Consider the following 113,600-nt stretch of genomic DNA (forward strand, 5'->3'; position numbering starts at 1 on the left):
TTGCGCAGGGCAACCGTCATGCGATTGACGGTATCGACCAGATCCTTGATCTCGTCGTTGCTGGTAACGGTCACTTCATTGTCGAGGTCGCCGGTAGCAACCGCGTCCAGCGCGACACTGACCCGCTTCAGACCACGCGACACGATCATGCTGATCCACAGCGCGCCACCGATGGCGATCAGGACGGCAATCACCGCCGCGGTCAGCAGCATCGTGCGAGCGCCGCTGTAGGCCGCTTCGGTCTCAGCCCGCGATTCGGCCATCTTCTCAGTGCTGCGCTGAATGAGAACGTCCAGCGACGCCGACATCTTCTTCATCAGTTCGCGCGACGTCGTCAGCGTTATACGGGCCGCGTCGGCATCGTTGTTGGCCAGTGCGAACGTCCGGATTTGAGCATTGAAGCCCTTAAATTCCTGCCAATTCGCGTCGACCTTTGCCCAGTCCGGCTTGGATCGTTCGGCAGTATTCTGGATCGCGACCGCAATCATCTGATCGAGCTGGGCGACCTTCGCGAGCGATTCCTGATCCAGCTGACGGACGAGTGTCATGTCGTCGCTCAGCACCATGTTCTTTTCGAGGCGCAGCAGTTCGTTGAGCGTAACCTTGATCGTCAGGTTGCGGTTCTGGCGCGATACCGGACCTTCGATGAGTTCGACGAAGCTCTGGTTCATCGTCGCCATCTTGGTAATGCCGATGGTAACCACCGCCAGCAGCAAGGCGATCATCACCCCAAAGGTGACGCCGAGCTTCATTTTTAACGTTGCACGCATAATTCTATCCCCCCCGGGATCAGTGAATGGAGGAAGCGACGGCGTTGTCGCGGGTGATCGACTGGAAAATCGCTGCGAGGTCGGGCAGCACGACGATATCGTCGTCGCCATGCCGGACCAGCGCCCGGACATGTTCGCGCCGCCAGCGCAGGCCGACGACCGGCGCAGTCTCGCTGCTGGTTGCCGCGAAGGTCGCGACCTCGTGCACCTTATCGGTGCGCAGGCCGATGATCGTCGGTACGCCGTCGAGTTCGATCTCGATGACGACGATCCGGCTGTCCTTGGTCGAGGCCGATACTTCCATGCCGAATGCGGGATGCAGGTCGGCCAGCGGGATAATCCGCCCGCGGAAGTTGATGACGTTGCCGACCAGCTTCGGCGCACCCGGCACCCGCGTTTCGGGCATCATGTCGAGGATTTCGCGGACCAGCACCGCTTCGAGGGCGAAGCTCTGCCCGCCGAGGTCGAAGACCAGCACTTCGAGCTGATCGTCGCTGTTCCATGGGACCAGGCCGCCGGCCTGATGGTTCTCAACCGGCTGCACGCAGCGTCTCCTCACGAGGCTGGCCGAGCGCGATGAGCTGGGCGATGTCGAGGATCAGCGCGACCTCGCCATCGCCGAGGATCGTCGCGCCGGCAAAGGTGGCGGCGTCGCGGTGGAGCGCCGACATCGGCTTGATGACCGTCTGATGGTTACCGATGATCTGGTCGACGACGAGGCCGACCCGGCCCTGCGGCGTCGATACGACCACGATCTTCTGGAACGGATCGGGGCGGGTGTCGGTGGCGAACATCTCGCGCAGGCGCAGGAACGGGACCAGCTTTTCGCGCAGCGTGATGAGGCTGCGACCGCGATGGCGCAGATCGTCCTCCAGCGACAGTTCGATGCATTCCTCGACCGCGGTCAGCGGAATGACGTAGCGGCCGGTGCCGACGCGCACGAGCAGTCCGTCGATGATCGCCAGCGTCAGCGGAATGCGCAGCGCGATCAGCGATCCTTCGCCCTCGGTCGACTGCACGTCGATCGACCCGCGTAAGCCCTCGATCGTCCGCTTCACCACGTCCATGCCGACACCTCGGCCCGACAGGCTGGTAACGGTCGCGGCGGTCGAGAAACCGGGGGCGAAGATCATCTGGAGCAGGTCGTGGTCGCTGAGCGCCTGATCCGGCTGGATCAGGCCGTTCGCCTCCGCCTTGGCACGGACGCGGGCACGGTTGATGCCACGGCCGTCGTCGCGGATGGTGATGACGACCTCGCCCCCCGCCTGATGCGCGGCGAGCTTCACCGAACCGGCGGCGGGCTTGCCGGCCGCGATCCGGTCGTCGGGCGTTTCGAGGCCATGGTCGCAGCTGTTGCGGACCAGATGGACCATCGGGTCAAACAGGCGTTCGATCACGGTCTTGTCGACTTCGGTCGCTTCGCCGGCGGTGTCGAATTCGATCGTCTTACTGGTGTCGCGCGCCAGATCGTGGATCAGGCGGCGGAAGCGCGAGAACAGCGATCCGACCGGTACCATGCGCATCACCATCATCGTGTCGCGCAATTCGCCGGCAAGCCGTTCGATTTCTTCGGAAACCGATCGCAGCACCAGATCCTGACCCCGGTTGGCGCATTGCGACAGGCGGCTCTGGGCGATGACCAGTTCGCCGACCCGGTCCATCAGCGCGTCGAGACGCCCGGCGGGGACGCGCACGCTTTCCTCCGCCTTCGCGGTCGATCGGGCGGCTGGGCTGTCGGCGGTCGGTGCGGTGGCGACCATAGAGGCGATAGCGACGATCTCCTCGGCGACCGGCGCTTCGTCGATCGAGGCCGCTTCGGCCGGCGCGTCGTCGGCGTCGTCCACGGCGAGCGGCTCGATCGACAATTCCATGTCGTCCATCACGAAGATGAAGACATCCTCGATATCGTCGCGCTTGACGTCGCCGACCAGCGTGACGTTCCAGCCGACATGGCACTCGGTCGGAACCAGTGTCGACAGCGGCGGGACCTTGTCGGTCGTGGCGACGATGGTGCAGTCGCCCAGTTCGCGCAGTTCGTCGAGCAGCATCAGCGGGTTGGTGCCGTTGGCCATCGCATCGACCGGCAAGCGGAACGCGATCTGCCACCCGGTTCTAGCGGGTGCCTTTGCGGCGGCGGGGGCGGTGCCCGACGCCTCGTCGATCGCCTGTTGCAGGCGGGCGAGGATCGCGTCGCCCTCGGCGGCGGGGGCATCGCCGTCGACCAGCGCGCGCATATGGTCCTGCGCCGACAGGATGACCGAGACGAGGCCGGCAGTGGCGGGAACCTGCCCCTTGCGGACGCGGTCGAACGCGGTTTCGCAGTGGTGGGTGAAGCCGGCGAGCGCGTCGAAGCCGAACATCGCGCCCGAGCCCTTCAGCGTATGCAGCCCGCGAAACACGGCGTTGACGAGGTCCATGTCGTCCAGCCGGTGGCCGAGGTCGAGCAACCCCTGTTCCACTTGGTCGAGCACCTCGCCGGCCTCCACGCGGAAGGCTGCGATCGGATCGTCGGCCATCACCGGCCCAGCACCTTGCGGGCGATCTTGACCAGCTGATCGGGGACGAACGGCTTGACCAGCCAGCCGGTGGCACCGGCGGCTTTGGCCTGGTTCTTCATCTCCGGATCGGATTCGGTGGTCAGGAAGATGATCGGCACCCCGGCCTGTGCCGGCTGCTTGCGCAGTTCGCGGATCATCGACAGCCCGTCCATGTTCGGCATGTTCAGATCGGTGACGATCATGTCGAACTTGGTCGCGGTCGCCTTGGCCAGGCCTTCCACACCGTCGCCGGCCTCGGTGACGGTGTAGCCGGCGCCGGACAGGGCGATGCGGATCGCCATGCGCAGGCTGGCGGAATCATCAACGGCGAGGATCGAGGCGGTCATTGCAGGGATACTCCGTGAAACCAGAAATCATGGTCGGCAGCCGGCATCGGTGCGTCGGCGAAGCCGGCACGGCGCAGCAGGGCGGTGAGCGCGTCGTTGGCGGGCGCGGCAAGGCGGACGGTGCCACCATGCAGCCGCGTCTCCGTACGCAGGCTTTCGATCAGCTGCAGGACGCTGAGGTCCGGGGCAGCCAGATCGGCGACATCGAGGACGATGTCCCCGTCCGGCGGAAGAACGCGCAGTTCATCGGCGACGGCACCGATATTGGCCATCGACAAGTTGGCGGGTACGCAAAAAGCAGAAGTCATTCGATCTTGCCCCCAGTAGAGCTGCCGATTCATCTGGCAGACGGGGATTAAGATCGATTTAAGTACGCGAGCGGACGGTAACTTTTCCGGTTAACCAACGGTAACGTTTGCGCTGTCGTCGAAATCGGAATTGTAAGGTTGTCCGTGACTTGCCGTTTCGGGCCCGTCGCAGGCAACGATCATCGACCCACGGAAAAATACGCACATGCCGATTTTTTCGGATTCGGCGCGGATCGATCGGATGCCGCGCATCGCGCCGAGTCGATGCGGCCTATCGGCCGGGCAACCGCCGTGCGATCAGGACCAGCAGGAAGCCGAGCGCGGCGACGACCGATCCGGTGACGACCCAGAGATACTGGTCGATCATGAACGAGCTGGCGGGCCAGCGGATGATGCCCATCCCCTGACCCAGCCAGAATAGTCCGACGAACGCGAGGATCGCACCAACGATCATCACCACGCGCCGGACGATACGCATCTCAGCGCTGCCCCACCGGCACGTAATCGCGCTGGGCGGGACCGGTGTAGAGCTGACGCGGACGGCCGATCTTCTGTTCGGGGTCCGAAATCATCTCGTTCCACTGCGCCACCCAGCCGACGGTGCGGGCGAGGGCGAACAGCGCGGTGAACATGGTGGTCGGGAAGCCGATCGCCGAGAGGATGACACCCGAATAGAAGTCGACGTTCGGGAACAGCTTCTTTTCGATGAAGTAATCGTCCGACAGCGCCAGTTCTTCGAGCCGCAGCGCAGTTTCGAAGACCGGATCGTTGACGCCGAGCGACTCGAACACTTCGCGCACCGTCTTCTGCATCACGGTCGCACGCGGATCGTAATTCTTGTAGACGCGGTGACCGAAGCCCATCAGGCGGAATGGATCGTCCTTGTTCTTGGCACGGGCGATATATTCCGGAATGCGTTCCGGCGTGCCAATCTCGCGCAGCATGTTGAGCGCGGCTTCGTTGGCTCCGCCATGCGCCGGACCCCACAGGCAGGCGATCCCGGCGGCCATGCAGGCGAACGGGTTGGCCCCCGACGAACCGGCCAGACGCACGGTCGAGGTCGACGCATTCTGTTCGTGATCGGCATGCAGGATGAAGATGCGGTCCAGCGCCTTTTCGACGACCGGGTTCACTTCATACTTCTCGGCCGGCACGCCGAAGGTCATCTTCAGGAAGTTGCCGGTGTAGCTGAGCGAATTGTCGGGATACTGGAACGGCTGCCCGACGCTGTACTTGTACGCCATTGCCGCGATCGTCGGCATCTTGGCGATCAGACGATGCGACGCGATCGTCCGCTGGGTCGGGTCGGTGATGTCGGTCGAATCATGGTAGAATGCCGACAGCGCGCCGACGACGCCGCACATGATCGCCATCGGGTGCGCGTCCCGACGGAACCCGCGATAGAAGGTCGCGAGCTGTTCGTGCAGCATCGTGTGGCGGGTGATCGTGTTGGTAAAGTTACCCAGTTCGTCGCCCGACGGCAGTTCGCCGTTCAGCAGCAGATAGGCGACTTCCATGAACGACGATTCTTCGGCCAGCTGCCCGATCGGATAGCCGCGGTGCAGCAGCACGCCTTCGTCGCCATCGATATAGGTCAGTGCCGAATCGCAGCTGGCGGTCGACGTGAAGCCCGGATCGTAGGTGAACGCGCCGGTCTGCGCATACAGCTTGCGGATATCGACGACGTCGGGGCCGATGGTGCCCGATCGCACCGGAAATGCGACGTCCTTGCCCGCGACCTGCAGTTTAGCGTTATCGGCCATCTGGCGTCTCCTGTTAGGTTATGCGGCCGGTTTGGCCTTCTGGTCTTCGATGCGGCCGAGGCTCTCTTCGCGGCCCAGCAGGGCGAGCACGTCGAAAATCCCCGGTGAGGTGCGCGAACCCGTCAGCGCGGCGCGAAGCGGTTGCGCGGCGGCACCCAGCTTCAACCCCGCTGCCTCCGCCACTTCGCGTACCGCAGCTTCGATCGTCTCCGTATCCCATGCTGCGAGTGCGTCAAGCTTGGCGTGCAGCTGCGTCAGGATCGCCAGTGCCTCGGGCGTCAGCAGCGTGATGGCACCGTCATCCATCGCCAGCGGGCGCGACCTGAAGAAGAAAGCGGCATTGGCGGCCAGTTCGTTGATGTCGGCGGCGCGGACCTTCAACACCGGCATGGCGCGCTGCAACAGGTCGCGGTCGATTCCGTCGGGCAACCGCTCCGCGACCAGCGCGGTCAGGCGGGCATCGTCGGCCTCGCGGATGTAATGGCCGTTCAGGTTCAACAGCTTCTTCGTATCGAAACGGGACGGCGATCGGCCGACGCCCGACAGGTCGAACACCTCGGTCGCACGCTCGCGGCTGATGATCTCCTCGTCGCCATGGCCCCAGCCGAGACGCAGCAGATAGTTGTTCAGCGCCTCGGGCAGGACGCCAAGTTCGTCGCGATAGGCCTCCACGCCCAGCGCACCGTGCCGCTTCGACAGCTTGGCACCGTCCGCACCGTGGATCAGCGGCACATGGGCATAGACCGGATCGGGCCAGCCGCCCTCGACTGCGTCCATCGCGCGGATCAGCGCGAGCTGGCGGAAGGCGTTGTTAAGGTGATCGTCGCCACGAATGACGTGCGTCACGCCCATGTCGTGATCGTCGACGACGACCGCGAGCATATAGGTCGGCGTACCGTCCGATCGAAGCAGCACGAAATCGTCGAGTTCGGCATTGGCGACGGTGACGTCGCCCTGCACCTGATCGGCGATCGTGACCGACCCCTCCTTGGGTGCCTTCAGCCGGACGACGAACGGCGCGCCTGCGGGGGCGTCCTCGGGCGCACGGTCGCGCCAACGGCCGTCGTAGCGGATCGGCCTGCCGGCGGCGCGCTGTTCCTCGCGCAGCGCCGTCAGTTCCTCAGGGCTGGCATAGCAGCGATAGGCATGGCCGGCGTCGAGCAACTGGTGTGCGACGGCGGCATGGCGATCGGCGCGTGCAAACTGGAACACGGCGTCGCCGTCCCAGTCGAGGCCGAGCCAGCGCATCCCCTCAAGGATCGCGTCGATCGCCGGCTGGGTCGACCGCGCGCGATCGGTATCCTCGATCCGCAGCAGGAAACGACCGCCATGGCGACGGGCATAGAGCCAGTTGAACAGCGCGGTGCGTGCGCCGCCGATGTGGAGAAAGCCGGTCGGTGACGGCGCGAAACGGGTGACGACAGGCGTCGCGGAAGTGGTTGCGCCCAAGCGCGGATGCTCCCAGAAATCGGGTGGAACAGATATGGCAAACTCAGCCGCGAACGCCCCTAGCATGGCACCCCGCCTGCTTCAAACCACGTACGTCGGGGCCGGGTTCCTCGCCGCGCTGGAACGCTTTGCCGAGGCCGAGCGGGGGCAATTGCCGCTGTGGATGCCGGTTGCGCTTGGGATGGGGATCACGGCGTGGTTCGTGCTGCCGGGGCTGGCGGCGTGGGCGGCGGTGCTGTTGGCCGGGCTGGCGGTGGCGCTGGCCGGACTGGTCCTGCCATGGGGGACGCGGACGGCGCGGGCGATCACCATCGGCGGATTGCTGGCGATGTTCGGCTGCGGATTGATCTGGTGGCGCGCGGAGCGGGTCGCGGCACCGGTGCTGGCCCGGCCGGTCGTCGCGGCGTTCGAGGCGCGGGTCGAGCGGGTCGAGCCGCTCCCGGCGCGCGAACTGGTGCGGCTGACGCTGCGTCCGGACGTAGCCGCGCGACTGCCGCCGGTGGTGCGGGTGAATATCGCCGAGGATGATCTACCCCCCGGGGTCGTACCGGGGAGCCGGCTATCGCTCCGCGCCCGTCTGATGCCGCCACCGACTGCGGCACTGCCCGGTGCCTATGACTTTGCGCGGACCGCGTGGTTTCAGGGGATCGGCGCGACCGGGCGCGGCTTCGCGCCGATCCGGGTCGTCGCGCCGGGCGATCCGGGCAATGCCGCGCTGCGTTCGACGCTGACCGGCCATATCGTCGCGCGCGTCGATGGCAGCGAGGGCGGGATCGCCGCCGCGTTCGTGACCGGCGACCGCGGCTCGATCGCCGAAGCCGATGCCGAAGCGATGCGGCGCTCGGGCCTTGCCCATCTGCTGTCGATCAGCGGACTGCACGTGACGGCGGTGGTCGTCGGTACGATGACGCTGGTACTGAAACTGCTGGCGCTGTTCCCGCCGATCGCGCTGCGGTGTCGGCTGCCGGTCGTGGCGGCGGGGGCGGGGGCCATGGCCGCGCTGGCCTATACCTGGCTGTCGGGCGCGGACGTACCGACGGTGCGATCGTGTATCGCCGCGCTGCTGGTGCTGGCCGCGCTGTCGCTGGGGCGGGAGGCGATCACGTTGCGGCTGATCGCGACGGGCGCGTTGCTGGTGCTGCTGGTCCTTCCCGAATCGCTGGCGGGTCCGAGTTTCCAGCTGAGTTTCGCCGCCGTCACCGCGATCGTCGCGCTGCACGAACATCCCCGCGTCCGTCGCTGGTTCCTGCAACGCGACGAAGCGGTCTGGCGGCGGTTCGCGCGCAGTCTCGGATCGCTGCTGCTGACCGGCCTGCTGGTCGAGGCGGCGTTGATGCCGATCGGCCTGTATCATTTCCACAAGGCCGGGCTGTACGGCGCGCTCGCCAATATCGTGGCGATCCCGCGGACGACCTTCGTCACCATGCCGTTGGAGGCGCTGGCGCTGCTGCTCGATCTCGGCGGACTGGGCGCGCCGGCATGGTGGGCGGTCGAGCAGTCGCTGGCGCTGCTGCTGTGGATCGCCCGGACGGTGGCGGCGGCGCCGGGGTCGGTCGCGGCGTTGCCGGCGATGCCCGACGGTGCGTTCGCGTTGATGGTGGCAGGCGGCCTGTGGATCGCATTGTGGCGCACGGCCATCCGGCGCTGGGGTCTGGTGCCGCTGGTGATCGGCGCGCTCTGGGCGTTGGCGACGCCCGCACCCGACCTGCTGGTGACCGGCGACGGACGGCATTTGGCGCTGGCGACGCCGGCTGGCGGCATGGCGATCCTGCGCGACCGGGCGGGCGACTATGTCCGATCGACGCTGGGCGAAGGCGGCGGTGTCGAGGGTGAATTGCCGCCGCTATCGGATCAGCCGGGCGTCAAATGCAGCGCCGACCTGTGCATCGCCACCCGGCAGGCGGGCGACCGGCGCTGGACGATCGTCGCCACCCGCAGCGGCTATTCAGTGCCCTGGGCGGAACTGGTCGCCGCCTGTCGCCACGCTCACATCGCCGTCAGCGACCGGCGTCTGCCTGCTGCCTGTACCCCGCGCTGGTTGAAGCTCGACCGGACGACGCTCGCCCGCACCGGCGGAGTGGCAATATCGCTGGCCGACGCACGGGTGACGACGGTGCGCGGCGGCGGGCAGCATCCCTGGGAGGTGCCGCAGACGATCGCCCCGCCGCGTCCGCCCTATCGCGAACGGCGGAACGGGCGGAAGGGCGGGGTCTCCGACGCCTTGCGATGATCGTTGATCGCGACGCGCGCGCAGACGAAGGCGAACCACGCGATCAGCATCCCGCCGAGGACGAACGCCCATGGCATCGGCAGCTTCGGGGCGAACAGCGCGAGGATCGGCAGCAATGCCGCCGACCGCACCACGGCGCTCCGCCCGGTCCAGTTCCGCCCGATCATCGTTAGTTAGAGCCGCGGCAGCGTCACGCCGCGCTGACCCATATATTTGCCCGCACGGTCGGCATAGCTGGTCCCGCACGGCTGGTCGCCCTTCAGGAACAGGAACTGACACGCGCCTTCATTGGCGTAGATCTTGGCGGGCAGCGGCGTCGTGTTGGAAAATTCCAGCGTAACATGCCCCTCCCATTCCGGCTCCAGCGGGGTCACGTTCACGATGATGCCGCAGCGGGCATAGGTCGATTTGCCTAGACAGATGACCAGCACGTCGCGCGGCACCCGGAAATATTCGACCGTGCGCGCAAGGGCAAAGCTGTTGGGCGGGATGATGCAAACGTCGGTCTTGCGATCGACGAAGCTGTTCTGCGCAAAGTCCTTCGGGTCGACCACCGCCGAGTCGACGTTCGTGAAGATCTTGAACTCGTCCGACACGCGCGCGTCATAGCCATAGGACGACAGGCCATAGCTGATGCAGCCCTCGCGCCGCTGCGATTCGACGAAGGGCTCGATCATCCCCGTCGCCAGCGCGGTTTCGCGAATCCAGTGATCCGACAGGATCGTCATATCATGCCCTCTTGCTGCTGGCCGCTCCATTGCCGGATCGCGGGGGCAGGGCAAGCGGCTTATACCCGACCTGTTGACCGCGTTCAGCCGATCCCGAGATCGGCCGGTCCGAAGGCGTCGGGCAATAGCTCCGACAGGCGGTAGGTCCGCATCGCATCGCCCTCCGCCGCGCCGCAATGGACCGGCAGGTCGCGGCCGCCCATCTGCGCCGCTTCGTTGATGACCTGTCGGCAGCGGCCGCACGGGCTGACCGGCGTGGTGCCGGTGGCGCGGCCGTCCGCGTCCATCGCCCCGCCGATCACGCCGATCGCGACGATCTGGCGCAGGCGGCCGGCGGCGGAGGCGGTTGCGATCGCGACGGTCTCGGCGCAGAGCGACAGGCCGTAGCTGGCATTTTCGAAATTGGCGCCGGTGACGATCGATCCGTCGTCCATCAACAGCGCTGCCCCCACCGCAAAGCGTGAATAGGGTGCGTGCGCGTTGGCGGCGGCAGCGCGCGCGGCGTCGATCAGGGCGGCGGGATCGGTCATTGGGCGGCTACACTCCACGCGACGGGACGCGCGACGCCATCGAACCGCCGTGCCGGGTTCGCCTGCCACATCCGCCACGGCTGCGCCAGATATGCGGGTTCGAAGAAGCGCCGCTGCGCCCAGAGCGGACGGACGATCGCCGCGCTGACGCGATATTCGTCCTCGAACGCCGGCGAAATGCGCAGCATCATCGGCCGGCCGTCATGATATTCGGCGGGAGCCAGAAAGCCGCGGATCGCCGTCAGCACCTGCGCCCGCGTCGGGCGGGTGGCGCAGTCGTCGGCGAAGTCGAGCGCCAGCGTCGCGGGCAGGGCGTCGGCGGCGCGCGGCACGGTGGTCAGATAGGCGGTGACCTGATCGGCGGTCGGCTCGCACAGTGAAAAGACGTGCAGCGCGCCCTGTCGCAGCCCGGCAGAATGCGCGCCGTTCCAGTTCGTCTCGAACGCTGCATCGCGCTGCGTCCCCTGCGATGCCGTGACATAGGCAAAGTCCGCCCCGCGCGCGCGGGCGGTCGGCCAGTCGATCGCGCCGTCCGCCGCCGAGACCGTCAGGCCCTGCACCGGAAACCGGGCGCGTTCGGGCGTCCAGCCGAACGACCATCGCCACGCGAACAGCGCGACGAGCGCCAGCACCGCCAGCGCGACGAGAATCGACTTGAATCGCATCAGCCCTTGATATGCAGCACGCAGATCAGGGTGAAGAGCCGGCGGGCGGTATCGAAATCGATCTCGACCTTGCCGTCCAGCCGCTCGCGCAGCGCCTCGGCCGCTTCGTTGTGGATGCCGCGCCGGGCCATGTCGATCGTCTCGATCTCATGCGGGGTCGCCTGTCGGATGGCTTTGTAATAACTGTCGCAGATCGCGAAATAGTCCCGGATCGGGCGGCGCAGGCGCGCCATGCCCAGCACCAGCGTCTCGATCAGGCTGCCGTCCTCGCGTGCGATATCGATCGCCAGTCGCCCTTCGGGCACCGATAGTGCGATGCGATACGGACCGGCATAATTGTCGGGCGACACACGGGCCGGGGCAAAGTGATTCGCCTCCAGCAGATCGAAGATCGCGATCCGTCGTTCCTGCTCGATATCGGCGCTGCGCCACAGGATCGTGCGCTCGTCGAGGGTGACGTCGATGATCCGGGGATCGGCCATGGCCTCCTGTCGCCGCTTCGTGGCGTGGCGTCCACCGCAAAATGCGCTGTCAACCGGTTGAGCGTAAGCCTCAGGTCTGGGAGAAGGGGCGATGGCCACTGTTCACAGCATCGGCGGGGGTACTCCCCCGCAACCACCACGCGTGCCCCACAATGTCGACGCGGAGGCGGCGTTGCTCGGCGCGATGCTGATCGACAATGGCCTTGCCGACGACATGGTCGAGCGGCTGGACACCGAACATTTCTATGATCCCGCCCATGCGCGCATCTTCGAACGCGTCCGCGATGTGCGCCGCACCGGCATGATCGCCAGCCCCGTGACGTTGCGGCCGATGTTCGACAATGACGAATTGCTGGCGGCGCGCGGCGGCACTCAATATCTGGTCGAGATCACCGGCAGCAATGCCAGCCTGATCGGTGCGCGCCAGTTTGCGCAGCAGATCTACGACCTTGCCCAGTTGCGCGCGCTGATCACCGTCGGGCGGACGCTGGTCGAAAACGCCACCGACACCTCGACCGAGGTCGATCCCAAGAAGCAGATCGAGGCCGCCGAGGAAGCACTGTTCAAGGTCGCGGCCGAAGGGAACACGACCAATGCGGTGAAGTCGTTCGCGCAGGCGACGACGATGGCGGTCCGCATGGCCGAACGCGCGATGAATTCGGGCGGCGGTCTGTCGGGCGTCACCACCGGGCTCGATTCGATCAACGGCCGGATCGGCGGCATGCATCACAGCGATCTCATCATCCTTGCCGGCCGCCCCGGCATGGGAAAGACGTCGCTCGCCACCAACATCGCCTTCAACGCAGCGCAGCGCTACATGGACGATCAGCGCGCCGGCATGGAAAAGGGCAAGTCGGTCGGGGCCAAGGTCGCGTTCTTTTCGCTGGAAATGTCCGCCGATCAGCTGGCGACGCGTATCATGGCGGAGCAGGCGTCGATCAGTTCCGAAGCGCTGCGCATGGGCAAGATCCGCAAGGAGGATTTCACCCGCCTCGCCAACGCCGCCGCCGATCTCGAACAGCTGCCGCTCTATATCGACGATACCGCCGGCCTCACGATTTCGGGGCTGCACACCCGCGTCCGCCGGTTGCAGCGCAAGCTGGACGGCGAACTGGGGCTGGTCGTGGTCGACTATCTTCAGCTGTTGCAGGGATCGGGCAAGGGCAGCGACAACCGCGTGCAGGAAATCTCGGAGATTTCGCGCGGATTGAAGACACTGGCCAAGGATATCGGCGTGCCGGTGATGGCATTGTCGCAGTTGTCGCGTGCCGTCGAACAGCGTGAGGACAAGCGGCCGCAATTGTCCGATCTTCGTGAATCCGGCTCGATCGAGCAGGACGCCGACATGGTCTGGTTCGTGTACCGCGAAGACTATTATGTTGCGGCCAAGGAGCCGAAGCGCCCGCGCGACGGAGACGATGCGAAGGTGTTCGAGGACCATGCCAAATGGGCGATGGATATGGAACGGGTCTATGGCCTCGCCGAGCTCATCATCGCCAAGCAGCGCCACGGTGCGACGGGCAAGGTCACGCTGAAGTTCGAGCCGCAGATAACCAAGTTCAGCGACTATGCCGGCAGCGGGTTCAGCGGCCTCGACGAATGACCGGCCGGTCCTGACGCGGCAAAAAAAGGGGAAGGGCCGGTGGCACCTCCCCCGATTTGTTGATGGCGTTCGCGTCAGATGCGGAACAGGGCGCCCACCACGATACGGCGATCGTTCAGGAAGCTGAACCGGTCGTACCTCTGGCCATCGGTGTCGATGATGCCATATGCCTTGCTCTTCGTGTCGAGGATATTGGCGATCGATCCGCGGATCTGAAGGTTGCCGATATTGAACTTCAGCGACGCGTCGAGGAAGCCGGCGTCCTCCGCGTAGATCGGGTTGCCCGTCACATAGTCGCGATACGTCAGCAGATACGACGAGCGCCAGTTATAGGCGAGACGCGCCTCGACCACCTTGTCCTGATAGATCGCGACCGCGTTGGCGATGTGCTTGGACTGGCCGAGCAGGTCGCTGACGCCCCAGCGGAACACCTGCGTCACATCGTCCGGCACCCCGTCGCCATTGGCGTCGGCACCGTTGCCCGGCGGTGTCGTGGTCGCATCGATGAAGGTGTAGTTCGCCTGTACGCCGAGATGCTTCAACGGCCCCGGCAGGAAGTCGAAGAACTGCTGATACCCGACCTCGACGCCCTTCACCTTGGCTTTCGCCTGATTGACCGCGCCGTTGTAGACGATGTTCAGGGTCTTGCCGTCGAGGGTCGTCGTTCCCAGCGACAGGTCGCCGTTGGTGATGATGTTCGACAGGCTCTTGTAGAAGCCCGCGACCGACAGATAGCCGCCCTTGAAATACCATTCGTACGAAAGGTCGAAGCTGTCGGCGGTCGTCGGCTTCAGGAACGGGTTGCCGCGGCTGACGCGGATTTCGCTGGCCGAGACATCCTGCGCACCGCGATCCACGCCGAATAGCGGATCGTTCCGGTCGGTGATCTGGTCGTACCGGGTGGTGGTGGTGGTGACCACATACTCCTGTGATGCGCGCAGATCCTGCACGTTCGGCCGGCTCAACCCCTTGCTGTAGCCGAAGCGGAACAGCATCTCACGGTTCAGGTTGAACTTCATGTTGAACGACGGGAGCCAGCGTTCGTCGACGAGGTTGAGCGTGGTCGGGATCGCGGCCTGCTCTGCATAGGCAACTGCCTGCGGCGCGAAGTCGCGAATGTCGTCGCGGCTTTCGGCGTCGTCGGTGCGCAGGCGCTTACCGGTATCCGGGTCGAACGTGTATTGGCAATTCTGCTGCCCCGGACCGCCGGTAAGGCTGCAGGACGGCAGATCGGGGTTGAACGGCCGGAATGCCTGGAAGCCCGACGATTGCAGCTCGGTACGGACGTACCGCACGCCGATATTGCCGTCGATCGACATGCCTCCGTCGAAATCATGTTTGAAATCGACGCGGACATAGGCGTTCTTCGTCCGCTCTGTGATGTCCGACGTATCCTCCGGACGATAGACGCCCTGGCCGAAGCGCGTGCCGTTATCGGTGCCGCGCGGGACCCAGCTACCCAGTGTCGCCAGCTGTGGTTCGCTGGCGATATATTTGCGAAACGCGGAATAGTCGTTGAGGATATTCTGGTTCACGAAGACGAAGTCGGTGTTGCTGCCCTGTATGACGCCGTCGCCACGGAAGAAGTCCTTGAAGCTGACCGCTTCAAAACCCTTGTTCGGGTTCTGGAACGTGCCGGCGATGCCATAGCCACCTGCCCATGCCGGCGCGATCGCACCCCAGTTCAGCGCCATTTCCGAATTGACCTGGCTGCGTTCGGCGAAACGGGCACCGAACTTCACGCTGTCGAACCAGCCGGCAAGGCCGTCCGCGCCCGACACGTCGTAGCTCAGGTCGCCACGCAGCGAGTACAGGTCGCCTTCGCCGTTCTGGAACTGGTCGGCGGCGAACTGGAAATTGGCACCGTTGAAGTCGCTTGAACTGGTCGGCGTCGGAATGAACACGCCCGGCGTGGTGATGACGCCGTTGGTGGTGACCGGATCACGGTCGCCAGAAAAGCGCGTATTGCCAGGATTGAAGCGGTGCGTGGGATCGATGAAGAATTCGACGCGCGGGTGATCGAGGTCCGGCTTCACCGAATAGTTGAAGTAGCTGTTCATGCCACCCCAGATCTGCCGCTGTCGGGCATCGGCCTTCGTATACTGACCGTCCACCGTCACGAACAACCGCTCGCTCGCGGTCCATTTCAGGTTCAGGCTGAAGTCTTCGGTGGTCGCTTCTTCCTGCTTGCCGACGCCGAGCATGCCGATGTCGCGGCCGCGCGCACCGGTCCATGAATCGTTGTTGCTGGTGACGAGGCCCGATTCCATCAGGCCGCCCTGTACCGGATACAGGGTTTCGCAATCGCCGGGGGCGACCGGACGACCGCCGGGGCCGCTGCACATGGGCAGCCCGCTGGAACCCCAGTTCTTGTTCAGCTGCATGTTCTGGACGCCGATCTGGACGCCGCCATTATGGTCGGGGAACCATTCCAGCGTCCGTTCGGTGCTGTTGATCTTGGTTTCGACGCGGATATACTTGAACGTCGCCTGCAGGCTGTCGTTGCGCCACTGCACCGCGCCGTAATAGCTGATGCGGTCGCGATCGAAGTCGGTGTTGCGGAGCTGGAAGCCGGGCGTGATGCCGACGATGCGCGACGGATCGGCACCGATGAATTCATTCGTCCGGTTGTCGTCGTTGAAGTTGCCGGTTTCGGGGACGTTGCCGTTGGCGTCGAGGACGCGCGGGATCGGTGGGCTCTGCTGCCAGCCGTTGATCCGCGAATCGAGCCGCGAGCGCGAATAGGAACCGAGGATGCCGATTTCACCGATGCCGGTTTTCCAGCGCTTGCCCGCGGTGATGCTCCCCTGCGGCGACCATTTTTCGCGAAGGTCGGAAAACGTGCCGTCGAACGCGACGACGAACAGATCCTTCTTGCTGTCAAAGGGTTCGAGCGTGCGCAGGTTGATCGTGCCGCCGATGCCGCCTTCGATCAGGTCGGCGCTCTGGTTCTTGTAGACGTCGACGCCCCCGACCAGCTCGGGCGGAATGCTGGAGAAGTCGAGCGAGCGACCACCATTGGCGGAGAACGCGTCACGACCGTTGAATTCCGAACGCACGAAGCCGAGGCCGCGCACAAGGTTGCCGCGGCCTTCGGGGGATGGAAAGTCGGGGCTGCCGCCATTGGTCGGGAACCGCGAGATGGTCACGCCCGGAATACGACCGATCGCTTCGGCGACCGAAAGGTCGGGCAGCGTCGCAATGTCCGATGCGGTGATCGAATCGACGAAGGTCGATGAGCGGCGCTTGATTTCCTTGGCTGATTCGAGCGCGGCGCGGATGCCGGTAACAACGATTTCACCCTCGGGGGTCGCATCCTGCGCATTTGCCAGCGGCGAGGGAACCTTCTCTTCGGGCGGCGTGATCGCCGTCTGGGCGAAGCCAGCCGCCGGTGTCAGCGCCAATGTCAGCGCCGAGGTCGCCATCAGCAACCGTTTGGCTGAGCGCGACGGATACGCGAGTACCTGCATCTTCATCAATCAATCCCCTCCCTGTGCGGCGTCTTTGCGCGCCGCCTGGTGTCCCCTGTGCCCAATCCTTGCTGCTCGTTGTCGTTTCTCGATACGACGCGGCTGGCAATGGTGGGGCAACGATCGGACGCATAAAGGATTCGATTTACCCCGGCAAGATAGCGGTAACATATTTGGCCGACATCGTTGACAATTGTCCGCCAGCGACGCTTTCTTTGTCGATAAGAATAACATTACGTATACAATGCGTGCTGCATCGCAGCGAAATACGGTGGTAACTGTGCGAAATCTTGTGCGGCGTGTCGTGACTGTTGAAGAGGACGGTAGAATGGCGGATTTCGGGGAAACCAGGTCAGGCGCAGCGTGAGCGGACGGGAGGAGATCGAACGGGTCTGTATCGTCGGTGGCGGTACCGCCGGGTGGATGACCGCCGCTGCGCTTGCGAACAGGCTGCAGGGTCTGGGCGTCCGGGTACAATTGATCGAATCGGACGAAATCGGAACGGTCGGGGTGGGCGAGGCGACGCTGCCGCACATCCGGGCGTTCAATACGACGCTCGGTATCGCGGAAGCGGACCTGATGCGGGCGACCGAGGCGACGTACAAGCTGGGCATCGAGTTTTGCGACTGGGGTCGAATCGGCGACCGCTACATCCATCCGTTCGGCAATTACGGACCGACCGACGACAGTATCCCGTTCTACCATCAATGGCTGCGACTGCGCGAACTGGGCGATGCGACCCGGCTGGACGAATATTCGTTCCCGGTGATCGCCGCCGAACACAACCGCTTCCGCCATCCGGGCAGCGACGTACGGCAGGTCGAATCGAGCTTCGGCTATGCCTATCAGTTCGACGCCTCGCTCTATGCCCGCTTCCTGCGCCGCTATGCCGAGACACGCGGCGTCGAGCGGATCGAGGGCAAGGTGGTCGACGTCGCGCTGCACGGTGAGAATGGTCACGTCCGCAACGTGACGCTGGCCGATGGGCGGGTGCTGGACGCCAATCTGTTCGTCGACTGCTCGGGGTTTCGTGGGCTTCTGATCGAAGGGGCGCTTCAGTCGGGCTATGACGACTGGAGCAACTGGCTGCCGTGCAACCGGGCGGTCGCGGTACCGACCGACAGTCGCGGACCGCTCGGCCCCTATACCCGCGCGACGGCACGGACGGCGGGGTGGCAGTGGCGGATTCCGTTGCAGCACCGGGTCGGCAACGGTCATGTCTATTGCAGCAGCTTCCTTTCCGACGACGATGCGCAGGACCAGCTGATCGCCAATCTCGACGCGCCGATGCAGGCCGAGCCGCGACGGCTGCGCTTTACGACGGGGCGACGGCGCGATTTCTGGAAGCGCAACGTCGTCGCGATCGGGCTGGCCAGCGGGTTCCTCGAACCGCTTGAATCGACGTCGATCCATCTGATTCAGGATGGCATCACCGAATTGCTGGCGCTGTTCCCGACACGCCGCTTCGATGCGGGCGATATCGCCGAATATAACCGGCGGATGGCGCTGCATTTCGAACGGGTGCGCGACTTCCTGTTGCTCCACTATGTCGCGACCGAGCGCGAAGACAGCGAGATGTGGCGGCATTTCCGCGCGCTGACCCTGCCCGACAGTTTGCAGGCGAAGATCGATGCGTGGCTGACGCGCGGCTATGTCGTACCCTATCAGTTCGGATTGTTCCTGCCGCCCAGTTGGGTGGCGGTGATGCTGGGGCAGAGGCTGATGCCGAAGGGATATGATCCGCGCGTGCTGGCGCAGGACGACGCGACGATCGCGGCGCGGGCGGCGGCGCTGCGGCGTGCGGTGGCGCAGGCGGTGCAGGCCACGCCCGATCATGCCGCCTATATCCGTCAATCGCCGGCCGCGGCCGGTCTGGCGGCCTGACGCACGATGCAGGCGTTGGAAACCTCTGCAAAGGTCGGACGCATAATGGTGTGCGGCAGCGGGCTGGCCGCCGAGATGACCGTGGCGACGCTGGCGGCGCAACTGCCGCCGCAGGTTGCGATCGTGCGCGTCGATGCAGGCGACCAGCGGGCGAGCGACCTGTTCTATGGCAGCGTGACCGCGCCGTCGGCCTATGCCTTCAACCTGTCGGCCGGGGTCGACGAGCGGCGACTGATCCTGACGAGCGATACGAGCTTTTCCTGGGGAACGCGCTATGCCGATTGGGGCGGGCGCGGCTGGATGCAGGGATTTGCGCTGCCGTTTCCGGTGATCGACGGGGTGCAGCTGCATCAGTATCTGGCGCTGGTCGGGGTGGACGCGATCACGCCCTATGTCGCCGGGATACAGGCGGCGCGGCGCGGGGTGTTCGTGCATCCGCCGCGCGACGGCGACGGCCAGCACCCGTTGGTGCGCGCCGAATATGGCTATCAATTCGACCCGGTCGATTATGCCGCGCTGTTCGTCGCGGCGGTGCCGGCGGGGCGGGTCGAGCGGGTCGGCGGTACGGTCGTCGGTGTCGAGGTTGCGGACGGTGCGATCGCGGGCGTGCGGCTGGATGATGGCCGGCTGCTGACTGCCGACCTGTATGTCGATGGCAGCGGCCCGGCGGCGGTATTGCTGTCGGCACTTGCGCCGGACTGGCAGGGGACGCGACGGATCGCGCTGGCGGTCGAGGACGATGCCGGCACCGACGAAACGCCGCTGCGGACGGTGCGGGCGACGCCCGATGGCTGGCAGAGCGAGACCCCGTTGAAAGGGCGCGTCCGGCGGATGCGGGTGTCGGCGGCGGGTACCGGTGACGTCGCGGCGACGATCGGTCGACGGTCGCACGGCTGGGTCGGCAATTGCGTCGGCATCGGACAGGCGGCGGCGGTGGTGGAACCGCTGACGCCGGCACCGATGCTGCTGCTGGAACGCGATATCGAACGGCTGCTGACGCTGATCCCGACGCGGGCTGACATGGGTGTAGAAGCTCGCGAATATGATCGCCGGTTCGCCGACGATCACGACCATGCCGACCTGTTCCAGCGCGCGTTCTTCACCGCCGAAGGACTGCCGGATGGCCCCTATTGGCAGGCGGCGACGGCGGAACCGGTGCCGGAGAAGCTGGCGCGCAAGCTGACGATGTTCGCCGATCGCGGGGTGCTGGTTGCCTATGACCTCGAACCCTTTCACCCGGAGGACTGGACGATCCTGCATCTCGGGCTGGGATCGCGGCCCCGGCGGCACGACCGGCTGGCCGATCGTGCCGATCCGGGTCGCGTGCGGCAATATCTGTCGACCATGGAGCGCGACATCGAACAGGCGGTGGCGAAGCTGCCGCCCGCGCGCATCTATCGCGCGCAACTCGAACAATATCTGAAGCGGGGAATGGTATGAGCGCGCCGCTGTTGCGCCGGATCGTGATCGTCGGCGGCGGATCGGCGGGGTGGATGACCGCCGCCGCGCTGTCGAGCCTGCTCGATCCGAAGGACGTCGCGATCACGCTGGTCGAATCCGACGCGATCGGCACGGTCGGGGTGGGCGAGGCGACGATCCCCGACATCCTCGCCTTCAACCAGATGCTGGGCGTCAACGAGGCCGAGTTCATGGCCGCAACGCAGGCGACGTTCAAACTGGGCATCGAGTTCGTCGACTGGGGTGCCAGGGGCGATCGCTATGTCCATCCCTTCGGCCAGCATGGTGTCGACATGCAGGGGATCGACTTCCACCAATATTGGCTGCGCGCCCGCGAGAATGGCGCGCCGCAACCGATCGAGGAATACAGCCTGTGCGCGGTAGCGGCACGGGCTGGCAGGTTCGCGCTGCCCGACCCGAACCCCCGATCGGTGCTGTCGCAGATCCGCTATGCCTATCATTTCGACGCGACGCTCTATGCGCGGTTCCTGCGCCGCTATGCCGAGAAGCGCGGCGTCGTCCGTATCGAGGGGATCGTCGGTGCGGTCGGGCAGGGGGCGGATGGCGCGATCACCGGCCTGACCCTTGCCGACGGACGCGTGGTCGCGGGCGATTTCTTCTTCGACTGCACCGGGTTCCGGGCGCTGCTCGCGGGCGAGACGCTGGGCAGCGGGTTCGTCGACTGGAGCCACTGGCTGCCGTGCGATACCGCGCTGGCGGTGCCGAGCGAACATGCCGGGCCGCCGACCCCCTACACCCGCGCGACCGCGCGCGATGCCGGCTGGCAATGGCGCATCCCGACGCAGCGACGCGTCGGCAACGGCCATATCTTTGCCAGCGCCTTCACGACCGAGGAAGCGGCGAGTGCGACGCTGCTGGCCGGTCTCGATGCGCCCGCGCTTGCCGATCCGCGTCGCATCCGGTTCAGGGCGGGATGTCGCGAGACCTTCTGGTCGGGCAACTGCATTGCGATCGGGCTGGCGGCGGGGTTTCTCGAACCGCTCGAATCGACGTCGATCTATCTGATTCAGGAGGGGATCAGCCGGTTCATCTCGCTGTTCCCGCGCGGCGACATTCCGGAAATCCTGCGCACCGAATATAACCGCCATATGCGCACCGAGTTCGAACAGGTGCGCGACTTCATCATCCTGCATTATGCAGCGACCACGCGCGACGATACGCCGTTCTGGAACCATTGCCGCACCATGCGACTGCCCGATACGCTGCTCCACAAGATCGAACTGTTCCGCGAAACCGGACGCGTGTTCCGTTACAATGACGAGCTGTTCACCCGGCCGAGCTGGGTCGCGGTGATGCTGGGGCAGGGGATCGTGCCGACAGCGTCCGACCCGATCGTCGCGACGCTGCCCGAACGGGATGTCGCGCGCAGCCTCGCGTCGATGCGCGACGCGATGGCGGCAGCGGTCGCGCGGATGCCGACCCATGGCGACTTCCTCGCCCGCTACTGCCCGGCACAGGCGATGGCGGCATGAGTGACGCGAACATCCGCAACGTCGTCATCGTCGGTGGCGGCACGGCGGGATGGATGGCGGCGGCGGCGCTGTCGCACATGCTGGCCGGCAGCGGCATGGCGATCCGCGTCGTCGAATCCGAAGCGATCGGCACGGTCGGGGTCGGTGAGGCGACGATCCCGCACATCCAGTATTTCAATCGCCTGCTCGGCATCGACGAGGATGATTTCGTCCGCCGGACCTGCGCGACGTTCAAGCTGGGCATCGAATTCGTCGATTGGGGGCAGATCGGCGAGCGCTATATCCACCCCTTCGGCACCTATGGGCAGGAGATGGAGGGCATCCATTTCCACCATTTCTGGTATCGCCATGCGCAGGCGGGCGGCGCATTGCCGCTCGATCGCTTCAGCATCGGCGTCGGTGCGGCGCGGGCGGGCAAGTTCATGCGGCCCGATCCGTCGCGGCGCGGGTCGCCGCTGGCCGGGATCAGCTATGCGTTTCAGTTCGACGCCGCGCTCTATGCCAAGTATCTTCGCGAACGGGCCGAAGCGGCGGGCGTGGTGCGGACCGAGGGGCGGATCGTCGATGTCGCACTGAACGGTGCGAACGGCCATGTCGATCATGTCGTGCTTGACGATGGCAGCAGCGTCGCGGGCGACCTGTTCATCGACTGCTCGGGCTTTCGCGGGCTGTTGATCGAAGGCGCGTTGAACGCCGGCTATGACGACTGGCGCGAATGGCTGCCGTGCGATCGGGCGGTGGCGCGGCCCTGCGCCCGCGTCGGCGATCCGACGCCCTATACCCGCGCGACCGCGACCAGCGTCGGCTGGCGTTGGCGCATCCCGCTCCAGTCGCGCACCGGCAATGGCCATGTCTATTGTTCGGACTATGTCGACGACGACACGGCGCTGGCGATGCTGAACGACGGTCTAGACGGTGCACCGCTGGCGGACCCGAACTTCCTGCGCTTCACGGCGGGGGTGCGCCGCAAGGCGTGGGATCGGAATGTCGTCGCGCTGGGGCTGGCGGCGGGGTTTCTCGAACCGCTCGAATCGACGTCGATTCATCTGATCCAGACCGGGATTGCGCGGCTGCTGACCAACTTCCCCGATCGGTCGTTCAATCAGCCGGATATCGATTATTACAATCGGCGCACGCGGTTGGAGTATGAACAGGTCCGCGACTTCTTGATTCTGCATTACAAGGCGACGGCCCGCAACGACAGCCCGCTCTGGCGTCGCTGCCGCGACATGGCGATCCCGGCGTCGCTCGAGGAACGCATCGCGATCTTCCGCGAAAATGCGCGGCTGTACCGGCACGACAACGAACTGTTCAGCGAGACGAGCTGGCTGGCGGTGCTGCACGGGCAGAATATCCACCCGAAGCGGCATCATCCGATCGCCGACATCTTGTCACAGGACGAACTCGATCGCCGCATGACCCATATCGCCGGGGCGATGGACGCGGGGGTGCGGGCGATGCCCGACCATATGGCGTTCATCGACCGGTTTTGTCGCAGTCCGTCCTAACGACGCAAATCGTCGATCAGGTAATGCTTCACCTGCTGCGCCCTGTCGGGCGTCATCTCGCCCAGCGCGCCGCGACCGGCGGCCGGAAGGTGGGTGACCGCGTCATGGCCCGCACCGAAGACATAATGGTCGAACCACGTCCGCCATATGTCGCGCTCGCGCTCGGGCAGGTCGCGGATGCTCATCACCGCGTGCATCAGCGTGCGGAAGGGAGACCCCTGCCAATCGCGCGGTGTCAGGGCCCACCAATAGTTGGTGAGGACGTTGATCGGCGACAGTCCCTCGACCTGATGCCACCACATATAGGGGATGTAGATCGCATCGCCGGGTTCGAGTTCGGCCTCCAGTGCGGTTTCCAGCGCCTCGGCATAGCGCGGATAGCGTTCGAGGTCGGGATTGCGCAGGTCGACCATGCTGACCGGCGGCCCGGCAAAGGTGAAGTCGAACGGCCCGACATACAGGTTGCGGACTTGTTCGGGCGGGAACAGCGTGAAGCGCCGCCGTCCGCCGACCACCACCGCGACGTTTTCCGACATGTCGAAATGGGTCGACACGGTGACGCGGTTGCCGACCCATAGCCGCGCGACCGCGCCCGGACCGGTAATGCCCAGCACATTGTCGCGGGCGAAATCGGGGCAGTTTTCGGCGATCGGCACCGCGCCTGCATAGAAGGCCGGCGGCTGTTCCTCGTCCCGCACGCTCATCAGCGCGCGCAGCAATTCGCCGATCGGGGCGATCCGCTGCTGATAGTTCAGCCCGCGCATGTCGTTGCTGTACCAGAATCTGCCGTTGATCTGTGGCGGCCCCAGAAAGGCGGGGACCGGTTTGCCGAGATCGGTCGCCTCGATATAGTCGCGCAACGCTTCGTCCGACTGCCGGGCGGCCCGAACCGCCGGCCACGACGCGGCGATGCCGCGAAGGACCGCGGGCTGGCGCAGCGGCACGATCTCCGTCTCGAACCGAAGACGATCGACGTCGTGCCATTCACGGATCGGCTGAAAACTGCGCGTCATATGGAAATGCCTGCCAAAACCGTGGCGCGCCCACGCGCCGGATGTAACAGCCTGTAAATCGACGGTTTGCGGAAGTCGATGATATCGCGTCTTTACAGGGCGCGTCGACCTACCTAGCGTTGCAAACGAATTAGCAGACAATACTGCGGAGGGGTGGCTGATGGCCATAGCGGAGGGTGTCGGGCCCGTGACCGATCGATCGGTCGACGGAAGTCTGACCGCGCGGCTAAGCGCGTTGATGTTCATGCAGTTCTTCATCTGGGGAGCGTGGCAGGTCACGCTCGGCCTGGTGATGCAGACGGTCGGAATCGGCAATCTGATCGGCAACGCGTTTTCGATGGGGCCGATCGCGTCGATCGTCGGGTCGCTGCTGCTCGGCATGGTCGCGGTGCGCTATGTCGCGCCGCGCATGTTGATGGTCATCCTGCATCTGGTCGGCGGCGTGCTGCTGTACCTGCTGCCGACGCTGCTGACCCCGGAAAAGGGCGGGACGTTCGTGTGGCTGCTGCTCGGCTACATGATCCTGTATATGCCGACCGTCGGCCTTGCGAACACGATCGCGCTTAAGAGCTTCGGCGATCGGACCGACAATTTCCCGTTCGTCCGCGCGTTCGGCACGATCGGCTGGATCGCCGCCGGCCTCATCATCGGCTGGGCGGGACTGTCCGCCAGCCCGAAGATCTTCTGGGTCGCGGCGGTCGTGTCGATCGCGCTGGGCGTCTACAGCTTCACCCTGCCGGCGGTCGAGGCCGACAAGCCGCAGGGCGGCAGCGTGCTGGCGCAAGTCTTCTGCGTCGAGGCATTCGGGCTGATGCGGCAGAAGTCGTTTCTAATCTTCATCCTCTGTGCGACGCTGATCTCGGTGCCGCTGGCGATGTATTACGCCTATGCCTCGCCCTATGTCGGCGCGGCGGGGATCGAGAATGTCAGCGGGACGCTGGCGATCGGGCAGATGTCCGAACTGGTCTTCATGTTCTCGATGCCTTGGCTCTATCGCCGCTTCGGCGTGAAGCCGCTGCTGCTGGTCGGCATGGCCGCGTGGGCGCTGCGCTATGCGCTGTTCGCGATCGGTGACGGCGGGTCGGGGCTGTGGGCGATCTATCTCGGTGTCGCGCTGCACGGCGTGTGCTACGACTTCTTCTTCGTCGCCGGGGCGATCTATGTCGGCACCATCGCCACGCCGAAGGGCGTCAATGCGCAGGCGCAGGGCATGCTGACGCTGTTCACCTATGGCGTCGGGATGCTGCTCGGCTCGCAGATCGGCGCGATGATCTATGCGCAGTTGCCGGCCACGCCGACCATCGCCGACTGGCAGGGCATGTGGATCTATCCGGCGGTCGCCGCCGCAGCGATCGCGCTGCTGTTCCAATTCACGTTCCGCGACGATCGTCGCAAGGAGACGCTGGCATGACGGGAATGAAGGGGCCGGGCATTTTCCTCGCGCAGTTCATGGGCGACAAGGCACCGTTCGACACGCTGGAGAACATGGCCGAATGGGCCGCGGGCTTGGGCTATGTCGGCGTGCAGATCCCGTGCGACACGCGGCTGATCGACCTGAAGACCGCGTCGGAGAGCAAGGACTATTGCGACGATCTGCGCGGCAAGCTGGCGCAGCACGGTATCGAAGTGACCGAGCTGTCGACCCATTTGCAGGGGCAGCTGGTCGCGGTCCACCCCGCCTATGACACGCTGTTCGACGGCTTCGCGCCGCCCGAAGTGCATGGCAAGCCCGCAGAGCGGCAGGTCTGGGCGGTCGAGCAGGTCAAGATGGCGGCGAAGGCCAGCGCGAACCTTGGGCTGAAGGCGCATGCGACCTTCTCCGGTGCGCTGGCATGGCCCTATGTCTATCCGTGGCCGCAGCGGCCCGCCGGGCTGGTCGAGGAAGCGTTTGCCGAACTGGCGCGGCGCTGGACCCCGATTCTCGACGTGTTCGAGGACAATGGCGTACATTGCGCGTTCGAGGTCCATGCCGGCGAAGACCTGCACGACGGGGCGACATGGGAACGCTTCCTCGAGGCGGTGAAGGGGCACAATGCCGCGCGGCTGCTGTTCGATCCGTCGCATTACGTGCTGCAACAGCTCGATTATCTCGACTTCATCGATCGCTATCACGACCGGATTTCGTGCTTCCACGTCAAGGATGCCGAATATAATCCGACCGGGCGCTCGGGCGTTTATGGCGGCTATCAGGACTGGGTCGATCGTCCGGGGCGGTTCCGCTCGCTGGGCGACGGACAGGTCGATTTTTCGGGCGTGTTCAGCCGCATGGCGCAATATGGCTATGACGGCTGGGCGGTGCTCGAATGGGAGTGCGCGCTCAAGAACTCCGACGATGGTGCCAGCGAAGGCGCTCCGTTTATCGAAGCGCATATGATCAAGCTGACCGATCACGCCTTTGACGATTTCGCCAAGAGCGGCGTCGACCGCACGGCGATCCGCAAGCTGATGGGATTGTCGGCGGAATGAGCGGCAAGGCGTTGAAGCTGGGCATGGCCGGCGGTGGCGAGGGCGCGTTCATCGGCGCAATCCACCGCAAGGCGGCGGCGCTGGACGGCGACTGGCAGTTGGTGGCCGGCGCGTTCAGCAGTGATGCCGACCGCAACGCGCGCAGCGGTGCGTCGCTCGGGCTCGACCCGCAGCGTGTCCATGGCGATCTGAACGCGCTGATCGCCGCCGAACGCGCGCTCCCGGAGGGCGAGCGGATCGACGCGCTGGCGATCGTCACGCCGAACCACCTGCATGCGCCGATGGCGATCGCCGCACTGGAAGCGGGCATCAACGTCTTCTGCGAAAAACCGATGGCGATGAGCAGCGACGAAGCCCGCGCCATCGCCGCCGCGGCGCGCAAGAGCGGGGCGAAATTCGCGCTGGCCTTCACGTACAGCGGTTACCCGCTGGTCGAAGAGGCGCGCACCCGCGTCGCGCGCGGCGATCTAGGAAAAATCCGGCTCGTTCAGGTCGAGTATCTGCAAGGGTGGCTAAGTTTACCAATCGATGGCGAAGGCAACAAACAAGCCGAATGGCGCACCGATCCGGCGAAAGCCGGGCTGGGCGGCTGTCTGGGCGATATCGGCACCCATGCCTTTCACCTTGCCGAGCATGTCTCGGGCGTGCGGGTGAGCGAGGTGTCGGCCGACCTGACCGCGCATGTCGCCGGGCGGCGGCTCGACGACGATGTCAGCGCGCTGCTGCGCTTCGATGGCGGCGCACGCGGTACGCTGAAGGCCAGTCAGGTCGCGGCGGGTGAGGAGAATGGCCTGAAACTGCGTGTGTCGGGCGAGCTCGGCACGCTCGAATGGGCGCAGATGGAGCCGAACACGCTGACGCTGCGCTGGCTCGACCGGCCGGCCGAAGTGGTGCGGGCGGGCGGGCCGGGGCTGGCCGGATCGACCCAGGCAATGCTGCGTACGCCTTCGGGCCATCCCGAGGGCTATATCGAAGCCTTTGCCAATCTGTATCAAGGGTTTGCGGCGGCGATTCGCGGGCAGGACGAACGCTTCGTCCCCGGCCTGACCGATGGTCTGCGGACGATGAATTTTATCGAGGCGGTGATCGCGAATGCGAGCTCCGACCGAAAATGGACCCCAGTGGAAGCGGGAGAGTAAAGATGAAACTGCTGACGGGTATGGCAATCGTGGGTGCGGCCGGTGCGACCGCGCTGCTTGCCACTGCGACGCCAACCACCGCCCAGACCGCGGCACCGCCCGCGTTCAACGCCTGCAAGGCGTGCCACACGGTCAACAAGGGTGGCCGCAATGGCATCGGCCCCAATCTGTTCGGCGTGGTCGGACGGCCTGCGGCGTCGGTGCCGGGCTTCAACTATTCGCCGGCGATGAAGGCGTCAAAGTTGCGCTGGGACGCCAAGACGCTCGACGCGTATCTGACGGCACCGGCCAAGAAGGTGCCGGGTACGCGGATGCCGATCTCGACGCCCGATCCGGCGAAGCGTGCCGCCATCATCGCCTATCTGACGTCGGCCAAGTGAGCGGCGTGTCGCGGCGCACGGTCATCGCAGGGGCCGCCGCCGCGACGCTGGCCACCGGCGTACGTGCGTCGCAACGCCGCGAAGGCGGCGGCAGCAACGCTGCGCGCTTCTCGCTGAAATTCGCGCCGCACGAAGGCAGCTTCGCCAGCCGTGGCGACCGGATCGAACAGATCGCCTATGCCGCCGATCAGGGCTTCATGGCGTGGGAAGATAACGAGGCGGCCGGGCGCAGTATCGCCGAACAGACGGCGATGGCGAAGGCGCTGCAACAGCGCGGCATGACGATGGGTGTGTTCGTCGCCAGCATGCCGAAATGGGCGCAGTCGCGGCCCCTGTTGGGGGCGAACGACGGTGCCGAGCGCGAAGCGTTCCTGAACGACATCCGCGCGTCGATCGAGGTCGCCAAGCGGCTGTCGGCGACGCGGATGACGGTGGTGACCGGGTTCATGGACCCGAAGGTGCCGCAGGACATCCAGACCGCACGGGTCATCGACGTGATGCGCCGCGCGGGCGATATCGTCGCGCCGCACGACATCGCCATGGTCATGGAACCGCTGAATACGCGGACCAACCATCCCGGCGTCTATATGCAGACCGTAGCGCAGGGCTATGCCGTCGCGCGCGGTGCGAACAGTCCGGGGGTCAAGGTCCTTGCCGATCTGTATCACGAACAGATCCAGTCGGGGAATCTGATCCCGACGCTCGACAGCTGCTGGGACGAGATCGGTTATATCCAGTTCGGCGACAATCCCGGCCGCAACGAGCCGGGTACCGGCGAAATCAACTATGCCACCGTCGTCAAATGGCTGCGGAACAAGCGCTATGCCGGCGTGATCGGCATGGAACATGGCAATTCGATCAAGGGTCGGCCGGGGGAGGATGCGCTGGTCGCAGCCTATCGCCGGATCGATCACGCATGAAGGGGAGGGGATGATGAGGCTCCGTACGATAACGGTGCTCGGATCGGTGCTGACGGCGCTGGCGGGCTCGGCCGGCGCGCAGGACAAGCCGGGTTTCAGGGATACGCCGGTACTGCCGGGCGGACAGTGGAAGGTGCACGACGCCGACCGGCCGACGCCGACGGTGGTGACGCCGGCGGCACAGCCGGGCGGTGCGCCGTCCGATGCGATCGTGCTGTTCGACGGGCGCTCGACCGACGCGTGGTCCCCGAAGGGTACGCCATGGCCGGTGAAGGACGGTGTGATGACCGTACCGCCGCGGGGGCCGGGTGGCAAAGGTGGCGGCGATCTGGTGTCGAAGCAGAGCTTCGGCGACGTGCAGCTCCACCTCGAATTCCGCAGCCCCAATCCGCCGACCAAGACGTCGCAGGATCGCGGCAACAGCGGCATCTGGTTCATGCAGCGCTACGAGGTTCAGATCCTCGATGGCTATCAGAACCCGACCTATGCCGATGGCACGGTCGGCGCGGTCTATGGCTTCAAGCCGCCGCTGGTGAATGCGTCGCGCAAACCGGGCGAATGGCAGACCTATGACGTCGTGTTCGAACGGCCGCGCTTCGCCGCCGACGGGTCGCTGGTGCGACCGGCCTATGTCACCGCGATCCTGAACGGGGTAGTGGTACAAAATCATCAGGCGATGCTCGGCACGACCATCTGGCGGCAGATCGCGAAGTACGAGGCGCATGGCGACGCCGCGCCGATCCAGTTGCAGGATCATGATTCGCCGGTGTCGTTCCGCAACATCTGGGTACGACCGCTGCCCGAGAGCGCGATCGCGCAGGACCTGAAGGAGAACAGCAAATGATCGATCGCAGGACGGCCCTGGCCGGTGTCGCGGCGATGTTCGGCACCGCGCTGTACGCGCCGCTCGCGCGCGCTGTCGGTGCGCAAGGACCGGTAAGCGTGCCGACGATCAGCGATGGTCCGCCGAGCGCCGCCGTGTTCACCGCGCCGCAACGCGCGCTGATGACGGGCTTGAGCGAACGCGTCATCCCGACCACCGATACGCCGGGCGCGATCGCCGCGGGCGTGCCGGCCTATATCGAGAAGCTGCTGGCCGACTGGTCCTATCCGGCCGAGCGGGTGCCGATCGTCGCCGGGCTGGATGCGATTGAGAAGCGCAGCATGGCGGATTACAAGGTCACGGGTGCCAAGGCGACGCCGGCGCAGCAGGACGCGTTGCTGACGCTGGCGATGAAGGACCAGATTCCGGGCGGCAAGACCTTCTTCGAAGCATTCCGCCAGCTGGTCATCGCCGGCTATTATACGTCGGAAATTGGCATGACGCAGGAGCGCGAATATCTGCCGGTACCGGGCGAATATAACGGTGCCTTTCCCTATTCGCAGGTCAACAAGGTGTACAGCGCATGATCGTCAATCGCAGGCACGTCCTGGCCGGTGCAGGCGGCATCGCCGCACTCGGCGTCACCGGCATCGCACAGGCAGCCCAGATCAAGGCCGTCGGGATCCAGCTCTATACGGTGCGCGAGCTGTTCCAGAAGGACCCGGTCAAGACGCTCGGCGACCTTGCCCGTATCGGCTATAAGGAAGTCGAATATGGCGGTGGCGGCTATGATGCCATGGATCATAAACTGCTGCGGCGGACGATGGACCGGCTGGGCCTCAAGGCCCCGTCGATCCATGTGCCGTACGAAGCGTTGCTCGGCGCGTTCGACAAGCAGGTCGAAATGGCCAAGACGCTGGGTGCCGATACGGTCGTTCTGCCGTACATGGTCGACCAGCATCGCAACGAAGCCGGCTGGAATGCGGCGATGCCGAACTTCAACCGCTTCGCGCGCGACCTGCGCAAGGCCGGGCTGGGCTTCGCCTATCATAACCACGACTTCGAATTCACGGTGAAGCCGGGCGGGGTCAGCCTGTACGAGCGGTTGCTGAAGGCGACCGATCCGGCGCTGGTGAAGATCGAGCTCGACCTGTACTGGGTCGGCCATGCCGGCGAAGATGTCGGCGCATGGATCGACCGGCTCGGGCCGCGGCTATACGCGTATCACGTCAAGGACGCGCGCGCCGATGGCAGCATGACCGCGGTCGGCGCCGGCAAGACCGATTTCGCCGCGCTGTTCCGCCGTCGCGGCAGTGCCGGCGTCCGCCACTTCTATGTCGAGAATGATCAGGCGCCCGCGCCCTATCTGCCCGACGTCACCACCAGCTTCCAGACGCTCAAGGCGCTGCGCTACTAAAACGATTACCCTTGGAGGGGAAACATGGCAGTCACCAACAGGTTCGACGCGATCGTCATCGGATCGGGCGTCAGCGGCGGGTTCGCCGCCAAGGAATTGACCGAAAAGGGCCTGCGCGTCCTGATGCTCGACCGTGGCCACATGGTCGAGCATATCGAAGGCTATCCGTATGACGGCAAGCCGGCCTATGAGGTGCCGGCGCGCAATCAAATGCCCAAGCCGCTGATGGACAGCGACTATTTCATCGCCAAACATGGGTATGTATCACCGAGCAACCAATCCTTCTACAACGACGATCGGTTGAACCCCTATGCGTTCGACGAAGGCGAGAAATTCTACTGGATTCGCCCGGCGGCAGTCGGCGGAAAGTCACTGATCTGGGGGCGCTGGACGTTCCGGTGGAGCGCCGACGATTTCGAGGCGAACAAGCGCGAGGGTGTCGATGGCACGTGGCCGATCGGCTATGACGACGTCGCGCCGTGGTACAGCTATGTCGAAAAGTACATCGGCGTATCGGGATCACGTGAGAATCTGCCGTACCTGCCGGACAGCGAATTCCAGCCGGCGATGCCAATGAACGTCGCGGAAAAGTGGTTGAAGCAGGAGCTGGAAACCAAGTTTCCGGGTCGCAAGCTGATCAATAGCCGCCTGTCCAACATGACCGAGGACAAGCCGGATCAGAACCGCAGCAAGTGCCAGTTCCGTAACCAGTGCGGCAATGGCTGTTCGTTCGGTGCCTATTTCTCGACGCAGGCGGTGACGCTGCCGGCGGCACGGGCGACGGGGCGGCTGACGCTGCGGTCGGATGCGGTCGTCACGAATCTTGAATATGACGCTGCACGCAAGAAGGTAACCGGCGTCCGCTTTATCGATGCCAAGACGGGGCAGGCGGAGACGGTGCAGGCGAACCTGGTGTTCCTGTGCGCGTCGGCGATGGCTTCGACGCAGATCCTGATGAACTCGCGGATGGGCGGCGGCGGTCGCAGCCATTTCGACGCCAGCGGCACGCTGGGCCGCTATGTCATGGACCATATCTTCCGCGTCGGGGTCGAGGGCGAAATTCCCGGCATGACCGACCTGATCGAATATGGCCGGCGGCCGGGCGGAGTCTATGTCCCGCGTTTCCGCAACCTGAAGGGGGAGGAAGGCGTCGGCTTCCGTCGGGGCTATGGCTATCAGGGAAGCGCCCGGCGCGAACCGATGGCACCCGTCGGCTTCGGCAAGGACATGAAGCACGGCATGCGGCAATATGGCCCGTGGAAGTTCGGAATGGGCGCGTTCGGCGAATGCCTTCCCTATGCCGACAACCGCGTGTCGCTGCACACGAACAAGGTCGACCGGTTCGGCGTGCCGTTGATGAAGTTCGACGTGAAGTTCCGCGACAACGAGCTGAAGATGATGGCCGATTCCCGCATCGAGGGCGAGAAGATGCTGAAGGCGGCGGGCCTGACCAATGTCCGCAGCTATGAAGGCGAGCATGTCCCCGGCGACGCGATCCACGAAATGGGCGGTGCCCGCATGGGTGCCGATCCGCGCAAGTCGGTGCTGAACGGCTGGAGCCAGGCGCATGACGCGTCGAACCTTTACGTCACCGACGGCGCGCAAATGGCATCGGTATCGTGCGTCAACCCGTCGCTGACCTTCATGGCGCTGACTGCCCGTGCGGCCGACCATGCGGTGCGGACCAAGCCCTGGGCGTAAGGGGGCGGTAAGCGGCGGCCCTTTGTTCGGGTGACGTTGGAGTGTTTTGGCACGTCCGTGCCGCCAATGTCACCCCGGCACGCTCATGCCCGCGCACAGGCGGATGGTAAGGGTTACGGAAGCAACCGCTTGCTTTGCATGGCACCGTACCCCCGCCGGCGCAGGGGTACGGTGTGGATGTCGGATGTTCCTGCAGCTATCGCGGCGGCCGTAGCGGCGCGCATTCAGTCCACGTCGCCTGCCACTGATGTGCCGCCATCCGGCCGCAGTCCGAGCAGGATCAGCAACGTCCCCGCCACGCCTTCGATATCGTCCACCGCGACGTCGCGCGCTTCGATCTCGCGCGCTTCGAAGCCGTTGTTCGCGCCGAGATTGTCGAATGGGATCAGCGTCAGCGTCTCGCCGGTCCGCTCGATATCGACGCGCTTGGCCTCGCGCATGAACGTCTTGAAGTTCTTGACCGCGGCCGCGTCCTGAAACGGAATGAACTGCCGTTTCCATTGTTCGGGCGTCGGATCGGTTACACGCGCGCTCGATGCCGTCAGCGCTTCGCCGATCGCTTGAGCGATGATCGCTTTTTTGGCCGATTTGCCGAACCATCTGGGATCGGTGGCTATCGTATCGCCCGACGCGGTGCGGGAGACCGGCGCGACGATGATCCGGCCGTTGGTGAAATAGGCGACTGCCGATTGTTGCATCGCGCCGCTTTGGGCCGGAAACGGGGGCAGGGCAAGCGCGGGTCAGAAGCTCGGCAGGTTCGGATCACCGTCGGGCAGCGGCGTGTGGATGCCGCATTCGACCTTTTCCCAGCCGGCCCAGCGCCCCGAGCGCGGGTCTTCGCCCGGCTTCACGCGATTGGTGCAGGGTTGGCAGCCGATCGAGGGAAAACCTTGTTCAACCAGCGGGTGGCGCGGCAGATTGTGTTCGGCGAAGTATGCGTCGATATCGGCCGGGGTCCAGGTGATGAGCGGATTGACCTTCAACCGGCCGACCGTGTCCGACGTGTCGAGTTCGAAGCGCGGCAAGGCGGTGCGGGTCGCCGACTGGAACGCCTTGCGTCCGGTGAAGCTGGCATCGAACCCGGCCAGACCACGCGCAAGCGGTTCGACCTTGCGGATGTCGCAGCAGCCATCGGGGTCATAGGACCAGCGCAACCCGGTCGCGTCCTTTGCCGCCAGCAGCACCGGATCGGGACGCAGGTCGCGGAAATCGGTCAGGCCCAGCCGGTCGACCAGCAAGTCGCGGTACGCGAGCGTTTCGGGGAAATGCTTGCCGGTTTCGAGGAACAGCACGGGGACCGAGCGATCGACGGAGGCGATCAGGTGCAGCAGCACCGCGGATTCCGCGCCGAACGACGACACCGCCGTGACATTACCCAGCAGCTGCTCACCCAAGGCGACGGTCAGCATGTCGTGCGTCGATACGCCCTGAAAGCGTTCGTTCAGCGCCTGCGCATCGGCGGCGGTGAAGCGGGGGGCGATGTCCAGCCGGTCGCGGACGCGAATATCGGGGTCGGCATCAGCCATGACGTAATTTCCACACCGGCACCTGCCCATCGGCCGCCGATTGATAGACATGGTCATAGCGTTCCAGCGCGCGTTCGAGCGCGGCAGGATCGACCGGCGCGGCGGGCGCGAAGCTGTCGAAGCCGCAGCGACGCATCAGGGGGATTTGGTCGACCAGTACGTCGCCTTCGGCGCGCAGTTCGCCGGTATAGCCTGCTTCACGCAGGATACGTCCGGCGGAATAGCCACGGCCGTCGCGAAACTTGGGAAAGCTGACCTCGATCAGCGCCAGCCGGTCGATATGCGGCAGCAGCAGCCGGGCATCGTCGCCCGCCTCGATCCGGACGGCGGTTGCGTTCGACTGGCCGAGAAAGGCGTCGAGCGTGACGGCGGGTTCGTCATGCGCGGCGTCGTCGCGCAGGCGTAGCGGCTCGCTCATGCGGCGGCTCCTTCGTGGGGAATGCGAACGACGACCTTGATCTCGAACCGGAAGCCGGCGAGCCAAGTGACGCCAGCGGCGGTCAGCGCGGGCAGGGGGGCTTCGCCCCAATAAGCGGGGTGATGGGCGAACAGCAGCGGGAAGACTGCTTCGGGATCGGTCGTGAACAACTGTACGTCGATCACGTCCGCCGGGGTGCAGCCCGCGCCCGCCAGCACGGCAGTCAGGTTGGTAAAGGCGAGCGCGATCTCGTCCGCCAGATCGGGTTCGGGCGTGCCATCGGTCCGCGCGCCGACCTGTCCCGAGACGAACAGCAGCTCGCCGGCCCGGACGGCGGGTGAATAGCCATGTTCGGCATAAAGCGCGTGCGGTGCGGCCGGGAAAACGGCAGAACGCTTACCCATAAATGGCCTCCTTGAACGGTTCCATGCCGATCCGGCGATAGGTGTCGACGAAACGCTCGCCGGTCGCACGTTCGGCGAGATAACGGTCGGTCACCCGCTCGATCGCGTCGACTACGCCGTCCTCCGAGAAGCCGGGGCCGGTGATCTTGGCGAGCGAAACGTCCTCCGCACCCGATCCCCCGAGCAACAGCTGGAAATTCTCGGTGCCCTTCCGGTCGACGCCGAGGATGCCGATATGGCCGGCGTGGTGATGGCCGCAGGCGTTGATGCAGCCGCTGATCTTGAGCTTCAGCTCGCCCAGATCGCGCTGGCGCACCGGATCGGCAAAGCGGTCGGCGATCTTCTGCGCGAGCGGGATCGAGCGCGCGTTGGCGAGGCTGCAATAATCGAGGCCGGGGCAGGCGATGATGTCGGTGATGAGGTCGAGATTCGCCTCGGCCAGCCCGATCTCGACCAGCCGGTCGTACACCGCGCGCAGGTCGGCCGAGCGGACGTGCGGCAGGACCATGTTCTGCGCATGCGTCACGCGCAGCTCGTCGAAGCTGTAGCGCTCGCCCAGATCGGCCATCGCATCGATCTGATCGGCCGAGGCGTCGCCGGGGATGCCGCCGGCGGGTTTCAGGCTGATCGTGACGATCGTATAGCCGGCGCGCTTGTGGGCGTGGGTATTCTGGTCGAGCCATGCGGCGAAGCCGGCGTCGCTGCGATCGACGGGCGCATCGGCCGAGGTGTCGGCGAAGGCGGGGTCGGCGAAGAAGGCGGCGATGCGGTCGAACTCGGCCTGCGGCGGATCGATGCCCAGCGTCTTGATATGCGCGAATTCCTCGGCGACTTCGGCGCGATATTGGTCGACGCCGATCTCGTGGATCAGGATCTTGATCCGCGCCTTGTACATATTGTCGCGGCGGCCGTAGCGGTTGTAGACCCGCAGGCACGCTTCGAGATAGCTCATCAGGTCGCCGAGCGGCACGAAGTCGTTGACCAGCGGCGCGATCATCGGCGTGCGGCCCATGCCGCCGCCGACATAGACCTGCGCGCCGGCCACCCCGTCCTGCTCGACGATGCGCAGGCCGATGTCGTGGAGGCGCATCGCCGCGCGGTCCTCGTCAGCGGCGATGACCGCGATCTTGAACTTGCGCGGCAGGTAGCTGAATTCGGGATGGAAGGTCGACCATTGGCGTAGCAGCTCGGCCCATGGGCGCGGGTCGGTCGTCTCGTCGGCGGCGGCACCGGCGAACTGGTCGGAGCTGATGTTGCGGATGCAGTTGCCGCTGGTCTGGATGGCGTGCATCTCGACCTTGGCCAGCTTTTCGAGGATGTCGGGCGTGTCGGCCAGCTTGATCCAGTTGAACTGAAGGTTCTGACGTGTCGTGAAGTGGCCGTAGCCGCGATCATAGGTACGGGCGATGTCGGCCAGCAGCCGCATCTGCGCCGACGACAATGTGCCATAGGGGATGGCGACGCGCAGCATATAGGCGTGAAGCTGGAGATAAAGGCCGTTCATCAGCCGCAGCGGCTTGAACTGATCTTCGGTCAGATGGCCCGACAGACGGCGTTCGACCTGATCGCGGAATTCGGCGACGCGGGCATCGACGATGGACTGGTCATAGGTATCGTACTGGTACATCGCTTCTTCCTATTTCCTCCCCGGCACGGAGTATCGGGTTGACCATGCCCGGCATGGTCAAGGATCGTTCGGGGAACGATCCGACCCGATACTGGGGACCATCGCGTCGGCGATGGTGGAGGGGGTTCTCCACCAGCGCGGCGCTTGGGGACACCCCCCTCCACCAGCCTGCGGCTGGTCCCCCTCCCCATGCTGGGGAGGAGCTTGATTAGATGACCCACGCCCCGGCGTTCGGATCGGCGGGCTTGAGCGTCAGGTCGGTTCGCACCGTCGGACCCAGCGCCCGGATGCGGTCCTTGATATGCGCCGGACGGGGGCCTTCGGGCGTCGCCACCGCGTCGATCACATAGGGCACGTTGACCCGCCGTGCCGCTTCCTCGACCGAGGCGATGCGTTCGCCGTCCTCGCCGACATCGGCGGCATCCTCGACATGGCGCGACCAGTCGCGGCCGGTCCACCACGTCACATCGCCGCTGGCAAGGTCGTTTCCGGTCAGTAGCTTCATGCCAGTGCCTCCACAGCCTTCGCCCAGTTGCCGAGCTTGTCCTCGGCATCGGCCAGTTGCACGACTTCCCCGACGACGATCACCGCCGGGCTCTGCACATCCTCGCGTGCGACCATCGGGCCGAGATCGGCGAGGAGGGTGCGCAGTGCGCGGGCGTCGGCATAGGTGCCGCGTTCCAGCACCGCGACGGGCATGTCGGGGGCGACGCCATCGGCCATCAGCTTGTCGGCAATGGCTTCGGCGGTCGCGACGCCCATGTAGATCACCAGCGTGCGGCCCTGTCCGGCGAGGCCCGACCAGTCCTGCTCGCTCAACCCCTTGCACTGGCCGGCGACGAAGCTGACCGCCGACGACCAGTCGCGATGGGTCAGCGGCAACATCGCGCCGGCCGCACAGCCGAGCGCGGCCGAGACGCCGGGAATGACCTCTACGGGCAGACCGGCGGCGCGTACCGCCTCCACCTCCTCGCCGCCGCGGCCGAAGATGAACGGGTCGCCGCCCTTCAACCGGATCACGATCGCGCCCGTTTTCACATGGGCGACGATCAGCGCGTTGATCGCTTCCTGTGGCAGGGTGTGGCGCGCGCGCTGCTTGGCGACCGAGATGCGCTGCGCGGTGGGTGGCGCCAAGTCGAGCACGCGCGGGTCGATCAGTCCGTCATGGACGACGACGTCGGCGGTCTTGAGCGCCTCCACCGCGCGGACGGTCAGCAGGCCGGGATCGCCCGGACCCGCCCCGACAAGGATGACGCGCCCGCGCGCGGTCGGATCGAGTAGCGTTGCCATGACAGCGTAGATGCGGCCGACGCCGTTCCCAGGCAACCGACGCTTGCTTGGGAGGGGGGAAGGGATTGTTTAGCGGGCTATTGGTTGCGCAGGCCGATGCCGATCGACGCGCGCGCCTGCTCGGCTTCGGCCGAGACGACCGGATAGGCGCAATAGTCGGCGGCATAATAGGCGGACGGACGATGATTGCCCGACCAGCCGATACCGCCGAACGGCGCGGCCGAGGAAGCGCCGTTGGTCGGGCGGTTCCAGTTGACGATGCCGGCACGGATATTGGCCCAGAAGCCGTCATACAGCTGCGGATCGGAGGAGATCAGCGAGGCCGACAGGCCGTAGCGGGTGTTGTTCGCCTCGGCGATGGCGGCTTCGAAGCTGTCGACGCGGAACACTTGCAGCAACGGCCCGAACAGTTCGACGTCGCTGCGTTCGGCGGTATCCGACATGTCGATGATGCCGGGGGTCAGGAATGGACGCCCGTCGACCAGCCGCTGCATGAAGCGAAGCGGACGCCCGCCGCGCGAGGTCAGCGACAGGAAGCTCTCCGTCAGCTGATCGGCGGCTTCGTTGTCGATGACCGGCCCCATGAACGGTGCGGGATCGGCATGGGGTTCGCCAACGATCAGGCGTTCGCACAGCCGGTTGATCTCGACCAGCAGCGGTTCGGCCAGCCGCCGTTCGACGATCAGGCGACGCGCGGCGGTGCATCGCTGTCCGGCGGAGGTGAACGCCGACTGCACGACCAGCACGGCGGCGGCATACAGGTCGGGCGTGCTCCAGACGATGATCGGGTTGTTGCCGCCCATTTCCAGCGCCAGAATTTTCTCCGGCGTTTCGGCGAACTGGCGGTTGAGCGCGATGCCGGTGCGGGCCGATCCGGTAAAGAGCAGGCCGTCGATATCGGGATGGCTGGCCAGGGCACGGCCCTGTTCGGGACCGCCGATCAACAGCCGGACGCAATCCTCGGGCACGCCGCCCGCGCGGTAGCAGTCGACGAGGAAGGCGCCGCTCGCCGGGGTTTTCTCCGACGGTTTGAACACGACCGCATTGCCGGCGATCAGCGCCGGGATGATATGGCCGTTGGGCAGATGCGCCGGGAAATTATACGGCCCCAATACCGCCAGCACGCCATGCGGTTTGTGGCGAAGCGCCATGCGGGAACTGGACTGTGCCTCCAGCCGCCGCTGGCTGGTACGTTCGCCGTATGCGGTGATCGAGATCTCGACCTTCGCTATGACCGTTTCCACCTCGGTCCGCGCTTCCCACAGCGGCTTGCCGGTTTCGCGGGCGATCACATCGGCAAACGCCTCCGACCGGCTGCGCACGACATTGGCGAAGCGGCGCATCGCCTCGATCCGGTAGGCGAGTGAACGCGAAGCCCAGCCGGCCCAGCCGGCCCGGGCGGCGGCGACTTCGGTATCGGCATCGCCGATCGGGGCACGCCACAGGGTCGCGCCGGTTGCGGGTTCGGTCGAGACGAGTTCGGCCATGCGTGGTTGTATCCGGCTCCTGTTTGCCGCGCATCCTTGGACCAGATCGCGCGACGATGCCAGTTATGTGCTACGATCGATCCGGTTCAGGCAAGCGCCTGTCCCATGCGGCGGATCGCGGCGACCTTTTCGTGGAACGGTGTCCAGTCGTCGCGTTCGGCGATGGCGGCCCAGATCGCCTCGACCTCGCCGATCAGTATCGAACAGGGCGTGCCGTCGGACCAATAGGAATGACTTCGGTCGCGGCGCGGACGATACTCCGACAGCAGCGCGCGAACATTCTCGAAGGCGGTCCAGTCGTCGCCCTCGGGTAGCCAGCCGCCGAACGCTTCGAAAAAGAAATCGTCGATCGGCATGTGCGAGGTGGCGAGCGCCGTCGTTAGCGCATCGGCGAGCGCGCGGTCGCTGGCCGGATCGATGGGGCGGACGCCCAGCCGCCATAGCAGCGCTTCGGCTGCCGCCGTCGCATGGCGTTCGGGGAAGGTTTCCAGCACCTCGATCAGCGGCGGTGCGTCGACCACGGTGCGCAGCGCCACCGCCAGTTGCATGACGTTCCAGTGCATCGCGTCGGGCTGACGGCCAAAGGCGTAAAGGCCGTGATGGTCGAAATAGGCGGCGGTGAACCCAACGTCCCATATAGGCGCGAACCGCCACGGACCATAGTCGAAACTCTCGCCGGTGACGTTGATGTTGTCGGTGTTGAGCACGCCGTGCACGAACCCGGCCGCCATGAACCGCCCGGCGAGCGTGGCGACCCGACCGACGACTTCGTCGAACAGGTCGATCGCGGGCGTGCTGCCCGGTGTGCGACCATGCAGGCGGGTCAGGACATAGTCGACCAGCCGGTGCATCGCGTCGGCATCCCGTTCGTAGGCGAGACGCTGGAACGTGCCGATACGGACATGGCTGTGGTTCAGCCGGACCAGCACCGCCGAACGGGTCGGTGATGGTTCGTCGCCGCGGACCAGTTCCTCGCCGGTCTCGATCAGCGAGAAGCTGCGCGAGGTCGGGACGTTCAGCGCCTCCAGCATCTCGGTCGCCAGCACTTCGCGCACGCCCCCTTTCAGCGTCAGACGCCCGTCGCCGAACCGGCTGTACGGTGTCTGGCCCGACCCTTTGGTGCCGAGGTCGAGCAGACGGTCGCGGTCGTCGGTCGCCTGCGCGAACACGAAGCCGCGTCCATCGCCGATATCGGGGTTGTACGACTGAAACTGGTGGCCGTGATAGCGCAGCGCCAGCGGTTGGGGGATGCTGCCGGGCAGGGGGGCGAAGCGGCCGAAATGGTCGAGCCATGCTTCGTCGGTCAGGGGCAGGGTGTCGGCGGTACCGTCGCCCGACACGATGCCGATCTGCGCCGCCGCATGGTCGTTGCGAAAGCGCAGGATGTGCGCCGGGAAGGACGCCGGGGCCACGGCGTCGTAGAACGGATCGCCGAGACCCAGAATATCGGTGCGGGGGCGATAGCGAGCGGGTTGCGGGTTTTCGGCCATGCGGCGATATGGGGGGCGATGGCGCTATCCGACAAGCAACGCTTCACCGATGGCTATTGGTGGTCGAACGACGGCCTCCGGCTGCATTATCGCGACTATGGCGGACGGGGCGACCGGCCGGCGATCCTGTGCCTGCACGGGCTGACCCGCAATGCGCGCGACTGGGAGGATGTCGCCGACCGGCTGGCGGGCGAATGGCGGCTGATCGTGCCCGAGATGCGCGGGCGCGGCGAGAGCGGCTATGCCCGCGATCCGATGACCTATGTGCCGCTGGTGTATCTGCAGGATGTCGAGGCGCTGCTCAACCAGCTCGAGTTGCCGCAGGTCGTGGCGTTCGGCACCTCGCTCGGCGGCATCCTGACGATGCTGCTGGCCGCGACCGATCGGGACCGGATCGCGGCGGCGCTGCTCAACGATGTCGGGCCGGAACTCGATCCGGTCGGTCTGGGGCGTATCCGCGGCTATGTCGGCCGGCAGGTCAGCCATCCGACATGGATGCACGCGGCGCGCGCGGTCGCCGAACATAATGGCGATGCCTATCCGGGCTATGAGGTGCGGGACTGGCTGCATATGGCCAAGCGGCTGCACCGGCTCAATTCGGCGGGCCGCATCATCCTCGACTACGACATGAAGATCGCCGAGCCGTTCCGCGTGCCGGGCAACGAGGCGGGGCCGGACATGTGGCGCGCCTATGCGGCATTGGCGGGCAAGCCGGTGTCGATCGTTCGCGGCGAATTGTCCGATATCCTGCCCGCGCAGGTCGGGGCGGCGATGGCCGAGCGGATCGACGGCGCCGAACTGACCATCGTTGAGCGGGTCGGCCATGCCCCGACGCTGACCGAACCGGCGGCGGCGGCGGCGATCGATCGGTTGCTGGCGCGGGTGGCGGGGGCGTGAGCGCACCGGTCCGCATTCTCCACCTCCATTCCTCCTTCGCCTATGGCGGCAAGGAGGCGCGGGCGGTGCGGCTGATGCACGCGTGGGGATCGAACGCGGTCCACACGATCGTGTCGGGCGTACCCGAGCGGACCGAGGCACAGGCCGCGATCGGTAGCCATATCCGGTACGAAATCGCGCAGAACCCGCCGCCGCTGACCGGCAAACCGTCGGTCGCGCGGTTCGAGGCGATCGCGAAGTTCATGCGCCGCTTCGATCTGGTGCTGACCTATAACTGGGGCGCGATCGACGGGGTGATGGCCAGGCGCGTGTTCGCCAAGGGTGCGCCGCCGGTGATCCATCACGAGGACGGCTTCAACGAGGATGAGGCGACTCGGCTGAATCCGGTGCGCAACCTGTATCGGCGCTTCGCGCTGGGTGCGGCCGACGCGCTGGTCGTGCCGTCGCAGCGGTTGTTGCAGGTGGCGCAGACGGCGTGGAAACAGCCCGATGGACGGCTGCACCTGATCGGTAACGGCGTGCCCGTCGCGCGGTTCGCGCACGGACCGGCACCCGATGCGATCCCCGGCTTTCGTCGCAAACCGGGTGAGATCGTGATCGGCTGCGTCGCCGGGTTGCGCGACGTGAAGGATCTGCCGCTGCTGGTACGGTCGGTCGGCGGGATTTCGGTCAAGATACGGCTGGTGATCGTCGGCGAAGGGCCGGAGCGGCAGGCGATCCTCGACGCGGCCGAGGCGATGGGGATCGACGACCGGGTCCACCTGCCCGGATTCCTGCCCGAGGCGTGGCGCTATATGGGGCTGTTCGATATCTTCGCGCTGTCGTCGAAGAGCGAGCAGCAGCCGATTTCGGTGATGGAGGCGATGGCGGCGGGGCTGCCGGTCGTCGCGCCCCCGGTCGGCGATATCGCGCGGATGGTGTCCGAACCGAACCGGCCGTATCTGGGCAACGACCGGATGGAGGTGCATCTGCGCGACCGGTTGCAGATGCTGGCGGTCGATGCCGCGGCCCGCCATTATGTCGGCGAGAGCAACCGCGCCAAGGCCTATGCCGAGTTCGACGAGGCGAAGATGATCGCGGCGTACAAGGCGTTGTATGAGCGGGCGCTGGGGCGGCCGGGGGCGTTGGGATAAGTGACGTTTCAGCCCCGGTTCGACGTCAGTTGCTGGTCGATCAGCCATAGGTGAAACGCGTGGGCCGCCACGAAACCGGCGGACAGCAGCGCTATTACCGGCACCTCCAGCCCTTCCTGCCCCCGCCTGGGCGTCAAGGTTAAGGTAGCGAAGGTAGCTGCCGTCAAGACTGCCAAGGCCAGTGTCGGCGTAATTGCCAGCGCGATTCGGCGCGGAGCGGTCCAGTTCACCGATCCCGACAGCGACCATTGCATGGGAAGCCGGGCCATGTTCGAGAACTTGCGGTTCGCTCGCCGAGACATCAGGAGCAGGATCGCTATTGCGACCGTCGCGATAAGGATCTGGGCCATGTCAGTCGCCTTGCCGAATGGAATCGTCGGACGATACTATCCTGTCAAGCAGGGTGCCATCTATCTTCGGTTGCGCCCATGTTGGCGATCCCCGCGTACGGCACCGGGCGGGGTGGTTGCCCATCCACGCAATTTGCTCGCCTTCGCGCGTCCCAGCCACTAATGACGGCCGGATGCGGTGGCGCGTTGCGTCCGTTCCGCTTTGGTCCCGCTGGAGGTTGCGTTGTTCAAAGGTCTGTCGCCTATCGTCTATAACGGTCGCGAAGTCTGGCCGCTGATCGAGGGGGGCAAGGGCGTTGCCGCGACCAATCACGCATCGGCCGGCGCGTGGGCGGCGGCGGGTGGCATCGGCACCGTGTCCGCGGTCAACGCCGACAGCTATGATGCCGAGGGCAAGATCATCCCGCAGGTGTACAAGGCGCTGACCCGCCGCGAACGCCATGAGGAACTGATCGACTATGCGATCGAGGGCGCGGTGCAGCAGGTGCGGCGCGCATGGGAGATCGCCGGCGGCAACGGCGCGATCAACATCAACGTCCTGTGGGAAATGGGCGGAGCGCAGCGCATCCTGCACGGCGTGCTGGAGCGGACGCGCGGGCTGGTGTCGGGCGTCACCTGCGGCGCGGGGATGCCGTACAAGCTGTCCGAGATCACCGCGTCCTATGGCGTCAGCTATCTGCCGATCGTGTCGTCGGGCCGCGCCTTCCGCGCGCTGTGGAAGCGCGCCTATTCGAAGGCGGCGGAATGGCTGGCGGCGGTGGTGTATGAGGACCCGTGGCTGGCCGGCGGGCATAACGGCCTGTCGAATGCCGAGAATCCGCTGGAGCCGCAGGACCCCTATCCCCGCGTAAAGGAACTGCGCGCGACGATGCGCGAGGGCGGCATTTCCGACGACGTGCCGATCGTGATGGCCGGCGGCGTGTGGTATTTGCGCGACTGGAACGACTGGATCGACAATCCCGAACTGGGCAAGATCGCGTTCCAGTTCGGCACCCGCCCGCTGCTGACGCAGGAAAGCCCGATCCCGCCCGAGTGGAAGGCGAAGCTGATGGAGATCGAGCGGGGCGAGGTGCTGTTGCACCGGTTCAGCCCGACCGGCTTCTATTCGTCGGCGGTCCGCAACCCGTTTCTCCGCAGCCTCGAAGCGCGGTCGGAGCGGCAGATCGCCTTTTCGACGCAGGAGGCAGGCGACCATGTCTTCCAGCTCGACGTCGGGGTGAAGGGCAAGAATTTCTGGGTGACGCAGGGCGATCTGCTCCGCGCGCGCGAATGGTTCGGCCTCGGCTTCACCGATGCGCTCAAGACGCCGGACAACACGCTGGTGTTCGTGACGCCCGAGGAGAAGGGCGTCATCCGCAAGGATCAGGCCGATTGCATGGGCTGTCTGTCGCAGTGCAGCTTTTCGAGCTGGGCCGACAGCGAGACCAACTCGACCGGGCGGCTGGCCGATCCGCGCAGCTTCTGTATCCAGAAGACGTTGCAGGACATCGCGCATGGCGGGCCGACCGACCGGAATTTGATGTTCGCGGGGCACGCTGCCTACAACTTCAAGCGCGATCCCTTCTATTCGAACGGGTTCGTGCCGAACGTGAAGCAGCTGGTCGACCGCATCCTGACCGGGGATTGATGACCGGGCTTTCGGTGGCCCATCGCGATGCGCTGGCGAGGATGGCCGGCGTGTTGCGGGCTGCGACGGAGCCGTGGTGGGTCATCGCCGGGGCGGCGGTCGCATTGCATTCCCGGCGGCCGGTCACGGTGGGCGACATCGATATCCTGATCGGGATCGAGGATGTCGCGCTGATCCGCGAACTGCCCGGCGTCCGGGTCCGCGCACCAGACGATAACGGCCTGTTCCGGTCGCGCTTCTACGCGGCGCTGGAAGCGAATGGCGTCGAGATCGAATGTATGGCGGGCTTCGAACTTCATCGGGCGGGCCGCCGGGAGCAGGTCCGGCCCCGATCGCGAGTCTTTGTCGAAGTGGGCGAAGGGCTGGCGGTACCGGTGCCCGACCGAGCGGACATGGTGGCAATGCTCACGCGGTTCGGGCGGGAAAAAGACATGGCCCGGATCGCGCTGCTGAACGGCTGACCGGAGCGGCGTCGTGCCGCCCCGGTCGATCCGCATCAATCGTCGGCGACGGTGCCGACCACCGCGCCGCCTACGCCACCGACTGCTGCGCCCTTTTCGACATTGCCGCCGGTCGCCGCTGCGATGCCGGCACCGCCCGCCGCGCCGATCGCGCCGCCGCGCAACGTCGAACAGGCGGTGAGCGAGCTGCCGGCGGCGAGGGCGAGGGCAATAGTTACGATCTTTTTCATCGGGTTACTCCTGTTTACGCTACGTCCGGCCAATGATTTTGCGCCGCAGGGGTTCCAAACCCGTCCCATTGCAACACAAAGAAACATTACAGGTGCCATTAACCTGCGGCGCGATAGACTGTGCCGCATGAAGTCCGCGTTGATCGTTCGCCACGTTCCGTATGAAGGCTGTGCCGGGTACCGCGCGCCGGTGGAGGCGGCGGGGTATGCGATCGACCGGATCGACGTGACCGATCCGGCCTTCGCCACCGCCGACCTGACCGCGCCCCACCTGTTGATCGTCATGGGTGGGCCGATGGGCGTCTATGACGTGGCCGAGCATCCATGGATTCCGGGCGAGATCGCCGCGCTGTCGCGGCGGCTGGTGGCGGATCGTCCGACGCTGGGCATCTGCCTCGGCGCGCAGATGATGGCGGCGGCGCTGGGGTCCGACGTGTACAACGGCAGCGGGTGCGAGATCGGTTTCGCGCCGGTCGACCTGACGCCGGACCTGACGAGTCCGCTGCGCCATCTCGCGGGGGTGCCGGTGCTGCACTGGCATGGCGATACGTTCGACCTGCCCGACGGAACCGAGTTGTTGGCGACGACGCCGCGTTATCGGCAGGGGTTCCGGCGGGGACGCAACCTGCTGGCGCTGCAATTCCATGCCGAGATGGGCGAGGATGCGCGGTTTGAGGCGTGGCTCGATTATCTCGATTGCCCGAACCATCGCGGCAGCCTGACCGAGCAATATCGGACGTTGGGTCCGGCGGCGGTGCGGGCGGGGCAGGCGATGATCGGCGAGTGGCTGGCGGGCGTAGAGAGTTAGGTTTTCCGCCAAAGGTCACGAAAGTCACACTTGCGCGGTGTTTGTGTGTTGCATGGCGGCGGTGTCAAAGAGCGGGGGTCTGGCAGGACCGTCAGCGATGTTGGCAGGCATGGGCTTCGTAGGAAAGTATGGAATGGCCCGCTTTGGTGGAAAGCCGACGTCTAAGCCTAAAGGCTTCAAGCGCAATTGGGCCAGTTCGCCGCGATCACACGGTTCACCACGGTCGCAGCCGGCAGCTCCCATTGGTCTGAGTGCTGGTTGAGATGTTTGAGCATCAGCGTGCGACGCTGCCGCATGCCGAGTTCAGGAACTACGCATGAGCGTTCACTCGCCTTGCTTTCCTTCACAAAGGCTGCGTCCATCAACCCCTTGATGAAGCCATCGCACCATGTATCGAAGCCCGGCTCCTTGCAGGCCGCAAGTAGGTCCCGCCCGCTCGTGACGTTGTGAGCAGAAGCCATCAGCAAGAGTCCAGCAATCAGCATCCTGTCCGATCCCCCTGCAACCACCTTACCGTCAATGTGCAGTGTCCGCTATTGGGTCGATTGTGTTGAAAAACTCTCACGGGGCAGATTTTGAGCCTTTACTGCGAAACAATTAGTCAATTGAACGTATGAAAACGTAGCGTAATTGCGAAAGTATGTCGCGCATTGAAATAGGATTGCGCGGCATTGGCGAGGTTCAACCTCTGGCGGAGTTTTTCAACACAATCGGGCGAAAGCGGCCTCTCTACATTCACCCTACCGCAACCCCTCCAGCACCTGATCCGGTGGCCGGTGCCCGTCCGCCCAGACGCGGATATTGGTGATGACCTTTTCGCCCATCGCCACGCGGCCTTCCAGCGTCGCCGAACCCATATGCGGGGTCATTACCACGTTCGGTAGGGCCAGCAGGCGCGGGTCGATCGCCGGTTCGTGCGCCCATACATCCAGCCCGGCACCGGCGAGGCGTCCGCCCTCCAGCGCGTCGATCAGCGCCTCTTCGTCGACGATGCCGCCGCGCGAGGCGTTGATGAGATAGGCGTGGCGGCGCAGGCGGGCGATGCGGCGGCCGTCGAGCAGGTTTTCGCTGTCGGCATTGCGCGGGGTGTGGATCGTCAACAGGTCGATCACGCCCAGCATCTCGTCGAGATCGGCGTGCCAGATCGCGCCCAGTTCGGCCTCGGCCACGTCGGGCAGGCGATGGCGGTTGTGGTAATGGATCGACAGGCCGAAGGCGCGGGCGCGCCGCGCGACGGCCTGTCCGATGCGGCCCATGCCGATGATGCCCAGCGCCTTGCCGCCGATGCGGTGGCCGAGCATCCCGCCGGGGCTCCACCCCTTCCACTCGCCCGACCGGACCAGTTTCTCGCCCTCGGCCAGCCGGCGCGGCACGGCGAGGATCAGCGCCATGACCATGTCGGCGGTATCCTCGGTCAGGACGCCGGGGGTGTTGGTAACGATGATCCGGCGGGCGCGGGCGGCCTTCAGGTCGATATGGTTCACGCCCGCGCCGTAATTGGCGATCAGGCGCAGGCGATCGGGCGCGGCGTCGATCAGCGCAGCGTCGATCACGTCGGTGACGGCGGGGACCAGCACATCGCAATCGGCCATCGCGGCGGCCAGTTCGTCGCGGGTACAGGCGTGGTCGTCGGGGCTGAACACCGTGTCGAACAGCGTCGCCATCCGCCCTTCGGTCGCCGCCGGCAGACGCCGCGTCACCTGGACTCGCGGATGGCGGGGCGGGGGAGCGGAACCGGTCATGGATACCGGATTGGCGACTGGGCGAACCTGCGTCAACGGCTTGCGGGCATGGTGCGGTTGCCGATAGAGGCGAGGTTCGGACAAAAGGGGACGATAACATGCGCTTCGCAAGGCGATCGATCGCGGTCGCGTCGATGCTGGTGGTGCTGGCGACCGGATCGGCGGAGGCGCAGCGCCGCAAGCCGCCTTATTATGCGTCGATCGCGGCGGGCGAGGCGCGGATGCGCAGCGGGCCGGGCAAGAATTACCCGACGCAATGGGTGTATCGCCGGGCCGACCTGCCGATCAAGGTCGTCGACGTCTATCAGGACTGGCGCCGGGTCGAGGACCCCGATGGCACGCGCGGCTGGTTGCAGGTTGGGTTGCTGAGCGACCGCCGCACCGCCTTTGTCGGTCGCGAGGTGATCGAACTGCGTGCATCGCCGCAATCGGGTGCGGCGGTGGTGTGGCGCGCGGCCCCGGGCGTGGTCGGGCGGCTGTCGCGGTGCAACGGCGCGTGGTGCTTCTTCGACGTGCGCGGGCGCGGCGGCTATGTCGAGCAGGCGCGGCTGTGGGGTGTCGATCCGGGCGAGGTGATGTAAGGAAATCCCTCCGTCATTCCCGCGCAGGCGGGAATCCATAAACGCCAATGTTTGGGCAAGAAGCGCGACGTCGGCGTTTATAGGCTCCCGCCTTCGCGGGAGCGACAAATGCGGTGCTGCCCGAAGCCCGCCAACCGCCCGATTCCGCCATTTACCTCTGTCCATAGTCCGGCGATAACCGTTGATACGATCGACGCGGTTGGACCGCAGGACATACGGGGCAATATGGTCAAATGGTTGATGGGTGCGGCGTTGCTGGCAATGGGGCAGGCCGGCATGGCGAGTGAACCTGCGAAGCCGGGCGACCTGACGCTCGAACGGGTCTTTGCCAGTCCCGACCTGAACGGGGCGGCCCCGCAGAATCTGCGCCTGTCGCCGGACGGCAAATATGTGACGCTGCTGCGCAACCGCGCCGATGAGCGTGAGCGGTTCGACCTGTGGGCGATGGACACGACCACCCGCGAATGGCGGATGCTGGTCGATTCGAAGAAGGTCGGCACTGGTGCCGCCCTGTCCGAAGCGGAGAAGATGCAGCGCGAGCGCGACCGCTCGCTGACCGGCAAGCGCGGTATCCTCGCCTATGACTGGGCACCCGATGGCAAGTCGATCCTCGTGCCGCTGGACGGCGACCTGTATCTCGCGTCGATCGACGGCAGCGTCCGCCGCCTGACCAACAGCGAGAGCGGCGAGCTGAACCCGGTGGTCAGCCCCGAGGGGCGCTATGTCAGCTTTGTGCGCGACCAGAATCTGGTGACGCTCGACCTGAAGACGGGCCAGGAGACACCGGTCACGACCGAGGGCAAGGATACCGTCCATTTCGGCGAGGCGGAGTTCGTCGCGCAGGAGGAAATGAACCGCCGCACCGGGTACTGGTGGTCGCCCGACGACCGGCTGGTCGCGGTCGAACGCTTCGACGAGGCACCGGTCGGCATCGTTACCCGCTCCGCGATCGGGGCGGAGGGCACCAGCATCTATCAGCAGCGTTACCCGAAGGCGGGGACGCCCAATGTGCTGGTCGAGCTCTATGTCATGAAGCCGGACGGGTCGGGCAAGGTGAAGGTCGATCTCGGCCCCGATCCCGACATCTATCTGGCGCGAGCCGACTGGACCCCCGATGGCAAGGCGCTGCTGGTCCAGCGGCAGAACCGGACGCAGACGAAGCTCGACATGCTGCGCGTCGATCCGGCAACGGGTGCGGCGACGATCCTGTTCACCGAGGAAACCGGGCCGAAAAGCTGGGTCAACCTGTCCGACGCCTATCATCTGATGAAGGATGGCAGCCTGATCTGGTCGTCGGAACGCGACGGCTATGCGCATTTGTACCGCTGGAAGGGCGGCAAATGGGCGCAGCTGACGAGCGGCAAATGGATGGTGTCCGATCTGGCCGGTGTCGACGAGGCGAAGGGCCGCCTCTATTTCCTTGCTAACAAGGACGACGTGCTCGAACGGCAGTTGTACCGCGTCGACCTGAACAAGCCGGGCGTGGTCACGCGGATGACCGAGCCAGGCTGGTCGTACAGCGCGTCGATGGATGGAAAGGCGTCGCGGCTGATCGTGTCGCGCTCCAACCCCGATCAGCCGTCGCAGACCTATCTGGCCGATACCGCCGCCAAGCGGATCGCGTGGATCAACGAAAATGCGCTGACCGGCGATCACCCCTATGCGCCCTATGTCGCCAGCCATCGTCCGACCGAGTTCGGGACGATCAAGGCCGCCGACGGTTCGACGCTGTACTGGAACATGATCACGCCTAGGCTGGAGCCGGGCAAGCGCTATCCGGTGTTCTTCTCGCATTATGGCGGGCCGGGCAGCCAGGTCGTGCGCCGGGCATGGGGCGGGGCGCTGCGCCAGTATCTGGTCGACCGCGGCTGGATCTGGTTCGAGATCGACAATCGCGGATCGCCCGAACGCGGCAAGGCGTTCGAGGACCAGATCCATCAGGCAATGGGCACGGTCGAGGTCGACGACCAGATCGCCGGTGCCGAGTATCTGAAGACGCTGCCGTTCGTCGCGCCGGACAAGATCGCGACCTATGGCTGGTCCTATGGCGGCTATATGACGCTGAAGATGCTCGAAAAGGCACCGGGCGTATTCGCGGCGGGCGTGTCGGGCGCGCCGGTGTCGCGCTGGGAATTGTACGACACCCATTATACCGAACGCTATATGGGCGATCCGCGTACCGTGCCCGACGCCTATGCGGCATCGGCGACGGTGGGTGATGCGGCGAAAATCCGCGATCCGCTGCTGCTGATCCACGGCATGGCCGACGACAACGTCGTGCTCGAACATTCGACGGCGATGATGGCGGCGATGCAGAAATCGGCGACGCCGTTCGAATTGATGCTGTATCCGGGGCAGACCCACCGCGTCGGCGGACCGGGGATCAGCGAACATCTGTGGAAGACGATCCTCGATTTCCTCGATCGGCAGGTCGTCGGGAAGTAACCTCCAAATGGCGTATTGACGTCCGACTTTCCCCGCGCCTAGCGTTTCGGCGCAGGGGCTTGGGGGAGTCGGGCGATGGGGGAAGTTGCGGGCGGAATCGCACCGGTCACGGGGCGTGCGCGGATCGAGGTGCTGGACGTCCTGCGGGGTCTGGCGATCCTTGCCATCTATTATATGAACGTGACGATGCAGGCGTCGGCGACGACGCTGCTGTTCGCCGACTTCCGCTGGATCGGGTGGACGCCGATCGACCGGGTCGCGTGGGGCTTCGTCACGATCTTCCTCGAAGGGACGCAGCGCGGCGTGCTCGAGCTGCTGTTCGGGGCGGGCTTCATGGTGCTGACCGCGCGGGCGATGCGGCCCGACGGGCCGGTGGCAGTCGCCGACCTGTTCTATCGCCGGACGCTGTGGCTGTTGTTCTTCGGGCTGGTCAACGTGTTCGTCGTGCTGTGGGTCGGCGATATCCTGACCGTCTATGCGATCGCGTCGCTGTTCCTGTTCCCGTTCCGCCTGTTGGGGCCGAAGGCGCTGGTCGCGCTGGGCAGTCTGATGATGGTGGCCAATCTGGCGATGGGCGGCATGGAGTATGTCGACCGGGTCGCCCTCCAGACGAAGGTCGAGCGGGCGCAGGCGGCACGGATCGCGGCCACACCGGTGGCGAAGGACGATGCCAAGGCGCTGGCCGAATGGAACAAGAAGCTGGAGCGTCGCCGGCCGAACGAGAAAATGGCGAAGGATCTGGTCAAGGAGCGCAAGGCGCATGCCGGCGGCTGGCTGCCCTATGCCAGCTATTACTGGGACGGCTGGATGAAGTTCATGATCGGCAAGGGATTGCTGGTGATGGTCGTCATCGAAGCGTTCTGCACGATGCTGATCGGCGTGGCGCTGTGGAAGTGGCGGATCATCCAGGGCGAACGGACGTCGCGCTTCTATCTGGGGCTGATGCTCGCCACCTATGGATTCGGGCTGACGGCACGGGCGATCGGGGTGGTCGAGATGATGCCGCTGCTGCCGACGGCCAAGACGATCTGGTTCACGCAGGAGGCGGCGCGGATCGCGGTCAGCATCGGCCATGTCGCGGCGGTCAACCTTGCGATGAAGACCGTTGGCGGTACGCGGTTGCTCCATCCGTTCCGCGCGGTCGGGCGGATGGCGTTCTCGGTCTATTTCCTCGAACAGATTATCGGGCTGCATATCCTGTTCGCGCCCTATGGCCTGAACCTGTGGGCGAAGTACGGGCATGCCGGGCAGTTCGCGATCGCGACGGGGGTGATCGTGGTGAGTGCGGTCGCCGCCAATCTATGGGCGCGATGGTTCGCGATCGGACCGCTCGAATGGGCATGGCGCAGCCTTGCCTACTGGCAGCGACAGCCGTTCAGGCGTCGTCCCGATCTGGTCCCGGAGGTGCTGCCGGGGCCGACGCTGGTCCCCGCGTGACTTTACAAAAGGTGCAAAACCGGTATGCCGCGCGCAAGATTTGATCGCGGAGAAGTCAAGTGGGTTATCGGGTAGTCGTCGCCGGGGCGACCGGCAATGTCGGTCGCGAAATGCTCAACATCCTGGCGGAGCGCGAATTTCCGATCGACGATCTGGCAGTATTGGCATCGTCGCGCTCGGCCGGCGACATGGCCGATTTCGGTGAGACCGGTAAGCAGTACAAGATCCAGAATATCGAGCATTTCGATCCGGCCGGCTGGGACATGGCGCTGTTCGCGATCGGCAGCGAAGCGACCGCCGTCTATGCGCCGAAGTTCGCCGCCGCCGGCTGCACCGTGATCGACAATTCGTCGCTGTACCGCATGGACCCCGACGTGCCGCTGATCGTGCCCGAAGTGAACCCGGAGGCGATCGACGGCTATCGCGTCAAGAACATCATCGCCAACCCCAATTGCTCGACCGCGCAGATGGTCGTGGCGCTCAAGCCAATCCACGATGCGGCAAAGATCACGCGCGTGGTCGTCGCCACCTATCAATCGGTGTCGGGCGCGGGCAAGGCCGGCATGGACGAGCTGTTCGAACAGAGCCGCAACATCTTCGTCGGCGACAGCGCCGAGCCCAAGAAGTTCACCAAGCAGATCGCGTTCAACGTGATCCCGCACATCGACAGCTTCCTCGACGACGGTTCGACCAAGGAAGAGTGGAAGATGGTGGTCGAGACCAAGAAGATCCTCGATCCCAAGATCAAGGTCGTCGCGACCTGTGTCCGCGTGCCGGTGTTCGTCGGTCACTCCGAAGCCATCAACATCGAGATGGAAAACGAGTTGTCGGCCGAAGATGCGCAGAAGATCCTGCGCGAGGCACCGGGCGTCATGCTGGTCGACAAGCGCGAGGACGGCGGATACGTCACGCCGATCGAATGCGTCGGCGAATTCGCGACCTATGTCAGCCGCGTACGCGAGGATTCGACCGTCGAGAACGGTCTGGCGCTGTGGTGTGTCTCGGACAATCTGCGCAAGGGTGCGGCGCTGAACGCGGTGCAGATCGCCGAACTGCTGGGACGTCGCCACTTGCGAAAGGACTGACCGTCCGCGCGCGGACACAGTTCGTTACGAAGTACGTGCATATCCTAAAGGGTCGTTAACCGATCGGCGTTAGGATTGCGCATGGATATGGGAAGCGTCCGCGACGATGCCGTGCACCGGGGTGCATGGGAAGCGATCTGCCGGTCGCAGGCGGTGATCGAGTTCGCGCTCGACGGCACGGTATTGTGGGCCAATGACGCGTTCCTCGGCATCATGGGCTATGCCCTGGCCGAGGTTCGCGGACGGCATCACCGCATCTTCTGTCCGTCGGCCGACGCCATATCTCCGGCCTATACCGCATTCTGGCGCAAGCTGTCCGGGGGGGCGTTCGAGGGCGGACTATACCGCCGGGTCGATCGACAGGGTCGGGATGTGTGGCTGCAGGCGACCTATAATCCGGTGCTCGACCGGCAGGGGCGCCCGTCGAAGATCGTCAAGATCGGCACCGACGTGACCCGGCAGATCATATTGGAGCGCGAAGTGCAGGCACGGCTGGACGAGGGCAATCGCTTCCGCACGGCACTGGAGAAACAGACGAACGCGTTGCAGTCAGCGATGACGCAATTGGCGGGGATCGTCGCATCGATCGGCGATATCACTGCCCAGACCCGGCTTGTCGCGCTGAATGCCGCGATCGAGGCGGCGCGGGCGGGCGAGGCCGGCTCCGGTTTCGCGGTCGTGGCGCGCGAGGTGAGATCGCTGGCCGACGACATTCGCGCCGCGACCGAACGCGCGGCAACGATGCTGCGCGACCATGACGGGGCCGTATTGGCGGCTTGAGCGTAAACGCCATGGCATCAGGCGTTAATAGCCCGTGTAGCGTCCGGGCCGGTGCCATGCGATCAGGATGCCGCTGATCGCCGCTGCGCTGAGCGCCGACCATGCGACCTGCACCGGCGCCACCACCGCGAACGACGTCGCGAGAATGCCGAGATCGATCGCGATCTGCGTCCGTCCCGCATTCCAGCCGCGCGTGCGTTGCAGCCACAGCGTCACGACGCCCGTTCCCCCGACCCCGGCATCGTGCCGGGCAAGCGCAAGGATGCCCATGCCGATGACGGTACCGCCGGCGATCGCGGCAAAGGCGGGATGTACCTCGACGATCCGGAACCCATAGCGCGCCATCGTGGAGAACAGCGCGATGCCGGCATTGACCGCGATCGTGCGCACCATGAACCGCGTTCCCATCGCCCGTTTGGCGAACAGAAAGAACGGGATGTTGATGAGCGTGAACAGCACGCCGGTCGGCAGCGGCACCAGATAGGATACGAGCAACGCGATGCCGGCAATGCCGCCCGTGACCAGTCCCGCGGCACGCAGCAATGCCAGCCCGAGCGCGATCATCACGCATCCGACGACGATGGCATAGACGTCTTCGGACCGGCTGTGCGGTACCGCTTCATGGCGCAGGGCAGGGGCGATGGCATCGATCTCCGGTCAGGCCGGCATCCTCCCCCTGTTGTTCTTTTATTGCGCCGACACCTATCGCGGATCGGGCAGCAGGTGAAGCGGCTAATTCGGACCGGGGCGATGATCGGAACCCGCGCAGGGTCCTTGCGGTTGTGGGATCGCAACGAAAGGATATCGCATGGCCGAGATCATGTCGGGTGGATGCCAGTGCGGCCGGATCCGCTATACGGTGACGATCCGCGACGATGACGCCTATCTCTGCCATTGTCGCATGTGCCAGCGCGCGACCGGCGGCGTATCGATCGCGTTCAAGAATGTGGCCAGGCACGACGTGGCGTGGGATCGACGGCCCGATCTGTACGCGTCGTCGCCGATCGCCAAGCGCGGTTTCTGTCGCGACTGCGGGACGCCGATCAGCTTCGAATTTCCCGATGGCGACAACATCGATTTGACGATCGGCAGCTTCGACGAACCGGCACGGTTCCGACCGCACCATCATTTCGGGGTCGAAAGCTGGCATCCGCAATGGCTCGACACACGCGGCCTGCCCGAATATCGCGCGGACGAACATGGCCCTACCGTCGAACGCTGGAAGAACGCACTTGGCTCATCCTGAACCCACAACGCATCGCTTCGCCAGCTTCGACGGGGTCGAGATCGCATGGAGCGAACTGGGCGAGGGGCGGCCGGTGGTGCTGATCCACGGCTATTTCAGCGACGCGCAGACCAACTGGATCAAATACGGCCATGCCGCGAAGGTCGCGGCGCTCGGCCGCCAGGTCATCATGCCCGACCTGCGGGCGCACGGACTGAGTGCGCGGCCGCATGACGCCGCCGCCTATCCACCCGATGCGCTGGCCCGCGACGGCATAGCGCTGATCGAGCATCTCGGGCTGACCGACTATGATCTGGGTGGCTATTCGCTCGGTGCGCGGACAGCGGTGCGGATGGTGACGATGGGGGCGAGCCCAAGCAAACTGGTGCTCAGCGGCATGGGGCTGGAGGGGTTGCTCGATACCGGGCGGCGCGCGGCGCATTTCCGGCGCATCCTGACCAACCTCGGCAGTTTCGAGCGCGGGTCGAATGAATGGATGGCGGAGGCGTTCCTGAAGACCACCGGCGGCGATCCGGTGGCGCTGCTCGGCATCCTCGACACCTTCGTCGATACCTCACGTGAGCAACTGGCGGCGATCGGTCAGCCGGTGCTGGTGCTGGCCGGCGAAGACGATGACGACAATGGCAGCCACCGGGCGCTGGCCGACGTGCTGCCCGATGCGCGGCTGGTCGAGACGCCCGGGAATCACATGAGCGCGGTGGTGAAGCGCGAACTGGGCGACGCGATCGCGGCGTTTCTCGCGTAAGTCCTCCCCGGCACGGGGAGGAGTTTTACTTCACCGCTTGCTCATATTGCTCGAGCACCCATTCCTCTTCCTGCGCACTGGCGATCCAGTCCTGCATCCACGGATGGTTGATGAGGGTGATGATGTACCCCATCGCAAAGCGCGGGCAGGGCAGCGAATAGGTGACGATCCGCGTCGCGACCGGTGCGAACATGATGTCGGCCGCGCCGAATTCACCGAACAGGAAGTCGCCGCCATGTCCGAACCGCGCGCGGGCCTGCGCCCATAGTTCGTAGATGCGCGACAGGTCGGCGGCGACATCGTTGTCGGGCTGGGTCGGGTCATAGACCTGGCGGACGTTCATGCTGTGCTTGCGACGCAGCGGCGCGAAGCCCGAATGCATTTCCGCTGCCATCGACCGCGCCATCGCGCGTGCGGCGGGATCGACCGGCCAGAATTTGTCGCCGCCCGATTTCTCGTTCAGATATTCGACGATCGCCAGACTGTCCCACACGACGATCTCGTCACCGTCCCACAGGATCGGGACCTTGCCCGACGACGGCGCGAATTCGTCGCCTTCGCGACGTTTGTCCCAGTCGGCGTCGTACAGTGGCACGACGACCTCCTCGAACGGCAGGCCCGACAGCTTGGCCGCCAGCCAGCCGCGCAGCGACCAGGAGGAATAGGCCTTGTTCCCGATGATGAGCTTCAGCATGGAGCCGCTCGTGCCACGTCGCCCGGAGCGTGTCGAGCCATCGGAACCGCGCCCGAAACGATCCGTTGCCGATCGCATGGCGGATAACGACAAAAGCGGGGACCCGCACAGTGTCGGCGATGTGCTCGACCGGTTGCAGGATCTCGGCGAGCAGGCCGGCGGGGAACGGGTTCGGCTGGGCGATATGCTCGAAGCGATGGGCCACCGTGCCTATGGACCGTTCCTGATCGTGTTGCCGATGATCGAGATTTCGCCGGTGGGAGGCATTCCGGGGCTGCCGACTGCGCTGGCGGCGGTGCTGGCGCTGCTCGCGGTCCAGCTGGTGCTCGGTCGCGAGCATTTGTGGCTGCCCGGTTTCCTCGCCAATCGCGGGATGACGGCTGGGAAGCTGTTGACGGTCGTCGACAAGGGGCGACCGATCGCCAAACGCCTCGACCAATGGTTTCATAACCGGCTGCCGGCGCTGACCAAGGGGCCGATGGTGAAGGTTGCCGGGATCGCGGTGATCCTGTTATGCCTGACCGTGCCGCCGCTGGAATTGCTGCCCTTTGCCAGCACGGCGCCGATGGCGGCGATCATGGCGTTCGGTATCGCGCTGCTGGTGCGCGACGGGGTGCTGATGATGGTGGCCTGTGCGTTGTCGGTCGGCGCAGTGGGGCTGGGGGCGGGGTTGTTCGCTTCGAAGCAGGGGTAGCTGACCCGTCATCCCGGCACGGGCCGGAATGACGGGAGGGTCAGCCGATCGACTCGATCACCGCCGCGCGCAGTTCGGCGATGCCCATGCCCTTTTCGCTCGACGTCGAGATGACGTCGGGATGCGCGGCGGGGCGCTTGCGGACTTCGTCGCCGACCGCTTCGTACACTGCTTCCAGTTCGGTCGCCTTGATCTTGTCGGTCTTGGTCAAGACGATGCGATAGCTGGTCGCTGCCTTGTCGAGCATTTCGAACACGTCGCGGTCGACGTCCTTGATGCCGTGGCGCGAGTCGATCAGCACCAGCGTCCGCTTCAACACCTGCCGCCCGCGCAGATAGTCGTTCACCAGATAGCGCCACTTGCGGACCATGTCCTTGGGCGCCTTGGCAAACCCATAGCCCGGCATGTCGACCAGCCGCAGTTTCAGCGGCGTGCCGATGTCGAAGAAGTTCAGCTCCTGCGTCCGTCCCGGCGTGACCGAGGTCCGCGCCAGCGAGGTGCGGCCGGTCAGTGCGTTGAGCAGCGACGATTTGCCGACGTTCGACCGGCCGGCAAAGGCGATTTCGGGCACGTCGGGGCTGGGCAGATGCTCCAGCGCCGGCGCGGACTTCAGGAACTGGATCGGTCCGGCAAAGATCTTGCGCGCCGCTTCGATCTGGTCGGGATCGAAGCGGTCGGCGCCCGGCGGCGGGGGTGGCAGGTCGTTCACTTCGCAGCCGCCTGCTTGAGCGCCGGATGCCGGGCATAGAGCAGTTGCTGCTGCGCGATGGTCAGCAGGTTCGACGTGATCCAGTAGACCTGCAACCCGACCGCGAACGGGGCCATGATGAACATCAACACCCATGGCATCAGGCCGAAGACCTGCTTCTGCATGTCGTCCATCGGGGCGGGGTTCAGCTTGAACTGGAAGTACATCGAGATGCCGAGCAGCACCGGTACGACGCCGATCGCGAGGAAGTGCGGCAGGGTGAAGTCGAGATAGCCGAACAGGTTCAGGATCGTCGCCGGATCGGGCGCCGACAGATCCTTGATCCAGCCGACGAACGGTTGATGCCGCATCTCGATGGTCAGCAACAGCACCTTGTACAGCGCGTAGAAGATCGGAATCTGGATCAGCGTCGGCAGACAGCCGGCGACCGGATTGACCTTTTCCTCCTTGTACAGCTGCATCATCTTTTGCTGCAACTGCGGCTTGTCGTCCTTGTACCGCTCCTGCAACGCCTTCAGCTTCGGCTGGATGGCGCGCATTGCCGCCATCGAGGCGAACTGGCGCTGGGCGATCGGGAACATCAGGCCACGGATCGTGACCGTCAGCAGGATGATCGCGACGCCGAAATTGCCGACCAGACGGAACAGCCAGTCGAGATAGACGAAGATCGGCTCCTCGACGATGCGGAACCAGCCCCAGTCGATCGAGCGCGAGAAATAGGGCACACCCTGCGCTTCATAGGCGTTGAGCAGCTTGTTCTCCTTGGCACCCGCAAAGAAGCGGACGCTCTGTGTCAGCGCCTGCCCCGGCGCGAGCGTCGCCAGCGTCGGCGAACGATAGTCGGCCTGATGCCGCTGGTCGCCGCCCTTGAGCGTCAGCGTGTGCTGTACGCCCTGATCGGGGATCAGCGCGGTCATCCAGTAATGGTCGGTAAAGCCGATCCAGCCGCCCTTGGTAGCGAATGTTTCGGGCTTTTCGTCGATGTCCTTGTAGTTGACGTCGAACTTCACGCCGTTGCCGGCTTCGTAGACCGGGCCGACCTGGATCGTCATCGTATCCTTGTCGACCGGCGCGCCGCGGCGGCTGAGCAGGCCGTAGGTCGCGACCTGGATCGGCTGCGGTCCGGCGTTGGCGACGCTCTGGCGGACAGTGAACATATAGCCGTCATCGACCGAGATTTGCATCTGGTACCGCTGCGTGCCGACCGTCGTCGACAGCGTGACCGGCGTCTGCGGGGTCAGCCTGGTGCCGCTGGCGGTCCACAGCGCGTCGGCGGGCGGTGCCGACACGCCGGTGCCGCTCCAGCCGAACTGCGCGAAATAGGCATCGACTGTGCCCGACGGCGACAGCAGCCGGACCGGCGGCGAGTTCGCCTCGATTGTTTCCTTGTGCTTCACCAGCACCAGATCGTCGATCCGCCCGCCGCGCAGGTTGATCGATCCGCGCACGGCGGGCGTTTCGATCGGAATGCGCGGGGTTTCGCGCAGCACGAGCGCCCGGTCGCGAATCGCGTTCGCAGTGTCGGCGGCCGGATCGGTCGCCGGATTGGCGACGGGCTTGCTCTTCCCGTCCTCCAGCTTCGTTACCGGCGGATTGGCAGCCGGAAAGAAGTGGTTGGCGATATACGGCCAGCCGAACAGCACCAGCGCAGCCAGTACCGCGAACAGCAGGAAATTCTTCTGGTCGTTCTTCACGCGAAATCCTCAGGCTCTAAGGCACCGGGTCGTGGCCGTGCCCGCCCCAGGGATGGCAGCGCGCGATACGTTTCACGGCCAGCCAGCCCCCCTTTGCCGCGCCATAGCGGGCAATGGCGGTGATTGCATAGGCCGAACAGGAAGGTTGATAGCGGCAGGAGGGCGGCAGGATCAGCGACGGCCCCAATTGCCACGCGCGCGCGACCAGCATCAGCAGGCGCGCGGCGATGCCCGGCCGGGGCGATTCGCCGTCGCCGGTCACCGCCGTACCTTGCGCAACGCCTTGGTCAGATCGGCCTTCAGATCGTCGAAGGGGCGTTCGATGCCGCTTGCCCGCCCGATCAGCACGTGATCGGCACCGGCGACGCCCATGTCGGGCAGCATTTCGGCGGCAAGCGCGCGAAAACGCCGTTTCATCCGGTTGCGGACGACGGCGTTTCCGACCTTCTTCGATACGGTGATGCCGATTCGCATCGCATTGGGCGATTCGGCCAGTTCGTCCGCGCGGCGCTGTCGCACCAACAGGACGAAGCCGGGCATGGGTGCCCGGCGTCCGCCATTCGCCGCCAGATAATCCCGGCGGCGAAGCATCTTGGTTAGGCCGACAGCTTCTTCCGACCGCGCGAGCGGCGGGCGCGGATCACGTTGCGGCCGCCCGGCGTCGCCATGCGCGAGCGGAAGCCGTGACGACGGGCCCGTACCAGGTTGCTCGGCTGAAAAGTCCGCTTCATCACTCATTCCCCGGGTATTCAAACTGCTAGAACGTAAAAAGCCGCCAGTGACGGCGGCCGCGTGACGAGCCCCTTAGCGATGCACCGCCTCCAAGTCAACGGAGGACAGGACAGTCTCCGCGCGCAGCCGCCGCCGTTTGGCACTGGGACGGCGCAGCGCCCGGTCCGACATCGCGCGCAGTCGCGGAAAGCGGCGCATGGTCCGCGCGAAGCGGCGGCGCGCCCGGCGGGAGTTGCGCAGGATCAGCGCCAGCCCGGCGGCGAAGGTGAAGATCCCGACCGGTCCCGGCAGCACCGCGACGACCGGCGTCGCGAGGATCAGCAAGGCACCGAGCGCCAGGAGGAGGATCTGCATGATAGGTTGCCATGCCACCCGTGTGTTGCCGGTTCAAGACGCCTGCGATGTCCTGTCGCTTGACCGGGCCGACCTGATGCGGGACACGCCGTGCAAGGGGAACAGGGGCATTCATGGTCGCGATCGTATCGACGGCGGCGTATCTTGGGCTGGAGGCGCGGCGGGTGGAGGTGCAGGTGCAATTGGCACCGGGCGTCCCCGCATTCGTCGTGGTCGGGCTGGCCGACAAGGCGGTGGGCGAAAGCCGCGAACGGGTGCGTGCCGCGATCGCCGCGATCGGGCTGGCGCTGCCGCCCAAACGCATCACCGTCAATCTGTCGCCGGCGGACCTGCCCAAGGAAGGATCGCATTACGACCTGCCGATCGCGCTCGGCCTGTTGGCGGCGATGGGCGTGGTCGATGCCGAGGGGCTGGCCGATCATGTCGTTGTCGGCGAACTGAGCCTTGACGGGCGGATCGCGGGATCGCCCGGCGTGCTGCTGGCGGCGATGCTGGCGAGTGGGGAGGGGCGCTCGCTGATTTGCCCGGCCGAACAGGGGGCGGAGGCGGCATGGGCCGGTACGCCGGTGATCGCGGCACCCGATCTGCTGTCGCTGCTGAACCATCTGAAGGGCGAACAACTGCTCGGCAATCCGCAGCCCGGCGGCGCGGAGGACGGATGGAGCGGCAACGACCTGCGCCAGGTCAAGGGGCAGGAGACGGCCAAGCGGGCGTTGGAGATCGCGGCGGCGGGCGGTCACAACCTGTTGATGGTAGGACCGCCGGGCGCAGGCAAATCGCTGCTGGCGTCGTGCCTGCCGGGCATCCTCCCGCCGCTCGATGCCGCCGAGGCGCTGGAAGTGTCGATGGTCGCGTCGGTCGCGGGATCGCTGACCGGCGGGCGGATGACGCGGGTGCGGCCGTTCCGAACGCCGCACCACTCGGCGTCGATGGCGGCGCTGACCGGGGGCGGTGTGAAGGGTGAGCGTTTAATTGCATCGGGGATCGTTGCATTGCACCGGCGGTGAGGGCTGCGCGATGAGCCAGTCTGTCGATCACCACCGTTGCGACAAGGTGCGTCATTCTTCCTCTGGAGCAATCCGATCCCTGGGGGCTCTACCCAAGCGGTGGTCCATTATGACGCGATAGATCGTTGGTTGGCTAGTTCCAAACCGCTGACTGATCTCGGCCACTGGGGTACCATTTTCCAGATATAGCTCTGCGGCTTCCTGCGCTTGTTGAACAGTTAAAGCCCGTTTGCGACCTTTCCGAAATGCGCGAAAGTCTTGCTTACGTCGACGACTCTCGATCAGCAGATCCTCCTCTTCACCAGACTCTTTTTCAAGGTCGGTTTCCAAGTTATCGTATATAGTAGAAGCTATCCTTAGTAGAGATAGATTATGACCGTTTGACAATAAAATATCTTCTTTTAAAAACTCTAAGTGTATATCACGAGAAAGGCATCTTTCAAAAAGATCTGATAAATCATTTGCTGAGTAAGCGAGCGTAGAAAGATCGTAAAATACAAAAGTTGTTCCAGGTTCTGCACGAAATATCTCAGCTCGAGCTAGTTCGCGCTGAATGTTATTGTATTTTCTTGGCTTGGGCGGACGCAGGATTACGCGCTCGCATTCATCTAGGTTGATCGATTCTAGCATCAAAGATATTTTGCGATGAGAAGTCCCCCATACGTACCCCACCCGTACTCTCTTGGGTCCGCCTACAGCATTTGATTGATCAGATCGCTGCGAGTCGCCGAGCTGTTCGAGTGCTTGCATTGAAAGACCGGTCAGAGTTGAAAGACGCCGAAGTAAATCCGGGGGGCATGAGAAATCTAGTATCAAAGAGCTTACGGGCGTAAGGCCGAATGCACGTAGCAATGATTGCGCGCTAGGTAGCCCGAACTCAAATGCGATCTGGCGAAGCCAGCCGGAAAGCTTTTCATCAGGCCGGGGCTTGGATATATATGGCAAGCGCATCATGGCTTATTTACATTCCGCTGAAGAGCGAATGGTAGTCTTCACCCGTTAGTGAAAATGCACATCTCTCGCTCGCTTCGACTGATTTCAAGCGTAAATTGGTATCGTGTCCGCAGGGTATACTCTGAATGGGCATAGGCTTTGGTACGCAAAACCCGTTCAAACAGTCGGTAGCAGCGAAATCGGACACCTCATTATGAGGGTTTAGAGTCTGCCTGAACACATTAGGGTTGCGCGTTTGACATTGCTGCATCAGCCTCTGCCTGTCGACGGCGATCACGAGCAATCTTGGCGAGCAGCGTTCGACTGCACCCAGTCGCATCCATTATATCGCGCCAGCTTCGGCCATCGCGAAGAAGGCTCGAGATCGCAGCGTTGCGGGTCTTGTTCTCGGGACGCCCCTTATAAAGGCCCGCTGCCTTGGCTTTTGCAGTGCCTTCGGCTTGTCGACGACGGCGATCCTCATAGTCCTTACGGGCAACCGCGGCGAGTACGTCCAACATCATGGCGTTGACCGCTGCGAACATTCGGCCGGTGAACTCATCCGTCGGTGCCGTCAGGATCCACGACGTCGGCAGGTCGAGTGCAACAACCCGGACCTGCTTGGCGTCGATTAGATTACGCAGCTTGATCCAGTCGGGTGAGGTGAGGCGGGAAAGCCGATCAACCTGCTCGACCAGGAGCACGTCTCCCGGCTCGCAATCTGACAGCAGGCGGAACAGCTCTGGCCGGTGAAGCTTGGCTCCACTTTCGTTTTCGACATAGCGGGCCGCAATCCGAAGCCCGTGCTTGGCCGCAAACACGTCGAGGGCGCTCTTCGCGCGCGACGCATCCTGTTCGGAGGTAGAAGCGCGCAGATAGGCTCGAATGAACATCCCGTAGTCTTCTATATGTGGTGCTTATTAGTCTAGTCCTTTTTACGTCGTCAGGACGATATTAAAATACCAGCTATTGAAAGGTCTGCGAAAGGCATACGTTAAAAGCACCGGAGATTATGCACGTGGGGCAGCTTCACGTCGATGAGCCATAATCCAAACGGTGTGGTACAAACGAGGCTCGCTGGCATACCGTGGGGACGGTTGCTGCTAAGCCGGGATATCCCTAGAAGATGATGACGATGCTGATCAGAGGTACAGAGGCCGTCATGACGCTACAGATCAACATAACGCCAAACGGGCGCATGAGCCTGCCCGCTGACGTTCGCAAGCGGTTGGGCCTGACGGGTGGCGGTGCGGTATATCTCGACGAAACCGAAGATGGCGTTGTTCTGCGAACCGCCAGCCAAGCGGTGGCAAGGGCGCAGGCGCTGGCCGAGCAATATACCGGCGGTAATCCCGACGCCTCTGTTGACGCATTCCTCAATCGGCGTCGCGAAGATAGCGGCGAATGAGCGTGGTTCTCGACGCCTCGGCTCTCATCGCAATGATCAAGGGTGAAAAGGGATCTACCAAGGTTGCAGCCGGTATCGCCGGTGCGCGAGTGAGCAGCGTGAACTACGCTGAGGTGGTGACCCACTTCATTCATACCGGAATGCCCGAGCGAGAAGTTGATGCCATGCTTGATCCGCTGCCACTGACGGTAGTGCCGGCCGACAAGGCCTTGGCGAAAATCGCCGGGCGGCTGCGCGCCGCGACGGCCGAGGCGGGCCTTAGCCTTGGAGATCGCTTTTGTCTGGCTCTAGCCCGACGGGATGGATTGCCCGCTTGGACAAGCGACCAGAACTGGAAGAAGATCGCGGATGCAGTCGAGGTCAAGGTCGTGACGATCCGCTAGAACTTGGCGGGAAGGGCAGGGGGCAACCACCTGTCGATCCTCTGGAAGCGGAAGGTCTGCATCCTGGTGGAAAACCGCCTGTCCGCTGTTGGGCGGCGTTTCGGCGAAAGCTGCCGGGCGACTTCCGACCCATAGTAAGTCATTCAGGACAACTTTTCTGCTCCCTGAAAGCCGCCGTCCGGCCGCGCGGTTGGCTGCGGCTCAGCTGAACGAGCCGGGCACCGGCTCCTGCGTAGCGACACCGTTAACGCACAGGTTAGCGTGTCGCAGATGTGCGTTGAAAGTCGCGTAATTCCGCGACTGACATTCGCGACAGCTACGCCGTCAGCCGACCACGCTTGAGCTGGTGTAGCGAAACTCAGGATATTCGCGACAATCCTCCCACTAACCCATGACGATCATCTCGGTCGCGATCAGCGCGAGCAGGACCATGACGAGCTGGCGGAAGCGCTCAACGGGCAGACGCTTGATGAGCAAGCACCCCGCCCAGGTGCCAACGATCATCGCCAGCCCCATCGCGATCGCCAGCGGCCAGAAGGTTGGTCCAAGGTCGATCGTCGCGCCGTAAACAATTGTCTTGGAACTGTGCATCACGATCGAGGCGACCGCGTCACTCGCGACATAGGCAAGCGGTGGCAAACCGAGGCTCAGGAACACCGCTGCGCCGAGCGGCCCGGCGCTCCCGACTAGCCCGGACAACAGGCCGGTCACACCGCCCCCGATCACCAGCACGCGGCGCGAGGGTTTAAACGCGATCATGCCCGTGGCCTTCAGGATGACGAACAGCAGGATCGCCACGCCCACGATCCGCGCAACGAGCGCCGTCGGTAGCGACGCGAACGACAATGCGCCCAGCATCGAGAACGGTATGGCAGCGGAGAGGAACAGCAACACGGGCCGCCAACGGATTGGCGCCAGCCCAGCCCATCCCGGCCGGCGCACCGTTGCCGATGATCTGGACGATCGTCAGCAGCGTCACCGCTTCGGTCACGCCGACGACTTAAATCAGCAGCGGCAGCAACAGCAGTGCCCCGCCAAACCCGGCCGAACCCGAGATTGCAGCAGCCGCAAATGCACCGACGATCAGCAGCCCATATTCGATCATTGGTGTCATCGGTCGAACCGCGGCATGACCGACCAGTGTTCCAGCTGCTTGTAGACGATCACCTTGTCGCCGAGCAGGTCGCCATGTCGCCGGCAGAACCGGTCGAGCTGGTCGCGTTCGCCGACGAGTTCGACGCAGATCGTCAGATGGGGATCGGCCGCCTCCGATCCGTTCTCGCGGATCTGGCCGTGGTTGCTGAACCCATAGTGCGTGTGTTGCGCGACGGCATTGATGATGCCGTCTGGATTAGCTCGCGATAGAGCGGCTTGGCAGCCCACAGCGTACGCAGGCTGCGCTCACCAATTCGGTCGGACGGTTTCATGTAGATACGCAGCATGCCGATTTCGCGATGCTGGACGGTGAAACGATTGGGCATGGACAAACCCTCGATTGGTGGGGGGATCAGGAGCGTGGGCTTCGCGAGGCGCGGTGTGCCCGCGCCTCGCGAAGCGTCGCGTTCGGGGTGAGGCCGGTCGCCGGCACCTTCGGCACCGCGACGCGCTGCGACAGGTAGATGCCGTTATGACCGGAGCAGAGGTAGGCGACGAAGCAGGCCACCGCGATCGGCACCGCATAGGCAGCGCCGAACAGTTCGATGCCCATGAAGGTGCAGGCGAGCGGGGTGTTGGCCGCGCCCGCGAACAGCGCGACGAAGCCGAGCGCGGCGAATACGCTGGTGGGCACGCCGAACATGGGGGCGAGTGCGTTGCCGAGCGCCGCGCCGATGAAGAACAGCGGTGTCACCTCGCCACCCTTGAAGCCGGCGCTGAGCGTGACGACGGTGAACAGCAGCTTGATCGCCCAGCTCCACGGATGCGTGTCCGGTCCGAAGAAGCTGGCGATGGTGAGGCTGTCGGGCGTCGCTGCCAACGTGCCGAGTCCGAGATAGTCGCGCGTTCCGAACAGGTAGACGAGCGCGATGACCGCGATGCCGCCAATGGCGGGGCGTAACGGGCCATAGGAGACGATGCGCTTGAGCCACCCGCCGAGCGTGTGATTGGCTTCGGCGAAGGCGAGACCGACCAGCCCGAACGCAACCCCGGCGACGCCCGCCTTGGTGACGAGCAGCGCATCGACCGGCACCAGCGCATCGATCCGGTAGACGCCGTGATGGATGCCCCAGGCAAGGCACGTCCAGTCGCCGACCAGTGCCGCGACCAGGCACGGCACCAGCGCGCGATATTCGACACGCCCGATCGCCAACACCTCCAGTGCGAACACCGCCCCTGCGATGGGCGTGCCGAACACCGCGCCGAACCCGGCCGCAATGCCCCCCATCAGCAGGATGCGGGTGCCGTCAGCATCGAGCTTGAGCGCGCGACCGAAACCGCTGGCGAGACTGCCGCCCAACTGGACGGCGGTGCCTTGCGCCCGGCCGAACCGCCAAACAGATGGGTCACCACCGTGCCGAAGAAGATCAGCGGTGCCATCCGCAGTGGCACCCCCCCGCCCGGTTCGTGGATCTGCTCGACAATAAGGTTGTTGCCGCCCTCCACCGAGCGGCCGGTCAGATGGTAAAGCAGTCCGACCACGAACCCGCCGATCGGCAGCAGGTAGAGCAGCCAGGGAAAGGCAAAGCGAAGCCGGGTCACGGCATCGAGGCTCCACAAGAAAGCCGCGCAGAGCGTTCCCACCATTGCGGCCATCGGGACCAGGATCAAGGCCCATCGCAGCACCGACATGGCATGGGTGCGGCGATCGCGAATGAACGCTGCCATGTTGAACTGGTCGTAGAGATTGCGAAATGTCGCGCGCACGATTCCTCCTTGCTGCCTTGCGGCGCCTGGTAGGAATCATCGACCCTTGCGAGGGCGGTTCGGCCGAATGGCCCGGCGGAAATCCATCGCCGTGCCGAGCATATGCTGTCCGACGGCGACCTGGTCAACCATCGGCAGGGTCACGATGAGACCATTGTTTTGCTGAGGATCAATAATTGGCTCAACCATGGAATAAATCTCGACGGGCGTCGTCTACGCTTTCGAGACTGATGCGCCGGAGGCTTATGCGTAGACGAAATTGGATGCTGGGTCTGACTGCTTCGGCCATGCTCACCGGCGCAGTCGCGGCCGCCCCCGCCGATGGCTACGCCAGCATGGTATCTGCCGCGATGGACCGGATGATGGCGGGCATGATGGTCAAGCCGTCCGGCGACGTCGACCGCGACTTCGTCGCAATGATGCTTCCGCATCACCAGGGCGCCATTGATATGGCGGTGGCAGAGCTGCGCTACGGTCATAACGAGCAGCTCAAGCGCATTGCGCAGGAGATCATCATCGATCAGCAGCAGGAGATCGCCGCCATGAAGTTGGCGATTGGTCAGCCGCTACCCCCTTCGACGCCAGCCCCGACGCAGGGCGGCGACTACCACAGCCATATGGAGCACTGACATGATCCGGACCTTCCTGCGCTCGGCCGCCTTGCTGATGAGCGCCGCACCGGGCATTGCCATGGCCCAGCAGGCGCCGTGGAACGCCAAGGACGTGCCTGTCAGCCACCGCGACCGCGTCTATGCATCCGAACAATTCTCCAACACGGTGTCGGTGACGGACCCGGCCGACAACAGGTTGCTCGGCGTCATCAAGCTCGGCGATCCGCAGCCGATGAATTTTTCCCCGCTCTACAAGGGGCAGGTGCTGGTTCACGGCCTCGGCTTCTCGCCGGACGGGAAAACACTGGCGGTCGTGTCGATCGGATCCAACGCCGTGTCGTGGATCGACACCGCCACCAACACCGTCAAGCACACGACCTATGTCGGGCGCAGCCCGCATGAGGCGTTCTTCACGCCGGACGGCAAGGAGGTGTGGGTTACGGTACGCGGCGAGGATTACATCGCCGTGCTCGACCCCAAGACGTACAAGGAGACCGGTCGCATCAAGACGCCCGGTGGTCCGGGCATGACGATCTTCTCTCCCGATGGCCGATACGGCTATGTCTGTTCCTCGTTCAATCCGGTGCTGGCCGTGTTCGATGTCTCGACCCACGCGCAGGTCGGACAGGTGGCGCAGCCGAGTCCGTTCTGTCCCAACATCGCCGCGACGCCGGACGGCAAGCAGGTGTGGTTCACGCTGAAGGACATCGGCAAGACGGTCGCATTCGATGCCAAGCCGCCTTTCGCGATCCTCAAGGTGCTGGATACCGGACCGATCACCAATCACGTCAACTTCGCCCGCACGGTCAGGGGACAGTTCGCCTATGTCACGGTAGGCGGGGAAAACGCGGTGAAGGTGTTCCGCACGTCCGACTTCGCGCTTGTCGCCACCATCCCGGTCGGCAAGATGCCGCACGGTGTCTGGCCATCGGGCGACGGCCGGCGCATCTATGTCGGGCTGGAGAATGCTGATGAACTTGCCGCGATCGACACCGCCGGCAACAAGGTCGTTGCCACCGTGCCGGTCGGACAGGCACCGCAGGCGATCGCCTATGTGCCGAACGCTATTCCGACAGGCCTCGGCACCGACAATCTTCAACCGCTCGGTACGGCAGGCAAGGCGGTGCATCTGAACATGGGGCCGGTTCGCGGCAATGGTGCTGCAAGCAGCATTACCCTCTTCGACCAGGGCATCATTCAGGTCGTGCAGAGTGCCGTTACCGGTTTGCAGCCCAAGAAGCCTTACATGCTCGTGCTCACCGCCAACGCGGACGGCAGCGGTGCGGTAGAGCCGCTTGCGAACTTCATGAGCAATCCGGCAGGTGCGGCGATCGTCAACGCGTCGGGTCCGATCCGGCAGATCGTTCAAGGCAGCACCGCGGCACCCCGGCGTTTTCTGGCGGTCGCCGAGGTGGTGAACGGCGCTCCGGGCCGCATCGTGCAGGTGCAGCGCGACTGAGATGGACCCGCTTGCCGCCGCGATCGAGCCACTGATCCCCGGTCTGCGCCGCTATGCCCGGTCGTGGTTGCGCGATCCGGCGATGGCGGATGACGTGGTGCAGGATTGCCTTGAGCGCGCGGTCGGGCGCTGGCGCCAGCGATGGGGTGCGGAGGTTCGCCCATGGGTCTACGCGATCCTGCACAATCTGTTGGTCGACCATCAGCGGCAGCACAGTCGGCGAGGTACGGCGGTTCCGCTCCACCTCGTCGACGACGCTGCGCTCGGCCGCCCGGCCGATCAGGACGTAGGCCTGCACCACCGAGACCTGTTGCGCGCACTTGATGCGTTGCCCGAGGAGCAGCGGACGGTGCTGCTCCTCATTTCCGTCGAAGGTCTGTCATATGGGGAAGTCGCTGCCGTCGTCGGCGTGCCGCTGGGAACGGTGATGTCGCGCATATCGCGGGCGCGCGACCGTCTGGCGACGCTCCTCCGCGAGGGTGAACGGCCACGATTAAGGAGTATTCGATGACCAGCCCGATCGGAGAGGACGATCTGGCCGCGTGGATCGATGGAAGGCTGTCGCCCGAGCGGCAGCGTCTGGTCGACGCTTACCTTGAAGGCCAGCCGGACGTGCATGCCCGTTTGCGGGAGCAGGCGGAGCAGGCGCGAGCCCTTGCGTCCCTGTTCGCTCCCATCGCGGAGGAACCGATCCCGGCGACGATGCGCGTCGCAGCCATCAGGGGACGGCAACGCCAACCGCCTTGGCAACTCGCCATCGCCGCGTCGCTTCTGCTGGCGGTCGGATTTGGCGGTGGTTGGTCGAGCGCGCGGTGGAGCGGCGAACCCCACGCGGGCATCGCGGCGCTGGCCAATGAGGCGAGCGACAATTTCCGTGTCTATGCCGCCGACCGGATTCGACCGGCGGAAATCGGCCCCGACCAGCGCGCCATGCTGATCCGATGGACCTCCAGCCGATTGGGTGAGCGCGTGACCATCCCGGACCTCAGCACAGCGGGTTACCGCTATGGCGGGGGGCGATTGGTCGCGACGCCCCACGGCCCTGCAGCGCTGCTCCTCTATGATGGACCGCAAGCGTCGAAGCTTGCGGTGCTGACGAGGCCCATGCAAATCGACAAGAGCGCAAGCATGACCAGCACGTCCAGCGGGACCATGGGCCGGGTCACATGGGCGGTCGACGGGATCGGCTATAGTGTGGTGGGGGAGCGCCCCGCTGCCGAGCTGCATCCGATCGCCAACGAGGTCCAGCGCCAGGCCGATGCGGCGCTTGTGTCCTGATAGCACCTGGCCAGTTCTCAGCGCCGACAGGCACTGGGCGGACCAGCGGGATCACGGCTTGCGCGCGGCATCGTTCCGGTCGGCCTCTGCCGGAGTCAGCCTGGCCCGTTCGCGAATGCGACGTTCGAGTGGAGCGCCGACGAACAGTACGAGCATCGCAAGGCTCAACCCGCCGATGATGAGCGGCCACACCGCCAACCCTGCTGCCGCGCCGATCGTGGCTGTTACCCAGATGCATGCGGCAGTCGCCAATCCATGCACTTCCTGACCCTGGCCGACCCGCAGCACAGCGCCGGCACCGATGAAGCCGACGCCGGACAGAATGCCCTGCATCGCCCGTCCTGCGGCATCGGCGTTCACATTCGGCAAGCCACTGTGTACGATCGCCTGCACGGCGATGCAGCTCGCCAGACCGACGAGGCCCAGCGTCCGCAAGCCCATGATCTGCCGGTTCTCGCGCGAGCGTTCCCAGCCGAGCACCATCCCAGCCGCGGTCGCCACCACCAGCCGCCCGATCGCATCGATCCAAAAGCCGAGATCCGGTGCCGCTGACGCTTCGATCATTCGACCAGCACGTGCACATGATGCCAGGCGGTGCACAGATAGCCAGCGAAGTTCCACATCGTATCCGGCCGCTCGGGCTGACCCTGTCCAGTGTCGTCGAAGGCGCGCACGACAAGGTGCTGGCGCCCCTTGTCGAGCGTGGCGTCGAGGGTCCAGCGCCGCCAACCCCAGTGCGCCTCCGGATCATCGGTGAACGTCGCCTGTTGCCAGTCGCGACCACCGTTTACCGACACTTCGACCCGAGAGACGCGGCGATCATAGGCGATGGCATAGCCCTCGATCCGCACCTCCCCGGCCGGCAAGCTTTCGCCAGAGCCGGGCACGCAGATCGCGGCGTTGAGCGGCATGGCATTGATGGTCAGACCCTGGCTCCAGTCGACGGTGTCGCTCGTCACATCGGCAGGAAAGAGCTTGTAGTCGTGCGCCTGGATCGGTGCGTCGGATGGCGTCTCGCGCACCTCGATCCGTGTCAGCCATTTGGCGCTCCGCACCCCGGCATAGCCCGGCACCACCATGCGGATCGGTGCGCCGTGTTCGGGCGTCAGCGGCTCGCCGTTCATCGCCCAGGCAATGAGGACGTCGGGTTGCCGCGCCTTATCCATGGCGATCGAGACCCCGAACAATGCTTCCTCGCCTTCGACGTCCACCTCGTCCGCTCCGGTGAACGCCACGAACAGGTCGGACGCATCCGGCGCACCGACGGCATCCAGTACGTCGGACAGTCGTACGCCGGTCCACTCCGCATTGCCGATCGCGCCCACGTCCCACGGGTCGCCGGACGTTTTTGCGAACTGCTGAAGATCCGTGCGCCGGTTGCCGGCGCACTGGAGAACTGCCGTCACCGTCCGCGTGGCCAACGCGCTCTTCAACTCCTCCACCGAGAAGGAGCGTCTTTCCATGCTCATCCCGCTGACCTCGATCCGGTGATCGGCAGGCAGATCAGGCACCGCACCATGGCTGCGCACGTAGAACAGCGCCTGCGGCGTCAGGAACCGCTCGATCAGCGCGCCGGGCGTCGGCTCGGCGTTGTAGGGCTCGGATTTGCGCTCGATCATATCAGTCATGGACGAACCAACGCCGCAAGCGCGCGGATCGCTTCAAATCTTCAAGACTATCGCAGACGAAGGATTACCGATCGTTCCGATATCCAGATTGAAATAAACGGATCAAACGGTTGGTCGTATCGATAAGATTGCGCGATATAAGCTGCATGACCCTGGAGCAACTCAGAATATTCGTCGGTGTCGCCGAGCGCGAACACGTCACCAAGGCAGCGGAGGTGCTGAACGTCACGCAGTCCGCTGCCTCCGGCGCGGTCGCGGCCCTCGAAGCGCGCTACGGGGTTCCTCTGTTTCACCGTGTCGGGCGTGGCATCCAGCTGACCGAAGCAGGCCGCGGCTTTCTGGAGGAAGCGCGCGCAGTGCTGGGGCGGGCAGCGCATGCCGAGACGATGCTGGCGGACTATGCCGGGCTTGCCCGTGGTTCGTTGCGGATCGTCGCAAGCCAGACGATCGCGAGCTACTGGTTGCCGGCAAAGCTCGCCTCCTTCTACGAACGCCACCCGCAGATCGCGGTCGAACTGGCGATCGACAACACCGAAGGTGCAGCAGCGCAGATCCTGAGCGGCGCGGCGGAGCTCGGTTTCGTCGAGGGCGAGGTGGACGAACCGGCGCTCGCCCTCTGGAATGTCGGGCGTGACCCGATGGTGCTGGTCGGCCATGAGGACGCCGGGCGCGTCGACGAGGACTGGCTTCGCGCTGCACGCTGGATCGTCCGCGAGCAGGGTTCGGGCACGCGCTCGACCTTCGAGGACGTGCTGCGAACGCGCGGGTTTGATCCGGCCCAGCTGACAGTAGCGATGACGCTGCCGTCCAACGAGGCGGTGCGTACCGCGGTCGAGGCCGGTGCCGGCGTCGCTGTGTTGTCGCGATTGGTCGTCGCACGCGCGCTCAAGGCCGGCGATCTGGTCGAGTTGCCGCTTGGGTTACCCGATCGCGCCTTCCACGCGCTGCGCCACAAGGAACGCTATCGCACCCGCGCGGCCGACGCGCTGACGGACCTCATCAAGGAGCAGGTCGCATGACTGCCGACGCACCTTCGGCCCTGACCGGCCTCAAGCCGCTAAGCAGGCTCGATCACCCGCGCGAGATGATCCGCCAGTTCACACCCAACTGGTTCGCCGCGACGATGGGCACCGGCATCCTCGCTCTCGCGCTGCCGCAGGTGCCCAATATCGGCCCCGCGCTCAAACCGATTGGCGAGGTGTTGTGGTTCTTCAACATCGCGCTCTTCATCCTGTTCGCCGGTCTCTATGGCGCGCGCTGGGCGATGTTCGGGCATGAGGCACGGCGCATCTTCGGCCACAACACCGTGTCAATGTTCATCGGGACCATTCCGATGGGCTTGGCGACGATCATCAACGGATGCCTCGCCTTCGGGATCGCGCGGTTCGGTAACGGCATCGTGCCGGTCGCACACGTCCTGTGGTGGATCGACGTCGCCATGTCGCTCGCCTGCGGCGTGTTGATCCCCTACCTGATGTTTACCCGCCACGAGCACAGCCTGGACGGCATGACTGCGGTATGGCTGCTGCCGGTCGTCGCAGCGGAAGTGGCGGGTGCCAGCGGCGGGCTGCTCGCGCCGCATCTGACCGATCCTCACGCGCAGATCGTGACGCTCGCCACTTCCTACGTGCTGTGGGCCTATTCGGTGCCGGTCGCGTTTGGCATCCTCGCTATCCTGATCCTGCGCATGGCGCTCCACAAGCTCCCGCACGAGAGCATGGCGGCATCCTCTTGGCTTGCGCTGGGGCCGATCGGCACCGGGGCGCTGGGTATGCTGGTGCTTGGGGCGGATGCGCCGGCGATCCTCGCGGCGCATGGGCTGGTCGGTGTCGGTACCGTCGCGCAAGGGATCGGCGTCGTCGCCGGGCTCTGTCTGTGGGGTTTCGGCCTGTGGTGGCTGGCGCTCGCGACGCTCATCACCATCCGCTACTGGCGCGCCGGCGTCCCATTCAACCTTGGCTGGTGGGGCTATACCTTCCCGCTCGGCGTCTACACCGTCGCCACCTTCCGCCTCGGTACGACGCTGAACCTAGGCTTCTTCGGTATTGTCGGCACAGTGCTGACGGTCGCGCTCGCGGCGATGTGGCTGCTGGTCGGTGCCAAGACACTCGCCGGAGCATGGCGCGGCAACCTGTTCGTCTCGCCCTGCATCGCTACCCCGAACTGATCCACCCTGATGATCGGATCAATCGGTCCGATCACTTGCAGAACGCCGCTTCGAACCGCCAGCGTGGCTGGCCACAGGAGAGCCTTGTCATGGACAATTTTGACGCCGCGCTGGCGAGTGAAACCAGCCGTCGCCGCTTTCTCAGGCGTACGGCGCTCGGCACCGCCGGCCTTGCCGCAGCACCTGCGCTGGCGCAGCAGCTCGTCGACCTGAAGCTGCCTGGCGGCAATGCCGAGCGGCCGATGACCAACGCCTTTCCTGGCAAGGGCAGCATGATCCTCCAACGCATCCATCCTCCGCTGTTGGAGACGCCGATGGACGTGTTCGACAAGTCGGTGTTCACGCCCAACGACCAGTTCTTCGTTCGCTGGCACTGGGCCGACATTCCAACCTCGATCGACGTCGAGAGCTTCCGCCTCAACGTCTTCGGCCACGTCAACCGACCGCTGTCGATTAGCCTCGCCCAACTGCTGCGCCTGCCGCGGGTCGAGATGGCGGCGGTCAACCAGTGTTCGGGCAACAGCCGTGGGCTGTTCCAGCCCCGGGTCGCCGGCGCGCAATGGGGCAACGGCGCGATGGGCAATGCCAAATGGCTCGGCGTGCGCCTGCGCGACGTGCTGGACCTCGCGGGGGTCAAGGCAGGCGCGGTACAGGTGCGCTTTGGCGCGCTCGATCAGCCGGTTGTGGCGGACGCCCCTGACTTCGAGAAGGCGCTCGACATCGACCATGCCCGCGACGGCGAAGTGATGATCGCCTTCGGCATGAACGGCGAGCAGCTGCCGCTCCTCAACGGCTTTCCCTGCCGGCTGATCGTCCCGGGCTGGTATTCGACCTACTGGGTCAAGATGCTGAACGCGATCGAGGTACTGCCCGGCCTTGACGACCAGTATTGGATGGCCAAGGCCTACAAGATACCGGCGACACCCGGCGCGAATGTCGCGCCCGGTGCCAAGGACTTCCCGACCGTGCCGATCAATCGCATGATCCCGCGCAGCTGGATGACCAGCCTGCCCGATGGCCAGGCGATCGCCTATGAGGCGTCGATCCCGGTCGGCGGCATCGCGATGGGCGGCGATTGCGGCGTCGCCAAGGTCGATGTCTCGTCGGATGGTGGGCGCACTTGGTACAAGACGACGCTCGGAGTGGACGAGGGCAGGTACAGCTTCCGTCGGTGGGATGGTCGCGTGCCGCTGAGACGCGGTCCCAACCCGATCATGGTGCGCTGCTGGAACACCAATGGGGTCGCCCAGCCGATGAAGCCGATCTGGAACCCGGGCGGGTTCATGCGCGGCAACATCGAAACCACCACCATCATCGCGGCCTGAGGAGCGAGTAGCATGAAGACCCCGTCTACCGGCATCATGGCCGCTGGCCTGATCGGCCTGACCGGTATTATCCTCGTCTCGATCGGGGCGCCGAGCAGCCGCAAGGCGCCTGCCCCGATCTCCGAGACATCCGAGCCGGCACCGCCCACCAGCGTCTCAGCCCGCGGCTTTTCGCTCGCCTCGACCAGCGTCGACCTGCCGGTCGATGACGTTACCTACCCCGATGGTCCGCACGCCGACGTCATCAACGCCAACTGCACTTCGTGCCACTCGGCCAGCATGGCGCTGACCCAGCCTGCGCTATCGGCGGATCAGTGGAAGGCGACCGTCACCAAGATGCGCGAAGTGTACAAGGCTCCGGTGGCCGAGAAGGACGTCAACGCGATCGTCGCCTATCTCATCGCTATGCCGAGCCACAAGGCGGCACCCGCGACAGGCAAGGCACAGGATCCCGACCCCAAGGCGGCTCCCGATGCCTCAGGTGGAACAGGCTAACCGATCTCCTTCCATAATCCCGAAATACCATCGAGGCTGTTGAAAAACGGCTGCTTGCGACGGTGACGGGGGCGTGATTCACTCCTGGAAGGCGGTAGGGGGATCACGGACATGATGGGTCGGCAGGTGGCGCAGGGGGCGCTGTTCTATGGTTTCCGGCTCGATGAGCATGTGCCGGTCGACCACCTGCTCCGACGCATCGACGGCGTGTTGGACTTCGGCTTCGTGCGCGAGGCGCTGGCGTCGAGCTACAGCACGAGTGGGCGACCCTCGATCGACCCGGAGCTGATGCTCAGGATGCTGCTGGTTGGCTATCTGTTCGGCATCCGCTCGGAACGCCGCCTGTGCGAGGAGGTGCACCTCAACCTCGCATATCGTTGGTTCTGCCAGCTCGATCTGGGCGACCGAGTGCCCGACCATTCCACCTTCTCCAAGAACCGGCACGGCCGCTTCCGCGCCTGCGACCTACATCGTCTGCTATTCGAGCAGGTAGTCGCGCGGTGCGCCGCGGCCGGGCTGGTAACGGGGCGCGACTTGGCGGTGGACGGCAGCACGATCATCGCCGACGCCAGCCGCGAGAAGAAGCTGAAGGGGGCCGACGCCGCAGACGAGCTTCGTGCCGGGGAAAGCATATCGCGACCCGTCGCCGAATATCTGGCGGCGCTCGATGCCGCGTTGCCGCCGGACCCCGACGAACCAGCGCCCGTCGATCCGACCAGCATCTCGCCGACCGACCCGCAGGCGGCGCTCACCTGCAAGCACGGACCGGCGCGCTACGCATACGCCATCAACCCCCTGCTCGACCTCGACACCGACTGCATCCTCGACGTGGAGGCGACGCCCGCCCGCTTCGCAGCCGAGGTGGCGGCGACCCGGACGCTGGTGTCACGCGCCGGCACCAGGCTGGGCATCGAACCCGCCAGTCTCTCGGCCGATAAGGCGTATGGTAGCGGTCGGCTGCTCGGCTGGCTGATCGACCGGAACATTACGCCATACATCCCGGTCATAGACCGGACCCGCCAGCGGGACGCCTTCTTCACCCGGGATGCCTTCCGCTACGACCGGGAAGCGGATGCCTACTGCTGTCCGGCGGACAAGCTGCTCAGCTATTGCGGCACCAACCGGACCAAACAGGTGCGTGTCTACCGAAGCCGGCCAGCCGATTGCGCCGCCTGCGAGCTGAAGCCGCAATGTACCATCGGTCCGAAGCGAGGTGTCACCCGGCTCGTCAGCGAGGAAGCCCGCGATACCGTGCGCGCCCTTGCCGGCACCGACGCCTATGTGCACGCACGGCGTCGAAGACAGCGGATCGAGCGCGTGTTCGGCCACCTGAAACGCAACCTGGGGCTACGAACGCTCAAGCTGCGAGGCCTGTCAGGAGCCGCCGAGGAGTTCACCATGGCCGCCGCGGCATACAACCTTCAGCTGCTCGCCCGGCAGGCTGCGCCGGCCTGATACGCGGCGTATCCGACTGTGCCGGCGTCACCAGCCATCCGCCACGCCGATTTCGCGCAGGCCTTTATCAACGGTCTCCATCGTTTGTGGGACGGTCGCCAGCAGTGAACTGCAACGCGCCGACACTGCCTTGCGAGCGGACAGAAGGAAGAGCTTCAACCCTCAATGAAGCTTCATCGGTGCCGTTTGGTAGGGTGCAGTTTGGTCCTCCTTGGTTAGGACTCCAGGCGGACCAAAGGGCCAATCCGAGCTAAATTCTTAATGTCCCTTTTTGGCGGAAATCGGACCGGCCAGAGTAGGAACGCAGAGGGTATACCTAAAAAGCACTAGCAAAAATTCGATCAATGTTGCGGGAAAGCAGGGGAGGGGAGCCAAGTGTCTCACCCGGCTCTAGCTTAATTCACTATATCGTCTATGCTGGATATATGGAAAATAACACCGCGATCGCCGCGCTTAGCGCACTAGCGCAAGGAACACGGCTCGATGTGTTCCGCCTACTGGTTCAGCACGAGCCAGACGGCGTGGCTGCAGGCGATATTGCTCGGCAGCTCAATGTGCCGCAAAACACGATGTCGGCGCACCTTGGCATCCTCGCGCGTGCGGGCCTGGTCCGCTTTGAACGGCATAGCCGCTCCATCGTCTACCGCGCAGATCTGGACGGACTGCGCGCACTAACCCTGTTCCTCGTCAAAGACTGCTGCGCCGGCTCGCCCGAACTGTGCGCGCCACTCTTAGCCGAACTCACCCCCTGCTGCTGAAAGGACGCCCCGTGGCCGTCGATATCGTGATCTATCACAACCCCGAGTGCGGCACGTCGCGCAACGCGCTGGCGATGATCCGGAATGCCGGCATCGAGCCGCATATAGTCGAATATCTGAAGACGCCGCCCTCGCGCGCGCTGCTGGTCGAGCTGATCGATCGCGCCGGGATCACGCCCCGCGATCTGCTGCGTGAGAAAGGCACGCCCTATGCAGAGCTAGGCTTGGGCGACACGTCGCTGTCCGACGACGCGCTGGTGGACGCTATGATGGCACATCCGGTCCTCATCAATCGGCCGCTGGTTGTCTCTCCGGTCGGCGTGAAGCTCTGCCGACCGTCCGAAGCGGTCCTTGATCTGCTGTCCGAGCCGCAACAGGGGGCGTTTGCCAAGGAAGACGGCGAAAAGGTCGTGGACGCCTCGGGTCAGCGCATCGCCTGATGCTGCTTGCGCTCGCTATCTTCGTCGCCACGATCGCGCTCGTCATCTGGCAGCCCAAGGGCCTCGGCATCGGATGGAGCGCATTGGGCGGAGCGGCGATCGCGTTGCTCGTCGGGGTCGTCTCGCTCTCCGACGTGCCGGTTGTGTGGGGTATCGTCTGGAATGCGACCGCGACGTTCGTCGCGATCATCATCGTCAGCCTGTTGCTGGATGAAGCCGGGTTCTTCGAATGGGCGGCGCTCCATGTCGCGCGCTGGGGCGGGGGGCATGGTCGCCGGCTGTTCGTGCTGATCGTGCTGCTCGGTGCGGCAGTGTCGGCACTGTTCGCCAACGATGGCGCGGCCCTGATCCTAACGCCGATCGTAATCGCGATGCTGCGCGCGCTGGGATACAAGGACAAGGCAACGCTGGCGTTCGTTATGGCGGCGGGGTTCATCGCCGATACCGCCAGCCTGCCGCTGATCGTATCCAACCTCGTCAACATCGTGTCGGCCGACTTCTTCCAGATCGGCTTTGCCGATTATGCCTCGGTGATGGTGCCGGTCGATCTGGCGTCGATCTCCGCGACGCTGGTCGCGCTGCTCCTGTTCTTCCGTCGCGACATACCGGGCAGCTATGATGTGGCGCAGCTCCGCACGCCAGCTGACGCGATCCGCGATCCTGCCACGTTCAAGGCGGGCTGGGTCGTCCTCGCTCTACTGCTCGCCGGCTTCTTCCTGCTTGAACCCCTCGGCGTGCCGGTCAGCGCCGTTGCCGCTGCCGGCGCGGTCCTCCTGCTCGTCATCGCCACGCGCGGCCATGTCATCCAGACGCGCAAGGTGCTGGCCGGTGCGCCGTGGCAGGTCGTGATCTTCTCGCTCGGCATGTACTTGGTCGTCTACGGCTTGCGAAATGCTGGCTTAACCGACCATCTCGCGGGCCTGCTCGATCGCACCGCGCAAGGCGGTGTGTGGGGTGCCGCGTTCGGGACCGGAATCATCGCGGCGCTGCTGTCGTCGGTGATGAACAACATGCCGACTGTGCTGGTGGGTGCGCTGTCGATCGACGCGACGCACGCCACAGGCGCGATCAAGGAAGCGATGATCTATGCCAACGTGATCGGGTGCGACCTTGGCCCGAAGATCACGCCGATCGGGTCGCTCGCGACGCTGCTCTGGCTGCATGTCCTCGGGCAAAAGGGCATCCGGATCGGCTGGGGCTATTACTTCCAGGTCGGTGCGACACTAACAATTCCGGTGCTGCTAGTAACGCTCGCGGCACTGGCGATTAGGATCAGCGTCGCATGACTGCACTCGTATATCCGGCTGCTGCGCTTGCGGAGATCGCAGGCTGCTTTGCCTTTTGGGCATGGTTGCGGCTGGGCAAATCGCCCCTGTGGCTGGCTCCAGGCGTGGTCTCGCTTATACTGTTCGCCTGGCTGCTGACACGCGTAGATAGCGATGCCGTAGGGCGGGCCTATGCTGCCTATGGCGGCGTCTACATCTGTGCATCGTTGATCTGGCTGTGGGCTGTAGAAGGGGTAAGGCCCGATCGCTGGGACGCGGGTGGGGCCGCACTTTGCCTGATTGGCACCTGTATCATTCTGCTTGGCCCAAGGACCGCCTGATGCCGCTCCGCACTCTCTCCGATCCCGATAATCTGCCCGCGCTCGATCGGCGCTATGCGCTCGATCGTCCTGCTCTTGGGCTGGGCGCTGGTGATCCGCCTCCGCGCATCCTGTTGCTCTACGGCTCCCTGCGGGAGCGGTCCTTCTCGCGGCTTTGCGTCGAGGAAGCCGCCCGCCTGCTGCAATTCTTCGGCTGCGAAACGCGGATCTTCGATCCTTCGACCCTGCCGCTACCCGATCAGGTGACTGGGGACGATCACCCTGCCGTCCACGAACTGCGCGAACTGTCGATGTGGTCGGAGGGGCATGTGTGGTGCAGCCCTGAGCGGCACGGCCAGATTACCGGCATCATGAAGCTGCAAGTCGATCACCTGCCGCTGTCCATGGGTGGGATGCGCCCGACGCAGGGCCGCACGCTCGCCGTCATGCAGGTGTCGGCCGGATCTCAGTCGTTCAACAGTGTAAACACCCTGCGCGTCCTCGGCCGCTGGATGCGAATGGTGACGATCCCCAACCAGTCCAGCGTAGCCAAGGCGTTTGCGGAATTTGACGACGCCGACCGGATGAAGCCGTCCAGCTATTACGACCGGATCGTAGATGTGATGGAAGAGCTGGTGCGCTTCACGATCCTGCTGCGACCGCACACGGCGCAACTCGTCGATCGTTACTCGGAACGGAAAGAAGCTGGCGTGCCGCTCAATACGCCCACGGACTTGTCGAGTATCGCCATTGCACCCCAAGCGCCGCGCAAATGACTAGTGCCGTAATCGTCCGGTCGGCAGTCATCACAGACGCGGGTGCGATCCAGGCAATCTACGCACCTGTGGTGGAGGAAACAGCAATTTCATTCGAGGAGGTGCCGCCCTCTGTCGCCGATATGGCCGCTCGCATCGAGGCAACCTTAAAGGACTACCCGTATCTCGTGGCGGAACGGCGTGGTCGGGTTATTGGATATGCTTATGCCAGCCAGCATCGCAGTCGTGCCGCCTATCGCTGGTCTGTCGATATGACGGTCTATATCGCGCCTGAGGCGCAGCGGTCGGGGGTTGGCCGCAGCTTATATACAAAGCTGATTGCTGACCTTGCCCACCGCGGTTTTCATACGGCTTTTGCGGGGATCGCCCTGCCGAACCCCGGCAGCATCGCATTGCACGAAAATATGGGGTTCATTCCTCTAGGCATCTACCGAGAGGTTGGGCGAAAGTTTGATAGCTGGCACGATGTAGGGTGGTGGCAGCGTCTACTCAACGACGACACCATTCTTGGCTGATCGCATGGCGTATCAGACGTTGTGCATCATCCTATGTGCATCTAGTTAGACCGGATGAAACGCTGGGGTCGCCCACTCTCCAAGATATTGCATTCCATGGCGTTTTTCGTCCTGGCAGTAATGTTGCTGGTCCGGCTTGGCCCGCTCTGCGAGACGATGGCGATGGCCGCGCCTCCGGCTGCGTCCGCGATGATGGACTGCGCCAGCAAATCAGCAGGCGCTCCCGTCAAAAAGGCGCCTGCGTCGGCCTGCGCCATACCGTGCGTTGCGGTTGCTGGCGAAACCGTCGAGCATATCGAGCTGGTTCCTTCCTCCCGTCTATCGCCTTGGCCGGCTCCACAGACGGGCCTTTTAGGCATGGCATACGCTCCGGCCACACCCCCTCCGCAAACCGTGTGACGTCGAACACCATCACACGTAAATTTCGGAGAATATCATGACCAAGTTCAAGCTCATCAGCGCTGCCTTCGCCCTCACCCTGTCGACTGGCGCATTCGCCGCTGTCGCCAATTGCTGCGCCGACATGGCGTGCTGCAAGGACGGTGCGGACTGCTGCAAGGATGGCGCAAAAGCCAAGGCCGCGGACTGCTGCGATCATGCCAAGGGCGGCATGAAGCACGGCTAAAAGCTGGATAGGGGCGGGCAACCGCCCCTGTTTTCCTAGTCTACATCTACTCGGCGCGGCACGCCGTCGCGCCATGGTCGCTGTGACGAGCGGAGAGTTACCCGTAGGGTTGAGGCTCTTCCCCGAACTGCATCCATCGTTCGGCCCATCTCGCGTGCGATTACCGCCAGAGTCTGCTTGGCCTCGATACGCCGACGAAGCTCGGCGTCATCATCATCGGTCCACGCCGTTCCACGTCGAGCGGTCAGCCCAATACCTCCTCAATCAGGAGCAATCCCAGAAACCCGATGAAGAACATCGCGCTGATAAGCGGGGTGTCAGGCTTCTCGTGCGCCTCGACCAATAGCTCCTCCGTCACGAGGTAGAGCAGCGCCATCAAACCGAAACTGAGAAACCCAGCGATGACGACGGGCGGAAACGTTGCAACGGGAGTCGCTATCGCCGCACCGATCGGCAGCAACAACGCGATCCCCATCGTAATCGCGATGATCCGCGCCTTGGACTTGATCGTCTCGCCCAACTCGGTCGTCACGGTCAGTCCGAGAAACAGCACCTCCAACGTCAACGCGATCGTCAGCAACACCCCGGCCTTCCCGCCAGCGACGAACGCCAACCCGAGAACAAGCCCGTCGATCAGGATATCCACTGCGACCGCGCCCAACATAGCGATCGGTCCACTGGCGCGACCCTCAAGGGCTTTGAGTGACAGCATCACGACTATGCCTAGCGCGCCGCCTGTGAATGTCGCGATCGGCGAGCCTTCGTGCATCACCTGCGGCAGGATCTCGGCAGCCGCTGCGGCGAACACGACGCCTGCCGCCAAGTGCTGCATGGCGCTTACGAAGGCATCACTTGGCCGTCTCGATACCGCGAATAGCGAGCCGATCAGTACGGCAACGACGGGAATGAGCGTGAAGGCAACGGCCTGCATAGCTTAGGCCCTCACGCTGTCATGAGCCAAAGGCGGCAGTTCGATGTGTCCCCCTGATGGGGCTGGCAGCTCGCGCCGTCCGAAACGAGCATAAAGGGTCGGCAGCACGAACAAGGTGAGCAGGGTTGCGGATATGAGGCCACCGATGACGACGGTCGCCAGCGGCTTTTGCACCTCGGCTCCGGCACCATGACCAAGCGCCATCGGCACGAAGCCAAGCGACGCAACGAGAGCCGTCATCGCAACCGGCCGGAGCCGCGCCAGAGCGCCTTGATGCGCCGCTACCGCACGATCCATGCCTTGCCGCATCAGATCATGGATGGACGACACCATGACCAGCCCGTTGAGAACCGCGACACCTGATAGCGCGATGAAGCCGACTGCCGCTGAAATGGAGAACGGCATGCCCCTTAGCACCAGCGCAAGGATGCCTCCGACCAGCGCCAGCGGAACGCCGGTAAACACGATCAACGCATCCCTGACGGAGCCAAGCGCGCCGTAGAGCAGGAACATGATGACCACGAAGCAGATCGGCACCACAACGCTGAGCCGATCTCGGGCGGATGCCAGGTTCTCGAACTGACCGCCCCATTCGAGATACGTTCCGGGTGGCAATTTCACCTGAGCGTCGATGGCTGACCGGGCATCGGCCACGACACCGGCCACGTCCCGATCGCGCACGTTGGCCTGCACCACGACACGGCGCTTGCCGTTCTCGCGGCTGATCTGATTGGGACCATCGACCACGGCGATATCCGCTACAGTCGATAGCGGTACGAAGCCGCCACTGCCGGTCGGTACCGGCACCTGGGCAACCGCCGTCAGATCGGATCGTGAGCTTTCCGCCATCCGGATCACGACGGGAAAGCGACGATCGCCTTCAAAGATCACGCCAGCCTGTCGGCCGCCAATGGCTGCGGCAACCGTGTCCTGCACGTCACCGGCCGTTACCCCGACGCGGGACATGGCGATACGGTTCGGCCGTATATCGAGCATCGGCAAACCTTCGGTTTGTTCAACCCGCACGTCTGCTGCACCCCGCGTCTTTCGAAGGATGCCGGCGATCCGGTCTGCGGTCGCGTTCATCTCGCCAAAGTCATCGCCAAAGACCTTGATCGCGATATCGCCGCGCACGCCTGCAATCAGCTCGTTGAATCGCATCTGGATTGGCTGGGTGATCTCATAGGCGTTGCCCGGCAGGGTGGAGAGGCGCTTTTCCAGCCGCTCCACCAGCTCTTCCTTGGACAGGCCGGGGTCGGGCCACTCCTTCTTCGGCTTCAGGATGACGAACGTGTCAGTCGCGTTAGGCGGCATTGGGTCCGACGCGATTTCAGACGTGCCGGTGCGGGAGAAGGCGAAACGGACCTCAGGGGCCTTGGCGAGTGCCTTTTCCACCTGGAATTGCATTGCCTGGCTCTGATCGACCGATGTGCCCGGGATGCGGACCGCCTGCACGAGGATGTTGCCCTCATCGAGCTGCGGCAAGAACTCCTGCCCCAATGTCATGAAAGCGGCCCCGGCGAGTGCCAGCGCACCGATCGCGACGCCGATGGTCAGGGTGGGGCGGCGCATTGCCGCATCGAGTCCCGGCTTATAGCGCTGCCGGAGGAACGTGACGACGCGGCTTTCCTTTTCCTCGACCCGCTTGCTGAGCCAGATCGCAATCGCTGCCGGTATGAAGGTCAGCGACAGGATGAAGGCGAACACCAGGGCGATGATGACCGTCAGTGCCATCGGCTCGAACATCTTGCCTTCGACGCCCGTGAAGGTGAGCAACGGCGCATAGACAAGGATGATGATAGCCTGCCCGTACACTGATGGGCGGATCATCTCGCGTGCCGATGCCGCGACAATCCCGAGACGTTGCTCGATCGTCAGCACGTCATCGCGACCATGCTGCGCCTCGCCCAAACGCCGTAATGCGTTCTCCACGATAATGACCGCGCCATCCACGATCAGACCAAAGTCGAGCGCACCAAGGCTCATCAGATTGGCCGAAACGCCCGCTTCCAACATGCCGATGCTGGTCAGCAGCATCGTGATTGGAATGACACAGGCCGCGATCAGCGCCGCGCGGAAATTGCCAAGCAGCGCAAACAGGACGACGATCACCAGCACCGCACCTTCGGCAAGGTTGCGGGCAACCGTCGAAATCGTGGAGTTCACAAGCTCGGTCCGGTTCATCACCGGCTTCACAACCACATCGACCGGCAACGAGCGGCCGATCTGCGTCAGCCGTTCGGCAACGCCAGTCGATACCGTGCGGCTATTTTCCCCGATCCGCATGACCGCGGTCCCAACGACAACCTCATGGCCGTTTTCCGACGCCGATCCCATGCGCAGCCCTTGTCCGGTGCGAACGGCCGCAATCTGGTTGAGCAGGATCGGAACGCTCTCGCGGGTGGCAACGACGGTACGGGCCAGCTCGTCGGCGTTGCGGACACGCCCATCCGATCGAACCGCCAGCCCTTCGCCGTTGCGGTTGACCACGCCCGCGCCCGCGCTGGTATTGCTGCGCTGAAGGGCGGTGGTGAGATCCTGAAGCGTCAGCCGCATCGCTGCCATGCGCTGTACGTCCGGAACGACGAGATATTCCTTGGTGTAGCCACCAAGGGAGTCGACGCCGGCAAGCCCGGCCGTGCTTTTTAGCTGCGGCGTGACGATCCAATCCTGCACAGTGCGCAGGTAGGTCGCCTTGTCGGCGTCACTGACGAGGTGATCCCCCTCGGGGGTGATATAGCTGGCATCGCGTTGCAGGCCGGGTTCGCCGTTGCGGTGATGGACCTGATCCAGCTCGCGGTATTCAACGGTCCACATGAAGATATCGCCCAGGCCCGTGGCGATCGGCCCCATCTCCGGGTTCACGCCTTCGGGGAGGTCTTCCTCGGCGGTTCTCAGGCGTTCGGCGACCTGCGCCCGCGCGAAGTAGATATCGGTCTTTTCACCGAAAACTGCTGTGATCTGGGCAAAGCCATTGCGGCTTAGCGAGCGGGTGTATTCAAGGCCGGGAATGCCCGCGAGCGCGGTTTCGACGGTGAACGCAACCTGCTTCTCGATCTGATCGGGGGACAGGGCAGGAGCGACGACGTTGATCTGCACCTGGTTGTTGGTGATGTCGGGTACGGCGTCGATTGGAAGCTGACGCAGCGCGCCAATCCCGAGCAACGCAGCCGCGATGGTGAGAAGCAGGACGAGCCAGCGCTTCTCGACGGATAGGGTGACGATGCGACCGATCATGGCTCAGTCCTCATCCCCGCCTGCGCCCTTGCCGAGTTCGGCCTTGAGCGTGAAGCTGTTGGTGGAAGCGATGCGCTCCGAGCCGGTAAGGCCTGCCGTTACGGTAACCTGTCCGCCATTGGTGCGGCCAAGTGTCACTGGAATTGCCCGGAAACCTGTCGCCGTCCGGACGAACACAAACGACTTGTCCTCGATCATCTGTACTGCGGCCGATGGTACAGCGACGGTGCGGTCCCCGGTCGCAGGAACGAGGATCGATACGTTGACCGTCTCACCGACGCGCCATGTGCTGCCGGCGTTGTCGAGGGTGGCGATCACCGGCACCAATCGGGTCGTCTCGTCCAGAATGGGGGACGCGAACGTGACGCGTCCCTCCTGACGCCGCCCCGGCGCTGTCACTTCGACACGCACGCCGGGTTTCACCCGACCAGCATCCGTGGGAACGAGTGATGTGGTGACAGTGACCTTCGACAGGTTGGCGACGCGGAACAGCTCTGCATCGGCCGCGACTGCCTGCCCGAGGGTCGCCGATCGCGCGATCACTTGGCCGGCGATCGGCGAGCGGACCGCGATGCGGTTGAGCGCGCCGCCTCCGCTGCCCGTCGCTGACAACTGCTGCTGCGCCAGACGAAGGGCAATGCTGGCCTCCGTTGCGGCCGTTCGCGCCGCGACCAGATCCTGCTCCGGCGAAACGCGTTCGGCGAACAGGCGCTGTTCGCGGCGAAGGTTCGATTGGGCGAGTGCGGAACGCGCGCGCGCAGCCTCTACCTCCGCTTTCAGTGATGCCGCTTCCCGGCTTTCGATGATAGCCAGCGGGTCGCCCCGGCTGACTGACTGCCCGAGATTGCGGGTGAGGGAAACGAGCCGACCGCCTACGGAGGTGGACACAACCTGCACACCCTGAGGATCGCCCTCGATCGTCGCCGATAGCTCGATCGCTCCGGCCACGCCGCCTACTGTAGGACGCGTAACCTCTATCCCGGCATCCGCGATCTGCTGGGCGGACAGGGTAACAATATCCTTTGGGCCCTCCTTGGCTTCGCCGGCCTCGGCACCTTCCGCCTTCTCGGCTCCGGCTTTCTCACCGGCCTCGCTGCTGCCACCCCCGCCGCATCCGGCAAGGAGGATAGCCAGGGTCATAGGCGCGAGCGCCCGCATGATGGTCTTCGTCATTGATTGGTTTCCTCGGGCGAGGGCGCTGCGGCAACGAGCCGTTCGAGGCGTGCCTTGGCGTCGTGATAGGTGGCGAGCGCATCGATCGCGGCGGTTCGTGTTTCGGACAGGGTACGTTCGGCATCCAACAAATCGAGCTGACCGAACTTGCCCTCCCGGTAGCCGATCCGGGCAATCCGAGCGGCTTCGCTTGCCGATGCCAATGCCGGCCCGCTGGCGTTGCGAGCGGTCGTCGCGGCATTCGCGACGTTCGCCTGTGCGCTTGCGATATCCTGCGCGGTATCCAGCTCGGCCGCGCGACGTAGCGCCTGCGCCGAATCGGTCTGCGCCCGCGCCTGCGCCACTGCCGCCTTGCCGTTGTTGAACAGCGGAAACGGGATCGACAGGCCGAACACCGCTGCCACGTCGTTCGTAGCCTCAAGCCGTCGTGCGCTGGCGCTGAGTGTCACGTCGGGAATGCGCTGCGACCTGGCAAGCCGCACCTGGGCCTCTGCCGTTTTTACGTCCGCGCGTGTCGCTGCCAATGCCAGCGTCCCGGCGGTCTCGATCGGCCGCGCTGGACCAAAGCTCTCGACACGGCCGAACCACGCCAAGTCCAACGGTCCTGTGAGGGGTTGGCCGATCCGTCGGGCAAGATTGCTTCGCGCGACCTCGGCAAGCCGCTGCGAGCGCTCCACAGCCGTCTCCGCGTTGATCCGCAATACATCGGCTCGCTGCTGTTCGAGCGGTGATGCTCGCCCCGCCTGAACGCGGACGCCGGCTGCACGCGAAGCCTCGCGGGCGATACCGGCCTGCTGACGGGCGATCACAAGCCGACGCTCCGCTGCTGTCGCCTCGATGTAGAGCTGAGTGACGGCAAGCCGTAGATCAGCCTCAGCCAACGCCGTGCCTATCCGCGCTCGATTACCAATCGCATCCGCGACGGCGATCCGTGCCGATCGTTTGCCACCCAGCTCGATCGGTAGTGCCAATCCTGCTGTTGTCTCGGCGCTGCGAAGGCCGCGATATTGACCGCTACCGGCAATGTTCTCGGTCTCGGCGACGATCGACGGGTTAGGGCGGTAGCCGGCAACCGTGCGGCCTGCCTCTGCTGCCCGGACGGCTGCTGTGGCAGCCTCAAGGCTAGGGGCGGTCGCTCCGGCAAGTGAAAGCGCCTGATCAAGGGTAAGCGGGGGACTGGTCGATGTTGGATCGGCTGACTGCGCCTGCGCGATCGACGCGCATGACGCCACGGCCAATAAGGCCGCAATAAAACGGTGCATGGGAACGGACTCCTGACGAACCTTTGAGCATCCGCACGGGCTTTCCCGGCGAGATTAGGCGTTGGTCAGGCTTGGGGAGGACGTAGGGCTGGGTCCGACGCTACCGGGGCCTTGGGCGCATTGCGCCACACCGACGCATTCATACGAACGCTGCTGGCTGGTCCGGTTGAATCGGACGCGAACGGCACGCCGACATGATGGCCGTGGCAACCGCCATGATGGTGAGGATACGCCTTGTCGGCGTCTGCCGGCACTTGGTCAGCGTCACCGTCGCAATGATCGAGGGAGCTGACCGCTGTGGTATCAATGCACGTCACGCCTTCGGTCGCATGCGCGACTGATCCAAGCCCGAGCATAAGCACGAGCATGAAACTGAGGAACAGGGCGGAAAGGCGGTGCATCGGCCCGCGTCTTAGCAGCTTACCGACTGCCATGTAACGACTGCTCGTAAGTAGCGGGGACGGGTGAGGGCTCGCTACGCATTTCGGCGCGTGCCTGCCGCATGATCTGAACACCGCCCGATATGCCCAACACAGCCATCAAGGTGGCGACGGCAAGATCAGGCCACGCGCTGTTGAGGCCGAACACCCCGCCTGCGGCTAGCACGACGGCAATGTTGCCAATCGCGTCATTGCGCGAGCAAATCCATACTGACCTCATGTTCGCGTCACCGCTTCGGAAGCGGTACAGCATGACCGCGACGACAAGGTTCGCGATCAGCGCGGCGATGCCGACCACACCCATAATGTCGGCATGGGGCGTCGCGTCGTGGAGCGCACCCCATCCCGCCGCGAACAGGACATAGACGCCTAGCAAAGCAAGCGTCGCCCCCTTCAACATCGCAGCGCGTGCGCGCCAGGCTATCGCCATTCCGGCAACACCAAGACTGATTGCGTAGTTCGCGGTGTCACCAAAAAAGTCGAGCGCGTCGGCTTGGAGCGCCTTCGATCCGCCCGTGATGCCGGCTATGATCTCGATAACGAACATGCCGCCATTGACGGCAAGCGCGATCCATAGCGCCCGGCGCCACTTTGGATCGTTGAGAGTACCCGCCTTGTCGGACGCGCAGCTTGTGCAGGCCATGTTCGCCACCTCGATAGAATCGATCTGACAGCCTATATGCACCCTCTAGTCGCTAGAGGGTCAAGCGCTGTGTCTGAGAAACTGACAATCGGAAAATTGGCTGGTGCGACTGGCACGAAGGTCGAAACGATCCGCTACTATGAGCAGATTGGCTTGCTGCCGGCACCTGCGCGATCGGCGGGGAACTATCGGACCTATGAGGGTGCGCACCTGCGCCGCCTGTCCTTCATTCGTCGTGCCCGCGATCTTGGCTTCTCGATCGACCAAGTACGCGAGTTGATGGGGCTTGCCGATCGACGAGATCAGTCCTGCATCGCTGTTGATGTCGTTGCCAATCAACACCGCGACGCGATCAGGCGTAAGATTGCCGATCTCACCGCACTGGCTGGTGAACTCGATGCGCTGATAGATTCCTGTAGCCGGAACACCGTCGCCGACTGTCGGATCATCGAAGCCCTTGCGCCTCCTGAGTAGTCCCATAGGACTTAACGGCTTCGTGTGACGGATCCTTTGCCAGGCGTCGCCAGCAATCATCATATAAGTCGAGGGTTTTGCGATGCCCGCGACACCGCTACCGAGGATCGTGATGCTAAGACAGAAACCCTGATACTTACCCCTGCAGTGAGAAATCGACGGTGTCGTTTGATTGGGTGCCGTATGGTCCTCCTTGGCTGGGACTTCAGCCGGACCAAGGCAACAAATAGCCCCGAATTCTATGGATCATCTATTGATCTAAAAAGGACCGGCCTGGAAGGATGCGCTGGGGGCATACCCAAAAAGCACCGACCGGGACGGCGGTGATCTCGCTTGAGGGCAATAGCGGTATGTAGATCGAGCTTGGGTCCGCGTGTCTGCCCGGCAGCCACTGTGCGGAACTCGTTGTCACATTGATGGAACGACGATAGAACGGCCAGTACTTGGGAGCAGTCGACCAAAGCGCGTCTTCCGAGCGTTGCCGCAACAGACAGCGCGAGATGAGGCATGATGGGGCATCGTACAGGCGAATTAGCGTGACAAAGGCGACTCATTTCGTCGCGCTGCTGCAGAGTCACATCGATGGCGATGACGAGCAGTTTCTCAGTGTCGCGATGCAGGCGGCCGCTAATGAAGCGCGCCTTGGCCATGGCAAGGTCGCTCAGCAGCTGCGCGAGATGGTGGATGATGCCCGAGCACGGGGCAAGACAAAAGCGCGGGCGCATGCCGTTCCCCTTGTTCAGCCTCGTGGCGAGTTGGCGAGTCTGGTCGCTGCCAAATATGTCGATACGCGGCTATCGAGTATGGTCCTCCCAGTTGAGTTGCGAGATCGTCTTCAAAGGGTAATCCTCGAGCAGCGGCAGGTGCATCGCTTGCGCCAGCATGGTTTGCAGCCGCGCCGCAAGCTTCTGCTCATAGGCCCGCCTGGAGCAGGTAAGACGATGACCGCGGCAGCCATCGCCGGCGAGCTTAAGCTTCCATTGTTTTCGGTCCTCTTGGACGGGCTGCTAACAAAGTTCATGGGCGAGACAGCCTCGAAGCTTCGCACGGTCTTTTCAGCGATGACCGAGACTAGAGGCGTTTATTTCTTTGACGAGTTCGATGCGATTGGAGCACGCCGTGGCGAACGCAACGATGTAGGAGAAATCCGGCGCGTTCTAAACTCCTTTCTGCAGTTCTTGGAAGAGGATGACAGCGAAGGATTGATCGTTGCTGCGACCAACCATCCCGAGCTCTTGGACCCAGCGCTCTTCCGGCGCTTCGACGACGTGATTGAATACACCCTGCCAGACGCGCAGGTAGCTCGGGCGATCCTTGAAGCTCGGCTATCGGCCTTCGACACGGCTTCCGTGTCTTGGGAAGACGCAACCGAAGGGGTTGATGGGCTAAGTCAGGCAGACCTTTCTCGTGTTGCGGACGAAGCAGCAAAAAGGACGTTGCTCGCAGGGCGTGACGGTGTGGAGACAGCGGATCTTTTCGCTGCGATCGCTGAGCGGAAGGCGGCGGCTCGTCGGTAAGAATGGCAGACGAACAAGCGCGGCCGCATCCGCATATCTATCTTCGGGGTACAGGCACGCGGCGGGGTTACACAGCCTACCAGGCGGGCGGTGATGGCGGCGGTGGACTGCCGCAGCGCGATCGGGTTGGCCATGCAAATGCCCTAACCCAAGCCCTGACGGCGGTTGTGCAGCAAGGCGAGACGGTCCTCGCAAACCGGGACGCGAATATCGCTGCTGGAGAAAAAGGCTTCTATGTCGAGTTCACTCTGCCTTCGGGCCAGGCGGACATCGTCGACAAGCTGGAGAACCGACGGGGCCGCTTTCCGATTGAACTAGTGAACGTGCACCCGGCGGAGGAGGGGCAGGTTTCGGCAACCGTGTTCGTTCCCGAGGCGCAGAAGGACTATTACCTTAGAAAAGTTGCGGCCTATCGTGACGACGACAATGTCACCTACAAAACACACGACGACGGCTCCGTCGAAGAGCTTCGCAAGCCAAAAAATCAGCGCCTCATCGCGTCGATCGAAACCGCGCGTTTAGCGGTCGCTCGATCCTTCTACACCGACCAGGCTAACTTGTTTCCCGCGCCGGGGGGCGAGGCCTGGTGGGAGGTGTGGGTTCGCAAAGGAACAAAGGGGTCGTTCGACAAGGCCGCGCAGGCGCTTGGCATGGTCACACGCGAGCATACCCTCGAGTTCGCTGAACGTGATGTGGTTATCGCTAAAGGTACGCCTGAGCAGCTCGGACGAGTGATCGCCAACACTGACAGCGTTGCCGAGCTCCGTCTCGCGCGAGACACGCCCTCGCTTTTTATGGGCATGGATGGTGCTGAGCAACGAACGTGGAGCGCAGATCTAGCAAAGCGGCTCGTGCCGATCGATGACGAAGCCCCGGCCGTATGCCTGCTAGATTCCGGTACGACCATCAACCATCCTTTGATCAAACCTTACCTTCTACCTGTTGATCAGCAGGCATTCGACGCCGCTTGGAATGCTGAGGATGTCAGTGCACAAGGTCACGGAGGTCACGGTACGCAGATGTCGGGGACATCGCTGTACGGCGACCTTATGGAAGTACTTGATGGGACCGGGCCGATCGTCGTCCGGCACCGGTTGGAGTCAGTAAAGATCCTGCCGGATCACGGCGCCAATGCCCCGGATTTATATGGTGCAATCACTGCTCAGGCGATTGCGCGAGCAGAGATTGCTGCGCCAAATCGACCAAGAGCTATCTGTCTAGCGGTTACAAGCCTAGGCGATCACGGTCGCGGCCGACCATCGGCATGGTCGGCCAAGCTAGATGCGATCACCTTTGGTCGCGACGAGGTGCAACGCTTCATTGCGGTCGCTGCTGGCAATATCCGCGAGGCGATCGTTGCGGCAGACTATCCAGCACGCAACGATACAATGCCGATCGAAAATCCGGCTCAAGCATGGAATGCGTTGACTGTTGGAGCGTACACTGAGCGCACGCTCATTTCGGATCCGACTTATGCCGGCTGGAATGCGCTTGGTGCCGCCGGTGACATCATGCCGCGGAGCCGAACCTCCGTCAGCTGGATTCGAGAATGGCCTTTGAAGCCCGATGTTGTGTTCGAGGGCGGAAACATAGGCCATGATCCAGCGACGGGGCAGGGCGATCATGTTGATGACCTCGCCTTACTGACCACATATCGCACGATCGCCGAGCGACCTTTCACGACAACCGGTGACACCAGCGCGGCTACTGCGCTTGCCGCCCGAATGGCGGCACAGATCATGGCGGAAAAGCCAACATTGTGGCCGGAGACGGTACGCGGTCTCATCGTTCACTCCGCAGAGTGGACCGATGCTATGCGTGCCAATCAGAACACCATTGGCAAGCCTGCTCTTGTGCGTCGCTACGGCTTTGGCGTTCCTTCCTTAGTGCGTGCTCTCGGCAGCCTCGATCACGATCTAACTATTGTTACCGAAGACGAGATCGTGCCATTCAAGATGAAGGGTGGAGCAGCGATTACGGACGAGTTGGCAGTCCACCAGCTTCCGTGGCCGAGAGGCGCACTGCTCGCACTTGATCCTGCGACGCTTGTCCAACTGCGAATAACCTTGAGCTATTTCATAGAGCCTAACCCTGGTGAGCGGGGATTGTCACGACGTCACGTTTACGCAAGCCATGGATTACGCTTCGACCTAAAGCATGCGGATGACTCACTAGATACTTTTATTCGACGTAGAACGTCTGAGGCAGGTGCTCGACCTGCAAGGCGCGCGGCGTCGGATGCCGGCTGGACTATCGGTCCTCAGTTGCGAAATAGAGGATCGTTGCACGCCGATATTTGGGAAGGCACCGCGACGGAGCTTGCCGCTCGTGACGCGATCATCGTCTATCCAACAGGGGGGTGGTGGAGAGAAAATGTTGCGAAGGGCCATGCGGGGGAGGCGGTACGATATAGCCTGATCGCGAGCATCCGCGCGGCACCAGGAACAGAACTGTACACCGAGGTTACTGCCCAAGTCGCGCCTGAGGTCGCCATCGAGATCTAGCGGCGACGCTAGATGCAGCGGCGCGCAAACATAGCGGCCGCTCGCAATCAAGATTTCGTGCTTACATTATCCGTTGCGGGTGGATACCAACGGCGGGTTCCGCTTTTGCGTTTGGCTGTCCCATTTCTCCGTTTCCACAGGGCCATTTCGGGAAAGAGCAATCGGGAACACATTTCGGGAAACGGCTGCTTCCATGCCAACCAGCGGACCCTGCAAACGTCAGCCGTCCCAACCATCCTTCCTAATCGGGAATGTCGGATCGGCCGCTCCCGGCGCAGTCTCAGACGCTCATGCACCTAGTGCTGATGGTCCTCGTTGAGGCCAAACGAACGGAAGTGAGCCAAGCACAAACCCGAGAAATGTCGCCTGGAGCGGCACGGCCAAGCCGAATGCGGGAATCTTCAAAACGACCAAGGCATAGGTGTTAGCTATCACGTCAGTAAGCATGACTGCTGCCGCCAAAAGCAGGCCACACCGCCTAAGTCGCGATAAAAGCAATGTGATCGTAAGTAGGTCTAAAAGTACTAATCACGTCCAGAAAGCCTCAAGTAGTGGTGGTCCCCAACTATAAGGCCGCCAACCATATGCCATAAAATCGCGCGCATGGTTGAACGCGCCTATTCCGAAGCAGGCTGAATAAAGCCCAAGTACGATCCGAGAGCGGACGGCAGGGTACAGTTCCATGGGAAGCACGGTATATATTTAGTCGGCGGCTTGCCAAGCGGCGTGGATAAAATCGGCTGGTCAGCAGCCAAGACAGACCCGATCATTCCGATATTCGATCCTCGTGAGAACGCCTCGGCTGTCTCGCTGGCCGTTCCCAAGTGGCATTGTACGTCCCGTATCTACGGAAGTAGGGCTATCTTATGATCAAACGAACCGGCTGCACGTCGGCGGAGGCGCTGTCGATCGCCAAAGCTGACCGTCGCACACCGATGCACCCGGGTACTGCCGACAGCCTGAACTTCAGGAGCGTCAAAAACCGGGAAAAGCCCCTTTGATCGTCGTTTCAGCGGACGGTGTAAAAACGGCACATCTTAAAAGCCCGCCATAGCTAAATGCGATTACTCAGGCTGATGTCCCCAACCGAGTAATCGTCAACCTGTCGATCGCCATCCCGTCATCCTCATTGCCATCCGACGCGCCACTGGTGGTGATAAGGCGGGCATTCCGGAGTTCGATAGCTGCTGCCTTGATCGTCGGCTCGTCTAGGCCGGTTGCGTCTTCAATATCGGGTCCATCCATGGCGACCTTGGTCTTCAAAAGATTGAGAATCCTTTGGGCGGGAGCTGAAAACATGAGTTATCCTTTACGGGTCGCGCTCTGCACAAAGTCGTCATCCCGAAACTAATGGTTGCCGTCACAACGTCCAGAATTATCGACGCCAGCTCGGCGGAGGAGGTGTGCCACGTGGCACATCCTTATCCGGTTATGGCGAGGACCTTGCATGTTCTTGGGCTTCTCTGACAGCGACAGTGCGCTTCACCAACTGGCAGCGCTCTGTCAGCGTTGCCACATGATTTACGACGGTCCCGAGCATCGCCGTCGACGTTAGATGAACGCGCATTACAGGCGTGCGCTCGGCAATCTGTTCTACGGCCCATACGCGCACGCGCCGTAGCCCGGCTCCGCGGCGCACAGCCAAACGCGCTTGGCAGCATTCCTAGGGAGAACCTTATCCACATGAGTCTCGAGTCTGACGCTTGACCAAACGGTTCTGGTAAGGAACATAAAGGGAACAGGTAGAGTCTAGACATCATGATCACCGCCCTCGAGTCCCTGCCGACCACCATCGCCCACCTGCGGACGATCGCCACGCCGGTGGTGGATCACCGCATCATGCCGTTCGGTATCCCCGCGCTCGACGATCGGCTCGCGAGCCGAGGCCTTCGGGCCGGCGCGCTGCATGAGGTCGCCGCACAAAGCTGTTCGATGGTCGACGATGCCGCAGCAACGCTGTTCCTGGCAGGTATTGCGGCGCGAGAGGCGGCTCACACAGGCGGACCGGTGCTATGGGTGAGCTGTCGCAACGATCTCTATGCACCTGGCCTCGAGCAGGCGGGCTTGGCGCCTGCCGACCTGATCCATGCACAACCCCATGACGATGCGGCCTTACTGGCCGTCGTCGAGGACGCGGTGCGCGACGGAACACCGTCGGCGGTGATCGCCGAGGTAAGCCGGATGTCGATGGTGGCGACCCGGCGCCTGCAATTGGTCGCGGCCGATGCCGACATTCCCGTTCTCGTCCTGCGACGCCGGCGTAATCGTGACCAGGATCCACTCGCCGAGCCGTCTGCTGCCTGGACGCGTTGGCGGATCGCCAGTGCGCCGTCCGAACGCCTGGGTGTTGCCGGCGTCGGCCGATCGCGGTGGCAGGTCGAAGTCGCACGGCAGCGTAGCGGCGAAGCATTTTCGATGATTTTGGAGGGCTGCGATGAGACGGGTTGTCTCGCTGTTCCTGCCGCACTTGGCCATCGAACGGCTGAGACGGCTGGACCGGCACGCTACGCGGCCGCCTGAGCGGCCAGCCCTTCAGCTTCCCGTCGACGACGATCCCGGTCCGTGTTCGGTACCGCGGGGCGGCGGGTGGCGGCCGGGTGCGCGCTGGGCACGCGCTGACCTGCCGACCAGGCAAGATGTCGATGGCCAGATCGCAGCGCTGCCTGCGCATGCCAAGCCGCCCATGCGCGAACTTGGCCGACGCTCGGAAGCGGCGAACCATCCGTTCCACGGACCAGCGCCAGCCGACAGTCACGACAGGGTCGCGGCGACCGTTGTTGCGTTCCACAGGGCGCCGCTGGCGCTGGTCGGCAAGGTTGGGCGGCGCGAAGAGGTCGTGGCCGCCTGCGATGGCGCAGCCGCGTTGGGGATCACGATCGGAATGGCCGCGACCCATGCGCGCGCACTGGTGTCCGATCTCGACATCCGACCGTCCGATACGGAGGCGGATGCCGCGTTACTGGACCGCCTCGCGCTACGCGCGGTGCGCCGCTGGTCGCCGATCGCCGCAGCCACACCGCCCGACGGGCTGTGGCTCGACCTGACCGGCTGCGCGCATCTCCATGGCGGCGAAGAGCGGTTCTGCCGGCGTCTGCGCGCATTTTGCCAGCGTGCCGGGTTCACCGCGCGAGTGGCGGTCGCAGACACGCCGGGCGCGGCACACGCTGTTGCCCGGTTCGGGCCTGCCGACATCGCGATCGTGCCCACAGGGCGGACGGTTGACACGCTCAGCGGCCTACCGGTCGCGGCCTTGCGCCTAGCAGGCACCGCGCTCGTTGCCGCCCGCAAGTTCGGCTTCGAACGCGTCGCCGATCTTCTACCGGTCGCGCGCGGGCCTTTGGCACGCCGGCTCGGGTTGGCTGCGATCACGCGGCTCGATCAGGCACTCGGCGCGGTCGCCGAACCCATCACGCCGCGCACCAACGAGGTCATGCCGATCGTCGAACGCCGATTGCTCGAACCGATCGTCACCGCGGACGCGATTGCGCAGGTCATGGAGGATCTTCTCGGCGACATGGCCGAACTGCTGCGTGCGAAAGGGCTCGGCGTACGATCGCTACGGCTCGGTGGGTTGCGCGTCGATGGCAGCGAACAGGTCGTCGCGGTCGGCACCTCACGCCCGACGCGTGAGGTCTCGCACCTGTTGCGGCTCATGAAGCTCAGGATCGAACGGATCGATCCAGGCTTGGGGCTCGAGCAATTCTACCTGGCAGCGCCGCATACCGAGCCGCTCGACGCGGTCGATCTCGGCGCGGTTCTCGCCGGTGAGGTTCTCGTGCGCGATCCCGCCCGTCTCGTCGATGTCGTGGCCGGCCGTATCGGCGCTGACGCTGTGTTCCGGATCGCGCCCGTTGAAAGTCACGTGCCCGAGCGCGCCGTTATGCGGGCCGATCCAGTGGTGGCGCCCGCGGGCTGGCCGAAATGGCGACGACCGACGCGCCTGCTGGCCAGACCTGAACCGCTGTGGGGCGTCATCGCGCTGATGCCCGATCAGCCGCCCCGGCGGTTCGAATGGCGCGGCCGGCCGCACAAGGTGGTTGCTGGCGACGGCCCCGAGCGGATCCACGGCGAGTGGTGGCGCCGTGACGCGGAAGTGTGGGCGGTTCGCGACTATTACCGCGTCGAGGACGAGACAGGCGGTCGCTACTGGGTGTTCCGGCGTGGGGACGGATTCGTCGAGGATACCGGCGATCTCAGCTGGTGGATGCACGGCGTGTTCGCATGACCGACTATGTCGAGCTCCAGGTCCTGACGCATTTTTCGCTACTCCGCGGCGCATCGAGCCCCGAGGAGCTGTTCGCGGCTGCGGCGCTGCTCGGCTATCCCTCGATCGGGGTCAGCGACATCGGCACCGTCGCGGGCGTGGTGCGCGCCTGGGAAGCGCAGAAGGCGACGGGCGTTCGCTCGATCGCCGGCACACGCGTCAATCTGTTCTGCGGGCGGCAGTTGCTGCTGTACCCGACCAATCGCCCCGCCTGGTCGCGTCTGACGCGTCTGCTGACGGTGGGCAAGAAGCGGGCGGGGAAGGGCGGGTGTCTTCTCCACTGGCATGACCTCGAACCCTGGTCGGAGGGCATGATCGCCATCCTGCTGCCGGTTGAGCCGGACGAGGAGAATCTGGCGGCGCTCGCCGACCTGAAGACAGTCTATGGCCGTCGCGGGTACATGGCGCTGTTCCAACGGCGTCGGCCGGACGATGCCGTGCGGATCGACGCGCTGGCGCGGCAGGCAGGTGGCGCTGGCGTTCGCGCGGTGGTGACGGGTGATGTCCTCTACCACGCGCCCGAAGCACGGTTGTTGCAGGACGTGGTGACGGCCGTGCGCGAGAAATGCACTGTCGACGAGCTCGGCTACCGGCGCGAGGTCAATGCCGACCGTGCGCTCAAATCCCCCGACGAGATGGTCCGGCGGTTCAAGGCGTATCCCGATGCGCTGCGTGCCAGCACCGATATCGCCCGTCTGTGCACCTTCGATCTGGGTGAGCTTGCCTATCAGTACCCGCATGAGCGGCTAATCGACGGGCTGACCGCGCAAGAGGCGCTGCAAAAACTGGCGGAAGACGCCGTCGACGTAATGTTCAACGGTACGGTGCCGGCTGCCTATACCGAGCAGATCGCGCATGAGATGCGGCTGATCGGTGAGCTTGGCTATGCGCCGTATTTCCTGACGGTTTACGCGATTGTCCGCGAAGCCCGCCGGCGCGGGATCCTGTGCCAGGGCCGTGGCTCGGCCGCCAACAGCTGCGTCTGCTTCGTGCTCGGCGTCACCTCGATCGACCCAATTAAGCACGAACTGCTGTTCGAACGGTTCGTATCGGGGGAGCGCCGCGAGCCCCCCGATATCGACGTCGACTTTGAGCATGAGCGACGCGAAGAGATCATCCAGTGGATCTATGAGACCTATGGCCGCAATCACTCGGCATTGACCGCGGTGGTCACACGCTACCGGGCGCGCGGCGCCGTCCGCGACGTCGGCAAGGCGCTTGGCCTGCCCGAGGACCTGACCTCGTCATTGGCCGGCCAAGTGTGGGGCTGGTCAGCCGAGGGCGTCGGCGAAAAGCAGGTCAACGAATTGAACCTCGACATTGGCGATCGCCGCCTGCGCCTCACGCTCGAGCTTGCCCGTAAGCTCATCGGCGTACCGCGCCATATGAGCCAGCATCCAGGCGGCTTCGTCCTCACCCATGACCGTCTCGACGATCTCGTCCCGATCGAACCCGCGGCGATGGAAGATCGGCAGATCATCGAATGGGACAAGGACGACATCGATGCGCTGAAGTTCATGAAGGTCGACGTGCTGGGTCTCGGTATGCTCGGCTGCATGAACCGCGCCTTCAACATGCTCGAGGCAGACAAGGGGCTGCGGGTCGGTCTGGCCGATCTGCAAGATGACGATCCCGACGTCTATGCGATGATCTCGAAGGCCGACACGCTCGGCACCTTCCAGATCGAGAGCCGGGCGCAGATGAGCATGCTGCCGCGCATGAAGCCGCGGCGCTTCTACGACCTCGTCATCCAGGTCGCGATCGTACGACCGGGACCGATTCAGGGCGACATGGTCCATCCCTATCTGCGACGGCGCGAAGGGCTGGAGAAACCGGAATACCCGCGACCTGAGCTGCGCGCGGTGCTGGAAAAGACGCTCGGCGTGCCGCTGTTCCAGGAACAGGCGATGAAGGTCGCTATCGTCGGTGCCGGGTTCACGCCGGCTGAAGCCGATCAGCTGCGCCGCGCCATGGCAACGTTCAAATTCACAGGCGGCGTGTCGCACTTCAGCGAAAAGCTCATCGGGGGCATGGTCGAGCGTGGCTACCCGCGTGAGTTTGCCGAGCGCACCTTCCGGCAGCTTGAAGGCTTCGGGTCCTACGGCTTCCCCGAGAGCCACGCCGCCTCGTTCGCCAAGATTTCCTACGCATCGTCGTGGATGAAGCATCATCACCCGGACGTATTCTGCGCGAGTCTCATGAACGCGCAGCCGATGGGGTTCTACGCACCCGCCCAGATCGTGCGCGATGCGCGCGAGCATGGCGTCGTGGTTCGCCCCCCTTGCGTCAACACGAGCCGCTGGGATTGCACGCTGGAGCCGTATGGCGGGCGGTACCTCGCGGTACGGCTGGGTCTCAGGCAGATCCGCGGCCTGTCGAACGCGGACGGTGCAAAGATCGTCGGCGCACGCGAGCTGATCGCGTTCGAAAGCGTGGAAGACGTATGGCGGCGATCGGGCGTGCAGCGCGCCGCGATCGAGAAGCTCGCGGACGGCGATGCCTTTCATAGCTTTGGCGCCGATCGTCGGCAGGGCCTGTGGAAGGTGAGGGGGCTCGGCGAAGCGCCGCTGCCACTGTTCGCCGCGGCCGATCGCGCCGACCAGGCCGTCAGTGCGGAAGGGATCGAGCCTGATGTCGAACTGCGCCCACTGACCGATGGTCGCGAGGTGATCGAGGACTACCGCGCGCTGCAACTTTCGCTGCGCGCGCATCCGCTGACCTTCGTCCGTGATGAATTGGCGCGGCGTGGTGTCACCAAATGCGCGGACCTCGCGACTATCCGCGACGGACGGCATGTCGAGGTCGCCGGCATCATCCTCGTCCGTCAGAAGCCGGGGTCTGCCAAAGGCGTTCTGTTCATCACGATCGAAGACGAGACCGGGATCGCCAACGGCATCCTGTGGCCCGATCGGTTCGAGCGCCAACGCCGTACCGTCATGTCCGCGTCGATGATCGGCATGAAGGGCAGGGTGCAGAAGGAAGGTGAGGTCATCCACGTCATCTGCGACCGGATCATCGACCACGGCGATCTGCTGCACTGGGTCGGCGAGATGTCGTTCCCCCACCGGACCGGCCGCGGTGACGGTGCGAAGCATGCCGGCTCCCCCGACCGCGGCGACAAGGGCTGGAGCCCGGGCCCGCGCAACTCCTACTGGCCGCCCCATGCGGACGGCATGGATCCGGAAGCCGTCGTGAAGTTCAAATCTCACGACTTTCATTGATGGCCAAGCTCGTCCGTCATCAACGCGTTGTCATCGCGCTATCGGTGCATATTTTGCGCGGCGGTGTGGCGCGCTGCTCGGACGCACGCGTCGATGTCGTAGAGATTCGGTTGGCGCTGCGCTGTCTGCTGCCGCACTGCCCGGAACGCTGGCCGCTCGAACTCTACTGGGACGCCGCCCGGCAGGAGAACGAGATCGGCAGGGCACAGGGTGTGACCGCGGCGTTCAACGGGATCGTCCGCCAGCTGCGCCGCGCCGGCTGTTATGAAGAGGTAATCGAACCGTGAGTATGCGACTACCGCGAGCAGCCGTTGCTCGCGTTCCCGACGGCACGCGGATCGTCAGCGTCGAGCGCATGTCGCGGGCGTTCACCAAATATCATCTCGATGACGGACGTGCGCTGCACCGGTTCAAGATGGAAGAGCCACACGCGACGCCGCATGACCACCCCTGGAGCTTCGACACCGAGATCCTTGATGGCGGGTATGTCGAAGAGGTGTTCAATCTGGATCCGAGCGGCGGTTGGCGCAGTGAATTGGTTCACCGGCCCCCTGGCGAAACCTACCACGTCGATGCCGCGCACATTCACCGCATCGTCGAGCTGCCAACCGGCGAGTGCTGGACTCTCGTTCGGGCTGGTCTCCACACTCGGGAAACCCGGTTCTGGCGGTTCGGAGATATGGTTCAGTCTCGGGCCTGGCATGAGCGACGGTGGACGCGCTTCGGATAAGCCGTCACGGGCCGTCGAACCGCAATGTTCAAGTCGGTATTCGTCGCGGAAGGACATCGCTTGCGCGCCGCGATTCTCGGATACGGCTCCCGGGAACGAAGCCGTTCTTCGGATTGGGCTTGTTTGAGCGCTGACGAATTTTAGCGGCTAAAAACTGAGTTCGGCGGAGTCCGCGGTCGCAACGGCATTGGCGGATTGTATCGGTTAGATAATCGATGCGAATTTACCGTTCATTCCATCCCTGTGATCCGAAATTAAACGAAAGTCTTTGTACGTTACTTATTGGGGGCGGAGCGCCCTTTTTCCAAAAAAATTCCATTTTCTGTTTGTCGTCCAAATGGTTGTCATTGATGACAGCGCGGACGGCTTGGATAAATTGACCATGACTAAAAACGTATACCAGCGCGTCGGGCGGTAAGGTCGAAAGCCTTCCAAGCGCCGTTTCGGCGCGGCGAAGCAGCGTTGCAAAACTTTCTGCACCTTCTCCATCGCAATACGTCGGGTCGGCGGCGCTCCAGAAGCGCTCCAAATAAGGCATCCTCGTAGAGCTGAGGGTTCCGTTCCATTGAGAAGGTTGAAGGTAAGTGAATTCTTCGATCGGCCAAACTTCAACTGGAACGCCGTGGAACCGCTCGATCGTAGGTGCTGCCGTCTGCTGAGTGCGAAGGTATGGCGAAGTGACTATCAGCGACGGTGTTTCATCCCACACCGCGGCAACATCACGGGCCTGCTGCCAACCAAGGTCGGTGAGCTCGATCAAGGAAAGGTCGTCGCTTGGCATTCCGGCATTTCCGGTGCTCTGACCATGCCGCACAAATGTCGCTCGCACGTGAAAATATGCCCTCTGCAGATGAAGTCATATTCATACAGGGCATCGGGCCGTTGCCCATAGTGTCTGTTTCTGCGATCTACGATGTGCGGCACGGTCAATCCCGTCCGTGGGGCGTCGTAACCCCGTTGAAGGCGTAGTCCGGTCGAGTTTCTCGGCCGGGTGGCTGCCGCGTATGTCCAAGGCTCCGCTCAAAGGCGGCAGCGCCTTGTGCTACGCGCGGGGTTACGAACACCCGGCTTCGGACCGGGGCCTCTGTATGTGCAGGAGGCGCGTTTGTTGAAATTGCCAAATAGCGAAGTTGACTTTGATGCTGTCGCGAGTCGCCTGTCGGCGATGCTTGGAGTGCTAGAAGTGGAGTTCGGCCTCAATCGATTTGAGGGCGCCATGGCTGCCATGCTCGTAGGCGCGAGCGACGTAGGACTCGCTGAGGTCAAGATCATGCAGAAGGTTCTTCGGGATTATGCGGCGATCGCTTCAGCCGCCGAACGAGATGCAAAAAAGCGAGGACGGGAGACCGTGTCTTGCGCCGCGTAAAGCTGGCTAAGGTAGGATCGGGGCAAGATAAGTAGCGACGGGATCGGCATATTTGAAAGGGATATGCCTTTGATCGCCGCGCATAGCCCAGCTTTTCCACATCCCGGCCTCGGCGCAAAGGCCTATGAAATTGAACGGCCATCCCTCTAACAAACACGCTCCGATCGCGATCATGCGATGCCTGTCGGACGTTGAAAGATTCTCGAATGCCGCGCTTTTCATCGAACGAGTCGGGGGCGAGGGGTCGCCGCCCGAGTGGCGGGTTACAGTTTCCCTCAGCTGCGCTGAGCGTGGATTCGATGACACGATACTGAAGACCTGCCTTAGCAGGTCGAAATACGCCAAGGGATGAAGGTCGCGAAGCGGCGGTGGTAGCGTTCCGGTGCCATAAGCCACGGCACGCATAGTATGTTCGAGCTGGAGCGCTCTGGAATCTCCGAAAGTGACCGGCGATTTCCGGCGATCAAACCCGCACTGGTGGCACTCAGGATCAACGCCGCGATGGGGCACGGCAGGCTCCCCGCAACAAGTGCATCGATCGTGAAGCATTACCCCGTGTTTCGAACAAGAGGTTGAAAATGCTAGGCGCCAGTCTAACCGATAGTAGGGGTGGGTATCCTCCCTCAGGCAGACAGGGCACCATTGCTGACCGCCCAATCGCCGGGTTCGATGATATACCCCAAGTGGCAACACCCAACGGGTCGCGACCTTGACGCGCACGTGCTCAAACACGATGCCTTCGAATGCGCGAAGCGTCGTTTTTTCCAGAAGGGCTATATTCCGTCCTGTTCGCGAGGCGAGCGACAAGAGCACCTCGGCAGGGGCGATGGCATCGGTGTCTCTGTTCCAAAGTTGCCGACCCGGCCACAGCAAATGGCAAAATGTCTGAATCTTCCCGCTGTTTCCTAGCGCTAAGCGCCGTAACCACGACGAGAATAGCTCGTTTGGCTTCGGGCTTGGTCGCCAGGGGAGGAGCTCGGTTGCGGTCAACCGCGATGGCCTAAAACAGCTTCAGCCGCTCGCCGTCTGTTCTCGGGGGCAACCCATCCCAGACCATCCAACAGATTAGTGTCGATACGCTCCGCTCCTGACCGTATCGCTGTCTCAGCGGCTTCTCTAATTAGGCGAACGATCTCGCCGATCGTTCCCCCGGAAAGGCCTAAGATACGCTCTATCATCTCTGTTTCCGACAAGCTCGATTGTCGTCGTAGTGGTAATGTGGACTCGATCGTGTTCAGGAGCACTTTACAGGCTTTGTCGTTTTTCCATATCGGAAGTGGCCAGTGTTCAAAGCGGTTGGTGAGTTGCTCGTCGGATTGCAGTGCTCTCAATGCGGATGCTAGGCCACATCCTATAATGTGTATTTCAAGTTCGTTTGAGATATAGCGAAGAAGATTTAGGAAATATCTTTGCTGTTCAATCCTGCCGCCATGTATATTATGTAGCTCATCTATAATAAGGACTTTAAGTCCGACAATCTTGCATATTTTTAGTGTTTGGGCCTGAACGTGGCTAAGGACCGCTGTCCGCTGGATCGGGACATGAAGTTTCTCGAGAATGGCGAGGTAGAATTGTCGAGCGTCGGGGGTCGGCGGCATCTGAATGTAAATTACGGGGCAGATCACCGCATCCGCATCTTCGTCATGGACTGGCAAATTTGCGTCGGTGAACCGGCGCACGAGCATGGTTTTTCCATTGTTTGTAGCGCCCGCAATAAGCATACTTGCAGGCCGATGCGATCTAGGGCTGTGCAGAAGGGCATTCATGCGGATCAAGATGCGCTTCGCTGTCCCATAGGACACGAACGGCTCTCGAGAGAGCGAGCCGACCCGCTCATCGTCAGAACTGTTTAAAAGCTCCTTAGCGGTCGCAGTGAGTTCGCGGGCCCGATCGATCATTCATCGACCTCGTAAAATTCGTCGCCTTTTAGATCATCGTCAATGATGCGACGCCAAGGGGATGCCGAAGCAGGCTCATGACTGTCGAGATGGGTTTCCGAGTATTTTTGACTGATTCTCGCGCCTATCTGGCGCTCTTTCGCCAGCCGGTTTTTTCGCGAGGCTTTGCGAGCCTCTAAAGATTTTGCAACGATTTCTCGTTGAAGCTCTGCGGCTTGGAACAACGCTGTTTCGTCATAACCGCGTTGGCCGCTAGCGCGCAGGTGCTTGCGAGCATTTTCCAATTCCCATGCCGAAATACTCGGGCGGGATATATCGCGCGAGCGTACCGGATAATAAATATTATCGTCGGGACAAAGAAACCAGATACGCGAGACATCACGGGGATCACGCCGAACAACAAATTTGGTCTGGCTTTGATCGTCCAGATAAGGCCTAAGGATATCATCCATATAGTGGATGCCACCCCACCGGATGCCCCGGCGGTTCACTGACCGGCGCTCTATCGGCAGGAAGTCTATCAATAGCCTTGCGGGATCGTTGATTGGCGTTGGGATGCCTCTACCGGCTCGCTGCTGATCTCCAAAAATACCAGCCTGCCAACGCGCGTTCGGCGTCATTCCGTGATGGCTATGGATTTTGCAATGATAATGACCCGCGATGAAGGTCGCGAGCAGTAGCTCCAACTCTTGCATCGTCAGCGATGCGCCTTTGGCGGGATCAACGTCACCGCGTTCAGCTATCGAGCCGCCGGTCGCACCGGGCAAGGTTCTCAGCGATCGCATTGCTGTACCGATCACTCGCTCTACGATCCCGCCAAAGTGGGGCATCCCGCCGGGACGAAAGTTGATCACCATGCCCCAAGATCGACAACCCAGCTCCACGGCTTCGGATCGAAAATCCGATCCATTGTCAGTGTAGATTTCGTCGGGCCGGCCATACGGAAGCCATTTGGGGACGAGCCCGATCCGTGCTGCCCACCCATCTTTCGGTAGAATGCTATGGACTAGGCACAGCCCGACCGACGTAGACGATGGCGCTTCTAGTGAAAGATAAAAGCCCAGCACGGCTCGGGAATATTCGTCAATCGCAACTGTCACCCAAGGCCGCTCAAGAGGCTGACGCAGCGCTTCATCCACGACAATAAGATCGACGCGTGTGTGATCGATTTGGATTCGTTGCAGGGGGAACTCGGTTTCGGGCGTTGAGCCTGACACCAAACCAAACTGTTCGCGCGCTCGCTTCGCACCTTCACGCGATCGTACAATTTGCACCGCTGGGATGGCTGCTATGCGCTTTCGCACAGTCTTTTGATCGGGCAGCGCAAGGCCGAGTTGTTGAGCGCGCCGACGTATTTCCAGAATCGTCTGAGTGATAGTGGGTCTCATACGACTGAGGTGATAAGAAGCGATCACCTCGGCCATAATAGCCTCGACACGTGCATCGACCATGCTCCTGCCGAGCAATGAGGAGCGTCTACGCGGAGCCAAGTCTGCGAGCCGCCGCGACGCACCGTATCTTTTCAGTAAGGTAAATACGGTTCGAATTGAACAGTTTAGCTCTTCAGCCGCAATGCGTATCTCCCGATTCGTCCGCTTGGGGAGTGCGAGCAGCCGATCCAACACTGGTTTTCTAAGCGTCGCGATCCTGAGCCGTTCGGGCGATGCCATAATGTCGTCGCCGTCTACGGTTCCAGAGATCATCGCTTGTCCCAGCGGTATTACCTGTTTCGGCAAGTCTGTCACGGTACTGGCTCCGATGACGTCTGGAGAGGGCAGAAGCAGCGCCAGTGCAAGCTATCGTTCCCCATAGTGTAGTCAATCGGCGGTAAGATCCGGTCAGAAACTTGCGCACAGTGCATCGAACCGATGGCGATCCACAGGCGGGTTGCGGGTGAAGCCGGGGGAGATCAGCATGGCGCATCTGGGCGTGTTGTTCCTCGACGAACTGCCTGAATTTCAACGCGCGGTGCTCGATTCGCTGCGCCAGCCATTGGAGACCGGGCAGGTCAGCGTCGCGCGGGCCAACGCGCATGTGACCTTCCCGGCGCGGGTGCAGCTGATCGCGGCGATGAACCCGTGCCGTTGCGGGCATCTGGGCGATCCGGCGCTCGCCTGTGCTCGGGCGCCGCGCTGTGCCGCCGATTATCAGGCGAAGGTATCGGGGCCGTTGCTCGACCGGATCGACCTGGCGATCGAAATGGCAGCGGTGAGCGCCGCCGATCTGGTCCTGCCGCCGCCGTCCGAGGGATCGGCGGAGGTGGCGGCGCGGGTGGCAAGGGCGCGGGCGGTGCAGCGCGAACGCTATGCCGCAACCAGCGTGCGGACCAATGCCGAGGCGGACGGCAGCGTGCTGGAACAGGCAGCGGTACTCGACGCGGCGGCGCGGGCATTGCTGGCGCAAGCGGCGGAAACGATGCGGCTGTCGGCGCGCGGGTTTCACCGCGTGTTGCGGGTCAGCCGGACGATCGCCGATCTGGCAGGCGCAGATGGAATCGGTCGGGCGCATGTCGCGGAAGCGCTGAGTTATCGGCGGCGGGCACCGGTCAATTGAAGCATTGCGTTGCCAGCGCCGCGTTGCGACGCTTGCTACATCGTAACGAAGGGGAATTGTGATGGAATGGATGCTGCTGCCCTTGAACCGGTATTTCGAGGTGCGCGGGCGATCGCGCCGGATGGAATATTGGATGTTCTCCCTTTTTTCGGCGCTGGTCGGCGTGGTAGCAACGATCATCGATTCCGTGTTTGGTTTTGACATGGAGTCCACCGGACCGGTCGGCGGCATCAGCAGCATCGCACTATTTATACCGGGGCTCACGGTCGCGTTTCGTCGGCTGCACGATACAGATCGTTCGGCATGGTGGATGTTGCTGGTGTTTCTGCCAATCATCGGCTGGATCTGGCTGTTCGTCCTGTTCGTCACCGACGGGACGCCCGGACCGAACCGCTTCGGTGCCGATCCCAAAGACCCTTACGGAAGCGTCGATATCGATCAGGTCTTTTCCTGACGGTTGCAGGGGCGTTTCGCTTGCGCTAACGGACCGCTGCGTGCCCCTGTGGTGAAATTGGTAGACGCGTCCGACTCAAAATCGGATTCCGAGAGGAGTGCTGGTTCGAGCCCGGCCAGGGGCACCAATTTCGCGAGTGCCGGGTACCTCGCCCGGCATCGACGGACGATCTGCCAGGATATGGTCGTCATGAACGAAGATGAATCGTCCGTCGAACGACCGCGCCGCCACAGCGTGATCCTGAACGCGCGGATCGAAACCCACGGTCAGGTCGTCGAATGTCGCGTCCGCAACCTGTCCGAAACGGGCACCTGCATCGACAACCTTGCCGATCTCGCCGCCGGCGACCGGGTATTGATCACCATGGGTACGGTCCACCATGTCGAGGCGACCGTACGCTGGGTCGATAACGGGCGCGCCGGGCTGCATTTCGAGGGGGTGACGGTCGACATCGCCGCTGCCCGTCGTCCGCGCGGAACGGTGGTGCCGGCGTCGCGCACGGTCGCGGGCTGGCTGGACAATATCCACAGCCCCTATCGACGCGGCGAATAGCGTCCGTCCACCGACGCCCGGGTCACGCGCCGCTGCGGCAATACAGATCGAGAAACTGCTGATGCGTCGGCAACGCCGCCACCCGCGCCGCGATACCTTCGTTCAGGTCGCGCAGCACGGCCGCCAGTTGCCCCGGCGGCATCATTTTTGCCAGCGGGTGATGGGCCGCCGGTTCCAGCCGCTGGCCCAACATCACCTGCAGCCATGATCCGACGCGGAACAGGTCGTCGGCCGATTGATAGGCATGCGCCCCTTGCGCAAACAGCGCGATGCGTTCTGCCAGCGTGTCGGGCGGCGCGACCTCGCGCCGTTCGCGCCAGAAGGGTTCGGGCCGCTGGTTCAGATGATAGTGCAGCAGCACGAAATCGCGCACCGCCTCGATCTCGCGGCGCGACTGTTCGTTGAAGCGCGCCCGCGCCGCTTCGCCCGGATGACCGAACGGCAGCAGCTGGACGAGGCGGGTGAGCGCGATCATCACCATATGGATACTGGTCGATTCGAGCGGTTCGACGAATCCGCTCGACAGGCTGATCGCCACGCAATTGCGTTCCCATGTCGTCAGCCGCCGCCCGGTGCGGAACCGGATCAGCCGCGGCTCGATCAGCGTCTGCCCCTCGACCGACGCCAGCAACCGGTCGCGCGCGGCACCGTCGCTCAAATGGCGCGAGCTGTAGACCAGCCCGTTGCCGACCCGGTGCTGGAGCGGGATCTGCCAGCGCCAGCCGGCGTCGTGCGCGATGGCGCGGGTATAGGGCGGGGCGGGGCCGGTCGCGACCGTCTGCACCGCCAGTGCGCGATCGGTCGGCAGCCAATGGCCCCAATCCTCGAACCCCACACCCAGCGTCTGTTCGATCAGCAGCGCGTGGAACCCGGTGCAATCGAGGAACAGGTCGCCCGCGACGCGCCGTCCGTCGTCCAGCACAAGCGCGGCGATGTCGCCGCTCTCGCCCGTCCGTTCGACGCGGGCGATCTTGCCCTCGACCCGGGTAAGCCCCTGCGCTTCGCTGCGGGTGCGCAGATAGGCGGCATAGCGTCCGGCATCGAAATGATAGGCATAGTTGAGCGACGCGTCGGGCCCGGTTGCGAATCGACCCGCCTCGGCAGCCTCGTGTTCGAGGCAATAGGTGCCGATCGGTCCCGCCGCGCCCTGCGCCCGTGCCTCCAGCCAGAAATGCTGGAAATCGCCCATCCAGGTCGATCGGCCGACCTCGCCGAACGAATGGATGTAGCGGTCGCCCGCCCGCGCCCAGTTTTCGAACGCGATGCCCAGTTTGAAGCTGGCCCCGGTCGCACCCATGAATTCGGCTTCGTCGAGGCCGAGCAGCGCGTGGAACGAACGGATGGTCGGGATCGTCGCTTCGCCGACGCCGACCGTGCCGATCGCTTCGGATTCGACCAGCGTCACCTCAACCAGCGACGACAGCTGCCGGGTCAGCAACGCGGCGGCCAGCCACCCCGCTGTGCCGCCGCCCGCGATCACGATCCGCATGCGCGTCATCGGTTCAGCCTTTGCAACAGGCGCGCGCGCAACCGGCGGGCCGCGGGTTCGTCGAGTGGGGCGAGGTCGCCCTGGATCACGGCGGGCAGATGCGCGCGCGCTTCCTCCCCGCCGCTCCACACATAATGGTCGAACATCGCCGCCCACGCCGCCCGCTCCGCCGCCGGCCGGTCACGCAGCGACAGGAGCGCGTGGAGCAGGGTGGTCATCGGGCTGTCGGCAAAGGCGGGAGCGTCGTTCCACCAATAGTTGATCATGGCGTTGAACGGCGACAGTGCCTCGACATTGTGCCACCATAAAGCCGGGTAGAAGAGCACGTCGCCCGGCTCCAGCTCCGTGACCTGCGCATGCGCCAGCGCCTCGGCAAAGCGCGGGAAACGGTCGTGATCGGGCGCGCGCAGATCGACCATGCTTACCACCTGTCCGCCGGGCGTCGGTTCGAGCGGCCCGGGATAGAGGTTGGCGACCTGATCGGGCGGGAACAGGGTGAAACGCCGCCGCCCGACCATGCACGCGGCCAGATTGTTCGACATGTCGTAATGCGTCGCGGCGGTCGTGCGGTTGCCGATCCAGATGCTGACCATCGGCGTGGGCGTCCCGGCGGGCCATGGCAGGTCGTTCTCGCCGCGCAGTCCGGGCAGATACAGGTCGAGGTCGGTCGACCCGACATAGATGGCGGGGGCGGCGGGATCGTTCCGTCCACCGACGATGCGGTCGAGACAGGCGGTCAGCCCGACCCGGTTCGCATCGAAATTGAACCCGCTGCAATCGTCGCGGTAGAAGAACCGCCCGCCCATCGCCGCATCGCCGGTAAAGGCGACGACCGGCCGCCCGCCATCGAACCGCTTGAGATAGGCGATGGCGGCATCCGGGCCGTCGCGCCCCGCTGCGACCAGCGGCCAGCCGGCGGCAAGGCCGCGCAGCACCACCGGCTCGTTCGCCGCGACCAGCGCCGCCGGCGACCAGTCGCCCGTGCGCGCCGCCTCGATCGACCGGACGACGCGCGGGTGGGTCATGCGGCGTACCGCCGTTGCCGCCGCTCGATCAGCCGCGGGATATTGTCGAGCGACGCCGACGCCATGAACGCGGCGCGCAGCGCACCGCTACGATGCAGCGTCGCCAGCGTTTCGGCATCCAGCGTATCGAGCCGGTCGTCGGCGACGACGAGGATCTCGGCGATGGCACAGGTCTGGCCGTCGCCCAGATCGACGTCGATCGCGGTCGGGCGCAGCAATCCGGCTGCCTCCCATGCGGCGAAGAGGGGGGCGTTGATCGCCTGCCCCTCGCGAATGACGCCCAGCACTGCTTCGACATGCGCGAGATAGGGCGCAGTGCCGCCATGGCGCAGATAGAGCGACTCGCCCGAACCGTCGCGCAGCACGCGCGGATCGTCGAGGTCGATG

112 protein-coding genes, 1 tRNA gene, 3 pseudogenes and 1 riboswitch (1 of these 117 running past the window's edge) are annotated in these 113,600 nt (G+C 64.1%); of the genes and pseudogenes, 59 read left to right on the forward strand and 57 right to left on the reverse strand.

Annotation, left to right across the window (positions count from 1 at the left end; all coding sequences use genetic code 11):
* The 8 genes from ASE91_RS20000 to gltX all read right to left on the reverse strand — a co-directional run.
* The coding region (locus ASE91_RS20000) for an MCP four helix bundle domain-containing protein (protein ID WP_162233662.1) at positions 1-881 on the reverse strand (881 nt) is incomplete at its 3' end.
* Positions 790-1,314 (reverse strand): chemotaxis protein CheW, encoded by a 525-nt coding sequence (locus ASE91_RS12140; RefSeq protein ID WP_055995524.1) that lies wholly within the window; start codon positions 1,312-1,314, stop codon positions 790-792. The genes ASE91_RS12140 and ASE91_RS20000, both read right to left, overlap by 92 nt.
* A complete protein-coding gene (locus ASE91_RS12145; RefSeq protein ID WP_056626544.1) occupies positions 1,301-3,289 on the reverse strand; it encodes a chemotaxis protein CheA in 1,989 nt (662 codons plus the stop codon). Before ASE91_RS12145 ends, ASE91_RS12140 begins: the two co-directional genes overlap by 14 nt.
* Positions 3,286-3,654, reverse strand: coding sequence for a response regulator (locus ASE91_RS12150; RefSeq protein ID WP_055995518.1), 369 nt, complete (start codon positions 3,652-3,654; stop codon positions 3,286-3,288). Before ASE91_RS12150 ends, ASE91_RS12145 begins: the two co-directional genes overlap by 4 nt.
* The gene (locus tag ASE91_RS12155) at positions 3,651-3,995 is read right to left on the reverse strand and encodes an STAS domain-containing protein (protein ID WP_235530462.1); all 345 of its coding nucleotides are present in this window, start codon (positions 3,993-3,995) and stop codon (positions 3,651-3,653) included. The genes ASE91_RS12150 and ASE91_RS12155 overlap by 4 nt, the downstream gene beginning before the upstream one ends.
* Positions 3,996-4,233: 238 nt before the next feature.
* Entirely contained in the window at positions 4,234-4,440 is a 207-nt protein-coding gene (locus ASE91_RS12160) for a hypothetical protein (protein WP_235530463.1), read from the reverse strand.
* A gap of 1 nt (position 4,441) precedes the next feature.
* Positions 4,442-5,725: a citrate synthase gene (locus tag ASE91_RS12165; RefSeq protein ID WP_055995513.1), complete on the reverse strand. Its 1,284-nt coding sequence runs from the start codon at positions 5,723-5,725 to the stop codon at positions 4,442-4,444.
* Between the two features lie 18 nt (positions 5,726-5,743).
* Positions 5,744-7,174: a glutamate--tRNA ligase gene (gltX, locus tag ASE91_RS12170; protein WP_056626549.1), complete on the reverse strand. Its 1,431-nt coding sequence runs from the start codon at positions 7,172-7,174 to the stop codon at positions 5,744-5,746.
* Positions 7,175-7,238: 64 nt separating this feature from the next.
* Between gltX and ASE91_RS12175 the strand changes: the two genes are divergently transcribed.
* The gene (locus ASE91_RS12175; protein ID WP_200911257.1) at positions 7,239-9,404 is read left to right on the forward strand and encodes a ComEC/Rec2 family competence protein; all 2,166 of its coding nucleotides are present in this window, start codon (positions 7,239-7,241) and stop codon (positions 9,402-9,404) included.
* Here ASE91_RS12175 and ASE91_RS19660 read toward each other — a convergent pair.
* The 5 genes from ASE91_RS19660 to ASE91_RS12195 all read right to left on the reverse strand — a co-directional run bounded on the left by ASE91_RS19660 (position 9,350) and on the right by ASE91_RS12195 (position 11,809).
* Positions 9,350-9,571 carry a hypothetical protein gene (locus ASE91_RS19660; RefSeq protein ID WP_156357817.1) on the reverse strand — a complete coding sequence of 74 codons (222 nt, stop codon included), beginning with the start codon at positions 9,569-9,571 and terminating at the stop codon, positions 9,350-9,352. The genes ASE91_RS12175 and ASE91_RS19660 overlap by 55 nt on opposite strands.
* Before the next feature lie 6 nt (positions 9,572-9,577).
* Positions 9,578-10,132 carry a dCTP deaminase gene (dcd, locus tag ASE91_RS12180; RefSeq protein WP_055995505.1) on the reverse strand — a complete coding sequence of 185 codons (555 nt, stop codon included), beginning with the start codon at positions 10,130-10,132 and terminating at the stop codon, positions 9,578-9,580.
* A gap of 83 nt (positions 10,133-10,215) precedes the next feature.
* Positions 10,216-10,662, reverse strand: a complete 447-nt coding sequence (locus ASE91_RS12185; RefSeq protein WP_056626551.1) for a cytidine deaminase — start codon at positions 10,660-10,662, stop codon at positions 10,216-10,218.
* The gene (locus ASE91_RS12190) at positions 10,659-11,327 is read right to left on the reverse strand and encodes a GH25 family lysozyme (protein WP_056626553.1); all 669 of its coding nucleotides are present in this window, start codon (positions 11,325-11,327) and stop codon (positions 10,659-10,661) included. Before ASE91_RS12190 ends, ASE91_RS12185 begins: the two co-directional genes overlap by 4 nt.
* Positions 11,327-11,809, reverse strand: a complete 483-nt coding sequence (locus ASE91_RS12195; RefSeq protein WP_056500225.1) for a UPF0262 family protein — start codon at positions 11,807-11,809, stop codon at positions 11,327-11,329. Before ASE91_RS12195 ends, ASE91_RS12190 begins: the two co-directional genes overlap by 1 nt.
* A 91-nt stretch (positions 11,810-11,900) precedes the next feature.
* On the opposite strand from ASE91_RS12195, the gene ASE91_RS12200 reads away from it, so the two are divergent.
* Positions 11,901-13,412: a replicative DNA helicase gene (locus ASE91_RS12200; RefSeq protein ID WP_055995492.1), complete on the forward strand. Its 1,512-nt coding sequence runs from the start codon at positions 11,901-11,903 to the stop codon at positions 13,410-13,412.
* Between the two features lie 74 nt (positions 13,413-13,486).
* Here ASE91_RS12200 and ASE91_RS12205 read toward each other — a convergent pair whose 3' ends face one another.
* Positions 13,487-16,888 (reverse strand): TonB-dependent receptor, encoded by a 3,402-nt coding sequence (locus tag ASE91_RS12205; protein WP_056626555.1) that lies wholly within the window; start codon positions 16,886-16,888, stop codon positions 13,487-13,489.
* A gap of 357 nt (positions 16,889-17,245) precedes the next feature.
* Here ASE91_RS12205 and ASE91_RS12210 point away from each other — a divergent pair, with 357 nt between their 5' ends.
* Genes ASE91_RS12210 through ASE91_RS12225 form a run of 4 tightly spaced genes read left to right on the forward strand, consistent with a single transcriptional unit; the run spans position 17,246 to position 23,225 of the window.
* A complete protein-coding gene (locus tag ASE91_RS12210) occupies positions 17,246-18,766 on the forward strand; it encodes a tryptophan halogenase family protein (protein WP_268795961.1) in 1,521 nt (506 codons plus the stop codon).
* Between the two features lie 15 nt (positions 18,767-18,781).
* Positions 18,782-20,206 carry a tryptophan 7-halogenase gene (locus tag ASE91_RS12215; RefSeq protein ID WP_235530464.1) on the forward strand — a complete coding sequence of 475 codons (1,425 nt, stop codon included), beginning with the start codon at positions 18,782-18,784 and terminating at the stop codon, positions 20,204-20,206.
* Positions 20,203-21,717, forward strand: coding sequence for a tryptophan halogenase family protein (locus tag ASE91_RS12220; RefSeq protein ID WP_056626559.1), 1,515 nt, complete (start codon positions 20,203-20,205; stop codon positions 21,715-21,717). The genes ASE91_RS12215 and ASE91_RS12220 overlap by 4 nt, the downstream gene beginning before the upstream one ends.
* A complete protein-coding gene (locus tag ASE91_RS12225) occupies positions 21,714-23,225 on the forward strand; it encodes a tryptophan halogenase family protein (protein ID WP_056626562.1) in 1,512 nt (503 codons plus the stop codon). Before ASE91_RS12220 ends, ASE91_RS12225 begins: the two co-directional genes overlap by 4 nt.
* On the opposite strand, the gene ASE91_RS12230 is transcribed toward ASE91_RS12225, so the two are convergent.
* Positions 23,222-24,238, reverse strand: coding sequence for a cupin-like domain-containing protein (locus ASE91_RS12230; RefSeq protein ID WP_056626564.1), 1,017 nt, complete (start codon positions 24,236-24,238; stop codon positions 23,222-23,224). The two genes, ASE91_RS12225 and ASE91_RS12230, sit on opposite strands and share 4 nt — an antisense overlap.
* Before the next feature lie 187 nt (positions 24,239-24,425).
* On the opposite strand from ASE91_RS12230, the gene ASE91_RS12235 reads away from it, so the two are divergent.
* The 9 genes from ASE91_RS12235 to ASE91_RS12275 are packed head-to-tail and all read left to right on the forward strand — an operon-like array spanning position 24,426 to position 33,084.
* Positions 24,426-25,649: an MFS transporter gene (locus ASE91_RS12235; protein WP_235530465.1), complete on the forward strand. Its 1,224-nt coding sequence runs from the start codon at positions 24,426-24,428 to the stop codon at positions 25,647-25,649.
* A complete protein-coding gene (locus tag ASE91_RS12240; protein ID WP_056626567.1) occupies positions 25,646-26,704 on the forward strand; it encodes a sugar phosphate isomerase/epimerase family protein in 1,059 nt (352 codons plus the stop codon). Before ASE91_RS12235 ends, ASE91_RS12240 begins: the two co-directional genes overlap by 4 nt.
* Complete coding sequence (locus tag ASE91_RS12245) at positions 26,701-27,843, forward strand: Gfo/Idh/MocA family protein (RefSeq protein WP_056626569.1); 1,143 nt, start codon at positions 26,701-26,703, stop codon at positions 27,841-27,843. Before ASE91_RS12240 ends, ASE91_RS12245 begins: the two co-directional genes overlap by 4 nt.
* Positions 27,844-27,845: 2 nt before the next feature.
* Complete coding sequence (locus ASE91_RS12250) at positions 27,846-28,223, forward strand: c-type cytochrome (protein ID WP_156347510.1); 378 nt, start codon at positions 27,846-27,848, stop codon at positions 28,221-28,223.
* 5 nt (positions 28,224-28,228) lie between these two features.
* On the forward strand, positions 28,229-29,143 hold the full coding sequence (locus ASE91_RS12255) for a hydroxypyruvate isomerase family protein (RefSeq protein WP_056627174.1): 915 nt from the start codon (positions 28,229-28,231) through the stop codon (positions 29,141-29,143).
* 13 nt (positions 29,144-29,156) lie between these two features.
* The gene (locus tag ASE91_RS12260; protein WP_055997128.1) at positions 29,157-29,987 is read left to right on the forward strand and encodes a 3-keto-disaccharide hydrolase; all 831 of its coding nucleotides are present in this window, start codon (positions 29,157-29,159) and stop codon (positions 29,985-29,987) included.
* Positions 29,984-30,553, forward strand: a complete 570-nt coding sequence (locus ASE91_RS12265; RefSeq protein WP_055995468.1) for a gluconate 2-dehydrogenase subunit 3 family protein — start codon at positions 29,984-29,986, stop codon at positions 30,551-30,553. Before ASE91_RS12260 ends, ASE91_RS12265 begins: the two co-directional genes overlap by 4 nt.
* Positions 30,550-31,383, forward strand: a complete 834-nt coding sequence (locus tag ASE91_RS12270) for a sugar phosphate isomerase/epimerase family protein (protein WP_056626570.1) — start codon at positions 30,550-30,552, stop codon at positions 31,381-31,383. Before ASE91_RS12265 ends, ASE91_RS12270 begins: the two co-directional genes overlap by 4 nt.
* Before the next feature lie 24 nt (positions 31,384-31,407).
* On the forward strand, positions 31,408-33,084 hold the full coding sequence (locus ASE91_RS12275) for a GMC family oxidoreductase (RefSeq protein ID WP_056626572.1): 1,677 nt from the start codon (positions 31,408-31,410) through the stop codon (positions 33,082-33,084).
* Positions 33,085-33,308: 224 nt separating this feature from the next.
* On the opposite strand, the gene ASE91_RS12280 is transcribed toward ASE91_RS12275, so the two are convergent.
* From ASE91_RS12280 to ASE91_RS12320, 9 genes are all read right to left on the reverse strand, one after another.
* A complete protein-coding gene (locus ASE91_RS12280) occupies positions 33,309-33,782 on the reverse strand; it encodes a hypothetical protein (protein WP_056626574.1) in 474 nt (157 codons plus the stop codon).
* Between the two features lie 42 nt (positions 33,783-33,824).
* Entirely contained in the window at positions 33,825-34,610 is a 786-nt protein-coding gene (locus ASE91_RS12285) for a phosphoadenylyl-sulfate reductase (protein ID WP_056626576.1), read from the reverse strand.
* Positions 34,603-35,028 carry a DUF934 domain-containing protein gene (locus ASE91_RS12290; protein WP_055995453.1) on the reverse strand — a complete coding sequence of 142 codons (426 nt, stop codon included), beginning with the start codon at positions 35,026-35,028 and terminating at the stop codon, positions 34,603-34,605. Before ASE91_RS12290 ends, ASE91_RS12285 begins: the two co-directional genes overlap by 8 nt.
* Positions 35,025-35,432, reverse strand: a complete 408-nt coding sequence (locus ASE91_RS12295; RefSeq protein ID WP_056626578.1) for a Rid family hydrolase — start codon at positions 35,430-35,432, stop codon at positions 35,025-35,027. The genes ASE91_RS12290 and ASE91_RS12295 overlap by 4 nt, the downstream gene beginning before the upstream one ends.
* The gene (locus ASE91_RS12300) at positions 35,425-37,059 is read right to left on the reverse strand and encodes a nitrite/sulfite reductase (RefSeq protein WP_056626580.1); all 1,635 of its coding nucleotides are present in this window, start codon (positions 37,057-37,059) and stop codon (positions 35,425-35,427) included. The genes ASE91_RS12295 and ASE91_RS12300 overlap by 8 nt, the downstream gene beginning before the upstream one ends.
* Before the next feature lie 208 nt (positions 37,060-37,267).
* A complete protein-coding gene (locus tag ASE91_RS12305; protein WP_056626582.1) occupies positions 37,268-37,564 on the reverse strand; it encodes a DUF2849 domain-containing protein in 297 nt (98 codons plus the stop codon).
* On the reverse strand, positions 37,561-38,349 hold the full coding sequence (gene cobA, locus ASE91_RS12310) for a uroporphyrinogen-III C-methyltransferase (protein WP_056626584.1): 789 nt from the start codon (positions 38,347-38,349) through the stop codon (positions 37,561-37,563). The genes ASE91_RS12305 and cobA overlap by 4 nt, the downstream gene beginning before the upstream one ends.
* A gap of 77 nt (positions 38,350-38,426) precedes the next feature.
* A complete protein-coding gene (astD, locus tag ASE91_RS12315) occupies positions 38,427-39,836 on the reverse strand; it encodes a succinylglutamate-semialdehyde dehydrogenase (protein ID WP_055995439.1) in 1,410 nt (469 codons plus the stop codon).
* Between the two features lie 86 nt (positions 39,837-39,922).
* On the reverse strand, positions 39,923-41,326 hold the full coding sequence (locus tag ASE91_RS12320; RefSeq protein WP_056626586.1) for a protein adenylyltransferase SelO family protein: 1,404 nt from the start codon (positions 41,324-41,326) through the stop codon (positions 39,923-39,925).
* Positions 41,327-41,344: 18 nt separating this feature from the next.
* Here ASE91_RS12320 and ASE91_RS12325 point away from each other — a divergent pair, with 18 nt between their 5' ends.
* Both ASE91_RS12325 and ASE91_RS12330 read left to right on the forward strand, forming a co-directional pair.
* The gene (locus tag ASE91_RS12325) at positions 41,345-42,223 is read left to right on the forward strand and encodes an alpha/beta fold hydrolase (RefSeq protein WP_056626588.1); all 879 of its coding nucleotides are present in this window, start codon (positions 41,345-41,347) and stop codon (positions 42,221-42,223) included.
* Entirely contained in the window at positions 42,220-43,356 is a 1,137-nt protein-coding gene (locus tag ASE91_RS12330; protein ID WP_056626610.1) for a glycosyltransferase, read from the forward strand. The genes ASE91_RS12325 and ASE91_RS12330 overlap by 4 nt, the downstream gene beginning before the upstream one ends.
* Before the next feature lie 8 nt (positions 43,357-43,364).
* Here the strand turns inward: ASE91_RS12330 and ASE91_RS12335 are convergent, their stop codons facing one another.
* A complete protein-coding gene (locus ASE91_RS12335) occupies positions 43,365-43,706 on the reverse strand; it encodes a hypothetical protein (protein WP_056626612.1) in 342 nt (113 codons plus the stop codon).
* Positions 43,707-43,929: 223 nt separating this feature from the next.
* Here ASE91_RS12335 and ASE91_RS12340 point away from each other — a divergent pair, with 223 nt between their 5' ends.
* Positions 43,930-45,333, forward strand: a complete 1,404-nt coding sequence (locus ASE91_RS12340) for an NAD(P)H-dependent flavin oxidoreductase (protein WP_056627176.1) — start codon at positions 43,930-43,932, stop codon at positions 45,331-45,333.
* The gene (locus ASE91_RS12345; protein ID WP_056626614.1) at positions 45,333-45,794 is read left to right on the forward strand and encodes a hypothetical protein; all 462 of its coding nucleotides are present in this window, start codon (positions 45,333-45,335) and stop codon (positions 45,792-45,794) included. Before ASE91_RS12340 ends, ASE91_RS12345 begins: the two co-directional genes overlap by 1 nt.
* 35 nt (positions 45,795-45,829) lie before the next feature.
* Here ASE91_RS12345 and ASE91_RS12350 read toward each other — a convergent pair whose 3' ends face one another.
* Positions 45,830-46,024 carry a hypothetical protein gene (locus ASE91_RS12350; protein WP_055995422.1) on the reverse strand — a complete coding sequence of 65 codons (195 nt, stop codon included), beginning with the start codon at positions 46,022-46,024 and terminating at the stop codon, positions 45,830-45,832.
* 127 nt (positions 46,025-46,151) lie between these two features.
* On the opposite strand from ASE91_RS12350, the gene ASE91_RS12355 reads away from it, so the two are divergent.
* Positions 46,152-46,832: a glutamine amidotransferase-related protein gene (locus tag ASE91_RS12355; RefSeq protein ID WP_056626616.1), complete on the forward strand. Its 681-nt coding sequence runs from the start codon at positions 46,152-46,154 to the stop codon at positions 46,830-46,832.
* A 176-nt stretch (positions 46,833-47,008) separates the two neighbouring features.
* Here ASE91_RS12355 and ASE91_RS12360 read toward each other — a convergent pair whose 3' ends face one another.
* Together ASE91_RS12360 and ASE91_RS12365 are read right to left on the reverse strand one after the other, a co-directional pair.
* Entirely contained in the window at positions 47,009-47,317 is a 309-nt protein-coding gene (locus ASE91_RS12360; protein ID WP_056626618.1) for a Rap1a/Tai family immunity protein, read from the reverse strand.
* A 255-nt stretch (positions 47,318-47,572) separates the two neighbouring features.
* Positions 47,573-48,574 (reverse strand): 2-hydroxyacid dehydrogenase, encoded by a 1,002-nt coding sequence (locus ASE91_RS12365; protein ID WP_056626621.1) that lies wholly within the window; start codon positions 48,572-48,574, stop codon positions 47,573-47,575.
* Positions 48,575-48,672: 98 nt separating this feature from the next.
* Between ASE91_RS12365 and ASE91_RS12370 the strand changes: the two genes are divergently transcribed.
* The 5 genes from ASE91_RS12370 to ASE91_RS20970 all read left to right on the forward strand — a co-directional run bounded on the left by ASE91_RS12370 (position 48,673) and on the right by ASE91_RS20970 (position 54,902).
* Positions 48,673-49,155: an SH3 domain-containing protein gene (locus ASE91_RS12370; protein ID WP_056626623.1), complete on the forward strand. Its 483-nt coding sequence runs from the start codon at positions 48,673-48,675 to the stop codon at positions 49,153-49,155.
* Positions 49,156-49,380: 225 nt separating this feature from the next.
* Positions 49,381-51,600 (forward strand): S9 family peptidase, encoded by a 2,220-nt coding sequence (locus ASE91_RS12375; protein WP_056626625.1) that lies wholly within the window; start codon positions 49,381-49,383, stop codon positions 51,598-51,600.
* A gap of 75 nt (positions 51,601-51,675) precedes the next feature.
* Positions 51,676-53,037, forward strand: a complete 1,362-nt coding sequence (locus ASE91_RS12380; protein WP_056626627.1) for a DUF418 domain-containing protein — start codon at positions 51,676-51,678, stop codon at positions 53,035-53,037.
* Between the two features lie 59 nt (positions 53,038-53,096).
* The gene (locus tag ASE91_RS12385) at positions 53,097-54,122 is read left to right on the forward strand and encodes an aspartate-semialdehyde dehydrogenase (RefSeq protein ID WP_055995401.1); all 1,026 of its coding nucleotides are present in this window, start codon (positions 53,097-53,099) and stop codon (positions 54,120-54,122) included.
* A gap of 81 nt (positions 54,123-54,203) precedes the next feature.
* Positions 54,204-54,902 carry a methyl-accepting chemotaxis protein gene (locus ASE91_RS20970; RefSeq protein WP_055995398.1) on the forward strand — a complete coding sequence of 233 codons (699 nt, stop codon included), beginning with the start codon at positions 54,204-54,206 and terminating at the stop codon, positions 54,900-54,902.
* 24 nt (positions 54,903-54,926) lie between these two features.
* Here the strand turns inward: ASE91_RS20970 and ASE91_RS12395 are convergent, their stop codons facing one another.
* On the reverse strand, positions 54,927-55,553 hold the full coding sequence (locus ASE91_RS12395) for a YitT family protein (protein ID WP_268795966.1): 627 nt from the start codon (positions 55,551-55,553) through the stop codon (positions 54,927-54,929).
* 157 nt (positions 55,554-55,710) lie between these two features.
* Between ASE91_RS12395 and ASE91_RS12400 the strand changes: the two genes are divergently transcribed.
* Positions 55,711-56,148: a GFA family protein gene (locus ASE91_RS12400; RefSeq protein ID WP_056626631.1), complete on the forward strand. Its 438-nt coding sequence runs from the start codon at positions 55,711-55,713 to the stop codon at positions 56,146-56,148.
* On the forward strand, positions 56,135-56,893 hold the full coding sequence (locus ASE91_RS12405; RefSeq protein ID WP_235530466.1) for an alpha/beta fold hydrolase: 759 nt from the start codon (positions 56,135-56,137) through the stop codon (positions 56,891-56,893). Before ASE91_RS12400 ends, ASE91_RS12405 begins: the two co-directional genes overlap by 14 nt.
* A 25-nt stretch (positions 56,894-56,918) precedes the next feature.
* Here the strand turns inward: ASE91_RS12405 and ASE91_RS12410 are convergent, their stop codons facing one another.
* Positions 56,919-57,587 carry a glutathione S-transferase family protein gene (locus ASE91_RS12410; RefSeq protein WP_056626635.1) on the reverse strand — a complete coding sequence of 223 codons (669 nt, stop codon included), beginning with the start codon at positions 57,585-57,587 and terminating at the stop codon, positions 56,919-56,921.
* Between the two features lie 76 nt (positions 57,588-57,663).
* Here ASE91_RS12410 and ASE91_RS12415 point away from each other — a divergent pair, with 76 nt between their 5' ends.
* Positions 57,664-58,281 (forward strand): exopolysaccharide biosynthesis protein, encoded by a 618-nt coding sequence (locus ASE91_RS12415; RefSeq protein WP_056626637.1) that lies wholly within the window; start codon positions 57,664-57,666, stop codon positions 58,279-58,281.
* A 40-nt stretch (positions 58,282-58,321) separates the two neighbouring features.
* Here ASE91_RS12415 and yihA read toward each other — a convergent pair whose 3' ends face one another.
* The 6 genes from yihA to ASE91_RS12445 form a co-directional block, all read right to left on the reverse strand.
* Positions 58,322-58,990 carry a ribosome biogenesis GTP-binding protein YihA/YsxC gene (yihA, locus tag ASE91_RS12420; RefSeq protein ID WP_056626638.1) on the reverse strand — a complete coding sequence of 223 codons (669 nt, stop codon included), beginning with the start codon at positions 58,988-58,990 and terminating at the stop codon, positions 58,322-58,324.
* Positions 58,987-60,684, reverse strand: coding sequence for a membrane protein insertase YidC (gene yidC / locus ASE91_RS12425; RefSeq protein WP_056626640.1), 1,698 nt, complete (start codon positions 60,682-60,684; stop codon positions 58,987-58,989). The genes yihA and yidC overlap by 4 nt, the downstream gene beginning before the upstream one ends.
* 16 nt (positions 60,685-60,700) lie before the next feature.
* Positions 60,701-60,913, reverse strand: a complete 213-nt coding sequence (yidD, locus tag ASE91_RS12430; protein ID WP_056627178.1) for a membrane protein insertion efficiency factor YidD — start codon at positions 60,911-60,913, stop codon at positions 60,701-60,703.
* Between the two features lie 29 nt (positions 60,914-60,942).
* Entirely contained in the window at positions 60,943-61,275 is a 333-nt protein-coding gene (gene rnpA, locus ASE91_RS12435; protein ID WP_056626642.1) for a ribonuclease P protein component, read from the reverse strand.
* A 5-nt stretch (positions 61,276-61,280) separates the two neighbouring features.
* Positions 61,281-61,415 carry a 50S ribosomal protein L34 gene (gene rpmH / locus ASE91_RS12440; RefSeq protein WP_055760361.1) on the reverse strand — a complete coding sequence of 45 codons (135 nt, stop codon included), beginning with the start codon at positions 61,413-61,415 and terminating at the stop codon, positions 61,281-61,283.
* A gap of 73 nt (positions 61,416-61,488) precedes the next feature.
* Positions 61,489-61,770 (reverse strand): hypothetical protein, encoded by a 282-nt coding sequence (locus ASE91_RS12445; RefSeq protein ID WP_055995376.1) that lies wholly within the window; start codon positions 61,768-61,770, stop codon positions 61,489-61,491.
* Between the two features lie 113 nt (positions 61,771-61,883).
* On the opposite strand from ASE91_RS12445, the pseudogene ASE91_RS12450 reads away from it, so the two are divergent.
* A pseudogene (locus ASE91_RS12450) lies at positions 61,884-62,729 on the forward strand (YifB family Mg chelatase-like AAA ATPase); the annotation flags it as partial.
* A 99-nt stretch (positions 62,730-62,828) separates the two neighbouring features.
* On the opposite strand, the gene ASE91_RS19665 reads toward ASE91_RS12450, so the two are convergent.
* Together ASE91_RS19665 and ASE91_RS12455 are read right to left on the reverse strand one after the other, a co-directional pair.
* Positions 62,829-63,527, reverse strand: a complete 699-nt coding sequence (locus ASE91_RS19665; RefSeq protein WP_235530467.1) for a helix-turn-helix domain-containing protein — start codon at positions 63,525-63,527, stop codon at positions 62,829-62,831.
* A 425-nt stretch (positions 63,528-63,952) separates the two neighbouring features.
* Positions 63,953-64,603 (reverse strand): recombinase family protein, encoded by a 651-nt coding sequence (locus tag ASE91_RS12455; RefSeq protein WP_055817306.1) that lies wholly within the window; start codon positions 64,601-64,603, stop codon positions 63,953-63,955.
* 269 nt (positions 64,604-64,872) lie between these two features.
* On the opposite strand from ASE91_RS12455, the gene ASE91_RS12460 reads away from it, so the two are divergent.
* Together ASE91_RS12460 and ASE91_RS12465 are read left to right on the forward strand one after the other, a co-directional pair.
* On the forward strand, positions 64,873-65,118 hold the full coding sequence (locus ASE91_RS12460; protein ID WP_055818096.1) for an AbrB/MazE/SpoVT family DNA-binding domain-containing protein: 246 nt from the start codon (positions 64,873-64,875) through the stop codon (positions 65,116-65,118).
* Positions 65,115-65,501, forward strand: coding sequence for a type II toxin-antitoxin system VapC family toxin (locus ASE91_RS12465; protein WP_055817303.1), 387 nt, complete (start codon positions 65,115-65,117; stop codon positions 65,499-65,501). Before ASE91_RS12460 ends, ASE91_RS12465 begins: the two co-directional genes overlap by 4 nt.
* A 384-nt stretch (positions 65,502-65,885) precedes the next feature.
* Here the strand turns inward: ASE91_RS12465 and ASE91_RS12470 are convergent, their stop codons facing one another.
* From ASE91_RS12470 to ASE91_RS12480, 3 genes and pseudogenes are all read right to left on the reverse strand, one after another.
* Entirely contained in the window at positions 65,886-66,395 is a 510-nt protein-coding gene (locus ASE91_RS12470; RefSeq protein WP_200909276.1) for a sulfite exporter TauE/SafE family protein, read from the reverse strand.
* 216 nt (positions 66,396-66,611) lie between these two features.
* Complete coding sequence (locus ASE91_RS12475) at positions 66,612-66,884, reverse strand: DUF190 domain-containing protein (RefSeq protein WP_235513449.1); 273 nt, start codon at positions 66,882-66,884, stop codon at positions 66,612-66,614.
* 124 nt (positions 66,885-67,008) lie between these two features.
* Positions 67,009-68,252, reverse strand: a pseudogene (locus ASE91_RS12480) (voltage-gated chloride channel family protein).
* 134 nt (positions 68,253-68,386) lie between these two features.
* Positions 68,387-68,463: riboswitch (Fluoride riboswitch) on the reverse strand.
* A 163-nt stretch (positions 68,464-68,626) separates the two neighbouring features.
* Between ASE91_RS12480 and ASE91_RS12485 the strand changes: the two are divergent.
* From ASE91_RS12485 to ASE91_RS12500, 4 genes are read left to right on the forward strand one after another with little or no spacing between them, the layout of a single operon-like run.
* The gene (locus tag ASE91_RS12485) at positions 68,627-68,992 is read left to right on the forward strand and encodes a DUF305 domain-containing protein (protein WP_235528336.1); all 366 of its coding nucleotides are present in this window, start codon (positions 68,627-68,629) and stop codon (positions 68,990-68,992) included.
* 1 nt (position 68,993) lies between these two features.
* Positions 68,994-70,433: a YncE family protein gene (locus tag ASE91_RS12490; protein ID WP_055817296.1), complete on the forward strand. Its 1,440-nt coding sequence runs from the start codon at positions 68,994-68,996 to the stop codon at positions 70,431-70,433.
* Position 70,434: 1 nt separating this feature from the next.
* A complete protein-coding gene (locus ASE91_RS12495) occupies positions 70,435-70,944 on the forward strand; it encodes an RNA polymerase sigma factor (RefSeq protein ID WP_056626646.1) in 510 nt (169 codons plus the stop codon).
* Positions 70,941-71,711: an anti-sigma factor family protein gene (locus ASE91_RS12500; protein ID WP_055817290.1), complete on the forward strand. Its 771-nt coding sequence runs from the start codon at positions 70,941-70,943 to the stop codon at positions 71,709-71,711. The genes ASE91_RS12495 and ASE91_RS12500 overlap by 4 nt, the downstream gene beginning before the upstream one ends.
* Positions 71,712-71,762: 51 nt before the next feature.
* Here the strand turns inward: ASE91_RS12500 and ASE91_RS12505 are convergent, their stop codons facing one another.
* Positions 71,763-72,275 carry an MgtC/SapB family protein gene (locus ASE91_RS12505; RefSeq protein WP_056626649.1) on the reverse strand — a complete coding sequence of 171 codons (513 nt, stop codon included), beginning with the start codon at positions 72,273-72,275 and terminating at the stop codon, positions 71,763-71,765.
* On the reverse strand, positions 72,272-73,339 hold the full coding sequence (locus ASE91_RS12510) for a sulfite oxidase (protein WP_055817283.1): 1,068 nt from the start codon (positions 73,337-73,339) through the stop codon (positions 72,272-72,274). The genes ASE91_RS12505 and ASE91_RS12510 overlap by 4 nt, the downstream gene beginning before the upstream one ends.
* A gap of 146 nt (positions 73,340-73,485) precedes the next feature.
* Here ASE91_RS12510 and ASE91_RS12515 point away from each other — a divergent pair, with 146 nt between their 5' ends.
* The 12 genes from ASE91_RS12515 to ASE91_RS12565 all read left to right on the forward strand — a co-directional run bounded on the left by ASE91_RS12515 (position 73,486) and on the right by ASE91_RS12565 (position 83,480).
* The gene (locus ASE91_RS12515) at positions 73,486-74,358 is read left to right on the forward strand and encodes a LysR family transcriptional regulator (RefSeq protein ID WP_056626652.1); all 873 of its coding nucleotides are present in this window, start codon (positions 73,486-73,488) and stop codon (positions 74,356-74,358) included.
* Positions 74,355-75,506 (forward strand): TDT family transporter, encoded by a 1,152-nt coding sequence (locus tag ASE91_RS12520; protein ID WP_056626653.1) that lies wholly within the window; start codon positions 74,355-74,357, stop codon positions 75,504-75,506. The genes ASE91_RS12515 and ASE91_RS12520 overlap by 4 nt, the downstream gene beginning before the upstream one ends.
* A gap of 89 nt (positions 75,507-75,595) precedes the next feature.
* Positions 75,596-76,831, forward strand: coding sequence for a molybdopterin-dependent oxidoreductase (locus tag ASE91_RS12525; protein ID WP_055817273.1), 1,236 nt, complete (start codon positions 75,596-75,598; stop codon positions 76,829-76,831).
* Positions 76,832-76,843: 12 nt separating this feature from the next.
* Complete coding sequence (locus ASE91_RS12530) at positions 76,844-77,326, forward strand: c-type cytochrome (protein ID WP_055817270.1); 483 nt, start codon at positions 76,844-76,846, stop codon at positions 77,324-77,326.
* A 111-nt stretch (positions 77,327-77,437) separates the two neighbouring features.
* Positions 77,438-78,781 carry an IS1182 family transposase gene (locus ASE91_RS12535; RefSeq protein WP_056626655.1) on the forward strand — a complete coding sequence of 448 codons (1,344 nt, stop codon included), beginning with the start codon at positions 77,438-77,440 and terminating at the stop codon, positions 78,779-78,781.
* Positions 78,782-79,206: 425 nt separating this feature from the next.
* Positions 79,207-79,539, forward strand: coding sequence for an ArsR/SmtB family transcription factor (locus tag ASE91_RS18915; RefSeq protein ID WP_082454003.1), 333 nt, complete (start codon positions 79,207-79,209; stop codon positions 79,537-79,539).
* An 11-nt stretch (positions 79,540-79,550) separates the two neighbouring features.
* A complete protein-coding gene (arsC, locus tag ASE91_RS12540) occupies positions 79,551-79,979 on the forward strand; it encodes an arsenate reductase (glutaredoxin) (protein ID WP_082454004.1) in 429 nt (142 codons plus the stop codon).
* Entirely contained in the window at positions 79,979-81,265 is a 1,287-nt protein-coding gene (locus tag ASE91_RS12545) for an arsenic transporter (RefSeq protein ID WP_055817265.1), read from the forward strand. Before arsC ends, ASE91_RS12545 begins: the two co-directional genes overlap by 1 nt.
* Positions 81,262-81,585 (forward strand): YnfA family protein, encoded by a 324-nt coding sequence (locus tag ASE91_RS18920; protein ID WP_082454005.1) that lies wholly within the window; start codon positions 81,262-81,264, stop codon positions 81,583-81,585. Before ASE91_RS12545 ends, ASE91_RS18920 begins: the two co-directional genes overlap by 4 nt.
* The gene (arsH, locus tag ASE91_RS12550; protein WP_055817262.1) at positions 81,585-82,340 is read left to right on the forward strand and encodes an arsenical resistance protein ArsH; all 756 of its coding nucleotides are present in this window, start codon (positions 81,585-81,587) and stop codon (positions 82,338-82,340) included. Before ASE91_RS18920 ends, arsH begins: the two co-directional genes overlap by 1 nt.
* Positions 82,337-82,855 (forward strand): arsinothricin resistance N-acetyltransferase ArsN1 family B, encoded by a 519-nt coding sequence (locus ASE91_RS12555; protein ID WP_055817259.1) that lies wholly within the window; start codon positions 82,337-82,339, stop codon positions 82,853-82,855. Before arsH ends, ASE91_RS12555 begins: the two co-directional genes overlap by 4 nt.
* Positions 82,856-83,291: 436 nt before the next feature.
* Positions 83,292-83,480 carry a hypothetical protein gene (locus tag ASE91_RS12565; protein ID WP_041394287.1) on the forward strand — a complete coding sequence of 63 codons (189 nt, stop codon included), beginning with the start codon at positions 83,292-83,294 and terminating at the stop codon, positions 83,478-83,480.
* A 244-nt stretch (positions 83,481-83,724) separates the two neighbouring features.
* Here ASE91_RS12565 and ASE91_RS12570 read toward each other — a convergent pair whose 3' ends face one another.
* The 5 genes from ASE91_RS12570 to ASE91_RS12590 all read right to left on the reverse strand — a co-directional run bounded on the left by ASE91_RS12570 (position 83,725) and on the right by ASE91_RS12590 (position 91,166).
* Positions 83,725-84,411: a ZIP family metal transporter gene (locus tag ASE91_RS12570; RefSeq protein WP_055817253.1), complete on the reverse strand. Its 687-nt coding sequence runs from the start codon at positions 84,409-84,411 to the stop codon at positions 83,725-83,727.
* A 3-nt stretch (positions 84,412-84,414) separates the two neighbouring features.
* The gene (locus tag ASE91_RS12575; protein WP_056626657.1) at positions 84,415-87,648 is read right to left on the reverse strand and encodes an efflux RND transporter permease subunit; all 3,234 of its coding nucleotides are present in this window, start codon (positions 87,646-87,648) and stop codon (positions 84,415-84,417) included.
* 3 nt (positions 87,649-87,651) lie between these two features.
* On the reverse strand, positions 87,652-88,821 hold the full coding sequence (locus tag ASE91_RS12580) for an efflux RND transporter periplasmic adaptor subunit (protein ID WP_055817247.1): 1,170 nt from the start codon (positions 88,819-88,821) through the stop codon (positions 87,652-87,654).
* Entirely contained in the window at positions 88,818-90,083 is a 1,266-nt protein-coding gene (locus tag ASE91_RS12585; protein ID WP_055817244.1) for a TolC family protein, read from the reverse strand. Before ASE91_RS12585 ends, ASE91_RS12580 begins: the two co-directional genes overlap by 4 nt.
* Positions 90,084-90,503: 420 nt before the next feature.
* On the reverse strand, positions 90,504-91,166 hold the full coding sequence (locus ASE91_RS12590; RefSeq protein WP_055817241.1) for a cation transporter: 663 nt from the start codon (positions 91,164-91,166) through the stop codon (positions 90,504-90,506).
* A 69-nt stretch (positions 91,167-91,235) separates the two neighbouring features.
* Here ASE91_RS12590 and ASE91_RS18925 point away from each other — a divergent pair, with 69 nt between their 5' ends.
* The 3 genes from ASE91_RS18925 (at position 91,236) to ASE91_RS12605 (ending at position 95,661) form a co-directional block, all read left to right on the forward strand.
* Positions 91,236-91,640, forward strand: coding sequence for a MerR family transcriptional regulator (locus tag ASE91_RS18925; protein WP_235513447.1), 405 nt, complete (start codon positions 91,236-91,238; stop codon positions 91,638-91,640).
* 536 nt (positions 91,641-92,176) lie between these two features.
* Positions 92,177-93,157, forward strand: coding sequence for an AAA family ATPase (locus tag ASE91_RS12600; RefSeq protein ID WP_055817233.1), 981 nt, complete (start codon positions 92,177-92,179; stop codon positions 93,155-93,157).
* A gap of 2 nt (positions 93,158-93,159) precedes the next feature.
* Positions 93,160-95,661, forward strand: coding sequence for a S8 family peptidase (locus ASE91_RS12605; protein WP_056626661.1), 2,502 nt, complete (start codon positions 93,160-93,162; stop codon positions 95,659-95,661).
* 1,068 nt (positions 95,662-96,729) lie between these two features.
* Here ASE91_RS12605 and ASE91_RS12610 read toward each other — a convergent pair.
* Positions 96,730-96,960 carry a hypothetical protein gene (locus ASE91_RS12610; RefSeq protein ID WP_056626664.1) on the reverse strand — a complete coding sequence of 77 codons (231 nt, stop codon included), beginning with the start codon at positions 96,958-96,960 and terminating at the stop codon, positions 96,730-96,732.
* 459 nt (positions 96,961-97,419) lie between these two features.
* On the opposite strand from ASE91_RS12610, the gene ASE91_RS12615 reads away from it, so the two are divergent.
* From ASE91_RS12615 to ASE91_RS12630, 4 genes are all read left to right on the forward strand, one after another.
* On the forward strand, positions 97,420-98,181 hold the full coding sequence (locus ASE91_RS12615; protein WP_235530470.1) for an ImuA family protein: 762 nt from the start codon (positions 97,420-97,422) through the stop codon (positions 98,179-98,181).
* A gap of 277 nt (positions 98,182-98,458) precedes the next feature.
* Positions 98,459-99,886, forward strand: a complete 1,428-nt coding sequence (locus ASE91_RS12620) for a Y-family DNA polymerase (protein WP_056627184.1) — start codon at positions 98,459-98,461, stop codon at positions 99,884-99,886.
* Positions 99,883-103,146, forward strand: a complete 3,264-nt coding sequence (locus tag ASE91_RS12625) for an error-prone DNA polymerase (protein ID WP_056626666.1) — start codon at positions 99,883-99,885, stop codon at positions 103,144-103,146. The genes ASE91_RS12620 and ASE91_RS12625 overlap by 4 nt, the downstream gene beginning before the upstream one ends.
* Positions 103,146-103,433: a hypothetical protein gene (locus ASE91_RS12630; protein WP_056626668.1), complete on the forward strand. Its 288-nt coding sequence runs from the start codon at positions 103,146-103,148 to the stop codon at positions 103,431-103,433. The genes ASE91_RS12625 and ASE91_RS12630 overlap by 1 nt, the downstream gene beginning before the upstream one ends.
* Before the next feature lie 8 nt (positions 103,434-103,441).
* On the opposite strand, the gene ASE91_RS19670 is transcribed toward ASE91_RS12630, so the two are convergent.
* Both ASE91_RS19670 and ASE91_RS18930 read right to left on the reverse strand, forming a co-directional pair.
* The gene (locus tag ASE91_RS19670) at positions 103,442-103,933 is read right to left on the reverse strand and encodes a hypothetical protein (RefSeq protein WP_156357821.1); all 492 of its coding nucleotides are present in this window, start codon (positions 103,931-103,933) and stop codon (positions 103,442-103,444) included.
* Between the two features lie 166 nt (positions 103,934-104,099).
* Positions 104,100-104,705 (reverse strand): histidine phosphatase family protein, encoded by a 606-nt coding sequence (locus tag ASE91_RS18930; RefSeq protein WP_082454007.1) that lies wholly within the window; start codon positions 104,703-104,705, stop codon positions 104,100-104,102.
* A gap of 276 nt (positions 104,706-104,981) precedes the next feature.
* Here ASE91_RS18930 and ASE91_RS12640 point away from each other — a divergent pair, with 276 nt between their 5' ends.
* The gene (locus tag ASE91_RS12640) at positions 104,982-105,242 is read left to right on the forward strand and encodes a hypothetical protein (protein WP_156357822.1); all 261 of its coding nucleotides are present in this window, start codon (positions 104,982-104,984) and stop codon (positions 105,240-105,242) included.
* 6 nt (positions 105,243-105,248) lie between these two features.
* On the opposite strand, the gene ASE91_RS18935 is transcribed toward ASE91_RS12640, so the two are convergent.
* The 3 genes from ASE91_RS18935 to ASE91_RS18945 are packed head-to-tail and all read right to left on the reverse strand — an operon-like array spanning position 105,249 to position 108,885.
* Positions 105,249-106,232, reverse strand: coding sequence for a TniQ family protein (locus ASE91_RS18935; protein WP_082454008.1), 984 nt, complete (start codon positions 106,230-106,232; stop codon positions 105,249-105,251).
* Positions 106,229-107,140, reverse strand: coding sequence for a TniB family NTP-binding protein (locus tag ASE91_RS18940; RefSeq protein WP_082454009.1), 912 nt, complete (start codon positions 107,138-107,140; stop codon positions 106,229-106,231). Before ASE91_RS18940 ends, ASE91_RS18935 begins: the two co-directional genes overlap by 4 nt.
* Positions 107,137-108,885, reverse strand: a complete 1,749-nt coding sequence (locus ASE91_RS18945; protein WP_156357823.1) for a Mu transposase C-terminal domain-containing protein — start codon at positions 108,883-108,885, stop codon at positions 107,137-107,139. The genes ASE91_RS18940 and ASE91_RS18945 overlap by 4 nt, the downstream gene beginning before the upstream one ends.
* A 106-nt stretch (positions 108,886-108,991) precedes the next feature.
* Here ASE91_RS18945 and ASE91_RS12645 point away from each other — a divergent pair.
* From ASE91_RS12645 to ASE91_RS12660, 4 genes and pseudogenes are all read left to right on the forward strand, one after another.
* Positions 108,992-109,693, forward strand: a pseudogene (locus ASE91_RS12645) (ATP-binding protein); the annotation flags it as partial.
* A 61-nt stretch (positions 109,694-109,754) separates the two neighbouring features.
* The gene (locus ASE91_RS12650; RefSeq protein ID WP_056626670.1) at positions 109,755-110,147 is read left to right on the forward strand and encodes a DUF805 domain-containing protein; all 393 of its coding nucleotides are present in this window, start codon (positions 109,755-109,757) and stop codon (positions 110,145-110,147) included.
* A gap of 42 nt (positions 110,148-110,189) precedes the next feature.
* Positions 110,190-110,274, forward strand: a tRNA-Leu gene (locus ASE91_RS12655).
* Positions 110,275-110,336: 62 nt separating this feature from the next.
* Complete coding sequence (locus ASE91_RS12660) at positions 110,337-110,699, forward strand: PilZ domain-containing protein (protein ID WP_162233663.1); 363 nt, start codon at positions 110,337-110,339, stop codon at positions 110,697-110,699.
* A 22-nt stretch (positions 110,700-110,721) separates the two neighbouring features.
* Here the strand turns inward: ASE91_RS12660 and ASE91_RS12665 are convergent, their stop codons facing one another.
* The 3 genes in view from ASE91_RS12665 to ASE91_RS12675 are tightly spaced (each overlapping or abutting the next) and all read right to left on the reverse strand, a layout consistent with a single transcriptional unit that may run on beyond the window.
* The gene (locus ASE91_RS12665; protein WP_056626672.1) at positions 110,722-112,197 is read right to left on the reverse strand and encodes a tryptophan halogenase family protein; all 1,476 of its coding nucleotides are present in this window, start codon (positions 112,195-112,197) and stop codon (positions 110,722-110,724) included.
* A complete protein-coding gene (locus ASE91_RS12670; protein WP_056626675.1) occupies positions 112,194-113,213 on the reverse strand; it encodes a cupin-like domain-containing protein in 1,020 nt (339 codons plus the stop codon). The genes ASE91_RS12665 and ASE91_RS12670 overlap by 4 nt, the downstream gene beginning before the upstream one ends.
* On the reverse strand, positions 113,210-113,600 hold the 3' portion of the coding sequence (locus tag ASE91_RS12675) for a SapC family protein (protein ID WP_056626677.1). The gene runs 311 nt beyond the window's last position; only the last 391 of its 702 coding nucleotides appear in the window; its start codon lies off the right edge, out of view; it ends in the stop codon at positions 113,210-113,212. Before ASE91_RS12675 ends, ASE91_RS12670 begins: the two co-directional genes overlap by 4 nt.

The sequence above is a fragment of the Sphingomonas sp. Leaf62 genome (assembly GCF_001421915.1).
GTDB lineage: Bacteria > Pseudomonadota > Alphaproteobacteria > Sphingomonadales > Sphingomonadaceae > Sphingomonas.

Coding starts and splice junctions, on each gene's coding strand:
- ASE91_RS12150 (WP_055995518.1), bottom strand. CDS start 3,654: ATGACCGCCTCGATCCTCGCCGTTGATGATTCCGCCAGCCTGCGCATG.
- ASE91_RS12155 (WP_235530462.1), bottom strand. CDS start 3,995: ATGAATCGGCAGCTCTACTGGGGGCAAGATCGAATGACTTCTGCTTTT.
- ASE91_RS12160 (WP_235530463.1), bottom strand. CDS start 4,440: ATGCGTATCGTCCGGCGCGTGGTGATGATCGTTGGTGCGATCCTCGCG.
- ASE91_RS12165 (WP_055995513.1), bottom strand. CDS start 5,725: ATGGCCGATAACGCTAAACTGCAGGTCGCGGGCAAGGACGTCGCATTT.
- ASE91_RS12175 (WP_200911257.1), top strand. CDS start 7,239: ATGGCACCCCGCCTGCTTCAAACCACGTACGTCGGGGCCGGGTTCCTC.
- ASE91_RS19660 (WP_156357817.1), bottom strand. CDS start 9,571: ATGATCGGGCGGAACTGGACCGGGCGGAGCGCCGTGGTGCGGTCGGCG.
- dcd (WP_055995505.1), bottom strand. CDS start 10,132: ATGACGATCCTGTCGGATCACTGGATTCGCGAAACCGCGCTGGCGACG.
- ASE91_RS12185 (WP_056626551.1), bottom strand. CDS start 10,662: ATGACCGATCCCGCCGCCCTGATCGACGCCGCGCGCGCTGCCGCCGCC.
- ASE91_RS12190 (WP_056626553.1), bottom strand. CDS start 11,327: ATGCGATTCAAGTCGATTCTCGTCGCGCTGGCGGTGCTGGCGCTCGTC.
- ASE91_RS12195 (WP_056500225.1), bottom strand. CDS start 11,809: ATGGCCGATCCCCGGATCATCGACGTCACCCTCGACGAGCGCACGATC.
- ASE91_RS12200 (WP_055995492.1), top strand. CDS start 11,901: ATGGCCACTGTTCACAGCATCGGCGGGGGTACTCCCCCGCAACCACCA.
- ASE91_RS12205 (WP_056626555.1), bottom strand. CDS start 16,888: ATGAAGATGCAGGTACTCGCGTATCCGTCGCGCTCAGCCAAACGGTTG.
- ASE91_RS12220 (WP_056626559.1), top strand. CDS start 20,203: ATGAGCGCGCCGCTGTTGCGCCGGATCGTGATCGTCGGCGGCGGATCG.
- ASE91_RS12225 (WP_056626562.1), top strand. CDS start 21,714: ATGAGTGACGCGAACATCCGCAACGTCGTCATCGTCGGTGGCGGCACG.
- ASE91_RS12230 (WP_056626564.1), bottom strand. CDS start 24,238: ATGACGCGCAGTTTTCAGCCGATCCGTGAATGGCACGACGTCGATCGT.
- ASE91_RS12240 (WP_056626567.1), top strand. CDS start 25,646: ATGACGGGAATGAAGGGGCCGGGCATTTTCCTCGCGCAGTTCATGGGC.
- ASE91_RS12245 (WP_056626569.1), top strand. CDS start 26,701: ATGAGCGGCAAGGCGTTGAAGCTGGGCATGGCCGGCGGTGGCGAGGGC.
- ASE91_RS12250 (WP_156347510.1), top strand. CDS start 27,846: ATGAAACTGCTGACGGGTATGGCAATCGTGGGTGCGGCCGGTGCGACC.
- ASE91_RS12260 (WP_055997128.1), top strand. CDS start 29,157: ATGAGGCTCCGTACGATAACGGTGCTCGGATCGGTGCTGACGGCGCTG.
- ASE91_RS12265 (WP_055995468.1), top strand. CDS start 29,984: ATGATCGATCGCAGGACGGCCCTGGCCGGTGTCGCGGCGATGTTCGGC.
- ASE91_RS12270 (WP_056626570.1), top strand. CDS start 30,550: ATGATCGTCAATCGCAGGCACGTCCTGGCCGGTGCAGGCGGCATCGCC.
- ASE91_RS12275 (WP_056626572.1), top strand. CDS start 31,408: ATGGCAGTCACCAACAGGTTCGACGCGATCGTCATCGGATCGGGCGTC.
- ASE91_RS12280 (WP_056626574.1), bottom strand. CDS start 33,782: ATGCAACAATCGGCAGTCGCCTATTTCACCAACGGCCGGATCATCGTC.
- ASE91_RS12285 (WP_056626576.1), bottom strand. CDS start 34,610: ATGGCTGATGCCGACCCCGATATTCGCGTCCGCGACCGGCTGGACATC.
- ASE91_RS12290 (WP_055995453.1), bottom strand. CDS start 35,028: ATGAGCGAGCCGCTACGCCTGCGCGACGACGCCGCGCATGACGAACCC.
- ASE91_RS12295 (WP_056626578.1), bottom strand. CDS start 35,432: ATGGGTAAGCGTTCTGCCGTTTTCCCGGCCGCACCGCACGCGCTTTAT.
- ASE91_RS12300 (WP_056626580.1), bottom strand. CDS start 37,059: ATGTACCAGTACGATACCTATGACCAGTCCATCGTCGATGCCCGCGTC.
- ASE91_RS12305 (WP_056626582.1), bottom strand. CDS start 37,564: ATGAAGCTACTGACCGGAAACGACCTTGCCAGCGGCGATGTGACGTGG.
- cobA (WP_056626584.1), bottom strand. CDS start 38,349: ATGGCAACGCTACTCGATCCGACCGCGCGCGGGCGCGTCATCCTTGTC.
- astD (WP_055995439.1), bottom strand. CDS start 39,836: ATGGCCGAACTCGTCTCGACCGAACCCGCAACCGGCGCGACCCTGTGG.
- ASE91_RS12320 (WP_056626586.1), bottom strand. CDS start 41,326: ATGGCCGAAAACCCGCAACCCGCTCGCTATCGCCCCCGCACCGATATT.
- ASE91_RS12325 (WP_056626588.1), top strand. CDS start 41,345: ATGGCGCTATCCGACAAGCAACGCTTCACCGATGGCTATTGGTGGTCG.
- ASE91_RS12335 (WP_056626612.1), bottom strand. CDS start 43,706: ATGGCCCAGATCCTTATCGCGACGGTCGCAATAGCGATCCTGCTCCTG.
- ASE91_RS12345 (WP_056626614.1), top strand. CDS start 45,333: ATGACCGGGCTTTCGGTGGCCCATCGCGATGCGCTGGCGAGGATGGCC.
- ASE91_RS12350 (WP_055995422.1), bottom strand. CDS start 46,024: ATGAAAAAGATCGTAACTATTGCCCTCGCCCTCGCCGCCGGCAGCTCG.
- ASE91_RS12355 (WP_056626616.1), top strand. CDS start 46,152: ATGAAGTCCGCGTTGATCGTTCGCCACGTTCCGTATGAAGGCTGTGCC.
- ASE91_RS12360 (WP_056626618.1), bottom strand. CDS start 47,317: ATGCTGATTGCTGGACTCTTGCTGATGGCTTCTGCTCACAACGTCACG.
- ASE91_RS12365 (WP_056626621.1), bottom strand. CDS start 48,574: ATGACCGGTTCCGCTCCCCCGCCCCGCCATCCGCGAGTCCAGGTGACG.
- ASE91_RS12370 (WP_056626623.1), top strand. CDS start 48,673: ATGCGCTTCGCAAGGCGATCGATCGCGGTCGCGTCGATGCTGGTGGTG.
- ASE91_RS12375 (WP_056626625.1), top strand. CDS start 49,381: ATGGTCAAATGGTTGATGGGTGCGGCGTTGCTGGCAATGGGGCAGGCC.
- ASE91_RS12380 (WP_056626627.1), top strand. CDS start 51,676: ATGGGGGAAGTTGCGGGCGGAATCGCACCGGTCACGGGGCGTGCGCGG.
- ASE91_RS20970 (WP_055995398.1), top strand. CDS start 54,204: ATGGATATGGGAAGCGTCCGCGACGATGCCGTGCACCGGGGTGCATGG.
- ASE91_RS12400 (WP_056626631.1), top strand. CDS start 55,711: ATGGCCGAGATCATGTCGGGTGGATGCCAGTGCGGCCGGATCCGCTAT.
- ASE91_RS12410 (WP_056626635.1), bottom strand. CDS start 57,587: ATGCTGAAGCTCATCATCGGGAACAAGGCCTATTCCTCCTGGTCGCTG.
- ASE91_RS12415 (WP_056626637.1), top strand. CDS start 57,664: ATGGCGGATAACGACAAAAGCGGGGACCCGCACAGTGTCGGCGATGTG.
- rnpA (WP_056626642.1), bottom strand. CDS start 61,275: ATGCTTCGCCGCCGGGATTATCTGGCGGCGAATGGCGGACGCCGGGCA.
- rpmH (WP_055760361.1), bottom strand. CDS start 61,415: ATGAAGCGGACTTTTCAGCCGAGCAACCTGGTACGGGCCCGTCGTCAC.
- ASE91_RS12445 (WP_055995376.1), bottom strand. CDS start 61,770: ATGCAGATCCTCCTCCTGGCGCTCGGTGCCTTGCTGATCCTCGCGACG.
- ASE91_RS19665 (WP_235530467.1), bottom strand. CDS start 63,527: ATGCAAGCACTCGAACAGCTCGGCGACTCGCAGCGATCTGATCAATCA.
- ASE91_RS12455 (WP_055817306.1), bottom strand. CDS start 64,603: ATGTTCATTCGAGCCTATCTGCGCGCTTCTACCTCCGAACAGGATGCG.
- ASE91_RS12460 (WP_055818096.1), top strand. CDS start 64,873: ATGACGCTACAGATCAACATAACGCCAAACGGGCGCATGAGCCTGCCC.
- ASE91_RS12465 (WP_055817303.1), top strand. CDS start 65,115: ATGAGCGTGGTTCTCGACGCCTCGGCTCTCATCGCAATGATCAAGGGT.
- ASE91_RS12485 (WP_235528336.1), top strand. CDS start 68,627: ATGCTGGGTCTGACTGCTTCGGCCATGCTCACCGGCGCAGTCGCGGCC.
- ASE91_RS12490 (WP_055817296.1), top strand. CDS start 68,994: ATGATCCGGACCTTCCTGCGCTCGGCCGCCTTGCTGATGAGCGCCGCA.
- ASE91_RS12495 (WP_056626646.1), top strand. CDS start 70,435: ATGGACCCGCTTGCCGCCGCGATCGAGCCACTGATCCCCGGTCTGCGC.
- ASE91_RS12500 (WP_055817290.1), top strand. CDS start 70,941: ATGACCAGCCCGATCGGAGAGGACGATCTGGCCGCGTGGATCGATGGA.
- ASE91_RS12505 (WP_056626649.1), bottom strand. CDS start 72,275: ATGATCGAAGCGTCAGCGGCACCGGATCTCGGCTTTTGGATCGATGCG.
- ASE91_RS12510 (WP_055817283.1), bottom strand. CDS start 73,339: ATGACTGATATGATCGAGCGCAAATCCGAGCCCTACAACGCCGAGCCG.
- ASE91_RS12515 (WP_056626652.1), top strand. CDS start 73,486: ATGACCCTGGAGCAACTCAGAATATTCGTCGGTGTCGCCGAGCGCGAA.
- ASE91_RS12520 (WP_056626653.1), top strand. CDS start 74,355: ATGACTGCCGACGCACCTTCGGCCCTGACCGGCCTCAAGCCGCTAAGC.
- ASE91_RS12525 (WP_055817273.1), top strand. CDS start 75,596: ATGGACAATTTTGACGCCGCGCTGGCGAGTGAAACCAGCCGTCGCCGC.
- ASE91_RS12530 (WP_055817270.1), top strand. CDS start 76,844: ATGAAGACCCCGTCTACCGGCATCATGGCCGCTGGCCTGATCGGCCTG.
- ASE91_RS12535 (WP_056626655.1), top strand. CDS start 77,438: ATGATGGGTCGGCAGGTGGCGCAGGGGGCGCTGTTCTATGGTTTCCGG.
- ASE91_RS18915 (WP_082454003.1), top strand. CDS start 79,207: ATGGAAAATAACACCGCGATCGCCGCGCTTAGCGCACTAGCGCAAGGA.
- ASE91_RS12545 (WP_055817265.1), top strand. CDS start 79,979: ATGCTGCTTGCGCTCGCTATCTTCGTCGCCACGATCGCGCTCGTCATC.
- ASE91_RS18920 (WP_082454005.1), top strand. CDS start 81,262: ATGACTGCACTCGTATATCCGGCTGCTGCGCTTGCGGAGATCGCAGGC.
- arsH (WP_055817262.1), top strand. CDS start 81,585: ATGCCGCTCCGCACTCTCTCCGATCCCGATAATCTGCCCGCGCTCGAT.
- ASE91_RS12555 (WP_055817259.1), top strand. CDS start 82,337: ATGACTAGTGCCGTAATCGTCCGGTCGGCAGTCATCACAGACGCGGGT.
- ASE91_RS12565 (WP_041394287.1), top strand. CDS start 83,292: ATGACCAAGTTCAAGCTCATCAGCGCTGCCTTCGCCCTCACCCTGTCG.
- ASE91_RS12570 (WP_055817253.1), bottom strand. CDS start 84,411: ATGCAGGCCGTTGCCTTCACGCTCATTCCCGTCGTTGCCGTACTGATC.
- ASE91_RS12575 (WP_056626657.1), bottom strand. CDS start 87,648: ATGATCGGTCGCATCGTCACCCTATCCGTCGAGAAGCGCTGGCTCGTC.
- ASE91_RS12580 (WP_055817247.1), bottom strand. CDS start 88,821: ATGACGAAGACCATCATGCGGGCGCTCGCGCCTATGACCCTGGCTATC.
- ASE91_RS12585 (WP_055817244.1), bottom strand. CDS start 90,083: ATGCACCGTTTTATTGCGGCCTTATTGGCCGTGGCGTCATGCGCGTCG.
- ASE91_RS12590 (WP_055817241.1), bottom strand. CDS start 91,166: ATGGCCTGCACAAGCTGCGCGTCCGACAAGGCGGGTACTCTCAACGAT.
- ASE91_RS12605 (WP_056626661.1), top strand. CDS start 93,160: ATGGCAGACGAACAAGCGCGGCCGCATCCGCATATCTATCTTCGGGGT.
- ASE91_RS12610 (WP_056626664.1), bottom strand. CDS start 96,960: ATGTTTTCAGCTCCCGCCCAAAGGATTCTCAATCTTTTGAAGACCAAG.
- ASE91_RS12615 (WP_235530470.1), top strand. CDS start 97,420: ATGATCACCGCCCTCGAGTCCCTGCCGACCACCATCGCCCACCTGCGG.
- ASE91_RS12625 (WP_056626666.1), top strand. CDS start 99,883: ATGACCGACTATGTCGAGCTCCAGGTCCTGACGCATTTTTCGCTACTC.
- ASE91_RS12630 (WP_056626668.1), top strand. CDS start 103,146: ATGGCCAAGCTCGTCCGTCATCAACGCGTTGTCATCGCGCTATCGGTG.
- ASE91_RS19670 (WP_156357821.1), bottom strand. CDS start 103,933: ATGTCCTTCCGCGACGAATACCGACTTGAACATTGCGGTTCGACGGCC.
- ASE91_RS18940 (WP_082454009.1), bottom strand. CDS start 107,140: ATGATCGATCGGGCCCGCGAACTCACTGCGACCGCTAAGGAGCTTTTA.
- ASE91_RS12650 (WP_056626670.1), top strand. CDS start 109,755: ATGGAATGGATGCTGCTGCCCTTGAACCGGTATTTCGAGGTGCGCGGG.
- ASE91_RS12660 (WP_162233663.1), top strand. CDS start 110,337: ATGAACGAAGATGAATCGTCCGTCGAACGACCGCGCCGCCACAGCGTG.
- ASE91_RS12665 (WP_056626672.1), bottom strand. CDS start 112,197: ATGACGCGCATGCGGATCGTGATCGCGGGCGGCGGCACAGCGGGGTGG.
- ASE91_RS12670 (WP_056626675.1), bottom strand. CDS start 113,213: ATGACCCACCCGCGCGTCGTCCGGTCGATCGAGGCGGCGCGCACGGGC.